Source organism: Pedobacter indicus, assembly GCF_003449035.1.
Lineage (GTDB): Bacteria > Bacteroidota > Bacteroidia > Sphingobacteriales > Sphingobacteriaceae > Albibacterium > Albibacterium indicum.
This window is the reverse complement of sequence record NZ_QRGB01000001.1, coordinates 2,940,401-3,055,743: the sequence shown is the minus strand read 5'-3', so window position 1 is coordinate 3,055,743 and position 115,343 is coordinate 2,940,401. Positions and strand designations below refer to the sequence as shown.

At 40.1% G+C, this 115,343-nt stretch carries 94 protein-coding genes, 1 tRNA gene and 1 other RNA gene (2 of these 96 running past the window's edge); 49 read left to right on the top strand and 47 right to left on the bottom strand.

Annotation, left to right across the window (positions count from 1 at the left end):
- From D3P12_RS13420 to D3P12_RS13380, 9 genes are all read right to left on the bottom strand, one after another.
- Positions 1–89, bottom strand: partial view of a prenyltransferase/squalene oxidase repeat-containing protein gene (locus D3P12_RS13420; protein ID WP_157970352.1) — the start only. The gene continues 1,000 nt to the left of window position 1, outside the view; only the first 89 of its 1,089 coding nucleotides appear in the window; the start codon lies at positions 87–89; the stop codon falls past the left edge of the window.
- On the bottom strand, positions 37–1,062 hold the full coding sequence (locus D3P12_RS13415; protein WP_118196314.1) for a glycosyltransferase family 2 protein: 1,026 nt from the start codon (positions 1,060–1,062) through the stop codon (positions 37–39). Before D3P12_RS13415 ends, D3P12_RS13420 begins: the two co-directional genes overlap by 53 nt.
- The gene (locus D3P12_RS13410) at positions 1,019–2,239 is read right to left on the bottom strand and encodes a glycosyltransferase (protein ID WP_118196312.1); all 1,221 of its coding nucleotides are present in this window, start codon (positions 2,237–2,239) and stop codon (positions 1,019–1,021) included. The genes D3P12_RS13415 and D3P12_RS13410 overlap by 44 nt, the downstream gene beginning before the upstream one ends.
- A gap of 9 nt (positions 2,240–2,248) precedes the next feature.
- Positions 2,249–4,060 carry an ABC transporter ATP-binding protein gene (locus D3P12_RS13405; protein WP_118196310.1) on the bottom strand — a complete coding sequence of 604 codons (1,812 nt, stop codon included), beginning with the start codon at positions 4,058–4,060 and terminating at the stop codon, positions 2,249–2,251.
- Positions 4,061–4,084: 24 nt separating this feature from the next.
- Positions 4,085–4,840, bottom strand: a complete 756-nt coding sequence (locus D3P12_RS13400; RefSeq protein ID WP_118196308.1) for a 4'-phosphopantetheinyl transferase family protein — start codon at positions 4,838–4,840, stop codon at positions 4,085–4,087.
- A 115-nt stretch (positions 4,841–4,955) separates the two neighbouring features.
- Positions 4,956–13,418, bottom strand: coding sequence for a non-ribosomal peptide synthetase (locus tag D3P12_RS13395; RefSeq protein WP_165438742.1), 8,463 nt, complete (start codon positions 13,416–13,418; stop codon positions 4,956–4,958).
- 10 nt (positions 13,419–13,428) lie between these two features.
- Positions 13,429–20,016 (bottom strand): polyketide synthase, encoded by a 6,588-nt coding sequence (locus D3P12_RS13390; protein ID WP_118196304.1) that lies wholly within the window; start codon positions 20,014–20,016, stop codon positions 13,429–13,431.
- A gap of 142 nt (positions 20,017–20,158) precedes the next feature.
- Entirely contained in the window at positions 20,159–21,352 is a 1,194-nt protein-coding gene (locus D3P12_RS13385; RefSeq protein ID WP_118196303.1) for a pyridoxal phosphate-dependent aminotransferase, read from the bottom strand.
- Positions 21,353–21,381: 29 nt separating this feature from the next.
- The gene (locus D3P12_RS13380) at positions 21,382–21,765 is read right to left on the bottom strand and encodes a DUF1573 domain-containing protein (RefSeq protein WP_118196301.1); all 384 of its coding nucleotides are present in this window, start codon (positions 21,763–21,765) and stop codon (positions 21,382–21,384) included.
- A 130-nt stretch (positions 21,766–21,895) separates the two neighbouring features.
- Here D3P12_RS13380 and D3P12_RS13375 point away from each other — a divergent pair, with 130 nt between their 5' ends.
- From D3P12_RS13375 to D3P12_RS13335, 10 genes are all read left to right on the top strand, one after another.
- The gene (locus tag D3P12_RS13375; RefSeq protein WP_118196299.1) at positions 21,896–24,301 is read left to right on the top strand and encodes an alpha-ketoacid dehydrogenase subunit alpha/beta; all 2,406 of its coding nucleotides are present in this window, start codon (positions 21,896–21,898) and stop codon (positions 24,299–24,301) included.
- A gap of 10 nt (positions 24,302–24,311) precedes the next feature.
- Positions 24,312–24,956, top strand: a complete 645-nt coding sequence (locus D3P12_RS13370; RefSeq protein ID WP_118196297.1) for a DUF2027 domain-containing protein — start codon at positions 24,312–24,314, stop codon at positions 24,954–24,956.
- Positions 24,953–25,750, top strand: a complete 798-nt coding sequence (gene ispE, locus D3P12_RS13365; protein ID WP_118196295.1) for a 4-(cytidine 5'-diphospho)-2-C-methyl-D-erythritol kinase — start codon at positions 24,953–24,955, stop codon at positions 25,748–25,750. Before D3P12_RS13370 ends, ispE begins: the two co-directional genes overlap by 4 nt.
- Positions 25,751–25,767: 17 nt before the next feature.
- The gene (locus tag D3P12_RS13360; protein ID WP_245977454.1) at positions 25,768–26,544 is read left to right on the top strand and encodes a sugar phosphate isomerase/epimerase family protein; all 777 of its coding nucleotides are present in this window, start codon (positions 25,768–25,770) and stop codon (positions 26,542–26,544) included.
- Positions 26,535–26,909, top strand: a complete 375-nt coding sequence (locus tag D3P12_RS15595) for a hypothetical protein (RefSeq protein WP_245977453.1) — start codon at positions 26,535–26,537, stop codon at positions 26,907–26,909. Before D3P12_RS13360 ends, D3P12_RS15595 begins: the two co-directional genes overlap by 10 nt.
- Before the next feature lie 116 nt (positions 26,910–27,025).
- Positions 27,026–27,400, top strand: a complete 375-nt coding sequence (locus tag D3P12_RS13355) for a YtxH domain-containing protein (RefSeq protein WP_157970351.1) — start codon at positions 27,026–27,028, stop codon at positions 27,398–27,400.
- A gap of 75 nt (positions 27,401–27,475) precedes the next feature.
- Positions 27,476–28,135, top strand: coding sequence for a heme exporter protein CcmB (locus D3P12_RS13350; RefSeq protein WP_118196291.1), 660 nt, complete (start codon positions 27,476–27,478; stop codon positions 28,133–28,135).
- 61 nt (positions 28,136–28,196) lie between these two features.
- Complete coding sequence (gene ccsA, locus D3P12_RS13345; RefSeq protein ID WP_118196289.1) at positions 28,197–28,862, top strand: cytochrome c biogenesis protein; 666 nt, start codon at positions 28,197–28,199, stop codon at positions 28,860–28,862.
- A 107-nt stretch (positions 28,863–28,969) separates the two neighbouring features.
- Positions 28,970–29,197, top strand: coding sequence for a CcmD family protein (locus D3P12_RS13340; protein WP_118196287.1), 228 nt, complete (start codon positions 28,970–28,972; stop codon positions 29,195–29,197).
- A gap of 43 nt (positions 29,198–29,240) precedes the next feature.
- Positions 29,241–30,683 carry a Glu/Leu/Phe/Val family dehydrogenase gene (locus D3P12_RS13335; RefSeq protein WP_118196285.1) on the top strand — a complete coding sequence of 481 codons (1,443 nt, stop codon included), beginning with the start codon at positions 29,241–29,243 and terminating at the stop codon, positions 30,681–30,683.
- Between the two features lie 116 nt (positions 30,684–30,799).
- On the opposite strand, the gene lon is transcribed toward D3P12_RS13335, so the two are convergent.
- Positions 30,800–33,259, bottom strand: a complete 2,460-nt coding sequence (gene lon / locus D3P12_RS13330) for an endopeptidase La (protein WP_118196283.1) — start codon at positions 33,257–33,259, stop codon at positions 30,800–30,802.
- A 297-nt stretch (positions 33,260–33,556) separates the two neighbouring features.
- Between lon and D3P12_RS13325 the strand changes: the two genes are divergently transcribed.
- A complete protein-coding gene (locus tag D3P12_RS13325) occupies positions 33,557–34,228 on the top strand; it encodes a tetratricopeptide repeat protein (protein WP_118196281.1) in 672 nt (223 codons plus the stop codon).
- A 57-nt stretch (positions 34,229–34,285) separates the two neighbouring features.
- On the opposite strand, the gene D3P12_RS13320 is transcribed toward D3P12_RS13325, so the two are convergent.
- Both D3P12_RS13320 and gpmI read right to left on the bottom strand, forming a co-directional pair.
- Positions 34,286–34,825, bottom strand: coding sequence for a hypothetical protein (locus D3P12_RS13320; protein WP_118196279.1), 540 nt, complete (start codon positions 34,823–34,825; stop codon positions 34,286–34,288).
- A 41-nt stretch (positions 34,826–34,866) separates the two neighbouring features.
- A complete protein-coding gene (gene gpmI, locus D3P12_RS13315) occupies positions 34,867–36,372 on the bottom strand; it encodes a 2,3-bisphosphoglycerate-independent phosphoglycerate mutase (RefSeq protein ID WP_245977452.1) in 1,506 nt (501 codons plus the stop codon).
- Between the two features lie 170 nt (positions 36,373–36,542).
- Here gpmI and D3P12_RS13310 point away from each other — a divergent pair, with 170 nt between their 5' ends.
- The 4 genes from D3P12_RS13310 to D3P12_RS13295 all read left to right on the top strand — a co-directional run bounded on the left by D3P12_RS13310 (position 36,543) and on the right by D3P12_RS13295 (position 39,398).
- Positions 36,543–36,935 (top strand): DUF4783 domain-containing protein, encoded by a 393-nt coding sequence (locus tag D3P12_RS13310; protein WP_118196275.1) that lies wholly within the window; start codon positions 36,543–36,545, stop codon positions 36,933–36,935.
- Between the two features lie 70 nt (positions 36,936–37,005).
- Positions 37,006–37,878 carry a carboxylating nicotinate-nucleotide diphosphorylase gene (nadC, locus tag D3P12_RS13305; protein WP_118196273.1) on the top strand — a complete coding sequence of 291 codons (873 nt, stop codon included), beginning with the start codon at positions 37,006–37,008 and terminating at the stop codon, positions 37,876–37,878.
- Entirely contained in the window at positions 37,875–38,516 is a 642-nt protein-coding gene (plsY, locus tag D3P12_RS13300; RefSeq protein ID WP_118196271.1) for a glycerol-3-phosphate 1-O-acyltransferase PlsY, read from the top strand. The genes nadC and plsY overlap by 4 nt, the downstream gene beginning before the upstream one ends.
- Before the next feature lie 72 nt (positions 38,517–38,588).
- The gene (locus tag D3P12_RS13295; RefSeq protein WP_118196269.1) at positions 38,589–39,398 is read left to right on the top strand and encodes a M48 family metallopeptidase; all 810 of its coding nucleotides are present in this window, start codon (positions 38,589–38,591) and stop codon (positions 39,396–39,398) included.
- Here the strand turns inward: D3P12_RS13295 and D3P12_RS13290 are convergent.
- The 4 genes from D3P12_RS13290 to D3P12_RS13275 form a co-directional block, all read right to left on the bottom strand.
- Positions 39,391–40,533: an anthranilate synthase component I family protein gene (locus D3P12_RS13290; RefSeq protein WP_118196268.1), complete on the bottom strand. Its 1,143-nt coding sequence runs from the start codon at positions 40,531–40,533 to the stop codon at positions 39,391–39,393. The two genes, D3P12_RS13295 and D3P12_RS13290, sit on opposite strands and share 8 nt — an antisense overlap.
- An 87-nt stretch (positions 40,534–40,620) precedes the next feature.
- Positions 40,621–41,895, bottom strand: coding sequence for an adenylosuccinate synthase (locus tag D3P12_RS13285; RefSeq protein ID WP_118196266.1), 1,275 nt, complete (start codon positions 41,893–41,895; stop codon positions 40,621–40,623).
- A 48-nt stretch (positions 41,896–41,943) separates the two neighbouring features.
- Positions 41,944–42,447 (bottom strand): Fur family transcriptional regulator, encoded by a 504-nt coding sequence (locus tag D3P12_RS13280; RefSeq protein ID WP_245977451.1) that lies wholly within the window; start codon positions 42,445–42,447, stop codon positions 41,944–41,946.
- Positions 42,448–42,548: 101 nt separating this feature from the next.
- Complete coding sequence (locus tag D3P12_RS13275; RefSeq protein ID WP_118196264.1) at positions 42,549–44,762, bottom strand: RelA/SpoT family protein; 2,214 nt, start codon at positions 44,760–44,762, stop codon at positions 42,549–42,551.
- Between the two features lie 106 nt (positions 44,763–44,868).
- Here D3P12_RS13275 and D3P12_RS13270 point away from each other — a divergent pair, with 106 nt between their 5' ends.
- From D3P12_RS13270 to D3P12_RS13260, 3 genes are all read left to right on the top strand, one after another.
- On the top strand, positions 44,869–45,486 hold the full coding sequence (locus tag D3P12_RS13270; protein WP_118197105.1) for a DUF4294 domain-containing protein: 618 nt from the start codon (positions 44,869–44,871) through the stop codon (positions 45,484–45,486).
- A gap of 73 nt (positions 45,487–45,559) precedes the next feature.
- Entirely contained in the window at positions 45,560–46,300 is a 741-nt protein-coding gene (gene bshB1, locus D3P12_RS13265; RefSeq protein ID WP_118196262.1) for a bacillithiol biosynthesis deacetylase BshB1, read from the top strand.
- 58 nt (positions 46,301–46,358) lie between these two features.
- Positions 46,359–47,717 (top strand): acyl-CoA dehydrogenase family protein, encoded by a 1,359-nt coding sequence (locus D3P12_RS13260; RefSeq protein WP_118196260.1) that lies wholly within the window; start codon positions 46,359–46,361, stop codon positions 47,715–47,717.
- 36 nt (positions 47,718–47,753) lie between these two features.
- On the opposite strand, the gene D3P12_RS13255 is transcribed toward D3P12_RS13260, so the two are convergent.
- Genes D3P12_RS13255 through D3P12_RS13245 form a run of 3 tightly spaced genes read right to left on the bottom strand, consistent with a single transcriptional unit; the run spans position 47,754 to position 50,514 of the window.
- Positions 47,754–48,149: a hypothetical protein gene (locus D3P12_RS13255; protein ID WP_118196258.1), complete on the bottom strand. Its 396-nt coding sequence runs from the start codon at positions 48,147–48,149 to the stop codon at positions 47,754–47,756.
- A 27-nt stretch (positions 48,150–48,176) separates the two neighbouring features.
- Positions 48,177–49,511 carry an L-lysine 6-transaminase gene (gene lat, locus D3P12_RS13250; RefSeq protein ID WP_118196256.1) on the bottom strand — a complete coding sequence of 445 codons (1,335 nt, stop codon included), beginning with the start codon at positions 49,509–49,511 and terminating at the stop codon, positions 48,177–48,179.
- Positions 49,512–49,539: 28 nt separating this feature from the next.
- Complete coding sequence (locus D3P12_RS13245; protein WP_317124661.1) at positions 49,540–50,514, bottom strand: 1-aminocyclopropane-1-carboxylate deaminase/D-cysteine desulfhydrase; 975 nt, start codon at positions 50,512–50,514, stop codon at positions 49,540–49,542.
- Positions 50,515–50,531: 17 nt separating this feature from the next.
- On the opposite strand from D3P12_RS13245, the gene D3P12_RS13240 reads away from it, so the two are divergent.
- Together D3P12_RS13240 and D3P12_RS13235 are read left to right on the top strand one after the other, a co-directional pair.
- Positions 50,532–51,578 carry an RluA family pseudouridine synthase gene (locus D3P12_RS13240; protein WP_118196252.1) on the top strand — a complete coding sequence of 349 codons (1,047 nt, stop codon included), beginning with the start codon at positions 50,532–50,534 and terminating at the stop codon, positions 51,576–51,578.
- 37 nt (positions 51,579–51,615) lie between these two features.
- A complete protein-coding gene (locus tag D3P12_RS13235; protein WP_118197104.1) occupies positions 51,616–52,482 on the top strand; it encodes an aminotransferase class IV in 867 nt (288 codons plus the stop codon).
- A 3-nt stretch (positions 52,483–52,485) separates the two neighbouring features.
- Here D3P12_RS13235 and fmt read toward each other — a convergent pair whose 3' ends face one another.
- Positions 52,486–53,403 carry a methionyl-tRNA formyltransferase gene (fmt, locus tag D3P12_RS13230; protein ID WP_118196250.1) on the bottom strand — a complete coding sequence of 306 codons (918 nt, stop codon included), beginning with the start codon at positions 53,401–53,403 and terminating at the stop codon, positions 52,486–52,488.
- A 61-nt stretch (positions 53,404–53,464) separates the two neighbouring features.
- Between fmt and D3P12_RS13225 the strand changes: the two genes are divergently transcribed.
- Positions 53,465–54,694: an ABC transporter permease gene (locus D3P12_RS13225; RefSeq protein WP_317124660.1), complete on the top strand. Its 1,230-nt coding sequence runs from the start codon at positions 53,465–53,467 to the stop codon at positions 54,692–54,694.
- 439 nt (positions 54,695–55,133) lie between these two features.
- Here D3P12_RS13225 and mazG read toward each other — a convergent pair whose 3' ends face one another.
- Both mazG and D3P12_RS13210 read right to left on the bottom strand, forming a co-directional pair.
- On the bottom strand, positions 55,134–55,940 hold the full coding sequence (gene mazG, locus D3P12_RS13215; protein WP_118196245.1) for a nucleoside triphosphate pyrophosphohydrolase: 807 nt from the start codon (positions 55,938–55,940) through the stop codon (positions 55,134–55,136).
- Positions 55,940–57,718, bottom strand: coding sequence for an aminopeptidase P family protein (locus D3P12_RS13210; RefSeq protein ID WP_118196243.1), 1,779 nt, complete (start codon positions 57,716–57,718; stop codon positions 55,940–55,942). The genes mazG and D3P12_RS13210 overlap by 1 nt, the downstream gene beginning before the upstream one ends.
- 117 nt (positions 57,719–57,835) lie before the next feature.
- Here D3P12_RS13210 and D3P12_RS13205 point away from each other — a divergent pair, with 117 nt between their 5' ends.
- The 3 genes from D3P12_RS13205 (at position 57,836) to D3P12_RS13195 (ending at position 60,857) form a co-directional block, all read left to right on the top strand.
- The gene (locus D3P12_RS13205) at positions 57,836–59,854 is read left to right on the top strand and encodes a thioredoxin domain-containing protein (RefSeq protein ID WP_118196242.1); all 2,019 of its coding nucleotides are present in this window, start codon (positions 57,836–57,838) and stop codon (positions 59,852–59,854) included.
- Positions 59,855–59,877: 23 nt separating this feature from the next.
- Positions 59,878–60,375, top strand: coding sequence for an FKBP-type peptidyl-prolyl cis-trans isomerase (locus D3P12_RS13200; RefSeq protein ID WP_118196240.1), 498 nt, complete (start codon positions 59,878–59,880; stop codon positions 60,373–60,375).
- A 77-nt stretch (positions 60,376–60,452) separates the two neighbouring features.
- The gene (locus D3P12_RS13195; RefSeq protein WP_118196238.1) at positions 60,453–60,857 is read left to right on the top strand and encodes an EVE domain-containing protein; all 405 of its coding nucleotides are present in this window, start codon (positions 60,453–60,455) and stop codon (positions 60,855–60,857) included.
- Here the strand turns inward: D3P12_RS13195 and D3P12_RS13190 are convergent.
- Complete coding sequence (locus D3P12_RS13190) at positions 60,854–61,387, bottom strand: acyl-CoA thioesterase (RefSeq protein ID WP_118196236.1); 534 nt, start codon at positions 61,385–61,387, stop codon at positions 60,854–60,856. The genes D3P12_RS13195 and D3P12_RS13190 overlap by 4 nt on opposite strands.
- A 7-nt stretch (positions 61,388–61,394) precedes the next feature.
- Positions 61,395–63,320 (bottom strand): ABC-F family ATP-binding cassette domain-containing protein, encoded by a 1,926-nt coding sequence (locus tag D3P12_RS13185; RefSeq protein ID WP_118196234.1) that lies wholly within the window; start codon positions 63,318–63,320, stop codon positions 61,395–61,397.
- Between the two features lie 46 nt (positions 63,321–63,366).
- On the opposite strand from D3P12_RS13185, the gene D3P12_RS13180 reads away from it, so the two are divergent.
- Entirely contained in the window at positions 63,367–64,398 is a 1,032-nt protein-coding gene (locus tag D3P12_RS13180; protein ID WP_118196232.1) for a quinone-dependent dihydroorotate dehydrogenase, read from the top strand.
- A 66-nt stretch (positions 64,399–64,464) separates the two neighbouring features.
- On the opposite strand, the gene D3P12_RS13175 is transcribed toward D3P12_RS13180, so the two are convergent.
- The 3 genes from D3P12_RS13175 to D3P12_RS13165 all read right to left on the bottom strand — a co-directional run bounded on the left by D3P12_RS13175 (position 64,465) and on the right by D3P12_RS13165 (position 65,540).
- Entirely contained in the window at positions 64,465–64,647 is a 183-nt protein-coding gene (locus tag D3P12_RS13175; protein WP_118196231.1) for a spore protein, read from the bottom strand.
- A 27-nt stretch (positions 64,648–64,674) separates the two neighbouring features.
- Positions 64,675–64,745 (bottom strand) — tRNA-Cys (locus D3P12_RS13170).
- Between the two features lie 45 nt (positions 64,746–64,790).
- Positions 64,791–65,540 (bottom strand): TrmH family RNA methyltransferase, encoded by a 750-nt coding sequence (locus D3P12_RS13165; RefSeq protein ID WP_118196229.1) that lies wholly within the window; start codon positions 65,538–65,540, stop codon positions 64,791–64,793.
- Here D3P12_RS13165 and tamL point away from each other — a divergent pair.
- Positions 65,531–67,882 (top strand): translocation and assembly module lipoprotein TamL, encoded by a 2,352-nt coding sequence (tamL, locus tag D3P12_RS13160; RefSeq protein ID WP_205941107.1) that lies wholly within the window; start codon positions 65,531–65,533, stop codon positions 67,880–67,882. The two genes, D3P12_RS13165 and tamL, sit on opposite strands and share 10 nt — an antisense overlap.
- Positions 67,883–67,895: 13 nt before the next feature.
- On the opposite strand, the gene D3P12_RS13155 is transcribed toward tamL, so the two are convergent.
- The gene (locus D3P12_RS13155) at positions 67,896–68,441 is read right to left on the bottom strand and encodes a hypothetical protein (protein ID WP_118196227.1); all 546 of its coding nucleotides are present in this window, start codon (positions 68,439–68,441) and stop codon (positions 67,896–67,898) included.
- Between the two features lie 109 nt (positions 68,442–68,550).
- Positions 68,551–69,162 (bottom strand): porin family protein, encoded by a 612-nt coding sequence (locus tag D3P12_RS13150; RefSeq protein WP_118196226.1) that lies wholly within the window; start codon positions 69,160–69,162, stop codon positions 68,551–68,553.
- A 224-nt stretch (positions 69,163–69,386) separates the two neighbouring features.
- Here D3P12_RS13150 and D3P12_RS13145 point away from each other — a divergent pair, with 224 nt between their 5' ends.
- The 4 genes from D3P12_RS13145 (at position 69,387) to D3P12_RS13130 (ending at position 73,325) form a co-directional block, all read left to right on the top strand.
- Positions 69,387–69,587, top strand: coding sequence for a YwbE family protein (locus tag D3P12_RS13145; protein WP_118196224.1), 201 nt, complete (start codon positions 69,387–69,389; stop codon positions 69,585–69,587).
- Positions 69,588–69,730: 143 nt separating this feature from the next.
- Positions 69,731–71,131, top strand: coding sequence for an alkaline phosphatase (locus D3P12_RS13140; protein ID WP_118196222.1), 1,401 nt, complete (start codon positions 69,731–69,733; stop codon positions 71,129–71,131).
- A gap of 115 nt (positions 71,132–71,246) precedes the next feature.
- Complete coding sequence (locus D3P12_RS13135; RefSeq protein ID WP_118196220.1) at positions 71,247–72,557, top strand: Gfo/Idh/MocA family protein; 1,311 nt, start codon at positions 71,247–71,249, stop codon at positions 72,555–72,557.
- Between the two features lie 18 nt (positions 72,558–72,575).
- Positions 72,576–73,325: a 3-keto-disaccharide hydrolase gene (locus D3P12_RS13130; RefSeq protein WP_118196218.1), complete on the top strand. Its 750-nt coding sequence runs from the start codon at positions 72,576–72,578 to the stop codon at positions 73,323–73,325.
- A gap of 35 nt (positions 73,326–73,360) precedes the next feature.
- Here the strand turns inward: D3P12_RS13130 and D3P12_RS13125 are convergent, their stop codons facing one another.
- From D3P12_RS13125 to D3P12_RS13115, 3 genes are all read right to left on the bottom strand, one after another.
- The gene (locus tag D3P12_RS13125) at positions 73,361–73,780 is read right to left on the bottom strand and encodes a c-type cytochrome (protein WP_118196216.1); all 420 of its coding nucleotides are present in this window, start codon (positions 73,778–73,780) and stop codon (positions 73,361–73,363) included.
- 87 nt (positions 73,781–73,867) lie between these two features.
- Complete coding sequence (locus tag D3P12_RS13120) at positions 73,868–74,497, bottom strand: response regulator (protein WP_165438741.1); 630 nt, start codon at positions 74,495–74,497, stop codon at positions 73,868–73,870.
- Positions 74,494–76,389, bottom strand: coding sequence for a tetratricopeptide repeat-containing sensor histidine kinase (locus tag D3P12_RS13115; RefSeq protein ID WP_157970350.1), 1,896 nt, complete (start codon positions 76,387–76,389; stop codon positions 74,494–74,496). The genes D3P12_RS13120 and D3P12_RS13115 overlap by 4 nt, the downstream gene beginning before the upstream one ends.
- Positions 76,390–76,672: 283 nt before the next feature.
- On the opposite strand from D3P12_RS13115, the gene D3P12_RS13110 reads away from it, so the two are divergent.
- Positions 76,673–77,149 (top strand): hypothetical protein, encoded by a 477-nt coding sequence (locus tag D3P12_RS13110; RefSeq protein WP_118196210.1) that lies wholly within the window; start codon positions 76,673–76,675, stop codon positions 77,147–77,149.
- A gap of 76 nt (positions 77,150–77,225) precedes the next feature.
- On the opposite strand, the gene D3P12_RS13105 is transcribed toward D3P12_RS13110, so the two are convergent.
- Positions 77,226–78,368 (bottom strand): putative sensor domain DACNV-containing protein, encoded by a 1,143-nt coding sequence (locus D3P12_RS13105; protein ID WP_118196208.1) that lies wholly within the window; start codon positions 78,366–78,368, stop codon positions 77,226–77,228.
- A gap of 89 nt (positions 78,369–78,457) precedes the next feature.
- Here D3P12_RS13105 and D3P12_RS13100 point away from each other — a divergent pair, with 89 nt between their 5' ends.
- The gene (locus D3P12_RS13100) at positions 78,458–79,390 is read left to right on the top strand and encodes a D-2-hydroxyacid dehydrogenase (RefSeq protein WP_118196206.1); all 933 of its coding nucleotides are present in this window, start codon (positions 78,458–78,460) and stop codon (positions 79,388–79,390) included.
- A 23-nt stretch (positions 79,391–79,413) separates the two neighbouring features.
- Here D3P12_RS13100 and D3P12_RS13095 read toward each other — a convergent pair whose 3' ends face one another.
- From D3P12_RS13095 to D3P12_RS13085, 3 genes are all read right to left on the bottom strand, one after another.
- The gene (locus tag D3P12_RS13095) at positions 79,414–79,746 is read right to left on the bottom strand and encodes a YegP family protein (RefSeq protein WP_118196204.1); all 333 of its coding nucleotides are present in this window, start codon (positions 79,744–79,746) and stop codon (positions 79,414–79,416) included.
- Between the two features lie 344 nt (positions 79,747–80,090).
- Positions 80,091–81,611 carry a sulfatase gene (locus D3P12_RS13090; RefSeq protein WP_118196202.1) on the bottom strand — a complete coding sequence of 507 codons (1,521 nt, stop codon included), beginning with the start codon at positions 81,609–81,611 and terminating at the stop codon, positions 80,091–80,093.
- Between the two features lie 95 nt (positions 81,612–81,706).
- Complete coding sequence (locus D3P12_RS13085) at positions 81,707–82,147, bottom strand: lipocalin family protein (RefSeq protein ID WP_118196200.1); 441 nt, start codon at positions 82,145–82,147, stop codon at positions 81,707–81,709.
- A gap of 398 nt (positions 82,148–82,545) precedes the next feature.
- Between D3P12_RS13085 and D3P12_RS13080 the strand changes: the two genes are divergently transcribed.
- Positions 82,546–83,067: a putative collagen-binding domain-containing protein gene (locus D3P12_RS13080; protein WP_118196198.1), complete on the top strand. Its 522-nt coding sequence runs from the start codon at positions 82,546–82,548 to the stop codon at positions 83,065–83,067.
- A 3-nt stretch (positions 83,068–83,070) separates the two neighbouring features.
- A complete protein-coding gene (locus D3P12_RS13075; protein ID WP_118196196.1) occupies positions 83,071–83,235 on the top strand; it encodes a TfoX/Sxy family protein in 165 nt (54 codons plus the stop codon).
- A 31-nt stretch (positions 83,236–83,266) separates the two neighbouring features.
- On the opposite strand, the gene D3P12_RS13070 is transcribed toward D3P12_RS13075, so the two are convergent.
- The gene (locus tag D3P12_RS13070) at positions 83,267–84,061 is read right to left on the bottom strand and encodes a DUF3667 domain-containing protein (protein WP_157970349.1); all 795 of its coding nucleotides are present in this window, start codon (positions 84,059–84,061) and stop codon (positions 83,267–83,269) included.
- A 203-nt stretch (positions 84,062–84,264) separates the two neighbouring features.
- Here D3P12_RS13070 and D3P12_RS13065 point away from each other — a divergent pair, with 203 nt between their 5' ends.
- From D3P12_RS13065 to D3P12_RS13050, 4 genes are all read left to right on the top strand, one after another.
- Positions 84,265–85,884 (top strand): sulfatase family protein, encoded by a 1,620-nt coding sequence (locus D3P12_RS13065; RefSeq protein WP_118196192.1) that lies wholly within the window; start codon positions 84,265–84,267, stop codon positions 85,882–85,884.
- A gap of 119 nt (positions 85,885–86,003) precedes the next feature.
- The gene (locus tag D3P12_RS13060) at positions 86,004–86,207 is read left to right on the top strand and encodes a helix-turn-helix transcriptional regulator (protein WP_118196190.1); all 204 of its coding nucleotides are present in this window, start codon (positions 86,004–86,006) and stop codon (positions 86,205–86,207) included.
- Positions 86,207–86,542, top strand: coding sequence for a HipA N-terminal domain-containing protein (locus D3P12_RS13055; RefSeq protein ID WP_118196188.1), 336 nt, complete (start codon positions 86,207–86,209; stop codon positions 86,540–86,542). Before D3P12_RS13060 ends, D3P12_RS13055 begins: the two co-directional genes overlap by 1 nt.
- On the top strand, positions 86,535–87,461 hold the full coding sequence (locus tag D3P12_RS13050) for a HipA domain-containing protein (protein WP_118196186.1): 927 nt from the start codon (positions 86,535–86,537) through the stop codon (positions 87,459–87,461). The genes D3P12_RS13055 and D3P12_RS13050 overlap by 8 nt, the downstream gene beginning before the upstream one ends.
- Here the strand turns inward: D3P12_RS13050 and D3P12_RS13045 are convergent.
- Together D3P12_RS13045 and D3P12_RS13040 are read right to left on the bottom strand one after the other, a co-directional pair.
- A complete protein-coding gene (locus D3P12_RS13045) occupies positions 87,458–88,009 on the bottom strand; it encodes a hypothetical protein (RefSeq protein WP_157970348.1) in 552 nt (183 codons plus the stop codon). The genes D3P12_RS13050 and D3P12_RS13045 overlap by 4 nt on opposite strands.
- Positions 88,010–88,139: 130 nt before the next feature.
- Positions 88,140–88,424 carry a hypothetical protein gene (locus D3P12_RS13040; RefSeq protein ID WP_118196182.1) on the bottom strand — a complete coding sequence of 95 codons (285 nt, stop codon included), beginning with the start codon at positions 88,422–88,424 and terminating at the stop codon, positions 88,140–88,142.
- Positions 88,425–89,092: 668 nt separating this feature from the next.
- On the opposite strand from D3P12_RS13040, the gene D3P12_RS13030 reads away from it, so the two are divergent.
- Genes D3P12_RS13030 through D3P12_RS13015 form a run of 4 tightly spaced genes read left to right on the top strand, consistent with a single transcriptional unit; the run spans position 89,093 to position 96,028 of the window.
- A complete protein-coding gene (locus tag D3P12_RS13030) occupies positions 89,093–89,809 on the top strand; it encodes an OmpA/MotB family protein (RefSeq protein WP_118196178.1) in 717 nt (238 codons plus the stop codon).
- 3 nt (positions 89,810–89,812) lie between these two features.
- Positions 89,813–91,342 (top strand): methyl-accepting chemotaxis protein, encoded by a 1,530-nt coding sequence (locus tag D3P12_RS13025; RefSeq protein WP_118196176.1) that lies wholly within the window; start codon positions 89,813–89,815, stop codon positions 91,340–91,342.
- A 1-nt stretch (position 91,343) separates the two neighbouring features.
- Positions 91,344–92,759 carry an EH signature domain-containing protein gene (locus D3P12_RS13020; protein ID WP_118196174.1) on the top strand — a complete coding sequence of 472 codons (1,416 nt, stop codon included), beginning with the start codon at positions 91,344–91,346 and terminating at the stop codon, positions 92,757–92,759.
- The gene (locus D3P12_RS13015; protein ID WP_118196172.1) at positions 92,756–96,028 is read left to right on the top strand and encodes an SNF2-related protein; all 3,273 of its coding nucleotides are present in this window, start codon (positions 92,756–92,758) and stop codon (positions 96,026–96,028) included. Before D3P12_RS13020 ends, D3P12_RS13015 begins: the two co-directional genes overlap by 4 nt.
- A gap of 100 nt (positions 96,029–96,128) precedes the next feature.
- Here D3P12_RS13015 and ssrA read toward each other — a convergent pair.
- The 4 genes from ssrA to D3P12_RS12995 form a co-directional block, all read right to left on the bottom strand.
- Positions 96,129–96,495, bottom strand: a transfer-messenger RNA (tmRNA) gene (gene ssrA / locus D3P12_RS13010).
- A gap of 111 nt (positions 96,496–96,606) precedes the next feature.
- Complete coding sequence (locus D3P12_RS13005) at positions 96,607–98,757, bottom strand: S46 family peptidase (RefSeq protein WP_118196170.1); 2,151 nt, start codon at positions 98,755–98,757, stop codon at positions 96,607–96,609.
- 65 nt (positions 98,758–98,822) lie between these two features.
- Entirely contained in the window at positions 98,823–99,164 is a 342-nt protein-coding gene (locus tag D3P12_RS13000) for a hypothetical protein (RefSeq protein ID WP_118196168.1), read from the bottom strand.
- 86 nt (positions 99,165–99,250) lie between these two features.
- A complete protein-coding gene (locus D3P12_RS12995; RefSeq protein ID WP_118196166.1) occupies positions 99,251–100,486 on the bottom strand; it encodes an MFS transporter in 1,236 nt (411 codons plus the stop codon).
- A 110-nt stretch (positions 100,487–100,596) separates the two neighbouring features.
- Between D3P12_RS12995 and D3P12_RS12990 the strand changes: the two genes are divergently transcribed.
- The 6 genes from D3P12_RS12990 (at position 100,597) to mutS (ending at position 111,665) form a co-directional block, all read left to right on the top strand.
- A complete protein-coding gene (locus tag D3P12_RS12990) occupies positions 100,597–101,964 on the top strand; it encodes a dipeptidase (RefSeq protein ID WP_118196164.1) in 1,368 nt (455 codons plus the stop codon).
- A 155-nt stretch (positions 101,965–102,119) separates the two neighbouring features.
- Positions 102,120–104,102, top strand: a complete 1,983-nt coding sequence (locus D3P12_RS12985) for a polysaccharide biosynthesis protein (RefSeq protein WP_118196162.1) — start codon at positions 102,120–102,122, stop codon at positions 104,100–104,102.
- 92 nt (positions 104,103–104,194) lie between these two features.
- Positions 104,195–106,351, top strand: a complete 2,157-nt coding sequence (locus tag D3P12_RS12980; protein ID WP_118196161.1) for a cation:proton antiporter — start codon at positions 104,195–104,197, stop codon at positions 106,349–106,351.
- Positions 106,341–107,603, top strand: a complete 1,263-nt coding sequence (gene icd, locus D3P12_RS12975) for an NADP-dependent isocitrate dehydrogenase (protein ID WP_118196159.1) — start codon at positions 106,341–106,343, stop codon at positions 107,601–107,603. The genes D3P12_RS12980 and icd overlap by 11 nt, the downstream gene beginning before the upstream one ends.
- A gap of 33 nt (positions 107,604–107,636) precedes the next feature.
- A complete protein-coding gene (locus tag D3P12_RS12970) occupies positions 107,637–109,010 on the top strand; it encodes a sigma-54-dependent transcriptional regulator (protein ID WP_118196157.1) in 1,374 nt (457 codons plus the stop codon).
- Positions 109,011–109,055: 45 nt separating this feature from the next.
- Positions 109,056–111,665, top strand: coding sequence for a DNA mismatch repair protein MutS (gene mutS, locus D3P12_RS12965; RefSeq protein WP_118196155.1), 2,610 nt, complete (start codon positions 109,056–109,058; stop codon positions 111,663–111,665).
- Here the strand turns inward: mutS and D3P12_RS12960 are convergent.
- The gene (locus D3P12_RS12960) at positions 111,662–112,369 is read right to left on the bottom strand and encodes a class I SAM-dependent methyltransferase (protein WP_118196153.1); all 708 of its coding nucleotides are present in this window, start codon (positions 112,367–112,369) and stop codon (positions 111,662–111,664) included. The genes mutS and D3P12_RS12960 overlap by 4 nt on opposite strands.
- The gene (pncB, locus tag D3P12_RS12955) at positions 112,370–113,548 is read right to left on the bottom strand and encodes a nicotinate phosphoribosyltransferase (RefSeq protein WP_118196151.1); all 1,179 of its coding nucleotides are present in this window, start codon (positions 113,546–113,548) and stop codon (positions 112,370–112,372) included.
- Positions 113,549–113,636: 88 nt separating this feature from the next.
- Here pncB and D3P12_RS12950 point away from each other — a divergent pair, with 88 nt between their 5' ends.
- On the top strand, positions 113,637–114,827 hold the full coding sequence (locus D3P12_RS12950; protein WP_118196150.1) for a BaiN/RdsA family NAD(P)/FAD-dependent oxidoreductase: 1,191 nt from the start codon (positions 113,637–113,639) through the stop codon (positions 114,825–114,827).
- Between the two features lie 45 nt (positions 114,828–114,872).
- Here D3P12_RS12950 and D3P12_RS15390 read toward each other — a convergent pair whose 3' ends face one another.
- Positions 114,873–115,046 (bottom strand): hypothetical protein, encoded by a 174-nt coding sequence (locus D3P12_RS15390; RefSeq protein ID WP_157970347.1) that lies wholly within the window; start codon positions 115,044–115,046, stop codon positions 114,873–114,875.
- A 43-nt stretch (positions 115,047–115,089) separates the two neighbouring features.
- Positions 115,090–115,343: the 3' portion of a c-type cytochrome gene (locus tag D3P12_RS12945; protein ID WP_118196149.1), read on the bottom strand. The gene runs 175 nt beyond the window's last position; the window shows 254 of its 429 coding nt (coding positions 176–429); the start codon falls outside the window, past its right edge; its stop codon occupies positions 115,090–115,092.

Here is a 115,343-nt window from a genome sequence, read left to right as displayed (position 1 = left end):
AAATATGACAGGCCCCTGTCTATAGCTTTGGAAATATTAGTTTCCGGCGACAACTTCTCTCGTAACGGTGCTTTGCTGATCCCTAACATGATTGACCTGGTTTAACTTGGGGCTGCCGACTTGACGCTTAATTCCATTGAAAAAGATTTGAGGCGCAGCCTGGAAGGAGAACAAAATGCTGATGGAACATGCTTTCCTGAACAGATGAAATGCCTTCTTAATATCATGTTCTCTAAGAATCTTATGTTTTGAAAGCTCTACAAGACTGTAGCTATGTATCTTGTTGAGTTTCATAAGCTCTTTTTTAGATAGATGGTGTTTATGTCGACCAATAATCCGGCTGATGTCCGCGTTATAGAGCAGATCTAAGACTTCGGCCCGGGAGCGTCCGTCATAGATGTTGATATCATCAATCCTTTTCCTCCATAGCTTTTTGAGTGTGAAAGCTGCTCTGCATTTTTTGGATAGGATCATGTCTATATATAAGGCCCAATCGTCTCCGATATGGATTGCTTCGTCCCACCCTTTATGAATGGATGTTCGACGCATCACTACAGCTGACGAAGGGGAGGGGCAAGCCTGAAGGTAGAGGTCACGTAAATCATCGCTTTCAAGCTGTATCCAATTATTTTTGAGTCGGGGAAAATAAGGTTTTAGGAAAGGATCATGTTGTAAGAAATCCCAATCGTGCCCAATTTTCGCCTGTTGCATCCAGTTAGCGAATACGAAATCGAGCTGGTCTGTTTCTAACTTAAGGACACAGTCTTCTATAAAATTCGAATCCCACAGATCATCAGAGTCTAAATTGGCAATGATCTCCCCGCTAGCATGATGAAGCCCGTTATTGCGAGCGGCTGCTTGTCCGGCATGCTTTTGTCTGATGTACCGGACGGTTGGGAAATTTAAAATAGTTTTCTCAGTATCGTCCGTCGAGCCATCGTCAACCACTAAAACCTCTAAATTTTTGTAGCTCTGATTGAGAGCACTATTAATGGCATCCCCAACTTTATCGGCTCGGTTATACGTAGGAATAATTACGGACACTAGTGGTAGGTTTTTCATCTATTAGTTGTTTTAGTAGTTCTGCAAAGTTTTTCTCTGGGAGAGGGGGTACATAATCATTGATGAATGAATGGGCATTCTTGCCTAATTCTTGCCATTGATGCCTCCACAACCATGCTCGTTCCATGGCATCATCCATTGACGACGCATTGGCTTCACCAATAAAGCCCGATACGCCTTCTTCCACAAATTCAGCATTGCCTCCGGCATTGGATACGATGGCCATGCGGCCCAGCGACATGGCTTCAGCAAGCGCTAAGGGCAAGCCTTCACTCCGTGAAGGTAAAATTAGGGCGTGAAAGTTAAGCCAAAGTTTTTCGATATCTGATTGAAAATTTATGATATTGACATTTTCTAAGCTATGAAGTGCGATCATTTCTTGAAGATGAATCAGATCAGGCCCTGAGCCAACGAATGATACGGTAATCGGCCGGTCACGCCATTTACGTTGAGTTAGTATTTTTATCAAGATGTCTTGTCCCTTATCAATCAAGAAGAACCTGCCAACACAAGCTAATCTGTAGCCCGTGGACGTCGAGGGGTATAGCATAATTTCCTTTTTAACCTTTATAGGGTTAAAAACCACTGCGCTATTTTTAAGCTTCATCCCGAATTGATCCTCTGTCAAACGCAAGTTATGGTAGGATACAAAATAATTAGCCAAGGATTGCCTCAATACCTTTTGCATCCACGACTTATCCGAGTAATGCGGCCAATAAAAATCAACGGCTTTCTGAGAAATAATAGCATACGGAATATGAAGCTTAAGGCACTCCTGGGCATAACTTAATCCGTCGAAATTAATGCCTTGAGAAATAACGACAATACGTGGTCGGATCTTCTGAACTCGCTGGCTAAAATTCTGTACGAGATAGTGATTGTCGCTTTGATGGTAATGCCGATTTTTAATTCGCTTAGCCAGCGCAAGGCATTTTCGTTTTATCCTACTCAGCACTCGGTATGATGGATTGAGATCTTCGAGGACAACCCCTCTTTCAAGCATCTTTCTTACAGGATGGGATGAGCGATCATGCTGATTTTTGAAGACGACAACCTCATCGTAATCATCTTGGAGAAATGGCAGACTTCTTGACCACAGCTCTTCACTTCCGCCCCAGGCATCAAGGCAACAGGTGACGAATACTAATACATTATGCTTTACGACATTGTCTACCATTGGTTTGATTTATAATTTTAGAGGTTCTAATTCGCTGTCTTTTTTAAAAAGATTTGCGTAGTCGCCATCTTGATTTAACAGTTCTTCATCCGTTCCGGATTGACTAATTCTGCCGCCTGATAAAACATAGATATGATCTGCATTTTTAACTGCGGAATGACGGTGACTGATGATGATTGCTGCCCGGTCACCTATATGTCTTCTGAAATCATCGAAAAATTCCTTTTCTGCTTGCGCATCAAGGGCACTTGTCGCTTCATCAAAAATAAGAAGGCGGGCATCGGAATAGAGACAACGAGCATTGGCGAGTTTTTGCCATTGACCGATACTTACTTCATGGCCATTATCGAAGATCCTTCCCATCATATTATCATATTGTTTTGGAAATTTCTCGATAAACACATTAGCACCCGACTTTTCGGCAGCCTCTTTGATTTCAGTGAGCTTAAATTCTTTCTCGAGATTCCCGAAGCGGATATTGTCGGCTGCGCTTACCTGATACTTGGCGAAATCTTGGAATACCATGCCTATCTGCTTGCGGTAATCTTTGCTTGCATAATTTCGAATGTCTTTCCCATCCATTAAAATCTGACCTGCTTGTGGGTCGTAGAAGCGACACAGCATTTTAATAAGGGTAGTTTTTCCTGCTCCGTTCATCCCCACAATTGAGATGATTTGGCGTGATTTGACTTTAAAGGAGATGTCTTGTAAGACTTTTTTACTTGTATTGGGATAAGAGAAATTCACGTTTTTAAATTCAAAATTCACCGGTAGATGAGTTTTGACAGGTTCAGCTCTTTGTGGCTCCTGCAAGGATGGTTTGAGTTCAAAGAGTTCGAAAATGCTGTTGATGAATATATTGTGGTGATACAATGTAGAAATATGGGTAGATAAGTTTTGAAGCAGGGTGAATGATTGTGGAAAAATAACCAGGAACACCGTAATATCGCCAATACTATTGGTTCGCGAACCAAGAATGATGTAGGCTATGCAGGAAAAAAATCCGATGCTGGACAAACTAGCGGTAATCACTTCGTTTTTTGTACGATCTTTGCTGATTTTTAGTTTTTCACCTAGTAGGGTCATTCTGACCTTCATAAAGGCATTTTTGAAATATTTTCCGAGATCATAACTTCTGACTTCTTTAGCATGCTGTTCAGTGGTAATAAGGGTACTGTAATACTGCGACTGACGCTCAAGCGGAGTCTGCCTGATTCTCCAGGCATTGAATTTGTCTGCAAAACTGATACGCACCAACATGGTTGGGATTACGAAGAGGGCAAGAATGGGCAGTAGTGTCCAGTCGATAGTTATCAAAACCATGCCGAAAGCGACTAGGGACATGATGGTCTTTAGTATTTCAAAAAGTGTATTAATTACGGCAACGGGTCTGTCAGATCCGGCATTTAATGCACGGTTCAGCATATCGTAATAATCTGGACTTTCGTAGAATGCCAGATCAAGTGCAATTGTTTTTTCATGGATTTCATCGCTGATGTGTTCTGCAATTGTTTGAGACTGAACCTCAGAGATATAAACAGACAACGATTTAATGGCGATATAGGCAATTCCGGAAACCGCCGCTAAAATAAGGCTGTTGATAACTTCAGGATTGCCTATATTATCGGTATTTTCCGATACAGTATCAATCAATAGTTTTAAAGCATAGAGTGATACGAAGAAAATACCCGTTTCTATTAAAATACAACCTAGCGAAATTAATGTTTTTTTTGGTGAGACCTTCCATATAAATTTTAAGATATGAAGAACGTTAAGGTTCGACTTGATGACGCGAATACGTCTAGCAGCTGCCCTGATCATCTTTTTTGTGATTTGTTGTTACTGTTACCAGGTATAATATTTGACTGTTTTTAGGTGCCTTGGGTAGGCAATCGTTCCAACACAATCCTGACTGATATCAAAGCTCACAACCTGTAGATCTTCGTGGAGATCTAACCCAGATTCCGTTATTGATCGGGTTCCATCCATGCTTGGAACAATGATTAGGTTGTCGATAATACCTTGCCCCGTATATTTTAATAGGGCTTCTTTCCGTGTCCATTGAAGAAAGAAGTTTCGCCGGCTATTTTTAGAATCTGCTAAAATAAATTGATTTTCGTCTCCTGCGAAACATGATTCCAGAAGGCTCTTATAGTCAAACTTTGGGTTGATTTTTTCGATATCAATGCCAGTTTCTGTTTTAGACAAGGAGATTAAAATATACTCACCTGAATAGGAAAGATTAAATTTTAAATTATCATTCTTATGTATTGTAGGCTTTGTCCCCGATGCTCCAAACTCAATATCTAATGCTGATATGTCAAGGTATTTACTTAATAAGATCCTTAAAACCATTCTCCCTGTTAAATAACTGCGGAAGTCATCCTCCCAGTGAAAGTTTTTAGCTTTTTCATACTCTTTAGAATTTAGAATATGTCGGTATTCCTTAAATAGAGAGCAAAAATGTTCCGGTACCTTTATTTTCCATATATGGACGGTGTTGTCTAGATCGGTGTCTGCGATAGAGTCATTTTTTTGCCAAATAATACTTGGAATAAATTGTGTTCGGATTTCTATCGGGTCAATCATTACTGCATTCATGAAATATTGTTATAGCATTAGAATTAAGGTAAAGGTATCTTGACAGCCAGATTCTTACAATACCAATTAATAGGTATAATTCCATAGCGTAATGATTTAGTATTTATCAAGTTTCCTATGCATTTACTCTTGCATATTGAGTATTAATAGCAGTTTGTAAAATTCTAGAGAATTTTTTATTATTAGGTGATAATAAGAATGTTTTGTGGTCACCCGGAACCTCGTATACCCTAACTCCTTTTAGTGCATATTTTTTCCATCCATAATATTTTCCATCATCAAGAAAATATAATCTTTTTTGAGTTTTAAATAAATGCACCTCAACATCCATCGGACTCATTTTATAGTTCTCGTATGCAATATCATAGCTGCGGTTTATTTCAGCGTCATAGGTAAAAAACTCATCGTTTACAACATAGTTGTGTGAGAAAATGTTTTTTATCTTGTTTTGGATGAATACCCATTGGTATCTTACTGTTTCAAATGGATTGTGTAGGAAAGATCTAGTTATAAAACCAAACTTAATAAATTGCCTAGTTATTTTCCGCAGTATCCTGTTTCCTTTATCTTCTCGTTTGTCTCTTCCACCACAGTAAGTATCAAGAATAGCTATAAATTCGATCTTTTTACCCATGGCTATCAGCTGCCTAGCCATTTCATATGCTAGGAGTCCCCCGAACGAATATCCACCCAGAATATAAGGGCCAGTGGGGTTGCTTTCTAATATTTCAGAAATATAGTGTTGAGCTAAATCCTCCATTGTGTATAATAGCTTCTCTTTCCTGCCGTCTAATCCTAATGCTTGAAGTGCATATATTGGTTGATTCTTATCCATATATTTAGCAAGTGGTTCGAATGTGAGTACATTTAGCCCTCCTCCATGTACCAGGTATATAGGTGTCTTACTTCCGGTTGATTTGATTGTTACCAGAGAGTTCCATCTTACCTTTTCAGGATTGCCGTCGATAACTGAAGCTAACTTTTCGATCGTTGGTCGTTCGAATAAAATAGCCAGGGGTAGTCGTGTTCCTTTTTCTTTTTCGATTGCAAGAATTACCTTAACGGCTAAGATAGAATGGCCACCTAACTCGAAAAAATTATCGTCTGTACTAATGTTGTTGATCCCTAGCGTTTTCTTCCAAACTTTTAATAAAAAAGATTCATTTGAATTTTGAGGACTCTTGATTTCCTTCATTTTATTAGTATTGGAAAACTCGGTAATCGATGGTAATGCCAAACGATTAATCTTGCCGGAAGGTGTTTTGGGCATTTGACCCAGTCGAACAAACTCGTGCGGCATCATGTACTCTGGAAGGTTGTTTTTTAAAGTAAACCTCCATTCCTTGATTTTCGCATCATTGTCATTTGCGTAATCATGTATGTTGTTTAGGGTGTAGTAAGCCACCAAACGTTTGTTCCCAATTTGATCTTCCTGTACCTTAACGGCTGCTTGTGTAATTTCCGGTATCCGGGTCAATTCAGCTTCAATTTCACCTAACTCCACACGATATCCTCTAATTTTGACTTGGCTGTCGATCCTTCCTAAGTACTCAATATTACCATCGGGTAAATATCGGGCCAAGTCGCCCGTGCGATATATGCGGTGGTAGTGGTCACCGACTTGCCAAATAATAAATTTTCCATTCGTGGCTTCCGGCATATTGAGGTAACCTGATGATAAACAAGTTCCGATAATACACAGTTCGCCAGCTGTCCCTGGGTAAACTTCCTTTAATTGAGTGTCTAAAATCACAATATTGGTATTATTGATCGGTCTCCCAATTGATGGTAAGGTTGGCCAATTTGTTGGTTCTCCAGTCAAGGTAAATTGACTGACAACATGTGCCTCTGTAGGGCCATATTGATTGAATAGTTTTGCCGAAGGTATCTTTGAAAAGAATTTGATAAGCTGTGGCGTAATTTTTAACTGTTCTCCTGCCGTCATTACTTCCTTTAACTCTAGGGGAAATGTATTTGTATCGACAGCATTTTCAGCGAGCGCCTGCAACGCTACAAATGGTAAAAATATCCTTTCAACTTTTTTAGCAATGATTTGATCCAATAGAGCTAAGCCGTCTAACCGTTCTTCATTTGTAATGAGCTCTAGGGTTCCACCTGTAGTTAAGGTTGAGAAAATTTCTTGGAATGAAACGTCGAAAGTAATAGGGGAGAATTGCAGTGTTTTCGTTCCTTGTATTGCGGTGGAATTTTGCGCTTGCCATAAGAGAAGATTAGTCATTGCTTTTTGCCCCATGCAAACCCCTTTTGGTTGACCGGTAGAACCCGATGTATGAAGTATGAAAATTAGATTATATTCATCATATTGCATGTCAAGGTTCTTTTTGCTTCGACTTTGACACACCCTCATGCAGTCATTAATATCAAACATAGGGATATCCGACCTTGAAAAGTTAAGACAATCGTCCGACTTGATGACACATTTCGGTTGAACATTTCGTAGAATTCTCTCTATTCTTTCTTTCGGGAAAGTAATGTCTATTGGAACATAGACAGCGCCAGCTTTTACGATTGCTAGAACGGAGATGATCATTTCTATTGAACGATCCATAGCTATTGCTACTTTATCGCCCTCCTGTACTCCTTTTTCAAGTAATAAGTGAGCGAGCTGATTTGTACGCTCATTCAGAGTTTTATAAGTGATTGATTCCTTATTGAAACGTATGGCGGTTGCAGATGAAAATTTGTTGAAAGAGCTCTTCAATAAATCGTAAATAGATTGATTTACTGGTTGAATATCGTTCGCGAGTGACTTAGAAGGTAAAGGATAAAGTTCGACATCTTTAATAAGTATAGCTGGATTGTCACAAACTTGCTTCATAATATGTTCAAAAAGCTGATGGAAATAGCGAATTGTCCTGCTATTATACAAGTCCGCGTTGTAGTCCCAACGAAAAAACATCCCCGAATCTAAATCATCGACATTGATAGCGATTTCAAATGTCTCATATAATTTCTTTTGAGCGATTGGCTCGACTGTTAGGTTGTGGAATTGAAGCCCATAGGGCTCCGATTGAATATTGAGAACGACAGGTGTAAGTGGGATTCTCGATGGATCCCGAGTTACATTTAGCTTGTTGACCAGAGAGCTAAATGTTAGCTCACTAAAGTCATACGCGTTGAGCAAATAATCACGACGTGAATGTAAGTAGTCTAAGAAAGAAGATTCGATATTAATATCAGCTTTAATCGGAAGGAGATTCACACAATGTCCAACGAGTGTTGGGTTCTTTGCACTTAACTGCCCCGCTGTGGGAAGACCACTTACGATAGTTTCTTGTCCAGAAACACGATGTAAAAATATTTCCAAAACAGCTCTCAAGGAGATGGCACTGCTGCAACCGGACTTAAATCCAATCTTTCTAAATTTATCGGCGAGGCTCGGTTGAATTTTATAGAACTCACGAGAGCCGTTATAACTTCTCTTAATTGATCTGGAAGAGTCGGTTGGTATATCCAGAACAGGCACCTCACTCTTAAATTGGTCTGCCCAAAAACGTTGCACTTCATCATAATGAGGAGATTGATAAAACTCTTGTTTTGAAAGTGCGTAGTCAGCAAAGGATTCCGCTGAAGGTAGATTTGCGGTGTTGCCTTGTACATAGCTGTCATATAAAACGGTCAGTTCGTTCATTATTAAACTACTGGAAAATCCATCGCAAATAATATGGTGAAATGTGACAGCTAAAAAATGTTGGTCTTCTTTCTCCTTTATTAAATTGGCTTTAAATAATGGACCCTTACTCAAATCTAAAACAGTATCAGAATTGGCTACAATGAGATTTTCGATGAATATATTGCGGTCTTCAGGTGTGAGATCTGAAATGTCTTGATAAATATAAGCCACTTCTTGGTAGTCTCTGATAATCATGCCTGTGCCGTCTTCGTTAAACGTAGCTCTCAGGGATTCATGCCGATCGACAAGCGTTTGCAGTGCTTTTTCCATCGCAGTCCGATCCAATGATCCGGAAAATCGATATGAAAATGAAATGTTATAGGATTTGCTAGCATCGTCTTCCCCTAGCATACAAGCTACCCAGATCTCTTTTTGGGGTTCAATAGCTGGAACTGTTTTAGTCGGGGAGTCAGTTCCCTTGAGACTTTTTGATAGATCATTGGGAAGTGATTCATTTTGCAAATGATTTTTGTTATCGACATATTCTGCGAGCTTGCCAATACTAGAATTCTGAAATAATGCACTAATAGGGAGTCGAATCCCTGTCTCCTTTTCTAAGTCAAGCATCAATCGCACGGCGATGAGAGAGTGGCCGCCTAGCTCGAAGAAATTACTGTGTATATCAACGGAGGTAAGATCAAGATGTTTGCACCAAAGGTCATGGATCAACTGTTCAGTTGCATTGCCGGGTTTCGCTTGGCTAGATTGTGTCTCAGTTGAGATTTTTGCTGGCTGAGGTAGGCTCTTGCGATCTATTTTTCCGTTTTCCGTTGTAGGAAAGCGGTTAAGTGCAATCAGAGCATTTGGGATCATGAATTCGGGAAGGTATGCTTTCAACGTATTTCTCCAAAGATGGATTTGATGGTCAGGTATGTTTAGAATCTCGACGGTATCTTTTTTTATTCGTAAATATTCTTTTTCTGAAGTTATAACCAGTTGTGAAGGTGCATCAGGTAAGCATTCGCCGAAACGAAAAGGGATAAACACGACTTCGATATTTCCATCTGAGGCATCGTTGGCCCATCGGATATGAGTTTTAAAACCCCGCTGTTCACCCAGACGCCATAGTTCCGTAGGGTTAATTCCTGTAGGATTTATGGCTCGCAGTTTCCCTTTGATGGTTTTAACAGTATCGTTCTTATCTAAGGTTCTAACGATTTGGCTTAGTGCGTAATCTTTTACAACACGTTGGTTTGGTATATCTCGTATTAAAATGACTTTATTGCTATGGTCACTTAACAAAGTGTCAATAGATTCTAAAGAGCTTCTTTCATGCCATGTCTCGACGATATCATTTGCAACTGTTCTTGGTACGCTTTCACCTTTGTATAACCAAATATCGTAGTGGCATTTGGTTGCTTCGTTTGAATAGTCTCCTCCGCGAATTTGCACGTCAACAGCTGTGATATTGGGGATAAGTTGGGGCAAGAAATAAAAGAAACCTGGATCGATGGATATCTCTTCTTCTTTCTCAGTTTGGTACCTGACTATTTTTTCAAACTCATCAACTGTCACCTGATCTTGCAGAAGTGCGAGTTGCTCGGTAGCAAAGTGCATGCTGATCGCACTGAGCGTTTGCGAGTCTCCAATATGAATGCAGCCTCCATCTCGAAGGTGGTCAACAGCGGTTTCAAGAACTTTAACAAGGTATTCCAAGGTAGGAAAATATTGAACAACCCCATGGAAAAAAATAAGATCAAAGTCTTTTTCTTGGATGGATGAGAAGTCATCAGCAGGTGCTCTAAATGCGTTTACGTGTTTCCACCTTTCCTTATTCAAAGCCAACTTGTCATTTAACTTGCTGATTGCAACATCAGAATAATCCGTGGCGATATATTTTTCGACATTGGGTGCCAATTCAAAAAGAAGGTGCCCACCTCCGGTACCTAGCTCAAGGATCTTTTTCGCTTTTAGTGCACGAATGCGTTTTAGCCCTTCTTGGGTCCACTCACGACCATGTTCTTTGATGTCTTCTTGGTTATTGTATTGGGAAATAATAGCGATATCTAGATTTTGATCTTCCAATGGGACTGACTCCTCACTTTTTATACCTAACGTATAGAGGTCATCCCATCGTTCCATCCAGCCGGAACTGTCTTTTTCATCTGGGACAACATACGCTAGTAGTTGTTGATTGTCTTTATCATCTCCCTCTGCAATGACGACCGCTTCCTTGATACCAGCCTGCTGACTTAAATTATATTCGATCTCACCGAGCTCGATTCGATGACCTCTTATTTTAACTTGAGCATCGGCACGACCGAGGCAAACGACCTCGCCATTAGGAAGACGATAACCGAGGTCACCGGTTTGATAGATCTTGGTTCCGGGTTTGAAAGGATTTGGAAGAAATTTTTGATCGCTAAGGTCAGGGCGGTTAAGATAACCATCGGCCAGGCAGTCGCCGGCTATGTACAATTCTCCAGAAGTGCCTAAGGGCACAGGAGACAGATGTTCATCTAGAATGTATAGTTGGGTATTGGCAATGGGATTGCCAATGGTAATTAATTCATCGGAAGCATTTAGTTTTTTTATGCTAGCCCAAATGGTGGCTTCAGTGGGGCCATAACCGTTCCAAACCTCTGAACTCTTCAGAAGAAGTGTTTCAGCAAGATCTTTGGGGAAGGCTTCACCCGTACAAATAACTTTCAAAGGTAGTTTCTGGTTCCATCCGGCAGCGAGCATCATCCTCCACGTTAATGGGGTGGCTTGCATGATGCTGATACCTTTGTTTTGGACAATATCAAGGAGGGACCGGCCGTCTCTGGTTGAGTGGGTGTCTGCAAGGTAAACAGATGCTCCGGAAATAAGCGGGAGGAAGATTTCGGTGGCAGCAATGTCAAACGATATGGTGCTAACTGCCAGCAAAACATCGTTCTCTTTAATGCCGGGCTCTTTTTGTACGCTTAACAGGAAATTTGTTAAACTAGGGTGCTTTATTTGTACTCCTTTTGGTTTGCCGGTTGAGCCCGATGTGTAAAGGAGATAAGCTGTGCGATCGGTGGTCAGGTTGAGCGACGGATAGGAACTGGATGTATCTTGGAGGTTAAGTAGTAAATCTTCAATAATGAGCATCGTCGTCGAAGTATGTAGAGTGGCCTGTTGCGTTTGAGAAACAAGAGCATATTTTGCCCCGGAGTCTTCTAGCATAAACTTGATTCTTCCTTCGGGATACTGGGGGTCAAGTGGTAGATAAGCGGCACCTGACTTGATAATACCTAATAAGACGATGATCATTTCAGGAGACCGGTCGGCAACTAATGCTATAATATCGTTTTCTTTGACTCCTTGGTTGATCAGGTAATGAGCAATCTGGTTCGACTGTTGGTTAAGCTGAGTGTAGCTTACTTCTTGATCATTGAAAATGATGGCTGCCTTTGAAGGGTATTTGATGGCGGTTTCATTAATTAGATCAGCTACGGTTTTGTTCTTCGGATAAGTAATAACTGTGTTATTCCATTGATCAAGGTCTTTTAATAGGCTCCTGTTTCGGGAAATGTGGATGTCTTTGATTTTTATAGATGGTTCTGCTATTAAACATTCGAGTAAGCTCTGAAATTCACCCATCATTCTTTCGATCGTGTCGGAAGTAAAGAGGAGCGAGTTGTAAGACCATTCAAAATTGAGTTTTTGTTCGGTTCCTGTAATATTCAGGAAGATTTCAAAATTCTCATAAGCACGTGGATCAGAAAATAGTTCATGCTCTAGACCACTAAACGAAACATTAGCATCCATTCCCATATCGACATTGAAGATGACGGGGACTAAAGGTACGCGGGAACTATCGCGGGCAATATTGAGTTTTTGAAGGAGGCTGCTAAAGGTAAATTGCTGATGATCATATGCGTCCAGAATCTCTGATTTTCTTTTTTCGAGATAATCTAAAAAGCGTTCGCTGCCCGTTATTTTACTGCGCAAGGGGAGTAGGTTAACACAATGTCCTACGAGTTCATAATTGCCGGTAGCAGATTGACCCGACGCTGGCAGACCAAGAACAATGTCATTCTGTTTCGTCAACAGGTATAGGTAACTTTCAAATGCGGATATGAGGGTTGTTATGAGGCTGGCTTTCTTTTGTAAACCTAGATTTTTTAGCGATTCGATGATGTTTTTAGAAACTGAAAAATCGGCTCGGTGGCTTTTAAATGTACGAACTTGGGGACGGACACGATCGGTCGGTAAATTTAGTATTGGCACATCGTTGTACTGATTCAACCAAAAAGCTTCTATCTCCCTATATTCATTTGAAGAGGTATGTTCTTGAATTTCTTGGGCATAATGGCTATATGGGATCGGGGTTTCAAGCGTGATTTTTTTATTTCCGACAAGAGAATTGTAGATGGCGCTGAGATTCTCTAATATAATACCAAATGACCATCCGTCACAAACAAGGTGATGAGCACTAATTTTCAGTATGTGTTCTTGTTCTGTGGTTTTTATTAAATAGGTTCGTAATAAAGGGCCGCGGACGAGGTCAAACACTGACTCAGCGTCGATTTTATGAAGTTTGTCGAGTTCCTTTTGCTGATTTTCCGGATTTTCTTCGGAGAGATCTCGATAAGTATGGCTGACTGGGAATGGCTTGTAGATACAAATGGATTTTCCATCCGGACTAAATGTGGAGCGTAAAATTTCATGACGATCTTGTAAGGTATTGATAGCACTTTTAATGGCCTGTGTGTTTAGGTCGCCTTTTAGCTTCAGAGAGATAGATTCGTTATAAGATCGGTTGGCATCGTCACCGCCCATGATGCAGGAAAGCCAGATCTCTAATTGTGATTGAGTTGTAGGAATGACTTTAACCAGTTTTGGTCCGGCAAATGGGTCGAAATCTACTTCTTGTAAATCAATTGTCTTGTTGTCTATATTTTGTGTGAGTTCCATTGTGTCTTGCTTAAAGATTGATCTGTAAATATTTTCCTGGGATATTATCATCAGGCAAAAACCAAGCGGGATTTCCGTTCGCATCTTTTCCTAATAAAGCTCCTTCGACAGGTGGTTCCTCAGCGAAATGAATTGTATTTTCCAGGATTTTTTCTTCCAATGTCTTTTCGACGGGTATGAAGTCGTGATCAAGCAGTTCTTGAATGCTTTGTTCAAATACAGCACTCGCTTCTGATAATTCTTCCGTAGTATGTGATTCGGTAATAAAGCAGGGAAAACCGTCTAGAATATGGATACCCTTTTCTCTCATTAAAGCGAAAAGGAGCTCGCTATAAGGATACTCGTCCTTGTATTTAATTTTCCAAAGGGAACCAAAACGTACAATATAGAGAGGAAGGTTATATTTTGTGCAGATATGTTGCAGCTTGTCTGTAAATCTTTTTGTTTTTTGATTCAGCTCGTCTTGAAGTTTTGGCCCGCGTTCTTTCATGTACAATAAACTAGCTTTGGCAGTAGCCAGCGCTAAGGGATGGCGAACAAAGGTGCCGGCAAAATAGGTTACGCCAACCTCTGGAGCTGAATCGTCTCCGTATTCCCAATAACCGCCATCTAGGGCGTCCATATAATCTTTTTTGCCTGCGATGATACCAATAGAAACACCGCCGCCGACAACTTTTCCATAGGTCGCTATATCTGCTTTGATGCCAAAGAGAGCTTGCGCTCCTCCAGGATGCATTCTGAAACCGGTGATAATTTCATCAAAAATCAGAACAACCTCTTTTTGGGTTGTGGTCTTTCGTAAATCTTTGAGAAATTCAATGGGCTGAAACTCTGGTCTTCTGCTTTGAACAGGCTCAACCAAAACGGCGGCAATTTCATCTGCTCTGTCTTTTATGACTTGAAGGCTTTCCTCGGTACCATAATCGAGGATCAGCATATTTTGTACTGCTTCAGGCATAATCCCCGATGCAGCAGGAAAACTCTTTAGTTTTTTGGTGCCGCGAACCAGTACCTCGTCAACAATGCCATGGTATGATCCTGTAAAGGCTACAATCAACGATTTACCGGTAACCGTTCTGGCTATGCGCATAGCGCCCAGAACAGCCTCTGAACCAGTATTACATAGACCTACACGGTCATGACCTGTAAACTCACAGATTAGCTGACTGACTTCGCCTGCAAGTACGTGCTGTGGACCGATTTCATACCCTTTCTCAATTTGATCAATCAATGCTTTTTTGAGAAAGTCCGGCTGATAGCCGAGTAGGTTGGAACCAAAGCCGTTGAGCAAATCGATGTATTGATTGCCATCAATATCCCATAGATAGCTGCCTTTTGATTTTTCTACAACGAGTTGATAGGTCATTTCCTTGGTGAGGGGACGGAAACCGGATACGACGCGCGGATCTGCCATCTGTCTTCTGTGTTGCTGGGTGTAAGCTTTGCTCTTTGCGGTTTTTTGGTTATAGCGTGTGATGAATTTTTCTAAGAATTGATGTTGGCTCGCTGAAAGATCTGCCCTTTGTTTGTCGATCTTCGCGGTAGCACCGAACGGTTTTTTCAGTTCAACGGCTTCCTCTGGCGTAATATCTGAATCTGAAGATTGATTTGATGCAACTTTTAGCGAATGACCATTATGATTGGAAGTACTGCCATTTTGAAGAAGCGAAATTTGCTGAGCTAATAAATTGATCTGTTGAGAGATTAAGCCAATCGCATTGTCGCTTGCTGTAAGGTCGGTTGCTTGTAGATTGGGTGTAGATGAAGACGGTACAAGTACATTCACTGGTACTGCTGGTATATTCGGCTGGGTATCGTCGGGCAAATTTGCATCTAAATAATCAGCTAAAGCTGATAGACTATCGTATTCCTCTGTAAGTTTTCGAAAGGTAATAGGTAGTTTAAACTCTTTCTTGAGAGTAAGTGCTACCTGGGTTAATAGAAGAGAATCAAGACCGATTTCAATAAAGCTTGATTCGGAATTCATGCCGGCTGTTTCTATGCCGGATGCATTTTCAAGTATTGATTTGATTTTTTCAATTAATTGAGTCTTTCTCATTTCGGTGTTATAATGTGGTGTCGAAATTTGATTTGTCACGGGTTGTTGAGTTTTTGGTTGTTCTGACGGTGCAGCAGATGCAGCTGACAGGGTAGTGACCGGTTCCACCCAACATTCTTTCTTTTCAAAAGCATAGGTTGGTGTGCTGACTGTTTTTCTTTTTTGATTATAATAGTATGCTTGCCAGTCGATTTCTAAGCCATTGAGCCAAGCTTGACCAATTCCTCTTAGGAATGAAACGTATTCATTCTGATTGCTTTGATGTTCAAGTGCCGCAATAGCAGTTGCGCTCTGTTTTTCAATATGTTGGCGAATTAAAGTCGTGGAACCATTCCGCGGCCCTATTTCAATAAACAAAGAGTTGGGTTCTTCTTCTAAAGCTGTTTGGACGGCATCGGAGAAGCGTACAGTTGACCGTAAATGCTTTGCCCAGTAGATAGGGTCGGTTGCATCGGAGTCTTTTAGCCAGGTGCCGGTAACGGTTGAGATAATGGGCTTTTGTGGCACATTTAAGGTCAGAGATTTTGTTAGTTCAGCAAATGGTTCAACAATCTGATCCATCATCGACGAGTGGAACGCATGGCTGGTGTGCAGTAATTTAGATACGATTTCGTTTTCTCCGAGTGTGTGTATAAATTTCTGCACAGCTTCTGATGGACCTGCTACTACACATAGATGTTGGCTGTTGATTGCGGCGAGTGATAATTCAGTCGGCAGGAACCCTTCGATGTTTTTATGGTTTGTACGAACCGCTAACATGCTTCCGGCAGCCAGACTGCTCATTAATTTACCGCGATTGGCAATGAGGTGCAATGCGTCTTTTAAACTGAAGACGTCGGCTAAATGGGCTGCTACGAATTCGCCGATGCTGTGACCGATATACCAGTTTGGTTCTGCACCTAGTGACATCCAAAGCTTAGCAAGTGCATATTCGCTTACGAACAATGCGGGTTGAGTGTAATAGGTATTGTTGAGCGTATCAATTTTGTGTTTATTCTCACTGTCAGTAAAGATGATGTCCCTTATATCTTCTCCTAATTCGGACTTCAATAACTCGGCGCATTCGTCGACAGCCTCTTTGAATATCGCTTCGTTTGCGTACAGCTCTTTACCCATATTGATGTATTGAGCCCCCTGACCTGGGAATACAAATATGAGGTTGCTGGGTTTCTCTTTTAAATTTTTAGTATCGGCCGACTGGAATAGAGGATTGAGCTTTTCGATTAAATCTTGATTGTTTGAGGCAATTGCAAATCGACGATTATTAAAGGTCGCCTTGCTGGTCTGTAGACTGTAAGCTACGTCCGCCAAATTAAGATCTGAGTTTTCTTGGATATGATCTTTGAGTTTTTCTGCATAAGCATCAACACTCTCTTGGGATTTAGCGGACCAAGTTAACAGTTCATACGGGCGACCAGCCGAGCTTTCTTTTTCTGTTTGTTGGTATTCTTCTAGTATGACATGGACATTGGTGCCGCCTACACCAAAGGAGCTGACGCCGGCTCGTCTGATGCCGTCAGATTCCCACTTGGATAATTGATCGTTTACATAAAAAGGACTTTCTTCGAGATTCAGATGTGGGTTGGGTTTGCTGAAGTTGATAGACGGTGGTAGTTCCTGATGGTGAAGCGAGAGAACAGTTTTGATGAAACCTGCAGCACCAGCTGCTTGAGTTAAATGTCCCATATTACTCTTAATAGAACCGAGGGCACAATATTGTTTCTTCTCTTGTTCTCCAAAAGCAATGTTCAGCCCTTCGATTTCAATTGGGTCGCCGATCGGTGTAGCGGTTCCATGGGCTTCAACATAAGAGATACTTGCTGGGTCAACTTGAGCATCTTCTAGTGCATTCATGATACTTGTTGCTTGGCCTTCAGAGCTTGGCGCCGTAAAGCTTCCTTTACCGCCACCGTCGTTATTGATGCCGATTCCTTTGATCACACCATAAATGGTATCCCCATCTTCTTCTGCCTGTTTCAAATCTTTTAAAAGTACAACGGCTGCTCCATCGCTAAAGACGGTACCTTTAGCATCTGCATCGAATGTACGGCAGTGCCCATCGGAGCTAAGTATGGAACCTTCTTCATATAAATGCCCGGTATTGATCGGCACATTGATGGCGACTCCGCCAGCTAAAGCAAGGTCGCACTGTCCGGTTCTAATGCTTTTTACGGCTTCAGCGATAGCGAGGAGGGAAGTTGAGCAGGCGGACTGTATGGTGACTGCTGGCCCTTTCAAATCGAGGCAATAAGCGACCCGGGTAGCGAGAAAGTCTTTGTCGCTCAAGGTAAGAACTTGGAAGTCTCCAACCCGCGCCATAAGATCTTTGTTTGGATAGATATTGTTATTGAAATAGGTATTGCTGCTTGATCCTGCATAAACGCCGATCGATTCTCCGGCACAGGATGCGTAGCCTGCCTGCTCCAACGCCTCCCATGAGATTTCAAGGAACTTTCGGTGTTGAGGATCTAACACCTCCGCGATTTTGGTGTTGATTTCAAAGAAATTTGCGTCAAAAACCTTCGCATCGGAAATAACGCCACGTGCGGCTACGTAGTCAGCGTCTTCTATCAGAGATTGCGGAAGAGAATGGTCTAGTTCCTCCTTTGAAAAGAATGTAATGCTTTCCTTTCCGTACCTCAAATTCTGCCAGAGTTCGTTGATGGTACTGGCTCCAGGAAAGCGTCCAGCCATACCTATAACGGCGACGTCTGATTGCTGGGCCGGTCTGGGTTTCCGTTTCGTGTGTGTTGTTTTTTCGTCTCTCTGGAGCTCACCGGCAAGTTTTCGGACGGTGGGATATTGATAAATTTTTGTGATTGGCAGCTTGACGTTTATTTCCGATAAGTTGGAGATCACTTTTTGTGCTAATAAGGAATTCCCTCCCAATTCAAAGAAGTTATCGTCAATACCAACCCGGTTGACTTGAAGGACGTTTTTAATAAGTGCCACCAACGTTTGTTCTAGCTCGTTTCGGGAGGCCACAAACAGCGTTTTGATTAAATCTGATGCATCCGGATTTGGCAGGTTTTTTTTGTCGACCTTGCCGTTTGATGTAAGCGGTATGCTTTCGATAGGAACGAATAGTTGAGGAATCATATAGCTGGGGAGTTTAGTAGCTAAATGATTGGTAATTGTATCGTTTTCTAGCTGTTCTTCTGTCACCAAATATGCGACTAGTCGTTTGTTGCCAGCCTGATCTTCATTGGCAAGAACAATAGCCTGGTTTATTGTCGGTATTTCGAGAAGAACAGATTCGATCTCAGCAAGTTCGATTCTAAATCCGCGTATTTTGACTTGATCATCGATTCTTCCTAGATATTCTAATTCTTTATTTTCATGCATTTTAGCTAAGTCACCTGTTCGATAAAGCCTTGCTGAAGGTTCCGAGCCGAGATGATCAAGGATAAAGCGCTCGGAAGTCAGGTCGGGCATGTTAAGATAACCACGCGCTAATCCGGCGCCACCGACATAAAGTTCTCCTTCAACTCCATAAGGAACTTGTTTTTGATTTTCATCTAAGATGTAGGTGTATAGGGTTGGAATAGGTTTGCCGATAACGCTCTTACTGCTTTCGCAATGCTCTTGACTTATTTCTTGATAAGTAACATGTACAGTCGTTTCGGTGATGCCGTACATGTTAATTAATTTACATTTTGGATACGTTTCTTTCCATTGTTTTAGTTTGCTGGGATTGAGTGCCTCCCCACCGAATATGATGAAGCGTATGTTCAAATTGGGTTTTCTATCTAAAATATGTTCTTGGAGAAGATAGAAAGCTGACGGTGTTTGGTTAAGAACGGTGACATTCTTTATCTCCAAAAGTTCTGCGTAAGCAGCGCTGTCTTGAGCCGTATTTTTAGGAATTACGATTACTTTGCCCCCGAAAAGTAATGCACCATACATCTCCCATACCGAAAAATCAAAACAGAATGAATGGAACATGGTCCAAATATCATTCTCATTAAAGTCAAATAAAGGCGAATCATTGAAAAAGAGCCTAACTACGTTCCTGTGCTCAATCATCACCCCTTTAGGTCGCCCTGTTGAGCCAGATGTATAAATGATATAACAAAGGTTTTCGGGCTTGACGGTGATTTCGGGGGAACTTTTTTCTTGTTTTTTGATTGCGCTCTGTTCCTGATCGAGTAAGATGGTTTTCGCGTTTTTTATTTCCGTGTTAGACAAGATGGTGCCACTTTCGGTAATAACGACTGTGGCCTGTGTATCTTCTATGGTATAGAGGATGCGGTCAATCGGATAATCAGGGTCAATAGGGACATAGGCTCCACCAGTTTTTAGGATACCCAAAGCGCCGATGATCATGTCCATCGAGCGGTTTAAGCAGATGGGTACAAGGGTTTCTTCGCCGACGCCAGCAGATTGTAAATAATGTGCTAATTGATTTGATTTTTCATCGAGTTCGCGATAGCTTAGGCTTTCATTGTTGAATTCGACAGCAATATGATTAGGCGTTCGGTCAACTTGTTCTTTGAATAAGTCGACAATGGTCTTGGTTTGATATGTACTATTACCCATTTTCCTTTATTTGATAAAGGAATGTTCCAGGGCCACATGAAAAACCCTAGAACATACCTTTAAAATTTTTAATAAAGGTATCTCGCTAGGGTTGGGGTATCAATACCGATTAATGGGTATTTTGGTTTTTCTGTTTTGTAAACTATTGTGAATTATAGACTTCCAGTCCTTTTTCAAGGCAAATAAGAGCTTTCTTTAAGTCGTCTTGATTCAATACGTAAGCTAAACGGACTTCGTTTTTTCCTTCACCATCACTGCTGTAGAAGCCGGTAGCTGGTGCCATCATAACGGTTTGGTTGTTATAATCAAATTTCTCCAGCATCCATTGGCAGAACTTATCGGCATCATCTATCGGTAGTTGAGCTACGATATAGAAAGCACCACCAGGAATGGGGCATTTGACGCCGGGAATGCTGTTGAGACCGTCAGCCAGCAGGTTGCGACGCTGGGTGTATTCTTCTTTAACTTCTTGGAAATAACTTGCGGGAGTGTCTACTGCGGCCTCGCCTGCTATCTGAGCTACCATTGGCGGACTAAGTCTGGCTTGTGCGAATTTAAGCGCAGCTTGGTAGACTTTCTGATTTTTGGTGATCAAGCACCCCAGACGGGCGCCACAGGCACTATAACGTTTGGAAACAGTGTCTAATACAACAACGTTTTCTTCTAATCCTTCCAAATGCATCGGCGATACAAACTCACGTCCATCGTAGCAGAACTCGCGGTAGGCCTCGTCAGAGAACAGGTAGAGGTTGTATTTTAAACAGAGGTCACGCAGGATTTCCAATTCTTCTCTGGAATAGAGATAGCCCGTCGGGTTATTGGGATTGCAAATAAAGATGGCTTTGGTTTTTGCGTTGATAGACTTCTCGAATTCAGAAATAGGTGGCAAAGCGAAACCATTCTCGATCGTAGAAAGAATAGGCCTGATAACAACATCAGCCATACAGGCAAAGCCGTTATAGTTAGCATAGAAAGGCTCGGGAATGATGATTTCATCACCTTGGCTCAGGCAAGATTGCATGGCGAAGGTAATCGCTTCCGACCCTCCATTGGTAACCAGGATATCCGTACTGCTGACTCCGTAACCTAAATGATTGTAATATTCACTGAGTTTGTCCCGGTAGGATTCAGTGCCTTCGGAAGCGGTATAAGCCCATACTTTAAAATCGATGTTCTTAACCGCATCGAGCATAATATCGGGTGTAGCGATATCAGGTTGGCCAATGTTTAGATGATATATTTTTTTGCCATTTTTCTTTGCCAAATCGGCAAAGGGGGTAAGCTTCCGAATAGGTGAAGCAGGCATGGCGATGCCTTTTTTCGAAATTTCTGGCATTGTAAAGAATGTGTTCTTAGATGTTTGTTTTATTTTTTCTGTACGACTCCTTTGATATACAGTGCTTTAACTGGTGTTTTGGCATTGGACCGTATCGTTACCATCTTAGAAAACGGACTGGCAGCGGCAGCATCAAATGTGATTTTGATTTTACCGGTTTCGCCCGGTTTGACTGGGGTTTTAGTGTATTCAGGTACGGTGCATCCACACGTAGACTCTACTTTGTTGATGATTAACGGTTCAGACCCGGTATTGGTAAAAGTGAATTCATGGCTAACGGGCGTTCCTTGAGGTATTTTACCGAAGTCATGGGTTTCTTGTTCAAACTTAAATTCTGGTGCGTCTTGAGCAATCATAGATGAAAAGCCGATAAAAGAAACGGCTATGAAAAGTAATAAAAGTGATTTTTTCATTTTAGTAAATTTTAGTACAGTAAATCAATGATTAACGTGCCTATGATCAAAAGTACAAATAATTGTTTGTTATATTTTCTTTATCTTTGATCTTTCAGATAACCATCAGTTAGAGTATAGAGCAAGAATCATGTCAGAAACCACGAATTTACTCTCAAATAACAAACTTAGCTACGAAGACTTTAAAGATCAGCTTATTAGTGATTATCTTTTAGCTTATGAAAGTCGGCAAATAAGTCTGATCGGAAGGAAGGAGGTGTTAACTGGGAAGGCGAAATTCGGTATTTTTGGGGATGGTAAAGAGTTGGCACAGATAGCTATGGCGAAGGTGTTTAGGGAGGGTGATTGGCGCTCGGGCTATTATAGGGACCAGACCTTTGCTTTTGCTACAGGCATAACAGATTATCATAAGTTTTTTGCTCAGCTGTACGCGCATCCAGACCTGGAAGCAGAGCCTTCTTCTGGAGGGCGGCAGATGAATTGCCATTTTTCTACGAGGATTATTGACGAAGACGGCGCTTGGGTAGATCAGTTACAGCAAAAGAATTCTTCTTCGGATATATCAACGACTGGCGGACAGATGCCACGTCTGTTGGGACTGGCCCAGGCTTCAAAGATATATCGGGAAAGGGAGGATCTATCGCATATGACTTTGTTTTCGGATCAGGGGAATGAGGTGGCTTTCGGCACGGTCGGGAATGCGTCTACATCGGAAGGTGTATTTTTCGAAACGATTAATGCGGCAGGGGTAATGCAGGTTCCTATGGCGATTTCTATTTGGGATGATGGCTACGGTATATCGGTTCCTAATTCTATACAGACAACAAAAGGGGATATTTCAGAAGTATTGAGGGGATTTCAGCGTGATGAGAAGGGTGAAGGATATGAGATATTTAAAGTTAGAGGCTGGGATTACCCTGCGTTGGTGGCTACTTATGAGCGTGCAATACAGATTTGTCGGGAGAAACAGATACCAGTGATGATTCATGTGACGGAAATGACGCAGCCTCAAGGGCACTCGACATCAGGATCACATGAGCGTTATAAGTCGGAAGAAAGACTGGCTTGGGAGGAAGAATTTGATTGCATCAAAAAGATGCGGGAGTGGATCCTGGATACGGAAATAATTGATCAGGAAAGCCTGGAAGAGCTTGAAAAGGAATCGAAAGCGAAGGTTAAAAGTATACAAAAACAGGCATGGGATGACTACATCGCTGTTTTTGAAACGGAAAAAAGGGAAGCGGTACAGCTTGTAACGGATTTGAACGATGATGAAGCAACGGCGCTGGCAGAGAGCTTGCGGACGTTTCATGAGCCTTCTCTGAAAGATATTTACGGTGTTGTGCGAAAGGCTTTACGCGTGACTCGTCATCAGGGTTCGTCTCAAAGAGAAGAATTAGTCAGCTGGTATCAGGAACGAAGTGAAGTAAATTTTGACCGCTTTCACTCAAAACTTTTTACGGAAAGTAAAGATGGAGTTGATTTTATTGAGCGTGTTGATCCTCAATATAATGACGATGCGAAAAAGGTAGATGGAAGGGAGGTGTTGAATGCTTGTTTCGCTGCCAACTTTGCACGAGATAACCGTTTATTGGCTTTTGGTGAAGATGTGGGGGTGATCGGTGATGTGAACCAGGGTTTCGCGGGATTGCAAGCGAAGTTTGGTGAAGAGCGGATCTTTGATACGGGGATTCGGGAGAGCTCGATCATCGGGCAGGGGATCGGTCTGGCGTTACGGGGCTTGAGGCCCATTGCGGAGATCCAATACCTGGATTACCTGATTTATGGGATTACTGCGTTGAGCGATGATCTGGCATCGTTGAGTTACCGAACGAAGGGTGGACAGAAAGCCCCGGTGATTATTCGTACCAGGGGGCATCGATTGGAGGGGATTTGGCACTCGGGCTCGCCAATGGCAATGATTTTGGATACGCTCAGAGGATTGCATATTTGTGTGCCAAGAAATATGACGCAGGCCGCGGGTATGTATAATACACTTTTCCGATCGGATGAGCCGGCATTGATGATTGAGAGCTTGAATGGATATCGCCTGAAGGAGGCACTACCGGAGAATGTGGGTGAGTTTACGGTGCCGCTGGGCGAGGCAGAGTTAATAAGGGAAGGAAGGGATGTTACAGTGGTGTCTTATGGGTCTACGCTGCGTGTGGTGGAAGAGGCTGCTCCGGAACTGGAGGAACTGGGTATATCGATTGAGATTATCGATCCACAGACGTTGCTTCCATTTGATAAACATCAGCTTTGTGCTAGATCACTTGAAAAGACGAACCATCTGCTGATCGTAGATGAGGATATGCCAGGCGGAGGGTCTGCTTTTATATTGCAGCAGATTCTTGAACAGCAAAACGGTTATTTTCATTTGGACGGTCAGCCAAGGACACTAACAGCGCACGAACATCGTCCGCCGTATGGTACGGATGGGGATTATTTTACGAAACCATCGAAAGATGACGTTATTGAGGCTGTATACGCAATTATGCATGAGGCAGATCCTCAGCAATATCCGGCGATTTTTTAAGATAAAATAGATGAGCAAATATAAGTTAGGCGACTTTGTTCGCTTGGTGGAGGAAAGTGCCGAAGGCTACATTACTCGTATCATCGATGAAAATATGGTGGCAGTTACGGGAGAGGATGGTTTCGAGATACCTGTACCGGCTTCGAAGGTAACATTGGTCCACGGTCGTATGGAACGGGAGGATGATCAGGCTTTTCAAACAGAAGCTGTGAAGAATGAGAAGTTTATTCATGAGGGGGTGTATTTGGCTCTTACGAGTGAACAGAAGCAGGGCTTGGTAGAATTCTGGTTGGTAAATGAGAGTTCATATCATTTATTGCTTGCATTTAATTCAAAAAAGAATAAGACGGTCTTGGGTGAATTTCATGGTGAGTTGAAACCTCGCTCTGTAGTAAAGATTCACGCCGCGAATTCGGTCTCCGTCGGAGATTGGCCATTATATAATTTTCAGGTTATTTTCTTTTCGGAACAATCGTTGGATTATAAAGAGCCCCTGATCGTTGATAAGAGGGTTCGTCCGGTGGATATATCTACTTCAAAAAAAGAGGTAGGTCTCTTAGGTAAAAAAGCTTGGCTGTTTCAACTGGATGAGAAGAATGAGCTGGAGGTCGATAGGCTAAAAGAACATTTTATTTCTCATCGACCCAAAAGATGATTACGTTTCCGAACGCAAAGATCAATATCGGTTTGCAGGTAACCGGGAAGCGCCCTGATGGCTACCATGAGCTGGAAACTGTTTTCTATCCTATCCGTTTATGTGACGCATTGGAAGTGATTGAGGCAGAGGATAATGCTATTTTTTTAACGGGAATGAAAATGCCTGAAGATACGGAGAATATCTGTGCGAGGGTATATTCACTATTGCAAGCAGATTTTGATTTGCCTCCTCTTCATATTCACCTGCATAAGGCGATACCCATGGGCGCTGGATTAGGGGGCGGTTCGGCTGATGCGGGTTTTCTCATCAAACTTTTGAATAAGCGTTTTTCTCTGGGTATGAATGTGGAGGATATGCAAGCTTGTGCCCGTCGCCTAGGGGCTGATTGCGCTTTTTTTATTGAGAACGAACCTGCCTTTGCAAAGGCGCGAGGTGATGAGTTTGAAAAGATAGAGCTTGATTTGAGTGCTTATCAAATTATTGTTGTAAAGCCAGATATACATATTTCTACTGCTGAGGCTTTTAGTAATGTTTATATAAACAATGAAGGAAGGCAATTGCGGTCGAACATAAAGTTGGATGTCAGTGAATGGCGCGAGGTAATTGTAAATGATTTTGAGCGATCGATCATCAAAAAATATCCTGTGGTGGAAGAGATAAAGGATGAACTGTATCAGAAGGGTGCAATATATGCTTCGATGAGTGGAAGCGGGTCTGCTGTTTTTGGTATATTTGAGGAGCGGGTAGCGTTAACCGAAATGGAAGGGCGTTACTTAATACGATATTGTTGATATAAATTTTTTAGAATATGAAGAAAAAACTTAATAATCCGATTTGGGTTATGAGCTCGGCTTTTGATCAGTTAAATTTAGAGCAGTTGATTGCGAAGACTTTGGAGGTGGGTGCTCAGGGGATTGATCTGTGTGTTTTTAGAAAGGACGGGACGAGAGAGGATCATACGGCTACACATTTGGAGTATGAGGGTTTCGGGACGGAGGATGCGAAGAAGCTCATCGATACATTCAACCAAAATAAGCTAGGGCTGTCTTTAGGGGCTTTCGAAAACATGATCGGAGGGGATGAAGCGGAGCGTGTAAAAAACCAAAACCATTTGCTTAAACTGATCCGTATAGCCCATCTGCTCGGTGGGGATGAGAACAACGTGAAGGTTGGAGCTTTTGTGGGTTATAATCATGAACTGGGCAATCAGGAGAATGGTTTTCAGAAGAACCTGGATGAATATTACCGGGTTTTTAATCCGATCATTAAGTACGCAGAGGACCTGGGGGTAACCGTGGTATATGAGAACTGTCCGATGGAGGGATGGCGTGAGGCTGGTTATACAAATACTTTTAATAATCTTCCGGGAGTGCTGGCTGCCAGAAAGTTAATGTACGCGATGATTCCGAGTAAAGCCCATGGCGAAATCTACGACCCTTCGCACGATGTGTGGCAGAATACGGATCCGGTAGATGTCATTAAAGCAAGTGATATTGAAAGGATTCATCGAATCCACGTGAAAACAACGAGAAACCTGAAAACGAAAGCAAGAATCGATTGGGGGGGATGTATCCTATGCAATTAGTCAATGCTGATCTGGCAAAGAAGGCGGATGTGGCTGTACCTCAGCATAGTTGGGATCGTCATCACTATGAAGCTATGTTGCCGGGTTTTGGGGGCTCGGACAGCATGGACTGGAGGGCCTTTGTAGATCTGCTGACGAAAAAAGGTTTTGATGGGCCGTTCGAGATTGAAAATGAAGCTAAAAATTCAAAAGAGACGGCGAACTTAGCGGCTATATCACAGGGTTATGTAGCTGCTATTAGTTTTTTGAAGCCAATGTTGTGGGATATATCAGACAAGGAAGGATATGCTTTTGCTAATCATCAACCTTTGTCACAGCCGGGGCGAGCAGATGTGCCGGTAGTAGCTGTAAAAGATTTGTTGTAACTCGTTTTTTTTTGAAAACAATTAAATGTTTTCCTTGTTGAGATTGTAAACAGTTGATTTATACGATGAACAAACAAGTTAAAGCAATTAAAAAAACATTTAAAAGAAAAAATAAGATGAGCAAAAGATCGAGTTTAGCAGGATTTGCAATGATGGGCTTGGCAGCAGGAGCTGCAGCATGGTATTTCTTTGGAACCAAAGATGGCCGGAAATGTCTGGACAAAGCTATGGAGACTTTTAACGATTTTTCAAGCACGGTGAAGGAAAAAGCTAGTGAGGGAATGGAGCGTGCCTCGGAATATGCCGATAAGGCAAAATCGAAGGCAAAGAAGAAGTATGCTGAAGGAAAGGAGAAGTTGGAAGATACGGCGAATACGGTTAAAGATAAAGCGAATCGCCTGAAAGATGACGCGGAAGATCTGGGTAGGAAGGCTGCTCATAGTGCATCTGATCTAGCTGATGACGCTGCAAACAAAGCGAATAAATATTAATATGTAGATTACTAAATGTAATTATTCTGTGGTTTCGCTAGTCAAAGTTCGACCTGAGTTGTATCTTTGACAAAGATGAACTTCTTGACGCAGATACGATATTTAGTATACAAAGAAATGCTGTTGGAGTGGCGATCAAAATACGCCCTCAACAGCATTTTGCTTTATGTGGTATCGACAGTATTTGTGTGTTACCAGGCTTTTCGAAGCGTGGACGGAACGGTCTGGAATGCATTGTTCTGGATTATTTTGCTTTTTGCATCAATTAATGCAATTGCGAAGAGTTTTGTACAGGAGAGTAAAGGGAGGCAGCTGTATTATTATACATTGGTGAGCCCGCATGCAATTATTCTTTCAAAAGTTATCTATAATGTGATATTGATGCTGGGGCTTTCGGTCTTAGCATTTTTTGTTTATTCGGTGGTGTTTAAAAATCCACTGGGGGATCCGCCTCTTTATTTTTTGTCGGTTGTATTAGGGAGTATTAGTTTTGCAACTGTTCTAACGATGATTTCGGGTATCAGCGCAAAGGCGAATAATAGTGGTACTTTAATGGCTGTCCTGGGCTTCCCGGTGATAATACCTTTATTGATTGTACTGATTAAACTATCAAAGAATGCGATGGACGGGCTGGATCGATCGGTTAGCTACGATGAGATCATTGTTTTGCTAGCAATAAATGCGATCGTAATTGCGGTTTCTTTGTTATTGTTTCCTTACATTTGGCGTGACTAGTATCATTCATGACTAGTATTATTAAGGTAACAGTGATACGTTTTTTAATAAATAGAGTTAAATGAAAGCTTATTGGTGGAAAATTTTAGGTGCAGCGATCGTGGCTTATACGATTGTTTCCGGGATGCTAGGGAAAGTTCCTGCTTTGCCGATTTTACACGAGAGTATCCGGGTGGTATATTATCATGTACCAATGTGGTTTGCGATGTTGTTGATGTACCTGATTTCAGTGATATACAGCATCAGATATCTGAGTTCAAGTAAGCCAACCGATGACTTTATAGCGGTGGAAAGTGTGAATGTGGGGCTAGTTTTTTGTGTGTTTGGTTTGGTAAGCGGTATGTTGTGGGCAAATATAACCTGGGGCGACCCATGGCCGAATGATCCAAAGTTGAATAGTTCTGCGATTGCATCATTAATGTATTTAGCATACGTAGTACTGCGGAACGCGTTGGACGAAGAGCAGAAGCGCGCGAAGATTTCGGCTATCTATAATATTTTCGCTTTTCCGATTATGATCGTTTTGCTTTTTATATTGCCGCGGATGACGGATTCTCTGCATCCGGGAAATGGTGGTAATCCGGGTTTCGCCGGCTATGATATGGATGGGACGATGCAGTGGGTCTTCAGGCCGGCGGTATTGGGTTGGATGTTGATCGGAGTGTGGATGATGACCTTGAGATACAGGGTCAGAAAGTTGGAATATAGGGAAAATGAATCCATTTAGTTTTTCCTTTGATTAATCAAATTGATAGCTAGAAGGGTACGCTGTTTGAAAAAACGTAGCAAACCTTTAAATAATTTTGTTCCTAATAATAAAAAAACGATTTTTTGATGAAAAAAGCATTTCTTTTAATACTGTTGACCAGTTTAAACTTCTTGGCTACATTTGCTCAGTCAGGTAGTGGCGTTGAAATGGCTACCGGTCTTCGTAGCTCTGGAAAGATCTATGTGGTGGTTCTTGTTTTATTAGTAATTTTCATAGGCTTTATCATCTATCTGATCACGATTGATAGAAGGATAGGTAAACTGGAGAGGAAAAACAAGAAACTTGATAACTAAGTCCTTGATTCCAATTAAATTAATCAATAAGTAATCAAAATTTATGGCAAATTCGATAGCACTAGCGAAAGAACAACCTCATTTTTTTCATGATGTTAGTGAATTCTTTAACCGAGCGGCACAATTTACAAATCATGACGCAGGCTTGTTGAATCAAATTAAAGCTTGCAATAGCGTGTATCGTTTTCAGTTTCCCATTAAAAGGGATAACGGAGGGTTGGAAGTGATTGATGCATGGAGAGTCCAGCATTCGCATCATAAAACACCGACAAAAGGTGGAATTCGCTATAGTGATATGGTGAACGAAGATGAAGTGATGGCGCTGGCGGCATTGATGAGCTACAAATGTGCAATTGTGAATGTTCCATTTGGTGGAGCCAAGGGTGGGATAAAAATAGATCCACGCCAGTACTCTGTGCGAGAGCTGGAGAATATTACGCGACGTTATACTGTGGAGCTGATTAAGAAAAATTTTATCGGACCAGCAGTTGATGTGCCTGCCCCTGACTATGGGACGGGCGAAAGGGAAATGAGTTGGATTGCGGATACCTATCTGGCAATGAATCCTGGACAACTGGATGCTCTGGGATGTGTTACGGGTAAACCATTATCATTGCACGGAATTGCTGGACGTCGCGGAGCTACCGGGCGTGGGGTCGCGATTGCGATACGTGAGTGTGTCAGTGTTGCGGAAGATATGAAGAAGATTGGTCTGACGCCGGGTATAGAAGGTAAAAGAATCATCATCCAAGGGTTGGGGAATGTAGGGTACTTCTCTGCAAAAGTGTTATTAGAGTTCGGTGCGATTATCGTTGGGATATGTGAATTCGATGGTGCCATTTATAATGCGGATGGATTAGACCCGGATGAAGTGTTGCAACATCGTAAGGAAACGGGCTCAATTATGAATTTTGGGAAGTCACAGAAGGAGTTCTCATCACCGGCGGAAGGATTAGAGCAGGCTTGTGATATCTTGGTTCCTGCAGCTTTGGAGAATCAAATAACAGAAGAGAATGTGAAAAGGATTCAGGCAAAAATAATAGCCGAAGGTGCGAATGGACCAACGACACCCGCTGCAGCTGACATTTTTGTTGAAGGCGGTCGAGGTATGATCATCCCGGATATGTTCTGTAATGCGGGAGGAGTAACGGTATCTTACTTCGAATGGTTAAAAAATCTTTCGCATATCGCATTCGGCAGAATGGATAGAAGATATACGGAAACTGCAAACCTGAATATTGTAAATATGGTGGAAGGAGTGACCGGTGCTTCGTTGACTGATGAGCAGCGTAAGATTATTGTAAAAGGCGCATCGGAAGAGGAACTGGTGAATTCAGGGTTGGAAGATACGATGATACGGTCATATCATGAAATACGTGAGGTATATGTGAGCAATGACCAGATTCCGGGTTTGCGGACAGCGGCATTGGTGGGTGCTATCAATAAGATTGCTGAATCTTATAAAAATATGGGCATCTGGCCATAGGAAGAGTATCTAAAAAAACGAACTATATATATCAAATAAAGGAGGGGGTGTATGATGAATACACCCCCTCCTTTATTTGATATATAGTCCACAAGTTTGTGTTACTTGCTTTACTATTATTGCTCTTTCGGGCTTAAATCTAGAGGCTTCTTTACTTTCTCATCAAGCAGAGCTAATTTAATTACTTCATTCATCTCATCGACATAATGGAAGTTTAGATCCTTGATGTAGTCTTCTTTGATTTCTAATATATCTTTTCGATTTGATTTCGAAAGGATGATCTCCTTGATGTTTGCTCGTTTCGCTGCAAGTATCTTCTCTTTGATGCCGCCGACAGCCAATACTTTGCCACGCAGTGTAATCTCGCCGGTCATCGCGAGATTTTTCTTGACCTTGCGCTGTGTGAAAACGGAGGCCAAGGCGGTTAGCATGGTGATTCCCGCGGAAGGGCCATCTTTCGGGGTAGCACCGGCGGGGACGTGAATGTGAACATCCCATTTGTCGAATACAAGCGGATCGATGTGGATCTCCTGGGCATGCGCGCGAAGATAGGCCATAGCTATAGCTGCAGACTCCTTCATAACATCGCCTAGATTTCCCGTTAGGGTCAATTTGCCTTTGCCCGGACTTAAGCTGGATTCGATAAAAAGGATGTCGCCACCTACCTGTGTCCAAGCCAGTCCGGTAACAACGCCCGCAACATCATTATTCTCGTAAAGATCTTTGTCATAGATTGGTGCACCGAGGATGTCTTCGATTTCTTTATTGCTGATTGATGGGCCGATGGGATCTTCCATGACAATATGGGTGGCGACACCGCGAACTACAGAACCGATTTTCTTCTCTAATCCGCGTACACCCGATTCTCGTGTATAGTCTTCAATGATTCTTTCAATGACATTGCCTTTTAAGCTGATGTCTTTTGCTTTGAGACCGTGCTGCTCTCTTTGTTTAGGAAGCAAATGCTTTCTAGCTATTTGTATTTTCTCCTCTATGGTATAACCATTCACTTCAATGATTTCCATACGATCAAGTAAAGCAGGTTGAATGTTACTCAGCGAGTTGGCCGTGGCGATGAACATGATGTTGGAGAGGTTAAAATCGACCTCTACATAATGGTCATAAAACGCATTGTTTTGTTCCGGATCTAACACCTCTAATAGGGCAGAGGAAGGGTCGCCGCGGAAATCACTCCCGACCTTATCAATCTCGTCTAACACAAACACCGGATTGGCTGATTCTGCTTTTTTAAGTGACTGGATGATTCGTCCGGGCATGGCACCAATATAAGTTTTTCGATGACCACGGATATCCGCTTCATCACGCACCCCACCCAAGGCCACGCGAACATATTTGCGACCAAGAGCAGACGCAATGGACTTTCCTAAAGATGTTTTACCGACACCGGGTGGCCCTACCAGACAAAGGATCGGAGCCTTCATGTTGTTTTTCAGCTTTAAAACAGCCAAGTATTCAATAATACGCTTTTTGACTTTCTCCAAACCGTAATGGTCTTTATCAAGTACTTTTTGAGCTCGTTTTAAATCGAAGTTATCTTTGGTAAACTCGTTCCAAGGCAAATCCAGAAGAACTTCGAGGTAATTAAGTTGTACGGAATAATCGGCCGCGGCTGGGTTGATTCGTTGTAGTTTTGCGAGTTCTTTTTGGAAGTGCTTTCGAACATCGGTATCCCATTTTTTCGTTTTCGCTCGTTTTTCAAGTTCTTCTATCTCTAAATCAGGTGTGTTACCGCCTAGTTCTTCTTGAATGGTCTTGAGTTGCTGGTTGAGGAAATATTCGCGCTGTTGTTTGTCCAGATCAACGCGCACCTTGTTCTGAATCTGATTTTTTAGTTCGAGTACCTGTAGCTCGACAGTTAGTTGCTGAAGCAGCCGCTTGGCTCTTTCCTTTAAGCTTTTTAACTCTAAAAGTTCTTGTTTGAAGGCGAGATCAGCATTGACATTTGAAGAGATAAAGTTGACTAAGAAAGCTGGGCTTTCAATGTTCTTAATAGCAATCCCCGCCTCACTCGGTATGTTGGGTGATAACTGGATGATCTCCATTGAAAGTTCACGTATTGAACTTAAAATAGCATCTAACTCTTTGCTGGTACGATGTTTGGCTTCCTTAAACCGTTCGACTGTCGCTTTAATGTAGGGCTCGGACTGAACTTCTTCTTTCAGGGTAATACGCTGCTTGCCTTGGATGATGACCGTCATGTTGCCATCAGGCATTTGTAAAATTTTTATAATCTTGGCGGTGACACCTACTTTATAAAGCTGATCGAACGTAGGATCTTCAGTTTCGGTCATTAATTGCGTGGCAACACCGATCAGTTTGTCTCCTTTGTAAGAATCTTTGACGAGGTTGATGGATTTGTCTCTTCCGACAGTAATAGGAATAACGATGCCTGGAAAAATAACCATGTTCCGCAATGGAAGGATAGATAGAACATCTGGCATCTCAGCGGTATTCATTTCATCCTCGTCTTCTTGAGATAACAACGGGAAAAATTCAGTTTCTTCATCAATTAGTGGAAGAACTTGGTGGAAATCGAATGGGTTTTTGTAACTCATAGAGTCTGTTGATTTATCTTGTTTATATAGAGGTGAACGTCTGACATAATGGCCGCTAATACCTCTATTTATTATATTATATGATTAAACTACTATACACGCAAGCCTTATGCCAATGGCTGAGCAGCAGATAAAGGCGACAAATTTTCTGTCCCAAGTCAGCTGCCTGAATAATTTTCGGTATTGTTTTTGCAATCTGCTTGAGAAAAAATAAAAAGAGTTAGTTTTTAATCAATAGCTTTGAGTGGAAATGACTAACTTTAGATTAGGTTAAAAATTAAGCAAGAAAATTATTTTATGAAAGTTAATTTGGATAAGATTCGCAGAGCTGCGAAGAAGACAGTACTTATTGGAATGTTACTGATGGTAGGAGGCTTTGCGTTCGGACAAAGTGCACAAAATATTGAAAGCTCTAACCCTTATGTAAAACTTGGACAGAAAGCATTGATTGATGGTGACTTTAAAGCGGCTGTAACTAATTTAGAAAAGGCACTGCCGGATGAAAAGAATAATCTGGATTTAATGTATATGCTAGGTTATTCACAATATCAGATCGGTGAGTATAAAAAATCAATCGAGTCATTCTCTGCTGTTCTGAACGGCAGACCTGACGATGTGAACGCTTATTATTATCGTGCGAAGGTTTCAAATACGTTGGCCGCCGATCCGCAAACAAAATTGAATGATAAGCAGCGCGCTGATCTATTAGAGTCAAGTATTGCTGATTATAATAAAGCTATTGGATTAGATGATAGTGATATGAAGCTGTATCAGAACCGAGCTATGGCTTATAGGGATTTGGGGAACTTGGTCGGCACGCCAACTTCCAAGAATTATAACAAGGAAGCGGCAGCAACTTATTACGACGGATCTATTAAGGATTTGGAGACAGTTTTAGCAAAAAATCCATCGAGAAAGGATTTGAATCTGGAGTTGAAAAAACTGAAAGTATACCGCTCTAGTTTATAATCGGTTATAATTATACAAAAAAGCCCGGTTGACATTCCGTCAACCGGGCTTTTTTTATTATTTAAATTTTCCGGTAACCAGGTATTGATTACTGCCAATTACGCGGACATCTTGTTTTTTTTCGATACGGTAAAGTGAATCGGGCGAGTAATATAATTTTTCTTGACTGGTGTACAACTGGTTGGTTACTTCATTTGAAATGGTGATAGCAGCTACCTTTTCGTCTTCCATATTGATAACAATTTTCTTTGTTCTGAGATTAGGATCGGAAGTGATATAAACGGTACTATCTCCCTCTTCACGTACCTGGTAGCTCGAGGTCCATGCAGGTTTGTTTATATCGGATTCAATAAAGAGACTCAGTTCTTTTTTCCAGTCTTTGATTGTAATGTTTTTACTTTCTGTTTCTTCACGGTTTCGCGTAATTTCCTTGTGTACAGGGTTGGAATTTCCCGATAGTCTGACCGCTTCTTCTTCAAAAAAGCCCTTTATGTCAAAATAAACTTCTGTTTGAAGGTTTTGAGTAGTTTGCTCACTCTCCCCGCAAGAACTTAAAAGTCCAATTACAAGACAGAACGGAAGAATACGTTTACGCATATGTTTTTACTTTTGGCTCGTCTTATACTTTTAGGGTCTTCTTATACCAATGGTGTTCCGGTCATCGCTTCTGGGACGGGAGCGCCTAATAATTTCAAAATAGTAGGTGCAACGTCGCCGAGCTTGCCGTCTTTAATCGAATGATGATCCTTATCTATCAGGATGCAGGGAACAAGGTTCGTCGTATGTGCGGTATTCACCGAGCCATCTCCGTTTATCATAAATTCTGCATTGCCATGATCTGCAAGAATGATGAAAGAATAGCCGTTCCTCAATCCACACTCAACGGTCTGTTGGGCACATTGATCAACCTTTTCCACTGCTTTGACAACCGCTTCGAATACACCAGTGTGGCCAACCATATCTGGATTAGCAAAGTTAAGGCATATGAAGTCTGGCTGATTACTTTCGATGTCGGAGCAGATAGTGTCTGCTATACCCTGAGCGCTCATTTCAGGTTGTAAATCGTAGGTAGCAACCTTTGGTGATGGAATTAAGAGCCGTCTTTCGTTAATAAATTCCTTTTCCCGTCCTCCAGAAAAGAAGAAAGTGACATGCGGATATTTTTCGGTTTCTGCTATGCGTACTTGCGTTTTACCATTTTGTTCCAATATTTCGCCGAGAGTTTGCGTAATGTCATCTTTTTTGAAGACTACATTTATATTTGCAAATGTCTCATCGTATGTAGTCATCGTAACATAGTGCAGTGTTAATGGATGCATACCATATTCGGGTAGTGGTTTTTGGGTCAAGGCGGTTGTGATTTCTCTCGCACGGTCTGTCCTGAAATTGTAACAAATAACAACATCACCATCTTCAATCTTAGTGACTGGTTGGCCTGCTTGGTTCACTTTGACAATAGGTTTTACGAATTCATCTGTAACGCCGTTCTGATAAGATTTTTCGACCGCGGCTATGATGTCGGTGGTCGTTGCCCCTTTACCGTGAACAAGAAGATCATAGGCCTGCTGAACGCGCTCCCAGCGGTTATCTCTGTCCATAGCATAGTATCGACCGATTGCACTGGCGATCTCACCTGTACCAAGAGAGGATAAGTTTGTTTGCAGTGTTTCCAGGTGGCCTTTTCCAGAATTGGGATCCGTATCGCGACCATCCAAGAAAGCATGAATAAATACGTCTTGTAAGCCTGCTTCGGTCGCGGCTTTTACTAAACCTATCAGATGGTTAATGTGTGAATGTACACCACCGTCTGACAAAAGACCAATGAAATGTGTTTTTTTATGGTTGGCTTTGGCATAATTAAATGCTTCTACAAGAGTGTCATTGCTTTTTAGTTCGTCATCAATGATCGCCTTGTTGATCCGGCCAAGTTCTTGATATACAATTCGACCAGCTCCCAAATTCATATGTCCAACTTCAGAATTTCCCATCTGTCCGTCGGGTAAACCGACAAATTCGCCTGATGCCTGTAATTTTGAATTGGGGTATTTTTCTATTAGGCTATTAAAAAAAGGTGTTTGTGCTGCCTCTACAGCATTGCTTGTATCATGCTTACCATAACCCCAACCGTCGAGGATCATAAGCATTACTTTCTTATTATTTTGCATCTAGTTGTAATGTTTATAATGGCAAATCTACAAAATAATTAGGCGACTAGAATAAGAATCCACCGCGTTTTATAATTACTGGCATATTTTTGGTTCGAAAGAAATGGTTTAATAATTTTGACTATATATTAATTAGATATACATAATAAATGAAAGTTTTCTTTATAAAGGCGCTGTTGCTGTGTTTTTTTACGTTTTCGAACGTTGGAGGCGACATTATTGAAGAGATTTCTAGCTCTTTTCAGTCGGGCAACACCAAAGAAATATCCGAACATTTCGCGTCCACCATTAATCTTTCAATTTTAAATGACAGTAACGTTTACTCTAAAGTACAGGCCGAGATCATATTGAATAGTTTTTTGAACGCCCATGAACCACGTTCTGCAAAAATTATCCACCGCCTAAATAACAGTACAAGCTATAAACATGCAGTGATTGAATTGGCCACGAATAAGGGTAATTTCAGAGTTTCATACTCCCTCCGAGTTGATAGTAACAAAGCACAAATAGTTGAACTGAGAATTGAAAAGGCCGTTGACTAGGATAGTGATTTTGTAGAATAGCGTTGTTTTTCGAGGCAATTTATTATTTTTGACTCGAAAAATAATCGATATGGATCAAATAGGAAAGAGTGTTATTTATCAATTCGTCGAAATGGCGATCAGAGAAGATGTCGGTGATGGTGATCATACATCGTTATCTACGATACCGAAAGGAAGTACTGGGAAAGCATATATGTTAATAAAAGAGGCAGGGATATTAGCCGGTGTTAAAGTGGCTCTTGCTGTTTTTCATCAAATCGATCCTGCGTTGAAAATCAATCCCTTAATCGCTGATGGTAATCGGGTTAAGCCAGGAGATATTCTTCTTGAAGTAGAGGGTAGTGTGCATAGTATATTACTTGCTGAGCGACTTGTTTTGAACGTTATGCAGCGAATGAGTGGGATTGCGACGGTGACGAATCGGGTTGTTCAATCATTAGCAGGAACTAAGACTAAAGTGCTGGACACTCGTAAAACAACACCTGGGTTACGGTTTCTAGAAAAAGAGGCAGTTCGGATCGGAGGAGGTGTAAATCATCGTTTCGGTCTATATGATATGATTCTTATTAAAGATAATCATGTTGATTTTGCTGGTGGGATTAAAAAGGCGCTAGATGCCGCTAATGAGTATCGGAAAACGTTGCCAAAGAAAATTGATATCGAAATCGAGGTACGGAATCTTCAGGAACTGAACCAGGTTATTGATCATGGAGGCGTTGAAAGAATATTGTTAGATAACTTTGATCTCGATATATTGAAAGAGGCTGTTAAACTTGTCGACGGGAGATTTATTACTGAGGCATCGGGAGGTATTACCTTTGAAAACGCTTACGACTACGCTCTTTGTGGCGTAGACTATATATCAATGGGGGCTTTGACTCATTCCGTTAAAAGTTTAGATATTAGTCTTAAAAGTGATGCAAACAAGCCAGTAGATAAATGATATCTTTTGCTTCTATTCTAGCCTTATTAGCCGCTTACCTGTTTGGGTCGATACCTACTGCCGTGTGGTTAGGTCAATCTTTTTACGGAGTCGATGTCCGTGAATTCGGTAGCGGAAATGCAGGAGCAACAAATACGTTCAGGGTATTGGGGGCGAAGGCGGGTGTGGGCGTTATGGTTATCGATATTGCAAAGGGGTGGACGGCAACCAATTTAGCTTATTTTATCGGTGTTTCGGTGACGGGGCCCGAGAGTTCGATCCTCTTTATAAACTATCAACTTATTTTGGGCGTCATAGCGGTTTTAGGGCACTTGTTTCCTGTATTTGCGGGTTTCCGTGGAGGAAAAGGTGTAGCAACTCTTTTCGGGATGGTGCTTGCTATCCACTTCGGCGCAGCAATGATATGCGTAGGTGTGTTTCTTGTGGTGCTGATAACAACGAGATACGTTTCTCTTAGTTCGATCTCTGCAGGCTTTGCCTTTCCGTTCAGTGTTTCGTTTGTTTTCCATACCTCTGTGAAGTCGATACTACTTTATGGAATCTGCATCTGTGCACTTATTCTGATAACTCACCAGAAAAATATTGAGCGACTTCTCAAAGGCAAGGAATCAAAAGTTAATTTATTCGCAGGAAAATAATTTCTGCCGATTTCTAAGTGGCATATAAATTGCTTTTTTACTTTTTGAAAACAATTTAAATTTTAGGATGCAATGAAAAATATACAAAGGATAATTGGCAGTTTTTTATTAATTGGATTAATAAGCGCCTGTTCAACAGTGCCATTTACCGGTCGGAAGCAGTTGAGTCTTATTGACGATAGTGGATTAAGGGAGCAAGCTTCTTTGGCCTACAGGGATTTTCTAAATAGTCCGGAAACAACAGTCATTAAAGGAACGTCTGACGCGAATGAAGTTCAGCGTGTTGGTCAGCGGATTTCGAGAGCTATTACGACATACTTTAATGAAAATGGCATGGGTGATCAATATAATTTTGATTGGCAATTTGCTCTGGTAAAAGATAAAAATATAAATGCATGGTGTATGCCGGGAGGTAAGGTTGCTATCTTTACGGGGATTTTACCTGTTACGAAAAATGAGGCGGGGTTAGCTGCAGTAATGGGGCATGAGATTGCCCACGCGATTGCAAAACACTCGGCTGAGCGTGCATCGCAGATGGTTCTAGCCCAAGGGGGAGGCGCTGTTGTTGGTGTAGCCTCTTCCGGTCAATCACAAGCAACACAAGCTGTTGTTAATCAGCTGTACGGTATTGGTGGACAATTGGCTTTGCTAAACTATTCTCGTAATCAGGAATCAGAAGCGGATCGTATGGGGTTGATTTTTATGGCCATGGCAGGTTATAACCCGAATGAAGCTGCAGAATTCTGGACGCGTATGATGGATGCGAAAGAAGGAGCTGGAGCTCCACCTGAGTTTTTAAGCTCTCACCCAAGCGATGCTAGACGCATTAAAAATATACAAAAGCTGATTCCAGAAGCAATGGAATATTATAAGGCTAGGTAATAGCATTTTTTGAAAGCATCTGTCGTATGGCGGATGCTTTTAATAAACATTCATTGTACTCGTCTTCCTCAATAGATTGGGCGGTCACTGCTCCGCCGACATGAAATGATAGGTAATTTTCCTTGGTATTATATATTAATGTTCGGATCACGACATTAAAATCGAATTTTCCTTTTCCTTCAAAGTACCCGATCGAACCAGAATAGATTCCTCTTTTAGACTTCTCGTATTTTCCGATGAGTTCCATTGCACGAAGTTTCGGAGCACCTGTCATAGAACCTGGTGGAAACGTATTCGCAATTATGTTAGTCGAATCAATGCCGGACTTTGCTTTGCAGCTGACGGTAGAAATGAGTTGGTGTACCTGTTTAAAACTATAGACTCCCAACAGTTCATTGACTGTTACCGTGCCGGGTTGGGCACTGGCCGTAAGATCATTTCTGACAAGGTCAACAATCATAATATTTTCACTCTGTTCTTTAGGGCTATTTTTTAGCTTTTCGACAATAGCCTTATCCTCGTAGGGAGTCTTGCCTCTAGGTGCGGTGCCCTTAATAGGCTGGGAGATAATTGTATTATGATTGTGATATAAAAAGCGTTCAGGTGATGCAGAAATCAACGAAATATCATCATATTTGAAAAAACAAGAAAACGGTGTTGGCGAAATAGCATTTAACTCGATGTAGGCAGCAAAAGGGTCTAGGCTGGCATTTTCTGCATAAAACTCCTGACAGAGGTTCACTTCGTAGATATCACCTCTTAAAATATGCTTTCGTAAGGCATTAAAAGCATTGCGATAATCGTCGCGACTCATGCATGGTTGAATTTTCCCTTGAAAGTTGACCTTTTGATATTTAATCGGAGTTTCTTCAATTTTTTGAACAACCGAATTTGGGTCAGCCGCATGTATGATAACTGTTTTTTCGGTGATATCAAGCAGGATTTTGGGAACAAAGAAAAATATATGTCTATCGTACGAAAAATAACCGGGGATGAACGTGTTTGGATGTCTATCTATGAAATGTTCTAGTTCCTTTATTTTTTCATGATCATTTGATTGATAACGGTCTTTTTCTCCGATAGCAATTCGTAATGCAAAGGATCCATAGGGGTCAGAATACCCATTAGAATCCATTATGCATACGGTAGAAAAAGAAGAAGCCCATAAACGGGCTTTTTCTTTAAATAAATTAATGTCGTTGGGTTCGTAAACCACTGGTAGTTATTTTAAAACCAAAGTTTGCACCCGATCAGGACCCACAGAAAGGTAACGAATCGGAACCTCGAGTTTGTCCTCTAAATAATGTATATAAGACTGTAGAGCTTCTGGTATTTCATCTTTGTTGGTTACTTTTGTGATATCTTCTTGCCAGCCTGATAGGTTTTCAAAGACCGGAACCGGTTGTTCAGTGATAATATCATAAGGCATGTAATCGATTTTATTGCCGTTGTGGATGTAGTGTGTACATACGCTGATTTCTTTGAAACCACTCAACACATCGGCTTTAGTCATAACTAATTCGGTGACACCATTCAACATGATAGCATAACGTAACGCCGGAATATCAATCCAACCAGTTCTACGAGATCTACCTGTCGTCGCACCAAACTCATGGCCGATTTGTCGTAGTTCTTCTCCTATCTCATCGTCCAATTCTGTAGGAAATGGACCACCTCCAACGCGTGTGCAATAGGCCTTAAAGATGCCAATTACCTTGCCAATTGTTTTTGGAGCAATTCCAAGACCTGTACACGCCCCAGCTGATGTAGTATTTGATGAAGTTACAAAAGGATAAGAGCCAAAGTCGATATCTAAGAGTGTTCCTTGAGCTCCCTCAGCTAAGACAGATTTGCCTTCCTTTAGGTATTTATTTACCAGATGCTCACTATCTACGTGAGGTATTGATTTTAAAAATTCGATTGCTTCGAAGAAAGCGGTTTCCTTTTCCGAAAAGTCCGGTATCTCTCCATAATGAGATAGAATCGATTGGTGTTTTTCTACCAGACGCTGATAACGTTCCTTAAAATCCCTTAAAGTTGTGTCACCTACACGCAATCCATTCCGGCCGGTCTTGTCCATATACGTTGGTCCAATCCCTTTTAGTGTAGAACCGATCTTATCGGCTCCCATTTTAGACTCAGAGGCGGCATCTAATAGTTGATGTGTCGGTAGTATCAGGTGTGCCTTTCTCGCGATGACTAGGTTGCCCGTACTGATGGGATCGTAACCACTCTTCTTTAGATTGTCTATTTCTCTTTTTAATATAATTGGGTCAATGACTACACCATTTCCAATTAGGTTTAATGTCTTTCGATTGAAAATGCCAGACGGAATGGTATTCAATACATATTTTTGATCATCGAACTCCAATGTATGTCCTGCATTTGGACCACCTTGAAAGCGCGCAATCAGATCGTATTGAGAACAAAGAACGTCAACGATTTTTCCTTTACCTTCATCGCCCCATTGAAGACCCAAAAGTATATCAACTTGCATAGTTATTTGAAATAGAGAGTGAGAATTATATATTTTAAATAATAAAGATTACGTATAGGCTCGAGAAGAGGTTTTTTCTAATGAGTTTTCTTCTCGTTTCGCACGCTTGGTGGCACATGAACTACATACACCATAAAGGTTTAATGAATGATGTTTAATGTCAAAGTTGAGCAACTCACCAATCATTGTTTGAATTTGATGGATGCGCGGGTCGCAAAACTCAACAACTTTGCTACACTCAATACAGATGACATGGTCATGTTGCTTAAACCCGTAGGATTTTTCGAACTGTGCCATGTTCTTTCCAAACTGATGTTTCTTAACCAAATCACACGAAACCAATAATTCTAGCGTATTGTAAACAGTTGCTCTGCTGACACGATATTTTTTATTCTTCATGTGGATGTAAAGAGATTCCACGTCGAAGTGATCATTACGGGAGTAGATTTCTTCCAATATGGCAAAGCGTTCAGGAGTTTTTCTCAAGTTCTTATTCTCAAGATAGGCTTCAAAAATCTTCTTTACAACTTGAAATGAGTCTTGCTTAGTCATTTGTTTTTGTTAAAAAGTCAAATTTACCCAAAAAAAATTGAAAATGTGAATGTTCGGGTAATTGTGATTTCGTTTTTTCTTTAGACGGTCATATTGTGACATTACTGTGTTATCACCTCAGATTCAAAACGATTCACTGCAGTGATGCCTTTAATTTGTTTTAACCTCTTAATTAGTGCTTCCAAATGCTCGGTACTGTTCACAAAGATCATAATTGACCCTTCGAAAATACCCTCATTACTAGAGATCGTGATTGATCGGATATTGATTTTAAAGTCCTCAGAGATCACCTTTGTAATCCGATTTACTAAGCCGACATCATCAATGCCGACAATCGATAAGCCAGTTAGAAACGCAAGTTCTTTTTGTGAGGTCCATTTAGCCTTTACAATACGGTATGCGTAGTTTGCCATTAAACTTGCGGCGTTTGGGCAATTACTTCGATGGATTTTAATTCCATCACTCACCGTTACGAAGCCAAATACGTCATCACCTGGAATTGGGTTGCAACAAGGAGATAGCGTGTAATCTATTTTTTGAAGTTCATCACCGATGAGTAGTGTCTCTTGACCCTTCTTGTTGATTTTTTTTACTAACCCCTCAACGTGTGAGTTGAAATGATTGAGTCCCAGTTCATTTGACTTTTCAGAGACAGCGAATTCTTTCAAATCTTTTATGTCGATCTCTTCTTTAGCAACGTTGTAGAATAAATCTTGAGTTGAGGGAAGTTTAAAATAATACGCTAGCTTATTGAGATTGTCCGTGTTATATGTGATTTTGAGCGACTTTAGTTTTCTCTCTAGAATTTCTTTTCCATCTTCTGCAACACGTCGTTTTTCTTCTTTTAACGAAGATTTAATTTTTGATTTTGCTTTCGCTGTTTTAACGATATTTAACCAATCTTCTTTTGGAGTTTGCTTGGTAGAAGTTATGATTTCAACCTGATCCCCATTCTGAAGAATGTGCGAGATAGGGACAAGTTTATGATTTACTTTTGCCCCTATACAACTGGCTCCGAGGTCTGAATGAATTTCAAACGCAAAATCCAATGCGGTCGCTCCTTGGGGTAATTGTATCAGAGCTCCCTTTGGTGTAAAAATAAAGATCTCATCTGAAAAGAGATTCATTTTGAAGTCTGCCACAAAATCAAGTGCATTACTTTCCGGATTGCTAAGAATATCGCGAACTTTTTGTATCCATTGATCCAATCCGTTGTCTGAGTTCGATTCTTTGTATTTCCAGTGGGCGGCAAAACCTTTTTCGGCAATCTCATTCATTCGTGTTGTTCTTATCTGAACCTCAACCCATTGGCCTTTCGGACCCATAACTGTTGTATGCAAAGATTCGTATCCGTTGCCTTTAGGCGATGAGATCCAATCTCTCAATCGATCCGGATTTGGTCTGTATAAATCAGTCACGATTGAATAAGCTTTCCAACAATCTGCTTTCTCAAACTCGGGTTTGGAGTTAATAATAATCCGGATAGCAAAGAGGTCGTAGACTTCTTCAAATGGTGTTGACTTTTTTCGCATTTTATTCCAAATGGAATGGATGGATTTTGGTCGGCCAAAAATGTGTGCGTCAAGTCCTTGTTCCTTTAATATTTCTTCTATTGGCTCAATGAATTCAATGATATATCTTTCACGTTCAGCCTTTTTTTCATTCAGTTTTTTTGCGATAAACTTGTAAGTATCCTGATCGGTATATTTCATCGAAAGATCTTCCAATTCCGATTTGATAGCATACAAGCCTAATCGATGGGCAAGAGGGGCATATAAGTAACTAGTTTCTGACGCGATTTTAAGTTGTTTGTCTCGTGGCATGAAATCCATCGTCCGCATATTGTGTAGACGGTCTGCTAACTTGATCAGAATAACTCGGACATCGTCTGCCAAGGTCAGTAGCATTTTTCGGAAATTTTCTGCCTGAATGGAGCTATTGGGGTCAAAAATTCCAGAGATCTTTGTTAGTCCATCGATAATTTTACTCACTTTCTTCCCAAAAATCAATTCAATGTCTAAGAGAGAGACATCGGTATCTTCAACAACATCATGTAGTAGAGCACATACAATAGATGTTGTACCAAGACCTATCTCCTCTGCCGCAATTTGAGCAACGGCGATTGGATGATATATATACGGTTCTCCAGATTTTCTACGCATATCTTTATGGCTTTCCAATGCCATATCGAATGCTTTACGTATCATCTGCTTATCTCCTTTTTGAAGGGTAGGTTTGCAGGCTCTTAAAAGAGCACGATATCGTTTTAGAATCTCCTTCTTTTCCGCTTCTAAATCGATTACTATTTCCTTCATATATAACTTCTGTTTTTCGTCTTTGTATAACAGCCTCAAAGGTATTTATTATCTTTTAAAAGAAATTTTTTATAACTTTATTTCTGATTTGGGCTTAGTTAAATATATGAAATATTTGGCACTTTTTTTAGTTTCTTCCTTAGTTTTTTTGGGTGCAAACCTTTATGCTCAGGATTCCGAATCTCGTTTAGATGCGGGGCAAATCCCGATAAATGTTCCTACTACCATGCTGGACGGAGAGAAGGTTCCTTGGATTCTTTTGCGTGAAGTAAATATATACGGTCGTAGAACCTTTAAAACCGAAGCAGATCGAAAAGCTTATAACCGTCTGAAATATAATGTTCTTAAGGTCCTTCCTTATGCAAAAATTGCACAAGAGAAATATGAGCAGCTTCATCGGGACCTTGCTTTAACCGATAGTAAAAAGGAACAGAGAAAATTGGTGAGGCAGTGTGAAAGTGAGATAAAAGAAATGTTTAATAAAGAAATTAAAAACATGTCTGTTTCTCAAGGAGCGATTCTGTTGAAATTGATCGACCGCCAAACGGGTAATTCTAGTTATGAGGTAGTTAAGGAGTTAAGAGGAGGTGTTCCTGCTTTTTTCTACCAGTCACTGGCAAAGGTTTTCGGACATAATTTAAAAAGCGAATATAGTCGAAGCGAGGACCGAGATATTGAAAATATCATTCGTAATGCCGAGCGCGGTAGTTATTTCTATTATTAACATTCTTAAATCTTTTAGTTCTTATCTTACCGAAGTGGATTGCTAATAAGAACTGATAATACACAATTAAAAAATGGAATCTGAAAACAAAGATAAGCTTGATTTATTGGTGATAGTGGTGCATCCGGATGATGCAGAACTTGGCTGCGCAGGCACAATCCTGAAAGCCGTTGATTCAGGGAAACGAGTGGGTGTAGTCGATTTAACGCAGGGGGAATTAGGCACACGTGGTACAGCAGCTACTCGCTTTGAGGAGGCGGCAAAAGCGTCACAGCTTTTAGGGATTGTTGTTCGGGAAAACCTAAAGATGCGTGATGGTTTCTTTCAAAATGATGAAGAACACCAACTTAAAGTTATAGAGGTAATAAGACGTTATCAACCTGAGATTATTATTACAAATGCACTGGAAGATCGTCATCCTGATCATGGCAGAGCTAGCAAATTGGTGAATGATGCTGTTTTTTTATCGGGTCTACGACGAATTAGCACAAGTTACGAGGGCATGGAACAAGAGCCTCACCGTCCGAGATTGCTTCTAGGGCTGATTCAAGACCGTTATATTAAACCTGATATCGTTGTGGATATCAGCGAATATTGGGAAGAGAAGATTGCAGTGATACAGGCTTTCAAAAGTCAATTCTTTAATTCTGATTATCAGGTAGAAGAGCCTCAGACTTACATATCTCGTCCAGAGTTTTTGAAAGCAATTGAAAGCCGGGCAATTGAATATGGGAAAGATATTCATGTAAGTCATGGTGAGGGCTTCACTTGTAGCAGATATTTGGGAGTAAATAGTCTCTTTGATTTGCTGTGATCGCTAATCATCTCAAACACTGACGCTCCACTTATTATAAATATTAAATGATAAAGTCATGGCAAACCCCTTTTCAAAGATTAAGAACGCATTTAAGCTATTACATCAGATTGATTTTGATAAGCTAGACAAATTATCCGCGAAAGTTGATTTGCCGAAAGCGCTTGATGGTTTTTCGAAATTAGATGACGGCCAGCTAGCTGCTCTTATGAAGATGCTTAATGCGGATAAAAAAGAACGGGTACTTCCGGGCATTAATGGCGACTTCTATGAGATTCATTTACGTCTCACAGACGAAGAACGAGCTATCCAATTAAAAGTGCGTGACTTTATGGAGACTGAGATTAAGCCCTTGGTTAATCGTTATTGGCTGCGTGATGAATTTCCATTCGAAATCATACCTAAATTTGCCGAACTGAATCTTTGCGGGGTAACCTATGAAGGCTATGGTTGTCCTAATCTTTCGTTCCTTATGGAAGGGATCATTGCTATGGAGATGGCCAGGGTAGATTCGTCAATAGCAACATTTTTCGGGGTCCAAAGTGGTCTGGCTATGGGTTCAATATATATGTGTGGCTCTGATGAACAAAAAAATGAGTGGCTCCCCTCAATGCAGAAACTTGAAAAAATAGGTGCCTTTGGTTTAACCGAGCCAGAAGTCGGATCAGGTGCGGCCGGCGGGCTCACTACGACATGTAAAAAAACAGATGACGGGTGGGTTTTAAATGGGCAAAAAAAATGGATTGGAAATGCTCCCTTTTCCGATGTTACTATTATCTGGGCGAGAGATGTTGACGATAATCAGGTTAAAGGGTTTTTGGTAAGAAAAGACAACCCCGGTTATGAGGTAGAAAAGATGAAAGGGAAAATGTCTCTCCGTATTGTACAAAATGGTTTGATCACCATGAAGAATTGTTTAGTTCCTGAAGCCGATCGTATGCCAAAGGCTAATTCTTTTAAAGATACAGCTAATGTTTTGAGAATGACACGTGCTGGTGTTGCATGGATGGCAGTCGGATGTGCAAGAGGTGCATATGAGAATGCATTAGACTATACTCGGAAACGTGAACAGTTCGGTAAGCCGATAGCATCTTTTCAGTTGATTCAGAATCATTTAGTAGAAATGCTATCTAATTTAACATCGATGCAAACGCTAGTGTTCCGCCTTTCTGAATTACAGGATCAAGAATTGCTTAAAGATGAACATGCGTCACTAGCTAAGGTGTTTTGCACTTTACGGATGCGTGACATAGTTAGTAAAGCACGTGAGGTGATGGGAGGGAACGGGATTTTACTTGAGCATGATGTCGCTCGTTTTGTAGCTGACGCTGAGGCTATTTACTCTTATGAAGGTACAAAAGAGATCAATTCGCTAATTGTCGGTAGAGCGATAACTGGGTTTAGCGCTTTTGTTTAAGAATGGTCACATGTTCCCGTGAACATGCGACACTCTTTAGTTACTTGTAGTAGTTTTCCCCACTGCATTTTTTTGGAATACCCATATAGCACTATACTGTGTTGTATCGTAATAAGGAGGTTGCAATGAAAGTTTTTCAGGTGCGCCTTGCTTGGCATCAAAAAAGAATATCTTAGTTGTTCCGTGCTCTGTATGAGGCATTGAGCTTCCGTAAGAATCAAAGTCAGCCACGAGCGGACTATCTACTTTAACAGCATAGATTCTAACTACGGGACCAGAATTGTTTTCATTGCGATTGAAAGCTACTTCAGTAAAGCCTCCACGGATTTCTTTTGTATTTGTTAGCAATGAAGAATCGCTAACAACAATATATAAGACAATTAATACGATAATCCCCAACCAAATGAGTCTTTTTTTGTTTACTTTATTCATAAAATGTTAATTGATACGCGTTGATCCTCATTCAAGATTAACCAAGACTTTGCGTATAATTGCTATTCCCAAGTCAATCTCTTTTTCCTGAATAATAAGTGCCGGTCTAAAGCGAATTGATTTTTCACCACACCCTAAGAATAAGGCATTTTCCTTCAGTGCTTTTTGAATGAACCTATCCCTAATTTCTTTTGATGGGAAATCAAATGACACTAATAGTCCCCGGCCACGCACATTGGAAACAAGTTCTGAATGATTAGCCAAATCGCTAAGCTTTTGTAGTAAATATTTACCTACTCGCTCAGCGTTTTCCACAAGTCGGTCCTCTTCTATAATTTGTAAGACCTTTGTTGATCTGACCATGTCAGCCAAGTTCCCGCCCCAAGTAGAATTAATCCTTGAAGATACCCTAAATACATTGTTCTTAATTTCATCAATCCGTTCTCCCGCTAAGATACCGCACACCTGCATCTTTTTCCCAAAAGCCAATATGTCTGGTCGTGCGTTTGGGCCAAAGTGTTCAAAACACCAAAACTTACCTGTTAGGCCGACACCAGTTTGTACCTCATCATAAATCAAAAGTGCTTCTTTCTCATCACAAATCTGCCTGATTGCTTCAAGAAATTCTTTTCTGAAATGCTTGTCGCCTCCTTCTGAAATAATGGGTTCAATCAGAATTGCACAAATATCATCTTTATTTTCGTTGAATGCATCTTCAATTTCCGCCAATGTGGCATTCTCTGATTTTTTTACATTGGTCAGATTCTCTTCAGTGAGAGGGAAGCTAATTTCAGGAGAAGAAACCCTCGGCCAATTAAACTGTGCGAACCACTTCGTTTTGTCTGGCAATGTGTTCGTTAAGCTCAATGTATAGCCACTTCGCCCATGAAAGGCATGTTTAAAGTGGAGAACTTTAAAACCTTTCGCTTCTTTATAACCTTTTTCAAAATTTTTTTGAACTTTCCAGTCCATCGCAGTTTTGAGAGCATTTTCTACGGCCAGCGCACCTCCAGAAATAAAAAATGCATGGGGCATAAATGACGGGATTCCCACCCTAGAGAACGTTTTTACAAATTCAGCAAACTCTTGTGTGTATACGTCGGAGTTAGAAGGGTTACTCATAGCAGCCAGAAGTAGACTTTCTTTAAAAGGCGCATCATTTACCATTTTAGGGTGGTTATATCCTAAAGGAACAGATGCGAAGCAAGTAAAGAAATCAAGCAGTTCACGGTCGTTTTTCGAATCATGGATATAGACTCCATGGCTGCGTGCCATATCGAAGGTGAGATCATAGCCATCTGCTAAGATGTGACGGGATAATGCGTTTTGAACTTGATCGGGTGTTACGGAGAGCTTGTACATAATTGTGAGGTTAAACGGTACAGATATATCAAGAATTGGTTCTATCCAAATCTAACAAAAAATTAGTTTGAAATCCTAAAAAACCTGTCAGACCTCCGGTATGGATAACACATAACCGATCTCCCGAGCTAAAATGACCTTTTTCGATCAGCTTCTGGATTCCAAAAAGCAACTTACCTGTATAGACAGGCTCTATCAGAATACCCGTATTTTGACAAAAATCTTGGATAAAAGATATGAGCGGTGGTGTTGTTTTCGCATAACCACCAAAATGATAATCTAAGTGCAACCTGAAATTCGCATTAGGGTAGATAGACTTTACTGCGTTTTCGATAAAGGAGCCGCCTTTTAAAACGGGAATACCATGAACCTGAGCATGTGGGCAATATAATGAAGCACCTTGGGATATGCCGGCTAAGGTTGTACCTGTTCCACAGGCTACAAACAGATGATCATACTGATCTTTCAGTTCACTGATGATTTCTTCACACCCTTTTGCTCCGTCTGCAGAATAACCGCCTTCATCAATAAAAAAGGCAGTGGAATCATGCTTATGGTTCCGGTCAAATAAATTGTGTTTGTCACGGTACATTTCTCTACTTACAAAACGAAGATCCATTCCAAATAATCGACAAAGATTCAGTACAGGATTATATACTTGCTCGCCCCGTACATACCCAATCGTTTTGAACTTGAATTGTGCTCCGGCACAAGCAGTCGCCAGAAGGTGATTTGACCAAGCACCTCCAAAAGTTACTAACTTCGACTTTTCTTGCTCTCGCGCCTTTTGTAATGGATATTTTAATTTCCGCCATTTATTTCCTGAGATATAAGGGTGAATCAAATCATCTCGCTTGATCGATATTTTAATTCCCCTTTCAACCGCTGAGGGTATGACTAACGCTTGTTCCGGACTATAGAAATCAAAGTTAAGTTCCATATAAGATGCCTGACGATAAAAGTTAGATAAAACTAGTGAATCCTGATCGCAATTGATGAACATATCTTATTTTTGCAGTTATGAATAATGAACTTAATCCACAGGAGAACGAAGAACAGGATTTATTTGAGCACTTTAGGATCGTAGTGGATAAAGGACAAAGTCTGTTGCGTATTGATAAGTTTCTGATGCACCGAATAGAAAACGCATCTCGGAACAGAATAAAGAACGCTATTGACGCCGGTAACGTATTGGTAAATAACCAGGAAATAAAGGCTAGTTATAAAGTTAAACCGCTTGACGCAATTTCAGTGGTATTTCCACATCCACCGCGGGATACTGAGGTTTATCCGGAAAATATCCCGCTCGATATTGTCTATGAAGATCAAGATCTGCTAGTAGTTAACAAAGAAGCAGGAATGGTTGTCCATCCCGGCTACAACAATTATTCGGGTACTTTGGTGAATGCTTTGACATACCACTTTAATTCATTGCCTGAAATGCCCGGTAATGATGGCAGACCAGGCTTGGTTCATCGAATAGATAAAGACACGAGCGGATTGCTCCTCATTGCAAAAAACGAATTTACCATGACTCATCTTGCGAAACAGTTTTTTGACCATAGTATCCACCGCAAATACATTGCTATGGTTTGGGGCGATTTGTTAGAAAATGGCACTGTTACTGGATTTATAGGACGTAGTTTGAAGGATCGACGGGTGATGGATATGTATGACAATGAAGAGAATGGTAAATGGTCTGTAACTCACTATAAAATCTTAGAGCGACTTGGTTACATTACGTTGATAGAATGTCAATTAGAAACTGGTCGCACTCATCAGATCCGTGCTCATATGAGGTCTATCGGACACCCGCTGTTTAACGATGCTACTTATGGTGGCGATCGAATATTGAAAGGAACAGTCTTCTCGAAATATAAACAATTTATTGATAATTGTTTTGCTATTTTACCACGGCAAGCGCTGCATGCGGAGTCAATAGGATTCATACATCCACGAACAAAGAAAAAAATGACATTCGATAAACCATTGCCTGATGATTTCCGTTTATGTTTAGAAAAGTGGCGATCGTATGTTCAATATGATCGAGAGAATAAGCAAGATTAAACTATTATTTAGTATATATATAAATAAAAATACCTTAATGAATCCAGCTCGCTATTTAGATTATAATGGTGAATTTTATAGAAGTACAGATGCAATATTTCAGACAACCAATCGAAGCTTTAGGTATGGAGATGGGATTTTTGAAACAATGCGTTGTGAAAACGGAAAAATACATCTTTTAAACTACCATGTTCAGCGTCTGAAGGAGGGTGTGAGTCTATTGCAGTTTGACAGGCTCAATATGTTTGATGAAAGCTTTATTCTGAGCCGTGTTGAAGCACTTCTGAAAAAAAATGATTTATTAGAGAGCGAATGCCGTATTCGCCTAGCGGTGTTCCGTGATGGCGAAGGACTCTATACCCCAACAACAAATATGCCTGCCTATCTTCTGGAGGCAAGTCGGTTAGACAAGAAGATTAATATTCATAACCAAGCAGGGCTGATTATCGATATTTTTCCTGATCATCGAAAGTCAGTTAATACGTTATCGGGTCTTAAGTCCAGCAATGCGCTTCTTTATGTTCTTGCTGCAAACTATAGAAAGAAGCATGGTTTAGACGATGTCGTTATTTTAAATCAGGAGGGATTTATCTGTGAATCCTCCTCCTCCAATATCTTTGTTATCTACCAAAATAACATATATACACCAGCGTTGACCGAGGGTTGTGTTGACGGTGTTATGCGCCGTTCAATAATTGATTTTGCTGGCGAAACCGGGATTGAAATTATCGAGGCTCAAATTAATCCGCACATTCTTAACGAGGCAGAAGAAATATTCCTAACCAATGCGGTACACGGGATGCAGTGTGTTTTAGGATATAAGAAAAAGCGATATTTCAACCGTCTATCAAAGGAATTCTGGAGCCAATATGAATGTTGGTTAGATACACGGGATACAGAATAGATTTTATTGCCCTATTTGATATCCTCTTAAAAAATCAGTGACACTCATACGCTTCTTGCCTTCGATTTGCAGAACTTCTACATCGATGTATCCATCAGTGCAAGCGTATCGAAGAAAGCTTTTGCCGTCGCTCTTATAATCTCCGACCGCTATGTCAGGTTTTTCGTAAATTGGAGAGGCCTTAAAAATTTTTAAAATCTTACCATTTAACCGGGTATAGGCAGTAGGATAGGGGCTTAGGCCTCTGATGAAGTTATGTAGGTTTTTAGCAGACTGTGCCCAGTTGATTTTACAATCATCCTTGTGAATTTTCGGTGCGCTTTTTAGCGTCTCCTTATCTGTTTGTTGTGGTGTTCCTTCTATTTTATTTTGCTTAATTGCCTGAACTGTCTTGACCAAAAGTTGTGCGCCAACTTTCATAAGCTCGTCATGTAAATCTCCGGCTGTATCATTGTTGCTGATCGGCACTTTTTCGGAGAATAAAATATTACCGGTGTCGATTTCGTGTTGAAGTAAGAATGTTGTCACACCACTTTCTTTTTCGCCATTTATAATGGCATGGTTAATCGGCGCAGCACCTCGGTACTGAGGCAATAAAGAAGCATGCAGGTTTATCGTCCCTTTTTTCGGCATACTCCACACGACTTCAGGTAACATCCTAAAAGCCACGACGATCTGAAGTTCAGCCTGGTAGCTTTTTAACTCGCTCAGAAAATCAGGATCTTTCAAGTTTGTCGGTTGCATAATGGCCAAGCTTTGTTCCTGAGCATAACGTTTTACAGCAGATTGATGAAGCTTCTGCCCTCGACCCGCTGGTTTATCAGGTGCTGTAACCACTGCAACTACTTTCTCTCCTGCATCTAATAACGCTTTAAGCGAAGCAACTGCAAAGTCTGGAGTCCCCATGAAAATAATCGACATATACTATTAATTAAAAGATTCTTAAATACATTCTTTACCTTTGCGAAGGTAAAAATAATATGTGTCTAATTTGAACTTTCCTTTATTCATAGCCAAACGTATAACAACGAAAAGTAATCGTACATTCTCGAAGTTAATTGTACGAGTAGCTATCGCTGGTATTATGCTGGGGCTTACAGTCATGATTTTGGCGGTAGCTGTGTTAAAAGGGTTCAAGAATGAAATTATAGAAAAACAACGGGGATTTAGCGGCGATGTCATTGCTTTTCAGTATGATCTGAATATAGCGTACGATAATATGCCAATTTCGTTGAGCGACACAGCGACTACCGAGTTAAAAGCAATTGATAATGTCAAATCCATCTATCCTTTCGCTACGAAACCTGGAATTATTAACGTCAACGATGAGGTAGAGGGTGTCGTCTTGAAAGGAATCGACGCACGGTATGATCAAAGCTATCTTGCCGAAATCCTTGTCGAAGGTAAAGGGATTGACTTTAGTGATGCCAATGCTGCAAATACTCAAATCCTTGTCTCGCAAACCTTAGCGAACCGGTTGAGTTTAAGTCTAGGCGATGATTTCCTGATGTATTTCGTTCAAGAACCTATTCGGAAAAGAAAATTTGAGATTGTGGGGATATTTAATTTGGGTGTTGAAGAAATTGATAAGGTCTATGTCATTGGCAGCTTACCACTTATTCAACGTCTAAATAATTGGGATCAAAATACGGTAGGAGGCTATGAGATGCGTGTGAATGATTTTAGTGATATCGAAACAACGACTACTGATATTGTTAACAGTCTGCCGATTGATCTTAGGGCGGTCAGCATTGTAGATTATTACCCCGAAGTTTTTAAGTGGTTGGATCTTTTAGATGTGAATACGGAAGTGATTCTTGTTCTGATGGTACTGGTTGCTGTTATTAATATGATTTCTGCCTTACTCATTATGATTTTAGAACGCACGGGGATGATAGGTATATTAAAAGCATTGGGATTTACGAATGGAGGGATTAGGCAAATCTTTCTGTATAATTCTGCATATTTGATCGGTTATGGCCTGCTACTGGGCAATTTAGTAGGGCTGGGACTCTGCTTACTCCAATCAACCACTCGTCTGTTCAAGCTAGATGAGGCGTCTTATTATGTAGATCATGTGCCAATATCTATTTCATTCGCCGATGTAGTTATGTTAAATGGAGGCACATTGATAATTTGTCTACTGGTGTTGCTGATACCCTCAGGTTTAGTGAGCAGGATTAATCCGGTAAAAGCTATAAGTTTTAAGTAATATTGCCCTTTGTGCATTAGGGTTAATATTAATAAAAGGGCCTAAAAAATTGTTCATTTCTCTGATAAAGCGTATTGAGAATGGAATCACCTTAAGACCTTGTTCGGATTTATAGGTGATTTTTTACCGAGTTATTTGCTGATACATCCCAATTTTCGTCTATTTATACGGGAGGAATAGGGAATTAATAGATAATTAATTGCTAAATACCCTTTACAACGTCTTGCCAAGGTACCCAAAAGTGATTTTTGTTTTTCACCCTTTTTGCGTTGATCTTGTACATGCTCATCTTCCGTTCTGTCGTTTAGCGCTTTGATAAGCGTACTCATGGTGAAGAAAACTTTGATAAAGGCAAATTGATTTCAAACAAATTGACCGACTAAGTTTTCTTTGCGTAAAATTGAAGTTAAGTATTATTTAAAAAGCACAACGGATAATATTATTCGAAAGTTTTCGCTTCGTTCCAATATACATCCATTTCTTCCAATGACATGTCGTGTAAGTTTTTGCCCTCTTCCTTTGCTCTTTTCTCTAAATGAGAAAATCGTTTAATAAATTTCTTGTTTGTTCTTTCAAGAGCATTTTCTGGGTTAATGTCCAGAAAACGGGCGTAATTGATCAGCGAAAATAAAACGTCTCCAAATTCGGCCTCTGCTTTTTCCTGATCGATATCTTTCTCCTCACTGATATTGAATTCATTTTTGAATTCGTTCAACTCTTCTTCAACTTTTTTCCATACCTGAGCTTTCTCTTCCCAGTTGAATCCTACCCCTCGGACTTTGTCCTGGATTCTATAAGCTTTTACCAAGGCCGGTAGAGATTGGGGAACACCGCCCAAAACAGACTTATTGCCTTCTTTAAGCTTAATTTGCTCCCAATTCTGTTTTACATCATCTTCATCATCTACAGCTACATCGCCATAAATATGAGGGTGTCTATTGATGAGTTTATCACAAATAGTATTGAGCACTTCTGTAATGTCGAAAGCCTGTTGTTCTTCAGCAATTTTTGCATAGAAAACAATGTGCAAGAGAATATCTCCTAGTTCCTTTTTAATTTCCGGGAGGTCATTTTCAAGAATGGCATCGGCTAATTCATACATTTCCTCAATTGTCAGGTGCCGCAAGCTTAGCATCGTTTGCTTTCGGTCCCAAGGGCAGTCTGTCCTGAGCGTATTCATGATTTCTAATAACCTTTGAAAGGCTCCGGTTGCACTAGTTTGTGGAGGAGGAGGAGTTTTACCCATTAGATTGCTTTTGTTTTATTTTTGAACCATTCTCGTTCGCTATTGTCCAGATGAGGGGAAATTTTCTCGAATACAACAGCATGATAGTTATTCAGCCACTCTATGTGCTTATCATTCAGTAAATCCTTGTCTACTAACGACGTTTCTATATAGCATAATGTCAAAGTCTCGAAGCATTGGAATTGGCCAAATTGATTTTCGGCTTCAATATGACTAGCTACAAGGTTTTCTATGCGAATGCCGTAACGCCCTTCAATGTAAAGACCAGGTTCTATTGAAGTGATCATGTTGGGCTCAATCGCGATGTTGATGTTCGCCGTGTTAAACACATGTGGACCCTCATGTACGTTCAAGAAGAAACCAACGCCATGGCCGGTGCCATGTCCATAGTTTTTGAAATGATCCCAGAGAGGTCTGCGAGTTATCGCGTCAATCTGATAACCCTTTGTACCAGTAGGGAAGTTAGTAGTACTTCCTTCAATCATCGCCTTAAGCACAAGTGTATAATCTCTTTTTTCCTCCGGACTAGGATTTCCTAATGAGATAACTCGGGTAATATCTGTAGTCCCTGTTGTATATTGTCCACCTGAATCAATAAGCAATAACCCGTTTGGTTCCAACGTAGATTTGTTTTCTTCGGTAGCTTTGTAATGAGGGAGGGCACCATGAGCCTTATAGCCTGCAATCGTATCAAAGCTCTCACCCACGAAGCCTTCTTGTTTGGCCCTGAATTCTTTCAGCTTTTCTGCAATCGTAATTTCGGTGATCTCTTTTTTCCCAATACTCATTTCCAACCAATAGAAAAAGTTGGTTAGTGCTGTACCGTCTTTAACCATCGTTGTACGAGTATGAGTAAGTTCAACCTCATTTTTTACTGCTTTTAAAAAAGTACTTGGATTAATATTTTCTACCTTTTTGCATGTCGTCGGAATGAGGGAATAATAAGCGAAGCAGTTACGTTTAGGATCAACAAAAACTGTAGCATCCCCAGGTAACGATGTGATCGCATGTTCTATTGCGTCATATTCCTGAATCGATACCTTTGATCTGTGGAGCTTTTCAATATCATCCCCACTTAACTTGGTTTTATCGATAAATAGTTGGACATCCTCCGGTTCAATAATAGCGAAACTCAATACAACCGGATTGCATTTTACGTCGGATCCACGAAGGTTAAAGATCCAAGATATATCGTCCAGTGATGAAATAAGATGAGCTGTGGCTCCACTTTCTCTTAGCCTGCTTCTTATCTCCGAGATCTTTTCTGCGACAGATTTGCCCGTCGTTTCTTCGTCTAACAAGTATGCCTTTTCGGTCGGCAAAGACGGACGGTCAGTCCAGATATCGTCAATTAGGTCAATATCTGAAATAACACGAATATTTCTCGTCTGCAAAGTCTCTATCGCCTCTTTGGCAACCGCTATTGACATCAGTTTACCATCAAAACCGACTGTTGCATCTTGGGTCAAGTGCTTTGCTAACCAGTCAATATATTCTGGAGCTCCTTGGTTTTTTAGTTTAACCAATTCAAAACCTGTGTCTTTTAGCTGCTCCCCAGCCTGAACAAAATAGCGGCTATCAGTCCACAAACCAGCAAAATCGGCCGTAATTACTAATGTTCCTGCTGAACCGGTAAAGCCTGACAACCACTCCATATTTTTATATCGATCTGGTAGATATTCACTCATATGAGGATCTGCAGAAGCAATAATATAAGCATCAATATTTTTTTCTTTCATCTTCTCTCTTAAAAGGGAGAGTTTGTTAAAAGGTGTCATATATTACGAATTAATAAGTTTGCAAGTTACTAAAAAGCTAAGGTTAAAACCTAAATATTAGCTTATCCTTCCTGTAATTTTCTATTCTTCATTGAAAATCTTACATTTATATAATATATGCCGAATCGGTTACAATTAGAATCTTCTCCATATTTGAAACAGCATCAGTATAATCCTGTTGACTGGTATCCTTGGGGTGAAGAAGCCCTATCCAAAGCGAAAAAGGAAAATAAATTAATCATCATCAGTATAGGATATGCGGCCTGTCATTGGTGTCATGTGATGGAGAGAGAGAGTTTCGAAAATACCGAAGTGGCGAAAGTGATGAATGATCATTTTGTAGCTGTCAAAGTTGATCGTGAAGAACGTCCTGATATCGATCAGGTTTATATGACGGCCGTACAGTTAATGAAAGGGCAAGGCGGGTGGCCGCTCAACGTTATTTGCCTTCCCGATGGTCGGCCAATATACGGCGGGACTTATTTTAAGCCCGAAGAATGGATCAGTATTTTAATTCAACTGAACGAGACGTGGCTTGAAAAGCCAGACGTAGCCTACGATTATGCTGAACGTTTGACAGAAGGTATTGTCCGGTCAGATTTGATCCCATACAATGAAGTACAAGAACCTTTTCGGTTGCAGGACTTAATTGATATGGTGAGCGACTGGAAAAATTCATTTGATGCTAAGTACGGGGGAAATCGTCGGGTACCAAAGTTCCCTCTACCCAATAACTGGCTCTTTCTTTTACGTTATGGATTTCACACGAAAGATAACACTGTATTAGACCATGTACATTTTACCTTAAAAAAAATAGCTTGTGGAGGGATCTATGACCAGGTAGGAGGTGGTTTTGCACGTTATTCCGTCGATGCTGAGTGGCACATCCCTCACTTTGAGAAAATGCTGTATGATAATGCTCTGTTAATCAGTCTTTACAGTGAAGCCTATCTCCATAAAAGAGATCCCCACTATAAACGTATTGTATATGAAACAATAGCATGGGTAAAAAGGGAAATGACACATCCTTCTGGTGCATTTTACAGTTCGCTCGATGCGGATAGTGATGGTGTTGAAGGTAAATACTATTGTTTTACGGAACGAGAAATTCGCGAGGCTTTGGGTGATGATGCGGAATCGTTTGTTCATTATTTTCAAATATCTTCAGAAGGGAACTGGGCAGAAATGAATACGAATGTGCTAAAGATCGACGAGCATGCTGACACATTGGCGCAAGACGTTGGTTATACAGCACAGGAATGGGAAAACTATCTCGCCGAAACGAAAAGGAGGCTATGGGACTATCGTGAAAAAAGGAATCGTCCTGCTTTAGACGATAAAATTCTTTGTTCGTGGAATGCCATGATGATCAGATCCTTATCTGATGCGTATCGTGTGTTTGATCAACCGGATTTTTTGGATGTCGCAAAAAAGTGTGATCAATTTATTAGTGAAAATCTTTTAAAAGCGAATGACAGATTGTTAAGACAGCCAGAACATCGGGGACGTCAGATTCTTGGTTTTTTAGATGATTATGCATTTTATATTGATGCTTTGATCGGATTGTATGAATGTACGTTCGAAGTCGGCTACCTGCTCCGAGCTAAAAAATTAACAGACAGGGTATTGGTTGATTTCTGGCAGAAAGGTGATACTGTGTTCAATTACAGTTCTCAAGAGGCGGAGCAGCTAATTGCCGATAAAAAGGAAGTTATGGATGATGTCATTCCTTCTTCCAATTCAGTTTTTGTCGGTCAATTATTCAAGTTAGGCTTGTTTTTTGATGATGATAACTATCGTTCAATGGCTATGCAGACTTTGGGTAATGTTTTTCCACAGATCAAAACTTACCCTTCCGCGTTTTCGAATTGGGCAATATTGGTATTAGAAGAGGTTGTTGGTGTTAATGAAATTGCTATCACTGGGCCAAAATTACATAAATATAGAAAAGAATTAGATCAGGTCTATCTTCCGAATCGTATAACCCTTGGGGGTACAGAAGAGAGTCTTCCTTTACTAAAAAATAAAATTGGACAAACAACGAAAGTATATGTTTGTAGAAACAAAAGTTGCAGCAAGCCGGTAAATAGTATACCAGCTGCCTTAAATTTAATTTTTAATCCGGAGAGTAATTAAAAGCTCTCCACAATTTTGATAAGATGAATATACAACCAAACACCGTAGTAGCGCTAACTTACAAGTTACACAAATTAAACAATGGAGAGAAGGAGTTTGTAGAGGAAGCAAACAAGGAAAACCCTTTAGTTTTCTTATCGGGTGTGGGTATGATGTTGCCTAAATTCGAAGAAAATATACAAGGCTTAAAAAAAGGTGATACTGTTGATTTTGAACTGAAAGCAGTTGATGCTTATGGCGATGTCGATGAAGCAGCGGTAGCTCAGCTCCCTGCTGATATGTTTAAAGAGTCTGGTATCCCACCTGTTGGAGAAATTATTCCTCTACAAGACAACCAAGGAAATCAATTCCGTGCGAAGGTAGTAGAGGTGAGTCCAGAAGTTGTTGTTGTAGATCTGAATCATCCCATGGCGGGACAAGATCTTCACTTTGATATTGAAGTATTAGAGGTTCGTGAAGCTACAGAGGATGAACTGTCGCATGGGCATGCACATGGGATAGATGGTCAAAGTAGTCATTAAAAGTAGCCATTAGTTGCTGAATTTTATTAGATTTGGAGAGGTTTGGGGATTTTCCTGAATCTCTCTTTTTTTTGAATATGAATTATTTCTTAGTTAAATCCGAACCTTTTAAATACAGCTGGCAACAATTTCTGAAAGATAAGCAAACATTCTGGGATGGTGTGCGTAATTATCAGGCTAGAAACAATTTAAAGGATATGAAAAAGGGCGATCTGGTACTTTTTTACCATAGTAATGAAGGAAAGGAAGTTGTAGGAATAGCTAAAGTCGTTAACGAATTTTATCAGGATCCAACTACGACTGATGACCGTTGGGTTGTAGTTGACTTGTCTCCCGTTGAAGAATTAAAGAACCCGGTAAGTCTGGAAACGATCAAAAATGATGATCTATTAAAAGAAACAGCATTGGTAAAGCAGAGCAGACTATCCGTAATGCCTTTGAAACGGGAAGAGTTTGATCGGATAGTCGAACTGGGAAGCTAAAGCCTTGGTGTATTTGAATTTGAGTTAAGAATGCTTCGCAGTTCAGAAGCTTCTGAGACTGCTAACCTTCCAGCTAAAACCAACCGTATCTCTCGCCGTTGAATCGCACTCTTATAGAATTCTTTCTCATCTTCTGTTTCCGGAACAAGTTGGGGAACTTTGACAGTATTTGAGTTTTCATCGATTGCAACAAAGGTATAGAAAGCTTGGTTAGATATTACCTTAGTCCCCCCAGGCATGTTTTGTGCCCATACAGTTAACCGAACTTCCACTGACGTGTTAAATGCTCGGGTTACCTGCGCTTCGATTGTTATTACCGCACCTAGTTTAACCGGATGTTTAAATGATACATTATCAACAGAAGCCGTGACTACAACCCTGTCACAATGTTTTTGTGCAGAAATCGCACCGGCTATGTCCATCCAATGAAGAAGCCGCCCGCCCATAAGATTATTTAGTGGATTGGTATCGTTAGGTAGAACCAATTCGTTCATGACTACATGTGAATCCTTTGCAAATTTTTTCTTCATCTTTACTTTAACTTTCTAATTGTTCAAGTTCCAGAATTTCATCCGCAATGCGCTCCCATTTTTCTTGGAGAGTAGCCTGTTCTGACTTGTTATATTCATAATCCTTGTTAAGCTTGGTCAACTTTTCCATGTCTTGGTAAACCTCTGGATCAGTAAGCTTGGTTTCTATTTCTTTTATTTTATTATTAATCGCCATGATGTCTTTATCCAGGCGATCTAAATCTTTATTTAAGCTTAAAGCCCGACGTTCTCTTGTGTTCTTATCTGCGTTATTGGATTCGCTGTTTTTCTTTACTTTTTTTTCCTTTACATGCTCCTTATGAGTACTATTGTTTTCTTTAATGAGCTTCCAATCTTCATATTCTTGATACGTACCAGGATATTCTTTGATTTTCATATCGTCAATATACCAAATCTTATTTGCGACATTGTCTAATAAGTAACGGTCGTGGGAAACGACAACAAACGTGCCTTCATATTGTTTCAAAGCCTGAATCAGAATGTTTATTGATTGAATATCCAAGTGATTTGTTGGCTCATCAAGTAATAGGAAATTCGCGTCGGCGGTTAATGCTTTTGCCAAAGCTACGCGCGACTTTTCTCCACCGGACAAGACTTTGACTTTTTTGAAAACATCGTCTCCTGTGAACAGAAAAGATCCTAAAATGGTTCGAAGCTCTGTCTCGGTATGTTTCGGTGCGAAGGCCTGTAGTTCTTGCAGAATTTCATTTTCCAGATGTAAAGCCTCCAATTGGTGTTGTGCAAAAAAAGTTTGCGTCACATTATGGCCCGATTCCGCCGTTCCTCCAAAGTCAGGATCCGCACCCGCTATAATCCTGAGTAAAGTAGACTTTCCTCGACCGTTTGCACCGATTAATGCTATTTTGTCTCCCTTCTCAATAAGTCCGTCTGCGTTCTTCAGAATAGGTACACCCGGGTAAGCCTTGCTAATATTCTTCAATGTCTTAACATGCCTGCCTGATTGTTTACTAAAACGGAAACTAAAATTAACGATCGGGTTGTAATCATCGACCGCGTCCACCTTTTCCATTTTATCCAGAGCTTTTATCCGACTCTGAACCATCTTCGCTTTACTTGCTTTAGCACGGAAACGCTCAATTAGTTTTTCTTCTTGTTTGATTTTAGCTTGTTGGTTTTTGTACTGATTGCTTTGTATTTCCTCACGTTGTGCTTTTTCTTCCAGGTAGAAACTGTAGTTTCCCGCATATATATTGAGCTTCCCTCTTTTTGATTCAACTGTTTTTTCAATTACGCGGTCCAGGAAATATCGGTCATGGGAAACTATGATTACCGCTCCTTCAAATGCCTGCAAATAGTTTTCTAGCCATTGAATTGAAGGTAAGTCTAAGTGGTTTGTAGGTTCGTCAAGTAAAAGCAAGTCGGGTGCCTGAAGTAAGATTCGTGCTAGCATAACCCGCATTCTCCATCCTCCTGAAAATTCGGATAGTTGGCGCTGCTGATCTCTTTCATCGAAACCCAATCCGGCCAAAACGCTAGCTGCTTTGTATTCTATATTGTAGCCATCGAGTGCTTCAAATTCGGCTTGTTTATCACTTAGTTTGTGTAGTATATCCTCACTGTAATCCGTTTCGAGCTTTTTGAGTAACTCTTCTATCTGATCATGCAATTCATTTTGTCTCTCAAAAGCTTCCATTGAAACCTGTAAGATGTTTTTGTCTGAGTGATATGATAGAAGATCCTGATTTAGATATCCGATCTTTAGGCCCTTAGCCATAGAGATCGTACCTCGGGTAGGCTGTAATTCACCCACAATTAACTTCAAAAGCGTGGTCTTGCCCGTTCCGTTAGCTCCAATAAGTCCGGTTTTTTCTCCAGGCTTTATATGCCAATTTGCTTCGTCATATAAAGCTCGTGCACCTATTTCGTAAGTTAAGTTATTGATAGATATCATTTCGCTGCAAAAGTACAATTTTTTAAATTGTTTCTATCTTTGCCTTATGTACAAACTTGTCAAACCTCTTTTTTTCTCATTAGATCCCGAAACAGCACATTACACCGTTACGGGCGGACTCAAAAGATTCTTAAAGATTTGGGGTTCCAAGAAGTTGATGAAAGCTTCTTTTTCTTATGAAAACCCCGCCTTGGAGCGAACCGTATTTGGTGTTAAGTTTAAAAACCCGGTAGGCTTGGCGGCAGGTTTTGATAAGAATGCTGAATTTACACAAGAGATGGCCTCGCTTGGGTTTGGTTTTATTGAAATTGGTACCGTTACCCCGAGGCCACAACCAGGTAATGATAAGCCTCGCATGTTTAGGTTGACCAAGGATAGTGCGTTGATTAATCGAATGGGTTTCAATAACCAAGGTGTAGATGTCGCGGCTTTACGCTTGAAATATTTTACTGAAAGAGATGGTTTGATTGTAGGAGGCAATATAGGTAAGAACAAAACAACGCCGAATGAAAACGCTGTCGATGATTATGTAATTTGCTTTGACAAGCTATTCGAGTACGTGGATTATTTTGTTGTCAACGTGAGTTCGCCTAATACACCGGGTCTTCGTGATTTGCAGGAAAAGGAGCCTCTAAAGAAAATACTCCATACACTCCAGCAACGCAATGAAGCTCGCGAAATACCTAAGCCTATCTTATTGAAAATCGCTCCCGATCTGACAGACAGTCAACTTGACGATATTGTTGAGATTGTAATAGACACCAAAATAGCGGGGGTTATCGCAACAAACACGACGATTGACCGGGAAGGTTTGCAAAGTCAAACTTCGCTGATTAATGAAGCCGGAGGTGTAAGCGGCAAACCACTCGCGGTACGATCTACAGAAGTTATTCGTTATTTAGCTGAAAAATCTAATCAACGTTTTCCGATTATCGGCGTAGGAGGTATTCATTCACCTGCAGATGCGCTAGCTAAATTGCAAGCGGGTGCGAGTCTCGTACAGATTTACACGGGCTTGATTTATGAGGGGCCTCAGTTGGTTAAACAAATTTGCAAGCGTTTGGTGAAAAAAGAATGAATAAGAATAAAAAAAACTGAAAGGTATTGCCTTTCAGTTTTTTGCCATATCCTTAATCAACAAGGATTATTTCTTCAAATCCGCTTCCAATTTGTCTAGAATTGCATTGTTTTTAACAACTTGTGCATTGGCTGGCATCTCTGAGCGGCTTCCAGTTTCAATGTTACGGCCTAATTTTAGAAATTGAACTTCTTTCTTGGCAGTTGTTTTATTTCTTCTATCTTTTCTTTTTAAACGTGTAACTCCCATTGTCGTGTTTTTTTAAAATTTATTACGAGGTCGGAAGCGGATTCGAACCGCTGTAAAAGGTTTTGCAGACCTCTGCCTAGCCACTCGGCCATCCGACCCTTTCCAGTAAAGGAATGCAAAAATAGTAAATTAATCCAGCAAGTCTAAGTTTTTTTTATTTTTCTGGATATTTCCGAACAAATAATGGCAGATGAAATCGCAACATTCAATGATTCTGCTTTGCCATTTCGTGGAATTGTGATTTTTTTCTGTATAAACCGTTCTATTTCCGAACGGATTCCATTCCCTTCATTCCCCAGTACAATTAATCCTCCTTGCTGAAAATCAGTTTCATAAATTGAGTTTCCGTCCAACGTAGCAGCATAAATTTTTACTTCCGTTTCTGTTAATAACGTCTTAAGATCACAATAAATGACTTTTACTCTCGCCAATGATCCCATGCTCGCCTGTACCACCTTCGGGCTGTAAGCATCGGTTGTATCGTCAGAACAAATCAACATATCCATTCCAAACCAATCGACTGTCCGGATAATGGTACCTAAATTGCCAGGATCTTGTATAAAGTCGAGCACAAAATAAAATTTGTCGGTAATTTTTGACGGTTCCAACTTGTGGTCTGGTATTTGAAATAAAGCTAACGCACCCTGAGGGTTTGTTAATGCGCTTATTTTCTTTAAATCTTGGGAAGAAACTTCTATTCCTTTTATTTTATCCAGAAAATTGAGCACTTTTGACGAAAGTTCAGGGAGATAGTATAAACTGTGTAAAGTATAATCTTCGTTAAAAAACTCCGTTATGGATTTAATACCCTCCACAATAAAGAGCTTGTGGCTTTTTCGGTATTTTTTTAATTGAAGTGACTTGATTAGACTTATTTGAGATTTTGAGAGCATTATCAACTTCGAAATTATTTTTTTTTACAATAATAGCGCTTTTCACGCTATTTGTTACATCTTGTCGATCAACGAAATTACTTGAAGACGATCAAAAACTGGTGACCAAAGTTAAATTGGAAGGAATTGAGCAGCGTTTTGAGGAGGCCGCCTCTGAATATGTACAAAAAGATATCCGTCCAAACTCACCCATCAATTTATTTATATACAATTTCGCAAATGGTCAGGACGGACATTATCGCACATCGAATATTCGGAACGTAGGGGAAGCCCCAAGTATTTTGGATAGCTCTTTGGTAGAAATATCACGAAGTCAGATAGAACGTTTTCTATTTACAAAGGGCTATTTCAACGCGAAAGTAAGCGACTCTGTTTCTATCAACAAGCAAAAAGCTCATATTGTATTTCAAGTTGATCAAGGAGATCCGTTTCATATCGAAAATTTTAAAACCGAGATTGCAGACAAACGTTTAGATTCGTTTTATCATAGATTCCGTGATACGGTGAAATTGTTGAGCCCTGGTATGCGTTATGATACAGACTCGTTGGTCATCGTACGTGAGCATCTCTACAATCTTGGAAGACGCATTGGTTACTATGATTTTTTACGTCAGTATATTCGTTTCGAGGTTGATTCTAATAAAGCCGGAAATTTTGTCGATTTAAAATTAATTATCGATAATCCAGAAAATAAAGCTAAACATACTATTTACCGGATTGACAGTAGTTTTGTTCAGATTTCCACCAGCGGTGATTCCACCATTGAGAACCCTTCACTCGATACCCTCAGGCGAGGAATGTATTATACGGATCACAGTAATAAATTCAGAGCCCAACCTATCAACCGATATATCTTTTTAAAGCGGGGCAATATTTATAATATTGACTATGAAAACTTAACGTATGACCGGCTTTATGAATTAAATGCTTTTAAAAGTGTAAAGGTCGATTACCGAAAATCTGATTCGACACTGCTTAATGCCTATTATGAATTAGTTCCATTAAAACGCATGGCTAATCGAGTTGAAGGTGAATATACGTTCAATTCTGGAAGAAGTGGATTCAATATAGGTAATACCTATACTAATCGTAACCTTTTCGGAGGAGCGGAACAGCTGGAATTGAAAGCTCAATTTGGAGTTTTATTTGATTCAGAGCTGGAGGGGCATCTGTTAGACCGTGTCTTTAATCGTGATCTCCAATTAGGTGCCACGCTGACAATACCTCGGTTGCTGGTACCGTTTAGGATTCCTATAATCGGCCGCAATGGGATGCCACGTACTATTTTCTCCAGTAATTGGCAAATTTTTGATCAAAAGAACACCTATTCCAACCGCTATTTTATTAACTCAGTCGGATATGCATGGAACGAAACCAAATATAAGTTACATCAAGTAACACCTATTTTGCTAGAATATCGAATTGGACGTTTGGCTCCTGATTTCAAAGAACAGCTTGACAGAGAAGGCTATCGGTTATATATTGAAACCAATGATCGAGCTTATTTCGGTTTGGGTAGTCAATATGCATATACATTTAATAATTTAAGGTTAAATACCCTAGATGACTTTATTTATTTTCGAGGAACACTCGATCTCAGCGGAAATACACTAAGTTTGTTGAGTTCAGTTGTCAATTTTGACAAGAACGAAAGCGGCGAGAAAACACTGTTTGGGGTTCCTTACCTTCAGTATACTAAAGTAGAGACCGATTTTCGCTTTTATAAACATTTAGGAGGTGAAAAGCAATTGGTTTTCCGGTTCAATCCGGGTATTGCGGTGCCTTACGGGAATAATCAAGATTTCCTGATTTTCGAAAAGAATTTCTATGGGGGTGGAATGAGTGGTATTCGTGCTTGGCAAGCCAGAACACTGGGTCCGGGAGGCTACAACCGCTCCGTTCTGCCAGATTCACTGCGACTAAATCTTCGCAACTTGGATCAATTAGGTGAGATAAAGATGGAGGCGAACGTGGAATATCGCTTTAAAATTCTCAATAACTTCTGGGGCGCTAAGCTCAAAGGAGCAACCTTTGTCGATGCCGGTAATATCTGGCGTTTACGTGATAATGGTGTTAATCCAAACGGGCAGTTTAAGTGGAATAGCTTTGTAGACCAAATCGCCATTGGCGGGGGGTTCGGTTTCCGTTTCGATTTAGATTATTTTGTTTTTCGGCTCGATATAGCAGCAAAAATCAGGGATCCCCAGTTTGAGGGCTCTGATCGGTGGGTAATAGGCGAACTGTTTGATAGTAAGGAGTTCAGAGATCGATACTATCAGACAAACTTTCCCGACAAATACAATTTTATCCAATACAACTTTGGAATCGGTATGCCGTTTTAATATCTAATTGAGTTTAGATCAAGTTCTGTATTCCATGTACAATGGTGTCAAAAAAGGTTGTCACGTCAAGCCCTTTTTTATAGTTGAAGTAGATTATTATCAGAAAGATGATGATAGCTGCAGTTAGAAATTTTCTGAACATCATTACAATTAGAACCAAAGCCAGTGGAACTAAAATAAGCCAAATCCAACTGATTTTGAATATATCTAAGCCGCTTTCAGTCTTGTTGATATAGAATAACTGTCCGTGTGAACCGTTTGTGTTGACATGCTTTATAAAAGCAAATGTTGAATTTTCCACCTCGTTATCTGTTGTGGCTACACCGTCTAAGAACTCTAAACCCGATGTAAATCCATTAACAGTAAATTGGAAGGTTCCGTTAACATACTCCAATGGATTTTCAAGCGAATCAGTAGCTATAATCGCCAGCTTACCATTTTTTATCAGCGTTTCTTTAACTATAAAATGGTTGATCTCATTTTTTTGAGCTTGGCTGGACAGGGGAAGTAAAATTACGACCAACATCAACCACAGCGGTTTATAAATGGATTGAAGCATATTAATCAAAGTTCTTATTCTTATGCGTGTTCTAAATATTTATAAAACAAAATTACAAAAAAAGGCCGTTTCGAAAGAAACAGCCTTTTTCAATTGTTGATCTTAATCTTTATAATTCGTAACCGATCGAGAACGAAAGCACCCGGTTGTTTTGTTTAACATCCGAGCTGTTATCAGGCATAATGTCAGCAAGACCTAAACCGTAACCAGCCCCCAGAGTTAAACCATTTCCAAGACGATATCCACCCAAGAAGTTAACACCAAAGTCAGTTCCCTTTTGAGTTCCGTCTTTACCAAATTCAAACTCATCGCTTATTTCAACATCACCGCTTTCAATTTTGTTTTCACCTGAAATACCAAATGCGGCATAAGGACCAGCACCTAGGAAGAAGTTACCGCCGCCCATTGTGGGGAATTTAGCAACTGCATTTACTGGAATTTCAATCCACATGGTGTTTTGTTTCCAGCTTCCCAAGTCATTTTCCAATTTAGCCCCTTTACCTTGTAAAGACACTCCTGGTTGGATCGAGAACATTTGGTTAATCGGTGCGTCCAAGTAACCTGTTACGTGGAAATTCGTTGTACTTTTCGTTTCAAAGTCACTGTTGCTGAAATTATAGTTGGGTAAATTCACCCCCGCTTTAAATCCATATCCTAGTTCCTGAGCAAATGCTCCAAATCCAAATAGCACTGCAACTGCAGATAAGAATAATTTTTTCATAGTTTCTATTTTTTTGTTATTTAAAACACCAAGCTCTTTGCAAGTGTCACGCCAAAAAATGCATTAAAATTATAACATGCTGATAGCTAGTGTTATAATTTTTTGTAGAAAATAATTCAAAGTGTACTTAAACGTATACAAAGCGTGGAAAATATCCGATATTTTTTTATATTTTTGGTATCCCAGCTTAATTGATATAGGTATTATAATCAAACAGAAAGATCATGAACGGACAAAACAGAAAGAATATTCACCCAGGGCTAGCAGTTGCTATTATCCGAAAGGAAGATCAGCGAAGTGGAAAACAGACACAGGGCAGAGTAAAAGATATCTTAACTTCGGCACCCAAACATTCTCGGGGAATCAAAGTGCGCTTAGAAGATGGCCAAATTGGACGTGTAGCAGCTATATTGACCGAAGAATAATGTGAATAAACCTGCATTTCACATTTACATAATATTTAATTAATAGCATATTCATCCCAAAAGACAATCTTTGTGGATATGTTAAATGTGCTGTGGCTTCACGCATGCCGCAGTCTATAAATTCTTAAATATTTAATTGGATTATGAAAAGAAGAGCCTTTTTTAAGAAGGGATCCATGATTGCTGCAGGTGCTAGTTTAATCTCACCTCTAGATTTATTAGCCGGAAGCCAGAAGCAACTTCCAACGTTGCCTCATCAAGGTAAACGAGCGAAGAATATTATCTTCATGGTAAGCGATGGAATGAGTACCGGAACACTCACGTTAGCCGACCTGATGCTTCAACGAAAAGAGGGCCGCCAATCCACCTGGATGTCTCTTTACAATAAGGGAACAGCAACACGAGCGTTAATGGACACCGCTTCTGCCAATGCATTAGTTACCGATTCTGCTGCCGGGAGCTCTTCTTGGGGCGGAGGCGTTCGTGTTAATAACGGTGCTTTAAATGTTAATCCAGATGGGTCTTTCAATAAGCCTATATTGCAAAAGTTTAAAGAAGCTGGTAAATCAGTTGGATGCGTCACCAGCGTACCCATTACACATGCTACTCCTGCTGGCTTTTGTGTCAATGTCGCTAGTCGAGGTGATCAATCAATCATAGCCGAAGAGTACCTGAAGCTTGAGTTTGATGTGATGATGGGTGCGGGGTCGGAGTTTTTCAGCGCAGAAGACCGTAAAGATCGGGTTGATCTTTTTCGGAAGTTTTCACAAAAAGGATATTCAGTAGTAAAAAATAAAAAAGAGCTTCAGAGCCTTTCATCTTCGGATACGAAACCAATTTTAGGGGTTTTTCATAAAGACGGTTTGCCATATGTAGTAGATGTTCAATCAAGTACTGAACTTCAGAACCGGATTCCAACCTTGGCGGAAATGACTAAAATAGCTATTAACCGCTTGAAGCAAAATAATAAAGGTTTTGTTATGCAAATAGAGGGTGGGGCAGTCGACTGGGCGGCTCACTCCAATGATGCAGCTGCATTGATTTATGAGCAAATCGCTTTTGATGAAGCGATTAAAGAAGCAATTGATTTTGCAGAAAAAGATGGTGAAACGTTGGTTATTATTACTACCGACCATGGTAATGCTAATCCGGGACTATTCTCAAGTGATAAGAAATTTGAGTTATTGCAAACAGTTAAACAGAGTAATAACTGGATTCTCAATCAATTGGATGCGTCTTTTAATAGATCGAAACTGATTGATTTAGTCAATGCAGCTCAAGGCTTCACATTGAGTCAGGATGAAGCGCAGCAAATATTGAGATATTATCAAGGTTCAGAGTCTAAAGGAGTTCCAGTTGATGTTTTTGCAAGGATAGCTTCAAAATATACGGGTGTTGCATTCGGGTCAACCGGACATTCTTCAGATTTTGTGGAGTTAACCATGTATGGCCCGGGAGCAGAACAACTTCCTCAGTTTGTAAAGAATACCGATCTACATAATTTTATGCTTGATGCAGCTGCAGTAAAAGCAGTGAGGGTCTAAAAATTACCGTCAGGCACGAATTATTGTCAGGTAAGTTTGATACTTTACCAAGAATCGTTTATCTTAAAGGCGAATTTATTAGCCACGTTAACGTAAACATAAATTGTGACATAACATGCATGACAACAAGAAGAACCTTTTTATTAATTCTAGCAGAAGATCCTTTCTCAAGAACTCAGGCTTAGTCCTTTTAGCAAGTTCGTTAGCTAGTCCTTTAGCGGCTTCATCTGTATTTGCTGGACAAAAATCTATAATCAAGGTTGGATTAATTGGTTGTGGAGGTCGAGGCACGGGTGCCGCAGCTCAAGCGATGAAGGCTGACCCAAATGTCGAGCTCACGGCCATGGGTGATGTATTCCCTGATAGGTTAGAAGGAGCCTATTCATCTTTGGAAAAAATAAATCCGAAGCAACTTAAAGTTGATAAGAAAAATAGGTTTATAGGCTTTGACGCTTATCAGAAGGTTATTGATTCAGGAGTTGATGTCGTTTTGTTGACAGCTCCTCCGGGTTTTAGACCGTTACATCTGGAAGCAGCTGTCGAAGCCGGGAAGCATATTTTTTGCGAGAAACCGGTTGCCGTCGATGCACCGGGGGTAAGAAAAGTGATTGAACTATCGAAGAAAGCAAAAGAGAAAAATTTATCGCTGGTATCTGGTTTCTGTTTTCGCTATGACAACCCCAACCGAGCAACATTCACAAAAGTATTAGAAGGTGATGTGGGGGGTATTAAAGCTATTACAACATTCCGTAACGGAGGTGAAGTTTGGTATTTCCCTCGTGAAGAGGATTGGACGGAGATGACTTACCAAATGAGAAATTGGTATTACTATAACTGGCTATCCGGTGATTTCATTGTGGAGCAGGCTGTTCATAGTTTAGATATGATGTCATGGGCCATGGGAGACGTCATGCCAGTGAGCGCAATGGGTACTGGAGGTCGTCAAGTTCGTGTTGATCCCCAATATGGTAACATCTATGATCATTTTGCCGTCGAGTTTGAATATAAAGATGGAGCAAAAGGCTATCACTTTACAAGACAGCAAGCGGGTACAACCAATCGGAACAGTGTCGACGTAATGGGAACAGCAGGAAATGCTATCGTTAATATCGGAAGTCAATATGAAATTAAAGGTCAGAAACCCTGGAAGTTTTCTGGTCAGAAAAATAACATGTATCAGACTCAGCACGATGAGCTTTTCGCTTCCATTCGTAGCGGGAGGCCTATTCATGACGGAGACTACATGGCCAACAGCACACTCTTAGCTATCTGGGGTCGCATGGTTGCTTATACCGGTCAGCGTATTACTTTTGAAGAAGCACTGAATTCGCCTAAATCATTAGGACCTGATGTCGCTAGCTATACATGGGATCTGAAGATTGATATGCCCCCTATTGCGGTTCCCGGAGTAACGAAAATAAGTTAGTTTATAAGCTTCTAAATTATGAAATCTTACATTTTAGGTATTACAGCACTTTTTTTGCTATGCTTCGCTCATCGCGTACCTGCACAAGATAAAGGTATTCAGTTTGGAACGGAGATCGATTATTACGATTTGATTTCGGGGAAAACCGATGCAGGAAAAACAATTCAATGGATTGATGTAAATACCACTCCAGAAACTTGGCGGATCGAAGACGACCTTCTTGTATGTGAGGGTTTGCCAATAGGCGTTATGCGGTCAACAAACCACTATGAAAATTTCATTATCCACGTTGAATGGCGCCATATGGAAGCCGGCGGTAACTCGGGGATGTTTGTATGGAGTGATGCCAAACCTGGTGATAATCGCTTGCCTGGTGGAGTCGAAGTTCAGATGCTGGAACTTGATTGGGTCAATCAAAATATCCGCGATGGAGTAAAACCTCCAATAGCTTATGTACATGGCGAATTATTTGGCGTCGGTGGTGTAAAAACTATTCCTGACAACCCTCGGGGTGAGCGGAGCAAATCCATTGAAAACAGAGCAAAAGGGAAAGGAGAGTGGAATACGTATGAAGTGATTTGTATTGATGGTACAATTAAATTGTCAGTCAACGGCAAGTTTGTCAATGGTATAAGCAAATCAACAATTAAAAAAGGTTATTTATGCCTTGAATCAGAGGGTGCAGAAATACACTTCCGCAATCTCAAAGTAATTAAATTGCCACCAGGAGTAACCTCAGCTGAGCAGATTGCCGCAGAAATAAATTAATACATACCAACTCTGATGTAGAGTTCTGTAGCGCTTTATTTCTGAATAGCAATTGTTTCGGGACTAACTTTTCCGTTATGGCAGGTCATGCAGGAAATATTAGCCATTATGCCCTCTTCATCAACACGGTGAAAATATTTCTTGTTTATTTTCGCCGTCATTTTCATCATTTTTCTCGCAATTTCCTTTTCTATTTTATCGTCGCTTGCAAAGTCTAGTTTAGAAGCATCATCCTTGCGTGGCGCATGACAATGGCCACATTTCACACCCAATGCAACTTTAAATCCGTCCATTACGTCATCAAGTTCTTCTTTGCTGATGTCCTTAGGTAAAACTTTTAAATTTTTAGCTCGGTACTCTTGCGTAGCGGGTTGACCTTCTTTTGGCATAAAAGCGCTTAAGCCGATCCCCAAAGAAATAATAGCAAGAAGGGTTAAGGTTTTCTTGTATGTCATGGTAATGTAATTTTTATCCAATATATAAAAAAGAACTCACATTCCATCCGATGAAAGAAAATTTTGATCAACAATAATATGATTGATTTAAATTATTCCCATTTCTTTTGCTTTTTGCACCAGGTTGATGGTTTTACTGACATCGAACTTCCGGAGAAGGTTTTTTCGGTGACTATCAACAGTTAAGGAGCTGATAAACATTTTCTCAGCGATCATTGGAGAGCTTAAACCTGCATCCAGATATTGAAGTACCTCTTTTTCACGCTTTGTTATCGGCGGAATTTCCAGTAACTCCTTTTTAGTCAAGGAATTCAATGTTTTCTGCGCTTCTTTACCGAAATAAACCCCTCCGTCGTAAATATGACGTATTGCTTGTTCCACAACCTGTACCGACTCACTTTTGACCAGGTAGCCCGAGGCGCCATTGTTCAACATCCTGACGATGACGCTTCGCTCGTTAAAATTGCTCAAACCCAAGATCTTGATGTCCGGATACATTTTTTTTACCTGTACACAAAGGTCGATACCATTATCGTCGGGTAAGTTAACATCTAGCAAAAGGACGTCAGCAATATCATCGCTCAATATGCTCATCAATTCGCCTCCACTCTTAGCTGTGGCAACCACCTCCATATCACTTTTTTGCACAATAAAGCTATGGATCCCCTCGGTTATAAGAGGGTGGTCATCACAGATAATGATTCTTATCTTTTTCATATATGACATTCTATGCTTATGATCGTACCCTTACCCAGTTGCGAATCGATATTCATTTTACCTTCGAGGTAGGCCACTCTCATTTCTATGTTGTTTAACCCCATATTGCGTTTTGTCTTTTCGACATCAAAACCCTTACCATTGTCTTCTACATCAATCAGAAGCAAATTGCCTTCTAATGTGCATTGTAATAATATTTGGCTAGCATCGGCATGTCTGATAGCGTTGTTTACCAATTCAAGCATCACGTGGTAAAGAATCAACTGTACGTTTTTATCTGTTATAGGAGAAAGATCGTTGCAGTAGAAGCTGATTTGAACATCGTCCGTGTTCAACGATTGGCAGAAATCTTTCAGCGCATCTTCCAATCCATATTTTAGCAGGTTTTCAGGTATCAGGTTTCGTGCTGTACGTCGTAATTCCGTTAGAGTCATGTCTAATTGCTCCACCGTCTTTGTCAGATCTTCATCTTCCGTCATTCGGGCCTTCGTGTCCAATTTCATCTTAATTCCCGTTATCATACCTCCAAGTCCGTCGTGGAGATCACGCGCCAAGCGTAAACGTTCTTGTTCTTCTCCATCCATTAATGCTCTGGCAACCTCAATTTCTCTCTGTTGTTCTAAAGAAAGCATCTGCTGTTGATTCCGTCGTTTACGCAGTTTTAACGCATAAAAGAAAATACAACTAAGTAGGATAATAAACACTGCGCTACCCCATAGAAACATAGACTCGATCCGTCTTTTGTTTTGCAGCGTCAGGATTTCCTTTTCTTGTTCCGATGTTCGGTATCTAGCTTCCATACTGGCGATTTGCGCACGCACATTTTCTGCGTGGAGGGTGTCGCTCAGTAAGCGATATTCATCAAGTAGCTCATAAGCCCGCTGGTGATCTCCTAATTCCGCCTCAACCTCAGCGAGTTCCACCAAAAAAGCGAGTCTGTTTTTCCGGAGTGCGTCGTATTTATTATTTCCTAATATGCTTTCTAATTGCGCTTTAGCAGCCTGATAATTTCCTTGCAGCTTATATACTTGGTATTTTTCATATTGTAAGGTAAGCAAATCATAGTCTGCTTTTAATCTATTAGCATGCTCAATTCCACGCTCGATACTTTCAAGCGATAAGGCCGGCTCATTATTTAGTCGATGATACATCGATTTGACCGTATAATAGAAAGCAAAGATTTTAGATTCCGGAAACACTTCTAGCAATTCATAAGCATTGTCCAATGATTTATTCGCACCATTCAGATCTTGTTGATAGACCTGTGACTGTGCCATATTAATATAAGCACGAGGAAGGTTTTCTCCATCATTCTTTTCTTTGCTCAACACTTCAATCGCCTGATTGTAGTAGTCGATCGACTTCTCATAAGATTTATGGTTATAGAAGATCATCCCAACGTCAGATAAATAACCGGACAAAATCACATTATTGCCCGATCTTTCGGCATAAGGAATACAATACTTAAGAGTAATATCTAGAAAAGAGCGATCGTTCCCCCTAAACTGGTCGAGCGTCGCGTAGTTATGCCACAATCTCGCCTTATACCCATAAGCCTCCGGCGTATGGAAGCTCTCGAGCCGTTTTGCGCTTTCCATATACAGTTGCTGGGAACGGTCAATATCATAGTCAAAATAAACTCCACCTTCATAAAATAGCGAAACAGCTTCTAGGTAGTCATTTCCGTCCGCAAGAGCTTTGCCTTTATCTAAAAACTCCAATGCTTTTGTACTATCTCTGTAAGACCAATAGTCTGATATTTCAAATAATAGCAACACTTTTTCTGTAATCGACTTTTCTTTCGTAACCCTGTTCATCAGACTATCAATCCGCTGGGCTGAAACAGGCAGACAAGCAAAAAGCAGAAGAATATGGACGAGGAATCTTGTCAAGGTTCAGTTTGTTTATATCAGTAAATTTAGAAACGTTTTTCGATAGCTCAATATATTTGGAAGGCTAATCCTAAAAATACCTAAAAAGGGGGAGGTGAGTTTCCTTAAATGAGAGGATTGTAAGAGGGTATTACGGCAATTATCTTTGTAATAATAATTTTGTGATTATGTCAAGAACATCTTCCGAATTAAGAACTTTTTAATCATATTTGTATAGCTAACTAGCCTGAATTTCAGGCAATAATTAAATTTAAATTCATATTATATTACAAAAACCCAGACCATGAAAAAACTAAAAATTTCACATTTAGTCGCTGTCTTCTTCTGTTCAGCAATTTTGATGTTTTCGTCCAATGCTAAGGCTCAGTATAGAACCGGAGCTGGTTTATTAATTGATTTTGGCGATGGAGCTACCTTAGTGGGGCCTCACATTAAGCACTTCTTCTCAGCGAATAACGCTGTTGAAGGTGCCGTCCTTTTCAATAATAATTTTACTTCTATTCAGGCTCTTTATCAATATCACCAAGGCATTTCTGGTGCTGAGGGGCTCCAGTGGTATTTAGGTGCGGGTCCTGCGTTTTCCTTTGCCAACTCAAATTCTGACATATCGCTTGTAGGAACATTGGGTTTAGATTACAAAATTACGAATGCACCATTAGCACTTTCATTTGATTGGCGCCCAAGAATGGAGTTCTATGACGGTGGTAGTGATTTCTTGCCCGGTCGCTTTGGTCTTGGCTTCCGATTTGTATTTAAATAATACAATCAAAGTATTGCAAAGTTCTCGTTTGCTGGAAGGGTTTTCTTTTCGTCCCTTTCAGCGGATGGGGGCTTTGTTACATTAACAGCATGTCTATTCGGTGAGCGTGTACAATCTCAAGTTCGTCAGACCATGCGAAGACTGTAAAAAAGCCATCCTGCGAGGCCACCATCGCTAATGCGTCGCGTTGATCGTAGGCAAATTGTGCAGCGGCAAGGTGCCGTGTTCCTCCCACTTCTGCAATACCTCGTAATTTTCTCTCCCTTCCGGCCGTCGGTTCGGAATATAAAATTTGCTTTACAGGCTTTCGTCCATCCACTCGGGTCACTTTCGTCCCGAACGCCAGTAAACGATGATCTCTCGTAACAACAGTTGCACCGTCAACAGCCGTAAAGCCTGCAATTGAATCGATCGATCGGCGCAATTGTGCTTTATACGTTTCTTCTGATCGTTTTTTACTATTTTTCCCCATACCGTTAGGTACAATAGAATAGGCTGGGTCAAACTGATATCGGATAGGCTGTACGATAGACTTTAACCAGTTGTCCTCTTGGTTTGGCACAACCAGCATCAAGGCGCCGCGCCCGTGCCTGCGCATCGCTAAGGCAAGCTCAACCAAAATATTAGCGTCTTCACCTTGTTCTGGCGATACCGGAAAGCCCAACAGAGCACTTAAGATATCGAGACGATCATTAAAGAGTCCCCATTGGTTTTCGTCTACTAATTTTATCTGATTACCACGTAACATGGCGATATTGATAAACTTGGCCCCAATATCATTGTTCTTTTGTTTCACAACTAGCAAACCTGCCTCAATAACCTCCAGTACAAAGCAAGATGTTGGTACCTTATGGGTTGTTCCCCAGATAATAAGCCGATCCTCGTCTCTCCAAATACCCAGATGGACTCCCGGTAAAATAACAGCAGGTGATAGTTTAACCAAATTGTGAGGTGTCAGTCGCTGCGGCTCGTTGAACACAAGGTTATTTTCACCAGCTGCAGGCGGTAGAAATGCCATGGATATTTTCGGTACGTAACCTTCCTCGTGACGTAGGCTGGCCCAAAAGGCTGCATCTATAAGCCCTTCGATTACATATTGATCTGGTGCCAAAGGGTTCTTTTTGGTTTTCTTCGCTGAAGAGGGAAATTGCTGTTCGAAATGTTCTCGCAAAGTAGAGGAAACCATTTTAGCTGCCAGGTAGGTAGGTTCAGATATCATAGAACCAAAATACGAAAAAGTTCTTTCTTTATGCTATCTTTAAGACCCATCGTTCAGGGTGCAAACAAATAATTAGAAAAGCAATAGTCATGAAAGTCTTTATATACAGCTCCTTTAATGAGAAGTTTTATAATGAATTTAAAAATGAAAAATTAACAACAATACAGTTTGTCTTTAGAGACAAGATGCGCAACGATCAAGCTCGCCTTGCATTCGAGGAATGCGATGTTCTTATGGGTAACCCACCACCTGAATGGTTTGAGAATATTCCCCCGAAGCTCAAGTTTTGGCAAATTGACTCGGCTGGTTTTAATCAATATAAAGGGCTGAAGTTACCTTTCCCAGTTGCTAATATGGGCGACTTATTCGCTCAAGCGTGTGCTGAAACCATGTTGGCTGGAATATTAGCCTATTATAGAGGAATGGATAAACTGATAAAGCTTCAACAGAAGAAAAAGTGGGAAGGGTTACAGTTAAGAAGAACACTCCATTGTCTTGGCGATAAAAAGGTTTTGATATTAGGTAGTGGAACTATCGGGTTAGCTATCCGGAAAATGTTAAAAGGTTTTGGGGCGGAAGTGAAGCTAAGTGCAAGGACAAGCCCAATAGCTGATATCCATGACTTTTCAGATGTATTGAAAGTGTTAAGCGATACTGACCTGGTTATAAATACGCTTCCCGGTACCGCTGAACAATATGTTTCAAAAGAGTTTTTTGAATCTATGAAAAAGGGGAGTGTTTACGCAAATGTGGGTAGAGGTAATACAACGAATGAGGGGGAACTCATCAAGAACCTACAGTCGAAGAAATTAGGCGGCGCTATTATCGATGTCACAAACCAAGAGCCATTGCCCAAGGATAATCCACTATGGGATATGGAAAACGTGATCCTTACACAGCATACCGGTGGCGGAAGCATTGACGAGGATCAGGGAAAAATAGGTCGTTTTCTTAGGAATTTAGATCGTTTTATGAATAAAAAACCCATAGAAGACCTTGTTGACCTCACTATGGGTTATTAAATTCTTATGCTTTTTGGGTAAACCTATTTCTCAATTTCTACAATGGCCGCTTCTGGTGCATTCTTCTTTACCGAAGCAATACCATTAGCTCTTCCCGAGGAAGATTGATACATTTCGCTTCCGCCAATGATCTGACCGTTAGTGGCTTTTAGATTAAAATAGTACTTGCCGTTAGATGAGGTTTTCTTGTCAAATTTGCTTTCATCCTGAGAGTTTTTTCTCACGGATTCAATGCCGTTGAGACAACTAGCCTTACTGCTGTAACCTTCACTAGTCAAAATTACCTGACCATTTGACGCTTTTAAGTTAAATTGGAACTCGCCGTTTTTTCTGGTTTTAATTTCAAATTTTCCCATAAAATTAGATTTTGATGTTTCGGTTTTAATCTAATTTACATATTTGGATTTAAAACCAATGAAAAATATTTCGAATTCCTTGTAATTTTTCATGTGTAGTCAGTTTGTAGTCGCTTATTCGGTATTTGTATATGTACTGCAATAATGCTTCTATTGACCGTGTACTTTTTTACATGCAATTTTACATTACTATAGGAAGCAACTACACCTGCGTATGAAGCTTATCTGAAAGCAATGATTCATGAAATGGATCACCAGAAGAAAGCAGAATATGCAGCACATTTCGCCAAAGAAAATGGTACCGGCGGAGTGGCTGATGATATTGAGTTTTAGAGCCGGTCATTTTAGAGTCGGTCAGGATATGGGATGCTTTCTCCGGAAGATGTATAAACCGGTAGCAAGGCATCCCATTTTCTTAACTGATCAGCGAGCATTTTGCTTAGCTTCTTGGTTTTAGCGTTCATCGTTGAAGCCAAATTATGCTGTTCTCCGATATCTTTTTTAAGGTTATAGAGTTCCAGTTTCCCGTGTTTTATGTCGTAAATCAGCTTGTAGTCACCCAGGCGAATAGCCGAAAAGTAATTAATCCCATGACCATCTGTTGGTACCCATTTATGAGGATAGTTCCAGATCAATGCACGTTCTTTCCAGCTGTTGTTCTCCCGTCCTTCCAAGACAGGTTTTAGACTCATACCGTCGATTTCCTGAACGAGATTACTTTCTTTCACCTGAGCGAAATCCAGAATCGTCGGAAATAAATCCTCTACGATAACCGGTTGCTCGCTTTGCGCCGGTTTGCCGTCTGTTTTTTTAATCAGAAGAGGAATCCGGATACCTCCTTCGTATAGCGAGCCTTTTCCGGCTTTTAAAGGACGGTTCTGTGTGTGTTCTTCGCCCGATCTTGGTGGCGCTAAGCTTAAGCCCCCATTGTCGCTCATGAAGATAATAACGGTATTGTCATAGATCCCTTCTTTTTTAAGAAAAGCCACGACATCACCTAAACTCTTGTCAAAGCCTTCTACCAGAGAAGAGTATGCCGCCTCGGTAGAATCCAGCCCCTGATCAAGGTACTTTTGTACAAAGCGGTCATCAGGCTGTATTGGTACATGAACCGCATAGTGAGATAGGTTTAAAAAGAAGGGCTCTTTTCGACGGATTGGTTCCTTGATCGACTGGATTGCCTTGAGAGTCAAAGCTTCCGTCAAGAACGTATCGGTTCCGTGAAATTCACTTAAATCAGGTACCGCCTGATAACTTGCTTTGTTGGGAATATTTCCATAGTTCTCCGTCCCATAATAGCTTTGAGGGTGTCCGGCCGCGTGTCCCGCAATATTAACTATAAAACCCAGATTAGTAGGGTTTGCGCCAGGAGTACCAGCTGCTCCCCAATGTGCTTTCCCGACATGAATGGTATAATAGCCGTTTTCTTTTAATACCTGAGGTAATGGTGTAGCATAGACCGTATGCGAAATGTTCGGTACCGGGCTTAGTCCATTAATGTTCCAATCTGGCGGGGTTAACATTTCATCGGCAGCGTCGGTTGGTTTATTTGCGGTGGGGTGCGTCCAGTTCGTTACCTTATGGTGTGCTGCGTTCATCCCCGTCAGTAAGCTGATCCGCGTCGGAGTGCAAACTGACGTAGAGTAAGCATTTGTAAATTTAGTTGACTCCCTAGCCAGTTTTTCAATAGTTGGCGTATGGAAACGTTCATTGATTGCCGTTTTTTCCTTGTAGAAAGGCTCGGACAAGTCCTGCCAGCCAAGATCATCCACCATAAAGACAATGATATTCGGTCTTGATTGATCTTGTGCATATAATGAGGCCGAAAGCATCAAAAAAACAAATAAAAGGAATCGAGTTTTCATATAAGCTAAATATATAAAAAATTCGATTCTTCGTCTTTCGACCAAGCCATTAATTATGCATTAATAGAAAGAAAGAAGCTTATTAGCCTATCTCTTTACTCCGGCATGGGCTCACCTTTTTTGCAGTGATATATCGTTGTTTCGTCGATTTCCTCGTCATTTGAAGTTACAGTAGCGGTAATACTTAACAACAGCTCACCGTCTACAGATTCAACTTCATAGACATATTTCTTACCTTCATGCTCCAGGATGATCTGATCCGAGTCGGGATAGTACACTCCGTTTTCGGTAGTGTAACCATTACAGATGAGAAACCTTCGATAAGTCACTGAGTTGTCTTCTTTGATCTGGAAATGACTTTCAGCTTTGCAATCTTCCCATAGTTCTTCGTGAACAGTTTCTCCGTCGATAACAATGCTTTCCTTGTGGATGTACCAATAGCCTTCAAGACTGGGTTTTGTGTTATCATCTTTACTACAAGATGAAATAGATGTCACTGCTAGTGCGACCAAAATAAAAAATAAGAGTTTTTTCATAGAAATTTTTGATATGCGGTTTTAATCAAGTCAACTCTAAAAACGTGCCGAAACTGGAAATCGTATATAAGCAATCATCGCTTATTGAAAATAAATTCTCAATTATAGTTTTAGTTAAATAAAAGATATGCAGTTAACATGAAATATACTCGTTTTTATATACAACGGATTTTATACTGAAGTCGATCGGATATTCATCGGATATAACTCGTGTTTACACGACTAAAGTCCGAACAATGTCCGAACAAAGTCCGACTAATGTCCGCATTATATAGTTCCATTTTCAGAACAATATTAGTACATTATTCAGACAGAATTGCTGTGAAAAATCGTTGAAAAAACTCCGGGGAATCCGGTAAGAAAACTTAACTTAGAAGAAAGTTGTGAAGCGCTTAAATATGAGATATTTTCTAGTTTTACTGTTTTCAGTCTGGATGGGACTCGTGCACGCACAGATCAAAGTTGATAAATCCCAAAAATTTCTTGTTGATACAAGAACGGGCGAAGCGTTCGTCTGGTTGGGTGACACCGCTTTGGAACTATTTCATAGAATGACTAGGGAAGATGTAATCTATTACCTAGATAAGAGGAAGGAGCAAGGGTATCATACCGGCGGGAGTGGAGAGAGTAGTTCATGCTATACAGCTTCAAATCCGCCAATATTTACTGGCGACACGTCTGTTCACTTGCCGCAAGTCAAGCCGGTTCGTGTTGATCTGGATCGACTAGCTGAAGGAAAAAAGAAGGTGCATTGGTTTAATCCGGCAACAGGAAAGTACACGCGAGTAAAAAATAAATCTACGAAGGGTGCACAGAGCTTTGTTCCACCATCGACCGATCAGCAAGACTGGGTTTTGGTGGTGAATGTGGGGGCGCTTCATCTTATCCAATCTCAGACAGATTACGTCATTAACCAATAATTTATGGCATATAGCAGCGAACTTGCAAATAGGGTAAGAGAGTATCTGTTAGCTATTCCCAAACTAAAAATCGAAGAAAAGAATATGTTTGGTGGACTGGCATTTATGATAAATGACAAAATGTGTATTAATGTAGGAGAAGATATGTTAATGTGCCGGTTTGATTGAGGAGTTTTCGATTAGTAAGCTGTTGGTAGTGCTATATAGTAAGGTTAGTTATCTGCCAAAGTCCGGCGACATGAAAACCAATAGAATAGACAAAATACAGGATAAGGTTCATTCCTGTTAGAATAAGGATCAGCTTCCATCTTTTATAGTAATCATTCATTAGGAACCCAAATACGCTACCATACATATATAGGAAAGTAGTCATGAAACAGATGTAAAAGACCAGTTTAGTTACTGAATAATCGTTGGAGGCGAACAATGCGCTTAGAAAACCAACCAAGTGTATCAAAACCCATATGACGTTCAGCTGTGCTGAAATATAGGTGTTTGCCAGAAAATGTTCCCAAAAATTATAAGGTCTGCGAATAAAAACCAACCACGTGACTAAACTGGCAAAAGGGATCATTAGAAATACGAAAACACTGAAATAATGTTCGAAAAAATTGTGACTTTCAGCTGCGAGGTGTGCAGGGGAGTTGTTTTGGATAAGCATCTCCTTTCCCCAATCTAGAAGATTCACCAGTAATGCGCTTATAGCCGTCATAATCATGACGTATGCAAAAGGTCTAAAATGCTTAGCCCGCTTACCGTCAATGTATGATTTAACCATCACTCCAGGCCGCGTAAAAAGCATTTTTAGGGTAAAGAAAAAGCCCGCATCGATATGGAAAACAGAGTGGGGGACATCGTGTACAAAGTAATGAAGGTCGATGCGTTGCTCTTTGGCGCTTTGTCCGCAATTTGGACAAAAATTACCTATAAAAGACTGATCACAATTCTTACAGTTTATCTGGCTCATCGGCAGTACTCTGGTTATCGTATTCAAACTTACTATTTTCAGATGGTTTTTTGATAATTCTTATTAATTAGGATAAAAGAAAATCATGAAATTAATGTTATCGATGAAGCTATTCAATTAGTTTTGAGTTACCTCGACTCAATTATATGTTTGATGATACGGATAACGGATATGTATATTGTATTTATGTAATAAAAACTTAGATTTGAGTAAATCTAAGTGCGCCTTTTATGAATCACTTGCTCAAAAACAGCTCATTTCTAAAATTAATAAAGAAATTGTTGGCCTTATGCTTAATTACCTCATTTTTCTTTCTTTCAGTTAAGGCACAAGACCAAGTAAAGCAACCTAATATTTTATTTTGTATTGCTGATGATGCTTCCTGGCAGCATATGAGTGCGTATAGTCAGGTAGACTGGGTGAGCACGCCCAATTTTGATCGGGTAGCAGAAGCGGGTTTACTGTTTACGAATGCTTACACACCAAATGCTAAATGTGCACCCTCTAGAGCCAGTATTCTAACCGGTCGTAATCCTTGGCAGCTAGAGGAAGCGGGAAATCATAACCCTTATTTTCCGACGAAGTTCACTACGATTATGGAGGCGCTAGGTCAACATGGATATCATGTCGGCTACACCGGGAAAGGCTGGGCACCGGGTGTTGCTGTTGATAAAAACGGAGAACCCAGATCGCTTACTGGTGCTCAGTATAGCGATATAAAAAAAGCTAATGCGCCGACGAAAAATATTTCAACGTTAGATTATGCCGCAAACTTTGCTGCTTTTCTTAATGATAAGTCTGAAAGTCAACCATTTATGTTTTGGTTTGGATCGTTTGAGCCTCATCGGGGATATGAGTATGGATCAGGTGTAGAAAAAGGAGGGAAGAAGCTAAGCGATATTGACAACGTTCCAGACTTTTGGATGGATAACGATACGGTTAGAAACGACATGCTTGATTACGCCTTGGAGGTGGAATATTTTGATAAGCAACTGGGTGAAGTACTTCAAGTATTGGAAGATGCGGGTGAACTTGAAAATACAATCATTGTAGTTACCTCTGACAATGGCATGCCTTTTCCTCGCGTCAAAGGTCATGTGTATGAATATGACAATCATCTTCCGCTGGCAATCATGTGGAAGGGGCAAATATCAAATCCGGGAAGGGTAATTAGTGAGTATGTCAGCTTTATTGACTTTGCACCTACGTTTTTGGATCTAGCCGGACTCAATGACAAATCAGCCAATATGCAAGCTGTGCAAGGGAAATCTTTACTGGATATATTGAAATCGCAAGACAATGATCATGTAAAGCCTTTACGTGATTTCGTGCTTCTTGGTAGGGAGCGGACAGACGTAGGGCGACCGCAAGATCGCGGCTATCCAGTTCGTGCCATTGTTAAGGATAACTTTATTTTTCACAAAAACTATGAACCTAATCGCTGGCCTTCGGGTAATCCTGAAACCGGCTATATGGAAACCGATGGCGGACCTACAAAGACAACCCTGCTGAATGCTAACCGGCACGGGCGACATCAAGATTTATGGCTCTTGTCTTTCGGAAAGAAACCCACAGAAGAGCTTTATCAGGTTGATGTTGACCCTTATAGCATGAATAACTTAGCTGATGATCCCAATTATGCTGAAATTAAAGACACCCTAAAATCTCAAATGGAAGCGGAATTGAAAGCACAGAAAGATCCACGTATGTTCGGAAAAGGTTCCGTGTTTGATAAATACCCATACTCGCGAACCGACCTAGCTAACTTTTATGAACGCTTTATGAAAGGGGAAAAAATGAAAACCAGCTGGATAGAAGATTCAGATTTTGAACCGGTTGAAAAGGAGTAGGGTGCATAAAGTCTTTTTATACCCAAAAAGGTATAAAAAGGTATAAAATATAGATATTATACCCGATTAGATATAGAAACTAAAAATTTTCTTATATTTATATCAGAAAAGGTATAGTTATGGATTCAATCAGACTATTTGTTAAACAAAAGCGTAAGGAGTTAAAGCTTACACAAGAGGATTTGGCGTTGAATGCTGGAGTAGGATTGCGTTTTGTACGTGATTTGGAACAAGGAAAAAGGACACTCCGTTTAGATAAAGTAAATGATGTTCTTGCCTTGTTTGGTAAGGAAGTAGGGGTTGTTGATAAAAGTAGAGAATAATGCTACGTCAAGCTAAAATATATTATCAAGATCAATTAGCAGGCTATCTTATTGAAGGTGATGGAGGATATGTGTTTAAATATGACGAACAATATTTAAAGTTAGATAATGCTAAGCCGATTAGTTTAACATTGCCAATTTCAGCGTATCCTTTCCATAGTAATGTGTTATTTCCTTTTTTTGACGGTTTAATTCCAGAAGGGTGGTTGTTGGAAATTGGGGAAAAGTATTGGAAATTGAATCCAAGAGATCGTTTCGAATTATTAATCAATTTGTGTAGAGATACAATAGGTGCTGTAGCTGTATATCCGATGGAGGCGGAGGACAATGCCTAATTGTTTGTTTTGCTATAAATTGGTTGAAACTGGTGAGTACCACCCATCTTGTTCTAAAAAGTTCTTTGATATAGCTGAAGTTCCATATCTAGAATTGGACCGTGAGAAATTGAATAAATTGGCTCAAATGGCTGTTGGTGAGCGATTGGCTTTGACAGGAGTTCAGCCCAAAATATCGTTAACCTTAAATGGGGAAAAAGGGAATAAACGATTAACCCTTGTAGGGCTTTGGGGAGATTATATCTTAAAACCTCAGTCTTCGGAATTTATGTATATGCCAGAGGTAGAGGACTTGACGATGCACCTTGCTGGGTTGTTTAAAATTGAGACCGCTAATCATGCGCTTATTCGTACTTCAGAAGGAGAACTGGCGTATATTACGAAAAGATTTGACCGTGTAAAAGGGAAAAAAGTTCACGTAGAAGATTTATGTCAATTGTCTGAGTTACTCACCGAACAGAAATACAAAAGTTCATATGAGCGAGTAGGGAAGATTATTAAGCAATATGCTACTAATTCTGGTTTAGATGTGATTAAATATTTTAGGTTGGTACTCTTCAGTTTTCTGACTGGAAATAATGATATGCATCTAAAGAATTTCTCTTTACTGCATACGGATAAAGGTATATTATTCACACCAGCTTATGATTTGCTGAATGTAAACCTAATCTATCCAAAAGATAAGGATGACTTGGCGCTGACTCTAGGTGGTCGTAAACGAAAGGTTAGACGATCTGATTTTGATCAATTCGCAATGAGTTTAGGCTTATCCGAGTTGGTGCGTGATAATATCTATAAAGATTTTTCAAAACAAACTGAGAACGTAGCGAACCTTATTGAAAGAAGTTTTTTAACTGAGGAATATAAAGAACGATATCTTCAAATCTTTAATAATAAGCTAAAGCGGATAGGAGCTTAATTTAATTTCTTGATATAAAAAATATCCTCTGCTCCGTAGCCAAAATAAAATGATTTAAAACGTATTTTTTGACCGGGAACCATAATTGCCTCGAAAGCAATCAAGTCAGATTTTGACATGTGATTATAATCCAGAATGTGAAACGTTTCTTTGTCACCAATTTTTCTGTCATAACCATCAAAGGGTGAAGGATTAACTTTGGTTAATTGAATAGTGACTACCATGTTAAAATCATTCGGCTCTTCTTCGAAATATGCTGCTCTAGCACCTTCCGTAGGGTCTTCTTTGGTGATATCGAGGATTATTCCTTCCAGAATCGGATGGTCGTATGAATTGATCACATCTCCGAAACTTCCGGCCGACAGTGCCGATTGACTTATTAGATCTTCTTTGAAAAATTCATCTTTTACATTACTGTCCGCCTCTAGCTTAGTTTCGTTTGAATGAGGCTCAACGGAGTCTTTATGTTCATCATTACGTTCAGTCTGACGGTTGGTGCAGGCTCCTAAAGAAAAAAGAACGAAGAAGAGTATCGATATAGATTTCATTTCAAAAAGCATTTTTTCAAAAAGTGCAAATTTTATTCCAGTGTTTATGTGATTGAGCTCGATGCTAAGTAGGAAGCACCGCATAAAAGGCAAAGATAAGGTGAACCTGCTTATCGTAGTCAGTTCCATTTCACTTACTTGAAATCGGGTCAAATATTGTTCTGAATGTTCGATGCTTCCACATTGAACCATTGCCAAATACTTTGCCAAGCTGTGCTTCGTAAAAGTTGTCGACCTTATTGACCGTATAAGACGACACACGCCCTAAACTAGGGTATAATGCCTTAACCCGACCATTAGGTACTTTCTTTGATTTGATCTTGCTTTCCTTTATATGCCTGTATACATAGTAATTTGTAACCCCCAGTAGCTTCGTATACTGATTAGGTGTTATATACCTATTTTCTTTTTTCATGTTTATCCCGACCAAGCCAAAGCAATAAAACTGTTAATCCTCTAAGGATGTAAAACCCTAACGTTTACCCTCCCTCATATTTTATTTTTTAAAGTTATTTTTTAAGTCCCTGTTTAATTGCTCGTAAAATGATTTGCCCCAAAGAAAGCGGTCTTTGTCCCGAAGTGAAAGATTTTGCGGCTCATATTTTTTCACATTGTCAATATAGTTCTTGTAACCTAACCACAATTTTTCAAAGTTTGTGGTCGCGTCATGCCCTTTGACATTTGTCAAGGTATCGCAAACCCTAACATCGTAAATTGTGAAGTTGTCAGGATACAGCAAAGACAAAATAGCCGAACTCATTGGTAGTCGAAACTTGTAGTCGACTATGAGAACTTTCAGTTTTTGTCGGTCGTCTATTGCCGAAAAGATTTTACTCGTTAAATCCTTAACGCTTTGGTCAATGTCAGGATTATACTTTAATAGTCGTTGAGCAACTTTTGTTTTAGCTCGGTTTGCTTTCCAAATTACGATACAGAAAAAGTCAAACGCTGTAAAGTGTCCGGTATGGTCAAAATCCTCCGATGTGAATATGAGGATTTGCTGCCGTAGACTTATACTTTTATTAGGTTATTGTTTATATTTGTCCAACGATAATTAATAAATCAATTATATAATCTTACTATATGTCTGGGACAAAAAAGGATAGTCACTGGATTCCTTTAGCCGATTTAATGACGGTATTAATGGTTATTTTTCTGTTTATGTCTATTTCTTATATGGCATTGGTTGAAAAAAAGCAAAAAGAACAAAACCAAATTTTCAAAGACTACGAAGAATCAAAAGTTGCTTTATACAACGAATTAAATCAGGTATTTAAAGATGATTTTGCTAAATGGGATTTGAAACTTGATAATGATTTATCAATCAAATTCACTAATCCTCAAGTGCTTTTCCCAACAGGTAAATCAGAGATCACAACTCATTTTCAAACCATTTTAACCGAATTCATTCCAAAATATCTTTCCGTTGTACTACAGGAAAAATACAAGGACAAAATAGCAGAAATTAGAATCGAAGGGCACACTGACACAAAACCGATTGGTTTAACAAACGACCCATACATTGACAATATGAAGCTCTCGCAAGACAGAGGAAGAAATGTTTTAGCGTTTTTACGATCACAAAATTCTTTTATTAACTTACAACCAACAGAAAAAGAAAGACTACAATATTGGCTTACAGCCAATGGGCTTTCCTATGGTCGAACTGTTGATAAAGATTATAAACTTTCATTCGATAGTAAACAACCTATTGATAATGATAAATCAAGACGAGTTGAATTTAGAATAGTAACCACAAGTGAAGCGATTATTAACGAAGCACTAAAAAATATTGAGTAACCTATGACATTTGAAATTATAACTGGAATTGTTATTATATCTGCATTTGCAATTTGGGCAGGTCTATATATTAACAAAAGAACAAAGGAAAACAACAATGAACATTTATTTGACTTCATTCCTAACCTATTCCCTACTTTAGGAATTCTATTTACATTTTTAGGTATTGCTATTGGACTATGGAATTTTGACAGTAACAATATTGAAAAGAGTATCCCCGAATTGATGAACGGTTTAAAAACCGCCTTTCTGGTTTCAATATTTGGAGTAGCCTTGTTGGTTATTTTTTCATTCTGGACAAACTATAAAAAGAAAAAATTGGAAGAAGGTGTTTTAAGCGATGAAACACAAGCAATCAACAATTTAATTGAAGCCATTAACGAATTGAGAAACGATTTTGCTTCAACAGATGAAAATGGGAATACTATTAAGCCTGGGAATGTGTTTCGTGATATTTATAAAGAATCCCAAAAGCAATCAACTTCGTTACAAACCTTTTCTTCCGATTTAGCTTTGACTATATCGGCAGGTTTTGAACAAATTCTGAATAATCCAACCGAAGGAGTTGTAGCAGAACTAAAATTAGTAAAAACCGAAATCGAAAACTTAGGAAATAAACTCAAAGACCCTGCAACCGATATGACCCAAAATATTGTAAAGGAATTACAGGAATCTATGGGCAAAATGATTGAAGAATTTAAAACTTCAATGAGCGGAGATACTAAAAATGAAATGGAACGTTTAGCAGGACTACTAGGACAAGCAGGCGGTTCATTGACAGATTTCCCAACCAAATTGCAAAATATGACCGACAATCTGAATGAAAATTTCAGAGGATTACAAGAGGTGGTGCAGCAAATTTCAAAACAAACACTTTCTCAATCGGAAGAATCTACCAACCAAATGAGAAAACAAGTTGAGGATATGAGCGAAATTCTGCGAAGCAAAGTTGGAGATTTACAAACAGGACAACAAACATTATTAACAGAACAATCTAAAAATCTTCAAGTTTCCGAAAACCTTTTAAGTGCTTTCAATACAAGTATTGAAAAAATGAACGGACTTTCTACCGAAGTAAACGGAAGTATTTCAAAACTCAATCAAGCTCAAACAGAATTGGAAAAAGTCATTTCCGTGTTCAGAAACGTGTCGCAGGAAATCAATACATCATCAAGCAGATTTGGAGAATCGCAAAATGAATTTTCAAAGCATTCTAACCAGTTCTTGCAAAACAACTCAAACACAATTACAGAAATACAAAAATCATTAGAAACTGCAAAAGGAGTTTCTGTCGACTACGCACAGAAGTTTGAGATTATTGAAAAAGGATTGCAAGATATTTTTGCTAAAATAACAATAGGACTAAAAGACTATCAAAATACTGTGAGCGGAAGTCTTGAAACCTATTTAGGGAAATATACTGACCATTTAACCAAAACTGCCGAAGCTCTGGCAGGAGCATCTTCTAAACAAGAAGATATTTTGGAAGAATTAACGGAACAACTTAGCAAATTAAACGGAAGAAGAAACTAATATGCCGACTACGCAAGACATATTACAATTTCATTTTTCACCGACTACATTTCAGCAGTCGGCACAAAAGATTATTCCGATTACTCTTGCATCGCTGAACGACCATCGAATTGATAAACTTCAAAAAATAACAGAAGAAGTTGGAGCAAGTTCTTTTTCATTTTCGGGAGACAATCTCATTCCACAAGTTTATAGAAAGTTCAAAAGTTCCATTAATAATAACAATACAAGTTTTGAACGTAGAGAATTAAGAACACTTACTTATTCTTTAAATTATTCAGAAAAAAATTCATTACCAATTTTCAGCAATGAGAATGAGTTAGAATATGCCTTAATGCTGTTAGATTCAAATTGGCGAGACTCGTTTTTAGTGGGCTTGATAGATTGCTTTTTAAGAAATTGGGAAACTAAATATCCGAAATCATTAGAGCAATTAGAACAATTCATTGCTAATAAATTAGAGAATTATTCAGGAAACAGAAGCACACTAATTTCTTTCAAAAACAATAAGCGTTATTTCAATTTAAAAAATGGAGATTTGATTTTGGGTGATACCATCGCTAAACTCAATAAACCCATTCAAGACGCTACTAAAATATTAGGCGTTCCTGAATCGTGGTCGGCATACACTTATTTTTCAAAGGTCATTGTAACTTATTACGAAAGAAATAAAAACAGAATAACAGACGAAATTGACAATCTGAATGATGTATTGTTAACACATAATAGTTCGATTACTAATAAAAGATTGATTAGTAGAGTTATCATCCAAGCAAATCAACCTCAATTTGCAACAGTACAAGATAAAATAAAAAAAATAGCCTTCACACAAATTGGCGACCCAAGTAATATTGCTAATTGGACAGCTTTTGAGAATGCAACTGAAATTGAACGGAGAGAAATCATTGAAGCAAGAAATATTCTAAATGAATGGATTACACAACAATTTATCAATGTATTTTTCAATGTTTGTATCAATGATGAAAGACGAAAGAAATTTTGGCTTCGCTTTGCTTCCAAAATATCATCATTTAAGGTTTATGGACCGCTTCACACAAAAAGCATACTGAAACATGATGAAAGGATAGCGGAATATGTAGATGCGAGATTTGAAACGGTAACGAGCAAAAGAGATGTTTCAGCATTTATATTATACATTGGAGATTATATGTTGATTGAATTTAGCAACGAAGGCTACGCCTTTTACGCCTATAAAATCAACAGTCCATATAAACCAAGTTTGAGTTATCAATTAAATAGTGTGGACGATTTGCGTAATGCGTCAATGCCGATGGCTATTCAAAGCGATAATTACTACGATTATTTTAACGATGAAGGAAGACTAACGCACAGAGACGGTAAACAAATTTGGGAAACAAGGTTTAATAGCTGGATGAACAAAAAAATATTTGGATGATTTTAAAATACACACAGGACAAAAACAAATTTTCATTCTATTTCCTAAACGAATCGGGAAGTAAAATTCCTGTGTATGAATGGGAAAAATTACAATCAGAATTTTTATCTCAACTTGCAATTCTAACAGAGTTACACGATAATGGTTTAGCAGATTATACGGACAACTCATGCGAAATTGAAAGTATTGATATTTTAAGACTAAACGATATTGATAAGCAAATATTGGATTTACCAAACGTTTATCCGTATGAGATTTTTGTAGAATCAGACGGAACCTTAACCCATAATTCATTTAAGTTCAAATATGGATTTTATGATTTTGTTCCAAATGGCACAAGACTAAGAACATCCCGAAACGGAGCGTTACTAAAAGTAGAAGAAAACGAATATCTACTTTCTGAAAACCAATATTTGCTTTGTCTGGCTATTGACGAGTTCAACAACTTATCCGATAGCGAGAAAGGAAATGTAACCAATCTAAAAAAATTATCAGAATTAAAATCATTTTCAAAAGAGAGTGGATTGACCTTAGAGCAATTTTTAAACAATCAAGAATTATATATTCCTGAAAAAATCAAATTGGACGTTGACTTCAATAACGGCATTTTTGAAATTATCCCAACCGTAGAAATTGATAATGCTATTGGCTTTACCAACACGTTTGACAAATTACCAATGATTCGTGATGTGTATCCAGTATCAGGAAATAATGGAGAAACAACGAGAGTAGTAATTTCTGAAAATCAAAAAACAGAATTACAAAAAATAAAGCAGAAAAGAAAAGTTTCTGACAAAGAAATAATTCAAGAAATCATTGAGCATCCCGAATTATTTTTTAATGATGATGAAGTTGATTTTGCAGTTTTTTATAGCGACAGGGTAAAAGAAATTGGTGTTTACAGTCCAAAGTTCTATCCTTTTGCAAGTCCTTATAAATCGCAATGGATTCCCGGAATTGTGATCAAAGACAAAGTACACGGAGAGAAAAAAATCTATTTCAAAACAACTGAAAAGCTTAATGATTTTATAGAGCAAAAGGTAAAAGCGGTAAAAGAAAAGAAGCAAACCTTTGAATGGGAAAATGCAGAAATTCCGATAGAAGAAGCAGAAAAGTTTATTAAAACAGCAAAAAAGCAATTTGAAAACCCTAACAAACCTGTAAAACAGGAAAAGAAAGCTGACAACGAAGTCCTCATTATCAAAGAAAATGCAGAGATAACAGAGTTTTCTAATGGAAATGAGTTGCCAGAAAACTTAAAACATAGTTTCTATGAAATACCAAATTTGAATAACGGAATAAGTCTAAAACAACACCAAAAAGAAGGTGTTTCGTGGCTACAGTCGTTATTCAAAGAAAACTTTGCAGGAGGATTGCTTGCCGATGATATGGGTTTAGGAAAAACCTTGCAAATACTCTATTTCATAGAATGGCATAGCCAAAACTGCGATGATAATAAACCTTATTTGATTGTAGCACCTGTCAGCCTACTCGAAAATTGGGAAAATGAATATCAGAAGTTTTTTAACCCGCAAAACTTACCTTTATGTAAACTATATGGAGGAGTTTCCCTAACAAAAGAAAATAATCCAGTTCAAAATCAGCAGGACGCAAAACGACTACAGTTCAAACAGATCATTCTAACCAATTATGAAACATTAAGGTCGTACCAAATTAGTTTGGGTTTAGTTGATTTTGCTGTTATTGCATTAGATGAGGCACAAAAAATAAAAACACCAGGAACACTTATTACAAACGCAAGTAAAGCCCTGAAAGCCGATTTTAAAATTGCAATGACAGGAACACCAGTCGAAAACACATTGGTAGATATTTGGTGTTTAATGGATTTTGCAGTACCCGGTCTTTTGGGTAATGCTAAAGATTTCGCAAAGGAATACCAAAAGCCGTTGAGCGATGAAAATACCGATATTAAAACACTAACCGAGCAACTTCGCAACAATATTGGAGTTTTTATCAAAAGAAGATTGAAAAGCGATGTAGCCAAAGATTTGCCTGCAAAACACGATAATGCCAATTCGAGAATTAAAAGAGTAATGCCTACAATTCAATTAGACCGATATAAACAGGAAATTGAAACGGCAAACGATTCAGATTTAGAAGGTGTAGATAAAAGAAATCAAAAATTAAAATCACTTTGGGCAGTTAGAGACATATCCGACCATCCTTATCTATTAGAAAGCCAAATATTAAATTTCACAAGTGATGAATTGATAGAAAGCTCTTCTAAACTACAAACAACAGTAGGGATTTTGACAGATATACAATCTAAAAACGAAAAGGTAATTGTATTTGCAGACAGACGAGAAACCCAAAAAATGTTGCAGAAAATAGTTTATGATATTTTCGGAATATTTGCAAGCATTATCAACGGAGACACACCAACAACCAAGAAATTGGAAGGCAAATCAAAATTAAGCCGACAGCAAACTATTGACCGTTTTCAGGAAGAAGAAGGGTTTAATGTAATAATTATGTCCCCAATAGCCGCAGGTGTTGGGTTGAATGTTACAAAAGCTAATCATATTATTCATTATACAAGACATTGGAATCCTGCAAAAGAAGAACAGGCTACAGATAGAGCATACAGAATCGGTCAACAAAAGGAAGTGTTTGTATATTATCCAATGGCAATTTTTCCAGAGGAAATGAAAGATGAAATAGGAAACAGGTTGAAGTCTTTCGATGAAATTCTTGATACATTATTGAACAATAAAAAAGCATTAGCAATTAATACGTTGTTCCCTACAGAACAAGCGGAAATTACTCCTGATGAGCTTTTTGGAAATATCTTTGGCGCAAAAACAGAGAGTAAGCCGAAAACACTTACTTTGACAGATATTGACAGACTTCATCCTAATCTTTTTGAAGCAAGTATAGCATCGCTTTACAAAAGTCAAGGCTTTGAAGTGTACCTTACACCTTATTCCAACGATAAAGGTGTAGATGTTGTAGCTTTAAAGAACGGAGGAAATTACCTCATACAAGCCAAGCAAACAAAATCATTGGTTGGGAATGAAGCAATACAAGAAATTTGTACAGCAAAGAAATATTACGAAGACATATTTAAGGAGCAATTTAATTTGCTTACTATCACTAACAATGATTATAGTAATTCTGCAAATATTCTAGCCAAGTCAAATGACATTACAATATTAAATCGAAGACATCTTGAAAATTTAATCATCAATAATGAAATAACGTTACAAGAAATTAACAGAATTGAATCTCAAAGAATGGTTAAGATATGATTTTCAGCTATTCCCAAAAATCTATTTAGACTATAACAAAACACCCAAAACTGGGTGTAGTTTTGGGTGTGTGTTGTAAACACTTGGTTTACAGCTGTCTTTGTGGAGTCGGAGGGATTCGAACCCTCGTCCAAACATGGTACTGTATATGCTTTCTACATGCTTAGCTTCCATTTGGTTTTCGAGATATGGAAGGTTGGTTGCTTACCTATACCATATCCTTATCTGCTTTGTTTCGCTACTTCACCACAGCTTTGAAGTAGCTAGTTCCATAATTCGATGCCCGTTTGTCTAAGCTACAGAACAAAACCCAGACTGGACAAAAGCTATTCTAATTCTAAATTAGGCAGCTAAGGCGTAGTTATTTTCGCCATTTAAAAAGTTGAAAGTTCAGATTATAGCGCTAGACTAACAACGCGCTGCATGCTTACATAACCGTCTCCATCCTGTCAATTCCGGTCGACCCCATGGTTATTTAAGAGTACAAAGATACAAAAAAAATCTGGCAGTGAATAAGGTCCACTGCCAGATGAGATTATTTGATTAATATATCGAGGCTCCTCTGCCGATGCCTTGTGTTAATCTTTTACTAATGTGAATTCATCAATAATATGGCTTGCTCCTGCAAACTTATCGATGATAAACAATACATAGCGAATATCTACGCTGATGGTACGCTGTAGCTCTGGGTCGAAGATCACATCTCCGGCCATGGCTTCAATGTTTCCGTCGAAAGCTAAGCCTAGTAGTTCGCCTTTACCGTTTAGTACAGGGGATCCTGAGTTACCACCGGTGATATCATTGTCTGAAAGAAAGTTTACAGGCATGTAACCTTCTTTGTCGGCATACTGACCAAAGTCTTTTGCTTCGTAGAGATCGATTAATTTTTGTGGCAAATCGAACTCTGGGTCGTTTGGTTTGTATTTCGCTATGGTGCCTTTTAGGGTAGTGTAGTTATTGACTTCAGCATCATTGCTTGGATCTTCAGGTAATGCGCGGATGGTTCCATAAGATAGACGCAATGTGCTGTTTGCATCCGGATAATATTTGGTTTTCGGATTGGCCTTGCGCATGCCTTGTACCATCAATCGGTATGCTTTTTCGAATTCAGCTTGCTTTTCTTTGGTTTCATCTGAAACATAGCGGTAACGGGCGATGATATCATTTGATAGTTGATATAGTGGGTCGTTCGCTAATTGTTGAGCATCTGGGTTGTTGATAAATGCTAATAGCTTCGCTTTGTCAGCGAAGATGCTCGTCTCAAATGCGCTATTGAGGTAAGGGCCAAAGTTGCCATTGTTTTCTTTAGCGATTTCGGCAATTCCAGGAGCAATCAGCTCATCACCACCTTTTTGTACATAGAGGTTTAAAAGCGCAGTAAGTAGGTCTTTCTCAAGCGGCATGTACAGCTTCTCGTACGAATTGTTTACTTGTTCCAATAATTTAGGTAATAGCTCTGCTTTTTTAGCATCATTCTGCTGAATGTAGAATGATATGCCATTGCCAATAACATAGGGTAGTGGTGCTAGTGAACTGCTGCGAAGGATACCACCCGAAATGTAGTTGTCATGGCGTGACATTTCATTGGTGTAAGAGTAGTAATCGTTGATCACCTGCATGACATTGCCGTATTTTTCGCGATTCTTCCGTTTTTTAGCCCATTTGTTAAATTTCTTTTCAGACGCTGCTTTGGTCTCTGCAGTTTGATGTTGTTTCAAAGCGTCAATCATTCCTTGACGGTTTTTCCAATAGTTGGCAACTCCGGCATATTTGGATGCATAGTTCAAACGGATAGCCTGATCGCGATCCATGTATTTCTTCATCACGTCCATGCCAGTTTTGGATGCTTCAACCCATGCTGGGTAGGCGAAATTTACGTTTTGAGAAATCCCTGCCGATGGCATCCAACGGTTGGTGCGCCCCGGATATCCTAAAATCATAGCGAAGTCGCCTTCTTTAAATCCGTTTAGGCTGATAGGAAGGTGATGTTTAGGTTTTAAAGGTACATTATCCTTCGAGTATTCGGCTGGGTTTCCGTTTTTGTCTGCATACACACGAAATAAAGAGAAATCGCCGGTGTGACGTGGCCATTCCCAGTTATCTGTATCGCCACCAAATTTACCAATGCTATTTGGAGGTGTCCCTACTAGGCGAACATCGGTATAGTCTTGGTATACAAAGTAGTAGTATTCGTTACCTTGATAAAAAGATTTTACGGATACGGTGTATTTCCCGCCTTCATTGTTTTCTTGTTCGATTAAAGCGATTTCTTGGTTGATCACTTTTTCGCGTTCTTCTTCACTCATCTCATCATTTACCTTGCCTAGGATGCGTTCTGAGACGTCATCCATGCGAACGAAGAAACGTACCGAAAGGGACTTCGGTTTTAACTCGTCTGCTTTGGTCTTAGCCCAAAAACCGTTGGTTAGATGGTCGTTCTCCGGAGTAGAAAGCTCTGCAATTGCTCCATAACCACAGTGGTGATTGGTCATGACTAATCCTGTGCTGGATACCATTTCAGCAGTACAGCCTCCACCGAATTGTACGATGGCGTCTTTGAGGCTTGAATTATTAACGCTGTAGATCTCCTCTGCCGTCAGTTGGAGACCCATCTTCTGCATATCACGTTCGTTGAGGCGCTCAATATGCATCAGAAACCACATTCCTTCATCTGCTTTTACAGAAAAGGTAGTGGCTGCGAGTAAAATAAAAAGGAATATTTTTTTCATAGATGTATTATTTAATGCTCCAAAATTGCATTAAATAATACATACGGCAAAATCATTTCAACGAATTATTCAGGTTCCGGACGCCCTTCACCTTCACGCCGAAAATGAGTTCTGGTGCGGGTACGTAGGTCGCTTGAACCTTGATTAGCCTCGTTTTTTCGTGTCGGGTCCTTGCTCTGGCTGCTTTGGGTGTCTTTCTTATGATCGGGGTGGGTGCTGTCCTTAGATTCTTCGTCAGCACTCTTTTCCTCGAACTTTTCTGAGCTTACTTTTCGGTTTTCAGCTCGTTCATCTTCATTCGCAGGATTTACCTTGCGTTTATCATCTCCCCAGTTTGGTTCGTTTTCGATTTTATCGTGGGTCTCTTTTCCGGGTCTGCCGTACTTGCTGTCGTTTTCAATGTTCATGTCGTTCTCCTTTCCTAATGTTATGATTGGTAAGAGAATAACAATTGTTTTGATCTTCTGTTTTATAGAATGAATTTGTTTGGACTTTAGGCTCTGAATTTATTTCGTAAAAAGTAGAATCCGAACGTGACTAGCAACGAGACTATAGCTATGGATAGCCACAGGGCGTCAAAACCGTAATTGGCGGCGATTTGCGTTCCGAGGGAAGGAGAAACGATATGTGCTGCCGAGAAAGCAAGTCCATTCAGTCCCATATAGGCGCCTTGATTGGATTTGTGTGCTCGTTTTAAAGTAACGGTCGAGGTAAACGGAAGAACAAATATTTCGGATACGCTAAAAATAAACATAGCAACAAAAAGCACCCAAATGCCACTGTGAATAAGTAAGAGTGCAAAAGATATGCTCAGAAGAAGGGTTCCGAAAACGATCGACTGGAAGGTAGTCATCTTCTTTTCGGCCAGATGCACTAAAAGCATCTCGAGTAGAAATACAATAAATCCGTTGAACGCCAGAATGAGTCCGACGCCACTATCTTCCAAGTGGAATTCTTGTTTATAAAATAACGGAAGTGTACTGAGCAATTGAAAGAAGCAAATGGCAAATAACAGGCATAGGAAGCTGAAAATCAGAAAGTACTTATCTCTGTACGGTGAACGCACTTGAGCCTCATTTTTAAGGTCGGAACCCAGAGCATTTTTTTGTTGTGACGCGTTCTTGTTCAGGAGCCTCTCATTTCCTTTTCGTCTTCTAAAGTACGCATAAAATACGAAGCCGGCCAAAGCAGCACTGAGTCCGTTGCCATAGAAAAGCCAGTTATAAGATAAGGCCGCTAAGAATCCGCCAACTGCTGGGCCGATTGAGAAACCGAGGTTCAAGGCCATGCGGTTGAGTGACAAAGCCCGCGTCAGGTTTTCGGGCTTTGCATAGTAGGCGATGGATACCGAGTTGGCTGGACGGAAAATTTCGGTGACGAGGCTTAACACAAGAATACCGATGCTTAATTGAAATGGCGTTTGTAGGACCGGAACTACGAAAAATAGCGGTACACTAAGAAAGAGACTAGAGGCTTGGACCTTAAAGTGCCCCACGAGATCGGTAAGTCGCCCACCGATATAAGACCCTGAAATGGCTCCGATTCCAAAAAAGCTAAGCACCAAACCTGTTTCTTTCAACGTGAAATGAAGATGTTCGGTCATATAGAGTCCGAGAAAAGGGATCACCATAGCACCCATCCTGTTCAGCAACATTACAAGCGACAGCATCCAGGCGGGTTGAGATAAACCACTGTAGGCGCTGATATACAATCGGATAAACTTTTTCATACGTCTCTTTGTCTGCTCATTGAATTGCACTGCAAACTTAGGTTTTTTTTGTATCAAGAGGGTTCTCGGCTCAATTTATTACCTTTGATTTTTAGAAAAATTATAGAGCTATGCAAGAAATAAAAAAATATGTAGAAGAAAATCAGCAACGTTTTCTTGATGAGTTGTTCGATCTCCTCCGCATACCTTCGGTCAGTGCCGATCCGAAATACAAGGAAGATGTAGTGAAAACGGCTGAATTTGTGGCTGAGAAATTACGTAGTGCGGGCGCTGACAATGTTGAATTGTGTGAAACAGCGGGTTATCCGATTGTGTACGGAGAAAAGATCATCGATCCGTCCAAGCCGACGGTATTGGTCTATGGCCATTACGATGTGCAACCACCAGAACCGTTGGAATTATGGGAGACCCCTCCGTTTGAACCAACTGTAAGGGATGGGAAAATATTTGCACGTGGTGCCTGTGATGATAAAGGGCAGTTTTATATGCATGTAAAAGCCTTTGAGCTGATGCAGGAAAAGGACATGTTGGAATGCAATATAAAATTTATGATTGAAGGAGAAGAGGAAGTCGGCTCCGCTAATCTGGGAATTTTCGTTGAAAAGAACAAAGAACGTCTGAGTGCCGACGTGGTTTTGATTTCTGATACAGCGATGATTAGCTTAGAAAACCCTTCATTGGAAACGGGCTTGCGCGGTCTTTCCTATGTTGAAGTTGAAGTTACGGGGCCAAATCGTGACCTACATTCTGGTGTATATGGTGGGGCGGTTGCAAATCCAGCGACAATCTTAGCGAAAATGATAGCCTCTTTACACGATGAAAATAACCATATTGCAGTTCCTGGATTTTATGATGATGTTATTGAGCTTTCTGAAGAGGAGCGCAAATCAATTAACAAAGCACCTTTTGATTTAGAAGAATATAAAAAGGACCTGGGTGTTGATGATGTTTGGGGTGAAAAGGGTTATACCAGTTTAGAGAGAACCGGTATCAGACCTACGCTGGAAGTCAACGGTATTTGGGGTGGATATATTGGAGAAGGGGCAAAGACGGTATTGCCGTCAAAAGCCAATGCGAAAATATCGATGCGCTTGGTGCCCAATCAAAATTCAGAAAAGATAACACAGTTATTTAAAAAACATTTTGAGAGCATTGCGCCGAAGAATGTAAATGTAAAAGTAACGCCTCATCATGGAGGCGAACCCGTGGTAACCCCAACAGACAGCAAAGCTTATCAGGCAGCTGCGAAGGCAATTACAGATGCTTTTGGTAAAGCGCCGATCCCTACCAGAGGTGGTGGAAGTATTCCTATTGTTGCGCTTTTTGAAAAGGAATTAGGGATTAAGACGGTATTAATGGGCTTTGGTCTGGATAGTGATAATTTGCATTCGCCAAACGAAAAATATGATATCGCTAATTACCTAAAAGGGATTGAAACCATACCACTATTCTATAAGTATTTTAACGAATTGAGTTAGAGGATATAAGAAAGGAGAAATAAGCAGAGTGTTTTAAACATTTTCTGCTTATTTTTGTTTCCGTTAAATAACAGGGTGTTCATGGTACACTTTTTGTATCGTTTTTGGCTCATAGGCTGGATGGAAACTTTTGTTGTTAACATAAAAACTCGAACGTGAAAGAATTTCTACTTCAGGGACGAACGCTTCCAAAATGGATGATCTTTGTTGTTGATATGATTATCATTAGCTGGTCATTCACTTTTTCATATTTTATTGTCGAACGGTTTGAGTTTAGCGACATGGTGCGCGGGCATTATCTCGTTTATACTGGTATATTTTGCGCATTAGCGGTACCGACGGTTTACTTTATGCGTCTGCATACAGGACTGCTTCGTTACTCGAACACACAAGATATGTTACGAATTTTCGTAGCTGTCTTAACATTCAGTCTTTTATACGCATTGGTCAATGCGGTATTTATCGAAGGGGTTTTAGAGATTTCTTCGCGCCACCTACTTAGTGTACTCATTATCAATTTCTTTATTACGTCTTCTTTGTTGATCATGCTACGCATTTTTGCCAAAGCTGCTTTTTATGTTCTGATCAGACGTTACGGGAAGCGTGAAACCGTGAGGGTTTTAATCTATGGTTCAGATAAAAATGCAATTCTGGTTAAGCAAGCTCTTGAAAATACATCGGCAGTAAATTATGTGGTAGAGGGTTTTGTGGATGTAGACAGGACGCGGTTGAATTCTTATATGGAGCAGAAGCGGGTTTATCACTTCAAAGACCTTCCGATATTAAAATCCAGAAAGAAAATTGATCAGCTGGTGATTATCAATGAGCGTATGGACGAACGGGATAAAAAGGTGGTGATTGAACGCGCGCTACGACTAGGTATTAAAGTAATAACAGTTCCGCCGGCAGGGACATGGCTGTCTGGTAAATTGGATCGTAAACAAATACAAAACTTGCGTATTGAAGATTTGCTTCAGCGCAAACCAATTAAGATCGATCAGACCCGAGTGAGTAATGACCTGAAAGGGAAGCGTGTGTTGGTTACCGGGGCTGCGGGCTCAATCGGTTCGGAAATTGTGCGTCAGGTTTTACAGTACCATCCTTCTCTTTTGATTTTATGTGACCAGGCGGAATCTCCCTTGCATGAACTTCAATTAGAACTGAATGATCGCTTCCCTGACGCAGAGCTACAGATAGAAATATCGGATGTGCGTGATCAAAAAAGAATGAAGGATCTTTTTGAAGAATTCAGTCCTCAGATGGTCTATCATGCTGCAGCGTATAAGCACGTTCCGATGATGGAAAGCAATCCATTTGAAGCGGTCAAAACCAATGTTTTGGGTACAAAAACATTGGCTGACCTCGCGGTTCGTTATGGTACAGAGAAGTTTGTGATGGTTTCGACTGATAAAGCAGTAAACCCAACAAATATTATGGGCGCGTCGAAGCGCCTTGCTGAGATTTATATTCAGTCGCTCAACGCCGGACAGGATATTGTTGAGACGATTGTAAACCCAGTAATGGAAAATGGTAGTCCAAAAAACGGTGCTAGTGAACGTCGGACCCGGTTTATCACAACACGTTTTGGAAATGTGCTTGGATCCAACGGGTCAGTGATTCCCCGCTTCAGGAGCCAGATAATGAAAGGAGGGCCAATAACAGTAACCCATCCGGAAATTACACGCTACTTTATGACAATTCCCGAGGCTGTGCAGCTTGTACTGGAAGCGGGCACCATGGGCACAGGGGGTGAGATTTTTGTTTTCGATATGGGTAAACCCATTAAGATTCTTGATCTTGCAAAGAAAATGATTCAGCTTTCTGATCTGGAAGAAGGGAAGGATATCGAAATCGTGTTCTCCGGTTTGAGACCAGGTGAAAAGCTATACGAGGAACTTCTCAATATAAAAGAGCTTACTCTGCCTACGCATCATGAAAAAATCAGTATTGCCAAGGTTGTAAGCTATCCTTTTTTGGAAACTAATAAAAATATCATCGAGCTGATATCTGTTAACGAGCGCCATAATAATGAAGCGATTGTCAGGAAGATGAAACTGATTGTACCCGAATTTTTAAGTAAAAATTCACCGTATGAAATGATTGATGGTGAATTAGCAGAAAAACAAGAGACTGCCTAGACCAGACTTAACCGAAATTTTCTATCTTTGAAAACATCAAAAACTGCTGCATTTGCAGGAGTACTTTTAAATTTAACGCATAGAAAAATCTTATGGATAAGGGATTTATAGAACATATAAAACACGCATTTGAAACGCCTTTATCAAACCCGGTTTTAGTATTTGCTCTCATCCTTTTTATCATTTTATTATCCCCAATACTTTTGCGGAAGGTAAAGGTTCCTGCGATCATTGGCTTGATCGTTTCGGGAGTTATTATAGGTCCTCATGCATTGAATATTCTTGAACGGAATATAGCAGTCGACTTATTCTCTACCATCGGTTTGCTGTATATCATGTTTGTGGCTGGTCTTGAACTCGATATGAACGATTTTGGGAAAAATAAATATAAGAGCCTGACCTTTGGGTCTTTTACTTTCTTGGTCCCCATTATCTTCGCATATCCTTTGTTTTATTTTGTTTTTGGCTACGATCCTGCTGCGAGTATCATGATTGCAGTTATGATGGCTACACATACCTTGGTAGCTTTCCCGGTAGTAACAAGTTATGGGATCGCGAAGAATGAAGCTGTCGGGGTAGCCATTGGAGGAACGATTTTAACGGATACAGCTGTGCTGGTAGCCTTGGCGGTGATTGTAGGGTTTTCTGCAGGGGCATTAAATGGTGAATTTTGGTTACAAATGGGTATATCGTTTTCGATCTTCCTCTTCATCATGTTTGTCATTATCCCCCGTGTGGCCAAATGGTTCTTTAAAAAGGTTGAGGCTGAAAAGACATCGCATTACATATTTGTTCTTTCAATAGTTTTTTTCGCCGCTTTTATTGCAGAAGTTTGTGGCCTAGAACCTATTATTGGAGCTTTTATGGCGGGATTGGCGCTGAATCGGTTTATACCGCATTCATCTGCCCTGATGAACCGAATCGACTTTATCGGTAATGCAATTTTTATTCCGTTTTTCCTTATTAGTGTCGGAATGCTTGTCGACGTAAGTGTACTGATCAATGATCCGCGGGCAATCTTGATTGCCTTAGCCCTGATCGCTGTGTCGATATCTGGTAAATGGTCTGCGGCCTTTCTTACTCAAAAGATTTTTAAGTATTCGGTAGCACAACGTCAGCTAATATATGGTTTGAGCGGGGCTCATGCGGCAGCTACGCTGGCGGTGATTATGGTGGGCTTCCAAAATAATATCGTCGGAGAAAATGTCCTGAATGGAGCAATTCTACTGATTTTGGTTTCTTGCGTAATTGCAACTTTTGCAGCTGAATCTGCGTCGAAGAAGGTTGTACTGGAAGGGGATGTTGTTATTGAACCCAATGCAAAAGATGAAGCTGCTGAGGAGCATATTATACTGCCGATTGCAAATCTAAATAATATGCAGGCGCTATTAGATGTTGCGTCGTTGATCCAAAGTAAAAAATCTCCAAATCCGCTAACTGTGCTTTCGGTTGTTCCTAACAATGAGATGGCTGAAGTGAATTTAAAGAAAGCTAGGAAGAATTTGGACTCAATAGCAAAATATGCTTCGGGAAGTGAAACAGAAGTGAATATTATGACGACAATCGATTATAATATTGCAGGAGGTATTAGTCGTGCTTCAAAGGAGGTTCTTGCGACAGGAATTTTGATTGGATGGCCAAGTAAAACGAGTATAGTTGATAAATTAGTAGGGGGTAAGGCTGAAAGTATACTCAATTTAACAGATGTTAGTTTGTTTATGTGTCGGCTAGAAAAGCCGCTCGTAGGGCACAAACGTATTGTGCTGTTTGTGCCGCCGATGGCCGAAGCTGAGAAAGGGTTCCAGTATTGGTTAAATAAGGTTATTTTGCTTACTCAGGAGTTGAGCTTGCCGGTAAACTGTATATGTAATGTCCGAACACAAAATACTATTGAAAAATATATACAGAAGAGAAAAGTTAGTATCAATATGACCTTTGAGAACTCGCTCTTTTATGATAAGATTCAAGAGTTAAATAAGTATTTGGAGCCAGAGGACTTTGCTGTGTTTGTGTTGGCAAGAACTGGAGATGTTTCATACGATCATCATTTTGATTCATTTCCTCGCCGGGTTAGTGATATGTTCCCGTCAAGTAATTTGCTCTTGATTTATCCGAGCCGCAGATACAGAAGTACAATAGATTTGACAGATATCCATCGCGCACCCTATGCACCCGGATTGGAAACCATGGGGAATTTGACACGACGCGTTGGTAATATTTTAAGAAAGGATTCATCTCATGACAGCTAAAATCGTAAAAACAGAACAAGGTTTACGGGTTCCTGACCAACCGGTGATCCCGTTTATAATTGGTGACGGAATTGGGCCAGATATTTGGCGTGCAGCAGTGCGGGTTTTTGATGCCGGCGTGCAAAAAGCTTATCAAGGACAACGAAAAGTGGAATGGAAAGAAATTCTAGCGGGTCAGAAAGCTTTTGATGAAACGGGGGAATGGCTTCCGAAAGAAACGCTGGATGCAATGAAGGAATATATTGTTTCTATTAAAGGGCCATTAACAACGCCGGTAGGGGGTGGTATTCGCTCATTAAATGTTGCCATTCGTCAGGAGTTGGATTTGTATGCCTGCGTTCGGCCGATAGAATGGTTTGAGGGGGTTCCGTCGCCGGTAAAGTATCCAGAAAAGACAGATATGATGTTGTTTCGCGAGAATACGGAGGATATTTATGCGGGTATTGAATTTATGGGTGATTCTCTGGAAGCAAAGAAGGTTAGGGAGTTTCTTACAAAGGAGTTGAAAGTTGGTTATTCGTTTGAGTTTAATCCGTCTATTGGTATCAAGCCTGTATCGGAAGAGGGTTCGAAGAGGCTAATTAAGGCGGCAATTGAATATGCACTTAAAAATAAAAGGAGTACATTGACCCTGGTTCATAAGGGTAATATTATGAAATTTACGGAAGGTGCATTCAAGAACTGGGGGTATGAATTAATAGAGGAGGAATATGCTGATCACGCCTATACTTGGGGGCAGTGGGAGAAAGCAAAAGCTGAGCAGGGTGAAGAGAAAGCAAATGAAGAATTAGAGGAAGCAAAGCAAGCAGGAAAGCTGATTGTGACTGATGTGATTGCAGATAACTTTTTACAGCAGATATTGTTAAATCCACAGAATTATTCAGTAATTGCCACACTTAATTTAAATGGCGACTATATTTCTGATGCTTTGGCAGCAATTGTAGGCGGTATCGGGATAGCACCGGGAGGGAATATAAATTATAAAACCGGATATGCTGTGTTTGAAGCTACGCATGGTACAGCTCCCCGCTTCGCAAACACAAATACCATGAACCCTTCATCGGTAATATTGAGCGGTGTGATGATGTTTGAATACTTGGGGTGGACTGAGGCCGCAGAGTTAATTAAGTCTGCAGTAGCAGCAGCTATCCAGAGTAAAAAGGTGACGGTTGATTTTTATAATCAAATGGACGATGCTGTCTTGTTAAAGACCAGTGAATTTGCTGACGAGATCATTAAGCATATTGGCTAATCAATCCATTTTGGTTGAAAGGAAAAAATATTTATGACGAAAGTACTTTTAGTAGAGGACGACGCAACGTTTTCTGCTATTATCGAAAACTATTTAAAGAAACATCAATATCATGTTGATGTGCAGTTCTCGATTGCGGGAGGGATGGAAGCGGTTAAGAACGATAAATACGATCTGTTGCTTTTGGACTATCGATTAGGCGATGGTAATGGATTTGAACTGTTGGATTATACGCGGGATCAGGGCATGAATATACCTGCAATTGTGATGACGGGTTTTAGCGATGTCCGCACGGCCGTAAGAGCAATGAGGAAAGGTGTTTATGATTATATTACCAAACCCGTTAATCCGGACGAGCTATTGATGATTTTAAAAGGAGCATTGGGGAGTCCAGAAGAAATTAAACCGGCAGCTGTCAAAGAAAGATCAAAATTCAATAAACCTTCGTCGAGTTTCCCTGAATACATCGAAGGCAAGAGCAAGCAGGCTGTAAAATTGCAGGAATATATTAATTTGGTGGCACCTACGGATATGTCCATTCTGATCCGGGGAGAAAGTGGTACAGGAAAAGAGTATGTAGCACGATCAATTCATGAGAAGAGCAAAAGGGCTGATAAGCCTTTTGTTTCTATTGACTGTGGAACTTTATCAAAAGAGTTGGCGGCGAGCGAGTTATTTGGTCATATAAAAGGATCATTTACAGGAGCTCTGGCCGATAAGCGCGGTCAATTTGAAGAGGCTTCTGGCGGGACACTTTTTTTGGATGAGATTGGTAACCTAAGCTATGATGTTCAGGTAAAACTACTTCGAGCATTGCAGGAGCGTGTTATTCAGCCAATAGGCGCTAATAAACAGATCAAAGTTGATGTGCGGGTAATCGCTGCAACGAATGATGATTTGTTGGGAAGCACGGCGGGGGGTGACTTTAGGGAAGATTTGTACCACCGTATCAATGAATTTGAAATCTTGGTTCCGCCATTACGGGAGCGTGGAAACGATCTCCGTTTGTTTACAGACTTCTTTGTGGAAAAGGCCAACGAAGAGTTAGGCCGCAATGTTGAAGAATTGGACGAAGAGGTGTGGTCTGTTTTTTCTGCTTACGACTGGCCCGGCAATTTAAGAGAGTTGAAGAATGTGGTGAAACGTATGGTGTTGTTGACAGCTGATTCAACTGCGAAAGTATCTGCATTGCCAGAGGAGATGGTGCTTTCGATGAAAAATGCAAGCAATGAAGACTCCTACGATATTTCGGGCGACGATCTGAAGTCAAAGAATGAAGCACATGAGCGTCAGTTAATCATTGACGTGCTGCAGAAAGTTAAATATAATAAAAGTAAAGCTGCTCAGCTATTGAATATTGATCGTAAAACTCTCTACAATAAGCTGGATAAGTATCAGATTCTCTAACGGTCACACTGGTTTTTATCTCTACAAAATTTAATTTTTTAAGTATTGGCAAAGAAAGAAAAGAAAGTGACACCTTTAATGCAGCAGTATAACAGCATTAAAGTAAAATACCCAGGTACTTTATTACTATTCCGAGTTGGCGATTTTTACGAGACTTTTGGGGACGATGCGATTAAAGCGGCTGATGTCTTGGGGATTGTGCTTACGAAACGCGGAAATGGAACAGCCTCAGAGGTTGCCTTGGCTGGTTTTCCACATCACTCATTAGAGACCTATTTGCCAAAATTGGTACGCTCAGGCTTACGCGTAGCAATTTGCGATCAGTTAGAGGATCCCAAAAGCACGAAGACAATTGTAAAAAGGGGGGTAACGCAATTGGTTACACCTGGCGTTTCGTATAACGATAACATTGTTCAGCAAAAGTCAAATAATTACCTGGCCTCGCTTTATTTCGAACGCCAATATATCGGCTGTTCTTTTCTAGATATCTCGACGGGTGAGTTTCTGGCGGCTCAAGGAAATGCAGAGTATATCGATAAGCTGTTGCAGAGCTATAAACCGAATGAAATCATCCTGAATAAATCTAGCTTTAAACTCTTCACTGAGCTTTTTGGTACGCAATTTTATACGTATACTCTTGATGAATGGCCTTATACGGGCGACTATGCGAAGGAATTGCTCTTAAAACATTTCGAAGTAAGTACACTCAAAGGCTTCGGTATTGAAAAGCTGGGGCTTGCTGTGGTGGCAGCCGGTGTTGCTTTGCATTATTTGAATGAAACCGAACACCGGAACTTACAACACGTCTCGACAATTTCGCGGATAGAAGAAGGGAATTACATGTGGCTCGACCGCTTTACGATCAGAAACCTGGAATTAGTCGACTCTCATAATGAAAATGCGGTAACACTTTTGAATGTGCTGGATCATACGTCGTCACCAATGGGTGCCAGACTCTTGAAAAAGTGGATTGTGATGCCTTTAAAAGATCAGAAACCGATTATGTCGAGGCTGGATGTTGTCGACTTTCTGTTGAAGAATGAGGAGTTGCAAAACTCGCTTTTAACTGAGATTAAACAAATTGGTGATCTTGAGCGATTGATCAGTAAGATTGGACTGCAGAAAGCGAATCCACGCGAAATAGTTCAGTTAAAACGTTCTTTATATGCGATCCAATCAATTAAGGAGACTATTCACGACGTAGATTCCAAACCCTTGCGGATGATTGCTGATCAGTTAAATTCTTGTAAACTACTATGTGAACAAATTGATACAGAGATACATTCTGAGCCTCCGGTTTCAGTGGCAAAAGGGAATGTGATCGCCGAAGGGGTTAATGAAGAGCTAGATAAGTTAAGAAGTATCGCGTATGGCGGTAAGGACTTTTTACTAGAGATTCAGAAAAGGGAGTCGGAGAGTACCGGTATACCTTCGTTGAAAATTTCGTTTAACAATGTTTTCGGATATTATTTAGAAGTTACGAATGCACATAAAAATAAAGTACCTGATACCTGGCAAAGAAAACAAACGCTCGTAAATGCTGAACGATATATTACGACTGAGCTGAAGGAATACGAAGAACAGATACTGGGTGCGGAAGAAAAAATATTTGCGCTCGAAACTCAAATCTACGCGGATATTCTAAGATCATTAGTAGAATATATTAAGCCGGTTCAACTGAATGCACAGCTAATCGCACAACTAGATGTTTTGCTGAACTTCTCGCTGATAGCAAGAAAAAACCATTATACGAAACCCGAAATAACAAAGGATACGGTAATAGATATTAAGGGTGGCCGTCATCCGGTAATTGAAAAAACATTGCCTCTGGGCGAAGATTATATTACCAATGATGTTTTTTTAGACAACCATACACAGCAGATTATTATTATTACCGGACCTAATATGGCCGGTAAATCAGCGTTATTGAGGCAGACCGGGCTCATCGTGCTAATGGCCCAGATGGGTTGTTTTGTGCCGGCCAAAGATGCGAGACTGGGTTTAACAGATAAGATATTCACGCGGGTGGGTGCGTCTGATAATTTGTCGAGCGGTGAATCTACATTTATGGTTGAGATGAGTGAAACTGCGAGTATTTTAAATAATATCTCATCAAGAAGTCTGATTTTGCTAGATGAGATTGGTAGAGGAACGAGTACGTACGATGGTATTTCTATAGCTTGGGCTATCGCTGAGTACCTTCATCAATATCCGGCGGCGAAAGCGCGAACTTTATTCGCTACGCACTATCACGAATTGAATGAGCTAACGAATAGCTTTAACCGGATCAAAAACTATAATATTGCTGTTAAAGAGATAAATAATAAAGTTATTTTTCTTCGCAAACTGGTTCCAGGGGGAAGTGAACACAGTTTTGGAATCCACGTGGCGAAAATGGCGGGTATGCCAGCAGCTGTAATTCAACGTTCAAACGAAATTCTAAAACGCCTGGAACAGGAACGCACTGGCGGGGAGGATATAAAAAATAGTCTTAAGAAGGTTCAAAAGCAAGCTTACCAATTGCAAATGTTCTCGATTGATGATCCGGTCTTGGTCAAAATCCGAGATGTGCTGAATAATTTAGATGTAAATACATTGACACCAGTCGAAGCACTAATGAAGTTAGACGAAATTCAGCGACTCTTAAAAAATTAAAAAGTTTCTCTGAGTTCCATTCGAACCAGATATTGGTAATGATCATCCTCATCTAGAATTTGCACTACCCAACCCAGTTTATGACCAATTTTGATTAGTTCTTCCTGATCAATATAAAGCCAGCCAAAAGGCTTTCCTTTTTTGCCCTTATATTCGTACTGAAATCTAATTTCACCATAATAATGTTCGGGTTTAGCTAATTCTTCTGATTCGTAATAGTAATTGATATCCGATGTGTCGAATAGTAACTGTCCTCCGGGATTTAAAAGTGTTCGGCAATGATCGAATAGTTTGATAAGTCCATCAATGGTTTCAGCCAGCCCGATACCGTTCATCAAAAAGAGTATTGTATCGAACTTTTCGCCAGCGTATGAAAAGATATCTTGATGAATTACTTTTCTTACACCACGCTGTTTCATGACCTCACAAGCTTTTTCCGAAATTTCCAATGCAGTTACATCCATTTGCTGTTCTTGCAGATAGAGTGCGTGGCTGCCAGCGCCTGCCCCGACATCTAATACCTTGCCGTCACAGAGTGCTAGGGCGATTAATTCTTGATCGGGTAGCTCATTGCTATCCCGGAAAAACAAGTCGACCGGCATGGTTTCCTGATCTTGATCATTGGTGTAAAGTATCAGTTCATCGTTGAAACGGTCGTGATAAAAATCGTCGAGAGCTTCGCCGTAGATATCGGTATAGTTCATCTAATCGTTTATATCTAAAAGTTGTTTTGCAAGTTCTATTGTTTCTGGGTCACCCGTATGCTTGTTTTTCTCGTCGGATAATTTGATGACGGGTGTCCAGTCACCTTCTTCAGGAAGCGCATCAGTCATTTTGATGACGATGTTCATAGGTTTTAATCCGACATCATTTGTCAGGCTTGTTCCTATGCCAAACGAGATCTTGATTTTACCTCGACAATAGTTGGCTATTCGTTCAACTTTTTCATAGTTAAGACCATCTGAAAAAATAATGGTTTTAGTTTTTGGGTCAATACCGTTTTCTTCGTAGTGCCGGATGGTCATATCTGCAAATTGCAACGGATCTCCGCTATCATGACGGACACCATCGAATAACTTCGAGAACTTTTTATCAAATTGAGAGAAGAACACTTTGCTGGTATAGGTGTCTGATAGGGCGATGCCTAAATCGCCACGGTAGACATTTGACCAATTTTCTAGTCCGAGTAAATTAGCCATCTTGAAGCCAAATTTCGCTCCATGAAACATAAACCACTCATGCGCATGTGTGCCGATGGGTTTGGTTTGATATTTCATCGCCAAATGTAAATTACTTGTGCCAGTGAAGACGTCTTTTCCGAATTCAACCAAGGTTTTTGTTGTGAGATCGTGCACTTGATATGAGTGCCTTCTACGGGTGCCGAATTCTGCTAATTTGATGTCGAGTGCCTTGTATTTGTTGATTTTTTCTTGAGCCACTGATATTACCTGTTTATCGTTAATTCTTTCTTGGGCAGTCGCTTGGTAATACAGTTCACAGATCAAGCTCATGATGGGCACCTCCCACATGATGGTCCGATACCAGAGTCCGGAGATTTCAACCGAAAGATTAGAGCCTGTTTGGGATATTTCAACTTCACTCGGGTCATATCGGTAACCTTGAAGGAAATCAAGATAGGTTGGCGCTAAATAAGGGCAGGTTTTCTCGAGGTATTCTTTCTCTGTTTTCAGAAGGGAAAGTCCGGCCATTTGATCAACCGCTTTTTTCAATAGCTGGTCAAACCCGTCTGGAAACGGATGCTCCCCTCGGTTAATAAATTTATATTTGGCTTTTGCCCTTGGGAAAAGCCTCACCACAGCATGTTGCATGGTGAATTTATAAAAGTCATTATCCAATATAGACAGCAAAGGGAAGTTACCCATACGGCATGTGTTTTTAGTAAAATAAAGCTAAAAATATAAATTATGTTTGTGATTATCTATCTTCGCGGGGTTCAACATGCAATAATCCATGATATATGATGCAATTATAGTAGGAGCGGGTGCTTGTGGACTGATGTGTGGGGTGCAGGCGGCAATACAGGGGAAGAGAGTTGTGCTTCTAGAAAAAAATGATAAAGCAGGAGCAAAGATATTAATCTCAGGAGGAGGACGCTGCAACTATACCAACCTGTATGCGAATTTTGATAATTTTATCTCGGCAGATTCTGATTTCTGTAAAGATATACTCGATCAGTGGACTGTCGACGATACTGTTTCCTTTTTTGAGAGCAATGGCATCCGCGGTCAGGAAAAGACATTGGGTCAGCTTTTTCCAGTAAGCAATAAAGCTAAGGACGTCGTAGCTGTTTTTGTCAATCTGCTCCGCGAGTATGGAGGGGAGTTACGGTTAAGTTCGGACGTTAAAGCGGTTCGGAAAAATGGAGATTTATTTGAAGTTACTTACGAAAAAAATGGTCAGGAAATAAAGCTACAATCTCATAAGGTAGTGATGGCGAGTGGAGGCTTACCCATAAAAAAAATGGGTGCGAGCGACTTTTCGTTGAGGGTCGCAAGGAGCTTCGATCTGGATCTCGTGGAAACCGCTCCTGCGTTGGTTCCTCTGACCATCACTGGAAAGGATAAGCCGTGGTTTGCAGATTTAGCAGGTAATACGGTTTTTAGTGAAGTTTCGATCGGGAGTGTCCGATTTAAGGAAAATATTTTATTTACACACTGGGGGCTAAGCGGACCAGCTATTTTACAAATATCGTCTTACTGGCGCCCGGGTCAATCTATCCGTATCAATATGCTTCCTAATGAATCCATGTCAGACTTGATCGCAAAGGAGCGTTCACAAGGCGGAAAGCGTCTTTTGATTCATTTGTTGCAAGATCTTTTTACCAAGAAATTAGCTGAAGCCTTAGGTAAATGCTTGCCCACAGATAGAAAGATTGCTTCTATGAGTAAGGCGGACGCAAAACTGGTAGACTCTACTATACATCGTTTTGAAGTAAAACCAGCAGGGGATAAAGGTTATGATAAAGCGGAAGTTATGCGTGGTGGGGTGGCTACACATGAACTAGATCGCCAATCCTTGGAGGCAAAGAAAGTAGGCGGATTATTTTTTGGAGGTGAGTGTGTCGATGTCACCGGCTGGTTAGGCGGATATAACTTCCAATGGGCATGGGCGGCTGGCTTTGCGATCGCCAAGAGGATTTAATAGAAAATCAATCAAACCTTCTTGATGATTGGAATTTGAATTCTTTTAATAGTAATACATAAAGATAATAATTGCCAAAATCACTACAGCAATAATGATTACCCAGTTCAGGGTGCGGCTGGCTGGTTTGTCATCCTTTTCAGTAACCGCTTCTTCCGACGGTCCAGGGTTCTGTTGATTCTCTGGATAATTCTCTTCTATGTCTTTGTGATCCTTCATAATATGTTTTCTAAATAAAACACCAGAGGATCATAAATGTTTTCTAAGGTCGGTGATCTATTAGATCTTGTTGTACCCGTTCTTTGGTGTAAAAGCCAATATTATTGCCAAAGGAGTTGCCAATGTAATTTATAATATAAGTAATTTCAATGGGAGTAAGATGGGTTTCAGCAGGCATTTTTTCGTCATAAACTTTTCCATTGATCGTGATAGGGCCTTCCATTCCGTATTTTATTATCGCCGCTAGCTTGTTTTTGTTGTTGGCTATATAAGCGGTGTCAGTAAGAGGCGGGATTA

Bases quoted from the DNA above. Each gene is read 5' to 3' on its own strand.
- D3P12_RS13415 (WP_118196314.1), bottom strand. From the start codon at position 1,062: ATGAAAAACCTACCACTAGTGTCCGTAATTATTCCTACGTATAACCGA.
- D3P12_RS13410 (WP_118196312.1), bottom strand. From the start codon at position 2,239: ATGGTAGACAATGTCGTAAAGCATAATGTATTAGTATTCGTCACCTGT.
- D3P12_RS13405 (WP_118196310.1), bottom strand. From the start codon at position 4,060: ATGATCAGGGCAGCTGCTAGACGTATTCGCGTCATCAAGTCGAACCTT.
- D3P12_RS13400 (WP_118196308.1), bottom strand. From the start codon at position 4,840: ATGAATGCAGTAATGATTGACCCGATAGAAATCCGAACACAATTTATT.
- D3P12_RS13395 (WP_165438742.1), bottom strand. From the start codon at position 13,418: ATGGAACTCACACAAAATATAGACAACAAGACAATTGATTTACAAGAA.
- D3P12_RS13390 (WP_118196304.1), bottom strand. From the start codon at position 20,016: ATGGGTAATAGTACATATCAAACCAAGACCATTGTCGACTTATTCAAA.
- D3P12_RS13385 (WP_118196303.1), bottom strand. From the start codon at position 21,352: ATGCCAGAAATTTCGAAAAAAGGCATCGCCATGCCTGCTTCACCTATT.
- D3P12_RS13380 (WP_118196301.1), bottom strand. From the start codon at position 21,765: ATGAAAAAATCACTTTTATTACTTTTCATAGCCGTTTCTTTTATCGGC.
- D3P12_RS13375 (WP_118196299.1), top strand. From the start codon at position 21,896: ATGTCAGAAACCACGAATTTACTCTCAAATAACAAACTTAGCTACGAA.
- D3P12_RS13370 (WP_118196297.1), top strand. From the start codon at position 24,312: ATGAGCAAATATAAGTTAGGCGACTTTGTTCGCTTGGTGGAGGAAAGT.
- ispE (WP_118196295.1), top strand. From the start codon at position 24,953: ATGATTACGTTTCCGAACGCAAAGATCAATATCGGTTTGCAGGTAACC.
- D3P12_RS13360 (WP_245977454.1), top strand. From the start codon at position 25,768: ATGAAGAAAAAACTTAATAATCCGATTTGGGTTATGAGCTCGGCTTTT.
- D3P12_RS15595 (WP_245977453.1), top strand. From the start codon at position 26,535: ATGCAATTAGTCAATGCTGATCTGGCAAAGAAGGCGGATGTGGCTGTA.
- D3P12_RS13355 (WP_157970351.1), top strand. From the start codon at position 27,026: ATGAGCAAAAGATCGAGTTTAGCAGGATTTGCAATGATGGGCTTGGCA.
- D3P12_RS13350 (WP_118196291.1), top strand. From the start codon at position 27,476: ATGAACTTCTTGACGCAGATACGATATTTAGTATACAAAGAAATGCTG.
- ccsA (WP_118196289.1), top strand. From the start codon at position 28,197: ATGAAAGCTTATTGGTGGAAAATTTTAGGTGCAGCGATCGTGGCTTAT.
- D3P12_RS13340 (WP_118196287.1), top strand. From the start codon at position 28,970: ATGAAAAAAGCATTTCTTTTAATACTGTTGACCAGTTTAAACTTCTTG.
- D3P12_RS13335 (WP_118196285.1), top strand. From the start codon at position 29,241: ATGGCAAATTCGATAGCACTAGCGAAAGAACAACCTCATTTTTTTCAT.
- lon (WP_118196283.1), bottom strand. From the start codon at position 33,259: ATGAGTTACAAAAACCCATTCGATTTCCACCAAGTTCTTCCACTAATT.
- D3P12_RS13325 (WP_118196281.1), top strand. From the start codon at position 33,557: ATGAAAGTTAATTTGGATAAGATTCGCAGAGCTGCGAAGAAGACAGTA.
- D3P12_RS13320 (WP_118196279.1), bottom strand. From the start codon at position 34,825: ATGCGTAAACGTATTCTTCCGTTCTGTCTTGTAATTGGACTTTTAAGT.
- gpmI (WP_245977452.1), bottom strand. From the start codon at position 36,372: ATGCTTATGATCCTCGACGGTTGGGGTTATGGTAAGCATGATACAAGC.
- D3P12_RS13310 (WP_118196275.1), top strand. From the start codon at position 36,543: ATGAAAGTTTTCTTTATAAAGGCGCTGTTGCTGTGTTTTTTTACGTTT.
- nadC (WP_118196273.1), top strand. From the start codon at position 37,006: ATGGATCAAATAGGAAAGAGTGTTATTTATCAATTCGTCGAAATGGCG.
- plsY (WP_118196271.1), top strand. From the start codon at position 37,875: ATGATATCTTTTGCTTCTATTCTAGCCTTATTAGCCGCTTACCTGTTT.
- D3P12_RS13295 (WP_118196269.1), top strand. From the start codon at position 38,589: ATGAAAAATATACAAAGGATAATTGGCAGTTTTTTATTAATTGGATTA.
- D3P12_RS13290 (WP_118196268.1), bottom strand. From the start codon at position 40,533: ATGGATTCTAATGGGTATTCTGACCCCTATGGATCCTTTGCATTACGA.
- D3P12_RS13285 (WP_118196266.1), bottom strand. From the start codon at position 41,895: ATGCAAGTTGATATACTTTTGGGTCTTCAATGGGGCGATGAAGGTAAA.
- D3P12_RS13280 (WP_245977451.1), bottom strand. From the start codon at position 42,447: ATGACTAAGCAAGACTCATTTCAAGTTGTAAAGAAGATTTTTGAAGCC.
- D3P12_RS13275 (WP_118196264.1), bottom strand. From the start codon at position 44,762: ATGAAGGAAATAGTAATCGATTTAGAAGCGGAAAAGAAGGAGATTCTA.
- D3P12_RS13270 (WP_118197105.1), top strand. From the start codon at position 44,869: ATGAAATATTTGGCACTTTTTTTAGTTTCTTCCTTAGTTTTTTTGGGT.
- bshB1 (WP_118196262.1), top strand. From the start codon at position 45,560: ATGGAATCTGAAAACAAAGATAAGCTTGATTTATTGGTGATAGTGGTG.
- D3P12_RS13260 (WP_118196260.1), top strand. From the start codon at position 46,359: ATGGCAAACCCCTTTTCAAAGATTAAGAACGCATTTAAGCTATTACAT.
- D3P12_RS13255 (WP_118196258.1), bottom strand. From the start codon at position 48,149: ATGAATAAAGTAAACAAAAAAAGACTCATTTGGTTGGGGATTATCGTA.
- lat (WP_118196256.1), bottom strand. From the start codon at position 49,511: ATGTACAAGCTCTCCGTAACACCCGATCAAGTTCAAAACGCATTATCC.
- D3P12_RS13245 (WP_317124661.1), bottom strand. From the start codon at position 50,514: ATGTTCATCAATTGCGATCAGGATTCACTAGTTTTATCTAACTTTTAT.
- D3P12_RS13240 (WP_118196252.1), top strand. From the start codon at position 50,532: ATGAATAATGAACTTAATCCACAGGAGAACGAAGAACAGGATTTATTT.
- D3P12_RS13235 (WP_118197104.1), top strand. From the start codon at position 51,616: ATGAATCCAGCTCGCTATTTAGATTATAATGGTGAATTTTATAGAAGT.
- fmt (WP_118196250.1), bottom strand. From the start codon at position 53,403: ATGTCGATTATTTTCATGGGGACTCCAGACTTTGCAGTTGCTTCGCTT.
- mazG (WP_118196245.1), bottom strand. From the start codon at position 55,940: ATGGGTAAAACTCCTCCTCCTCCACAAACTAGTGCAACCGGAGCCTTT.
- D3P12_RS13210 (WP_118196243.1), bottom strand. From the start codon at position 57,718: ATGACACCTTTTAACAAACTCTCCCTTTTAAGAGAGAAGATGAAAGAA.
- D3P12_RS13205 (WP_118196242.1), top strand. From the start codon at position 57,836: ATGCCGAATCGGTTACAATTAGAATCTTCTCCATATTTGAAACAGCAT.
- D3P12_RS13200 (WP_118196240.1), top strand. From the start codon at position 59,878: ATGAATATACAACCAAACACCGTAGTAGCGCTAACTTACAAGTTACAC.
- D3P12_RS13195 (WP_118196238.1), top strand. From the start codon at position 60,453: ATGAATTATTTCTTAGTTAAATCCGAACCTTTTAAATACAGCTGGCAA.
- D3P12_RS13190 (WP_118196236.1), bottom strand. From the start codon at position 61,387: ATGAAGAAAAAATTTGCAAAGGATTCACATGTAGTCATGAACGAATTG.
- D3P12_RS13185 (WP_118196234.1), bottom strand. From the start codon at position 63,320: ATGATATCTATCAATAACTTAACTTACGAAATAGGTGCACGAGCTTTA.
- D3P12_RS13180 (WP_118196232.1), top strand. From the start codon at position 63,367: ATGTACAAACTTGTCAAACCTCTTTTTTTCTCATTAGATCCCGAAACA.
- D3P12_RS13175 (WP_118196231.1), bottom strand. From the start codon at position 64,647: ATGGGAGTTACACGTTTAAAAAGAAAAGATAGAAGAAATAAAACAACT.
- D3P12_RS13165 (WP_118196229.1), bottom strand. From the start codon at position 65,540: ATGCTCTCAAAATCTCAAATAAGTCTAATCAAGTCACTTCAATTAAAA.
- D3P12_RS13155 (WP_118196227.1), bottom strand. From the start codon at position 68,441: ATGCTTCAATCCATTTATAAACCGCTGTGGTTGATGTTGGTCGTAATT.
- D3P12_RS13150 (WP_118196226.1), bottom strand. From the start codon at position 69,162: ATGAAAAAATTATTCTTATCTGCAGTTGCAGTGCTATTTGGATTTGGA.
- D3P12_RS13145 (WP_118196224.1), top strand. From the start codon at position 69,387: ATGAACGGACAAAACAGAAAGAATATTCACCCAGGGCTAGCAGTTGCT.
- D3P12_RS13140 (WP_118196222.1), top strand. From the start codon at position 69,731: ATGAAAAGAAGAGCCTTTTTTAAGAAGGGATCCATGATTGCTGCAGGT.
- D3P12_RS13135 (WP_118196220.1), top strand. From the start codon at position 71,247: ATGCATGACAACAAGAAGAACCTTTTTATTAATTCTAGCAGAAGATCC.
- D3P12_RS13130 (WP_118196218.1), top strand. From the start codon at position 72,576: ATGAAATCTTACATTTTAGGTATTACAGCACTTTTTTTGCTATGCTTC.
- D3P12_RS13125 (WP_118196216.1), bottom strand. From the start codon at position 73,780: ATGACATACAAGAAAACCTTAACCCTTCTTGCTATTATTTCTTTGGGG.
- D3P12_RS13120 (WP_165438741.1), bottom strand. From the start codon at position 74,497: ATGAAAAAGATAAGAATCATTATCTGTGATGACCACCCTCTTATAACC.
- D3P12_RS13110 (WP_118196210.1), top strand. From the start codon at position 76,673: ATGAAAAAACTAAAAATTTCACATTTAGTCGCTGTCTTCTTCTGTTCA.
- D3P12_RS13105 (WP_118196208.1), bottom strand. From the start codon at position 78,368: ATGATATCTGAACCTACCTACCTGGCAGCTAAAATGGTTTCCTCTACT.
- D3P12_RS13100 (WP_118196206.1), top strand. From the start codon at position 78,458: ATGAAAGTCTTTATATACAGCTCCTTTAATGAGAAGTTTTATAATGAA.
- D3P12_RS13095 (WP_118196204.1), bottom strand. From the start codon at position 79,746: ATGGGAAAATTTGAAATTAAAACCAGAAAAAACGGCGAGTTCCAATTT.
- D3P12_RS13090 (WP_118196202.1), bottom strand. From the start codon at position 81,611: ATGAAAACTCGATTCCTTTTATTTGTTTTTTTGATGCTTTCGGCCTCA.
- D3P12_RS13085 (WP_118196200.1), bottom strand. From the start codon at position 82,147: ATGAAAAAACTCTTATTTTTTATTTTGGTCGCACTAGCAGTGACATCT.
- D3P12_RS13080 (WP_118196198.1), top strand. From the start codon at position 82,546: ATGAGATATTTTCTAGTTTTACTGTTTTCAGTCTGGATGGGACTCGTG.
- D3P12_RS13075 (WP_118196196.1), top strand. From the start codon at position 83,071: ATGGCATATAGCAGCGAACTTGCAAATAGGGTAAGAGAGTATCTGTTA.
- D3P12_RS13065 (WP_118196192.1), top strand. From the start codon at position 84,265: ATGAATCACTTGCTCAAAAACAGCTCATTTCTAAAATTAATAAAGAAA.
- D3P12_RS13060 (WP_118196190.1), top strand. From the start codon at position 86,004: ATGGATTCAATCAGACTATTTGTTAAACAAAAGCGTAAGGAGTTAAAG.
- D3P12_RS13055 (WP_118196188.1), top strand. From the start codon at position 86,207: ATGCTACGTCAAGCTAAAATATATTATCAAGATCAATTAGCAGGCTAT.
- D3P12_RS13050 (WP_118196186.1), top strand. From the start codon at position 86,535: ATGCCTAATTGTTTGTTTTGCTATAAATTGGTTGAAACTGGTGAGTAC.
- D3P12_RS13045 (WP_157970348.1), bottom strand. From the start codon at position 88,009: ATGAAATCTATATCGATACTCTTCTTCGTTCTTTTTTCTTTAGGAGCC.
- D3P12_RS13040 (WP_118196182.1), bottom strand. From the start codon at position 88,424: ATGAAAAAAGAAAATAGGTATATAACACCTAATCAGTATACGAAGCTA.
- D3P12_RS13030 (WP_118196178.1), top strand. From the start codon at position 89,093: ATGTCTGGGACAAAAAAGGATAGTCACTGGATTCCTTTAGCCGATTTA.
- D3P12_RS13025 (WP_118196176.1), top strand. From the start codon at position 89,813: ATGACATTTGAAATTATAACTGGAATTGTTATTATATCTGCATTTGCA.
- D3P12_RS13020 (WP_118196174.1), top strand. From the start codon at position 91,344: ATGCCGACTACGCAAGACATATTACAATTTCATTTTTCACCGACTACA.
- D3P12_RS13015 (WP_118196172.1), top strand. From the start codon at position 92,756: ATGATTTTAAAATACACACAGGACAAAAACAAATTTTCATTCTATTTC.
- D3P12_RS13005 (WP_118196170.1), bottom strand. From the start codon at position 98,757: ATGAAAAAAATATTCCTTTTTATTTTACTCGCAGCCACTACCTTTTCT.
- D3P12_RS13000 (WP_118196168.1), bottom strand. From the start codon at position 99,164: ATGAACATTGAAAACGACAGCAAGTACGGCAGACCCGGAAAAGAGACC.
- D3P12_RS12995 (WP_118196166.1), bottom strand. From the start codon at position 100,486: ATGAAAAAGTTTATCCGATTGTATATCAGCGCCTACAGTGGTTTATCT.
- D3P12_RS12990 (WP_118196164.1), top strand. From the start codon at position 100,597: ATGCAAGAAATAAAAAAATATGTAGAAGAAAATCAGCAACGTTTTCTT.
- D3P12_RS12980 (WP_118196161.1), top strand. From the start codon at position 104,195: ATGGATAAGGGATTTATAGAACATATAAAACACGCATTTGAAACGCCT.
- icd (WP_118196159.1), top strand. From the start codon at position 106,341: ATGACAGCTAAAATCGTAAAAACAGAACAAGGTTTACGGGTTCCTGAC.
- D3P12_RS12970 (WP_118196157.1), top strand. From the start codon at position 107,637: ATGACGAAAGTACTTTTAGTAGAGGACGACGCAACGTTTTCTGCTATT.
- D3P12_RS12960 (WP_118196153.1), bottom strand. From the start codon at position 112,369: ATGAACTATACCGATATCTACGGCGAAGCTCTCGACGATTTTTATCAC.
- pncB (WP_118196151.1), bottom strand. From the start codon at position 113,548: ATGGGTAACTTCCCTTTGCTGTCTATATTGGATAATGACTTTTATAAA.
- D3P12_RS12950 (WP_118196150.1), top strand. From the start codon at position 113,637: ATGATATATGATGCAATTATAGTAGGAGCGGGTGCTTGTGGACTGATG.
- D3P12_RS15390 (WP_157970347.1), bottom strand. From the start codon at position 115,046: ATGAAGGATCACAAAGACATAGAAGAGAATTATCCAGAGAATCAACAG.